Origin of the sequence: Escherichia sp. E4930, assembly GCF_005845405.1 — a bacterium.
Classification (GTDB): Bacteria; Pseudomonadota; Gammaproteobacteria; order Enterobacterales; family Enterobacteriaceae; genus Escherichia.
On the sequence record NZ_VCDZ01000002.1, the window covers coordinates 287,648 to 400,672 of the forward strand.

The 113,025-nt window shown below is 51.0% G+C and carries 104 protein-coding genes and 2 pseudogenes; 71 read left to right on the forward strand and 35 right to left on the reverse strand.

Translation table 11 applies throughout. From position 1 onward, the window contains the following. Positions 1 to 181: 181 nt before the first annotated feature. The 20 genes from glgB to FFT88_RS02610 all read left to right on the forward strand — a co-directional run bounded on the left by glgB (position 182) and on the right by FFT88_RS02610 (position 23,363). Positions 182 to 2,368, forward strand: coding sequence for a 1,4-alpha-glucan branching enzyme (glgB, locus tag FFT88_RS02515; protein ID WP_135405484.1), 2,187 nt, complete (start codon positions 182 to 184; stop codon positions 2,366 to 2,368). Beyond that, complete coding sequence (glgX, locus tag FFT88_RS02520) at positions 2,365 to 4,338, forward strand: glycogen debranching protein GlgX (protein WP_135405485.1); 1,974 nt, start codon at positions 2,365 to 2,367, stop codon at positions 4,336 to 4,338. The genes glgB and glgX overlap by 4 nt, the downstream gene beginning before the upstream one ends. Before the next feature lie 17 nt (positions 4,339 to 4,355). Further along, positions 4,356 to 5,651, forward strand: a complete 1,296-nt coding sequence (glgC, locus tag FFT88_RS02525; protein WP_130217714.1) for a glucose-1-phosphate adenylyltransferase — start codon at positions 4,356 to 4,358, stop codon at positions 5,649 to 5,651. After that, positions 5,651 to 7,084: a glycogen synthase GlgA gene (gene glgA / locus FFT88_RS02530; protein ID WP_135405486.1), complete on the forward strand. Its 1,434-nt coding sequence runs from the start codon at positions 5,651 to 5,653 to the stop codon at positions 7,082 to 7,084. The genes glgC and glgA overlap by 1 nt, the downstream gene beginning before the upstream one ends. A gap of 18 nt (positions 7,085 to 7,102) precedes the next feature. After that, positions 7,103 to 9,550 carry a glycogen phosphorylase gene (gene glgP, locus FFT88_RS02535; protein ID WP_130221371.1) on the forward strand — a complete coding sequence of 816 codons (2,448 nt, stop codon included), beginning with the start codon at positions 7,103 to 7,105 and terminating at the stop codon, positions 9,548 to 9,550. A gap of 482 nt (positions 9,551 to 10,032) precedes the next feature. Continuing rightward, positions 10,033 to 10,737 carry a fimbrial protein gene (locus tag FFT88_RS02540; protein WP_135405487.1) on the forward strand — a complete coding sequence of 235 codons (705 nt, stop codon included), beginning with the start codon at positions 10,033 to 10,035 and terminating at the stop codon, positions 10,735 to 10,737. A gap of 120 nt (positions 10,738 to 10,857) precedes the next feature. Then, positions 10,858 to 11,610, forward strand: a complete 753-nt coding sequence (locus tag FFT88_RS02545; protein WP_135405488.1) for a fimbria/pilus periplasmic chaperone — start codon at positions 10,858 to 10,860, stop codon at positions 11,608 to 11,610. A gap of 41 nt (positions 11,611 to 11,651) precedes the next feature. After that, positions 11,652 to 14,243, forward strand: coding sequence for a fimbrial biogenesis usher protein (locus tag FFT88_RS02550; protein WP_167851622.1), 2,592 nt, complete (start codon positions 11,652 to 11,654; stop codon positions 14,241 to 14,243). Next, positions 14,243 to 14,806, forward strand: a complete 564-nt coding sequence (locus FFT88_RS02555; protein ID WP_122991110.1) for a fimbrial protein — start codon at positions 14,243 to 14,245, stop codon at positions 14,804 to 14,806. Before FFT88_RS02550 ends, FFT88_RS02555 begins: the two co-directional genes overlap by 1 nt. 7 nt (positions 14,807 to 14,813) lie before the next feature. After that, positions 14,814 to 15,338 (forward strand): fimbrial protein, encoded by a 525-nt coding sequence (locus FFT88_RS02560; RefSeq protein WP_130221374.1) that lies wholly within the window; start codon positions 14,814 to 14,816, stop codon positions 15,336 to 15,338. Further along, on the forward strand, positions 15,304 to 16,080 hold the full coding sequence (locus FFT88_RS02565; protein WP_135405489.1) for a molecular chaperone: 777 nt from the start codon (positions 15,304 to 15,306) through the stop codon (positions 16,078 to 16,080). Before FFT88_RS02560 ends, FFT88_RS02565 begins: the two co-directional genes overlap by 35 nt. Before the next feature lie 13 nt (positions 16,081 to 16,093). Beyond that, positions 16,094 to 17,224, forward strand: a complete 1,131-nt coding sequence (locus tag FFT88_RS02570) for a fimbrial protein (RefSeq protein WP_135405544.1) — start codon at positions 16,094 to 16,096, stop codon at positions 17,222 to 17,224. A gap of 83 nt (positions 17,225 to 17,307) precedes the next feature. Further along, a complete protein-coding gene (locus FFT88_RS02575) occupies positions 17,308 to 18,813 on the forward strand; it encodes a PstS family phosphate ABC transporter substrate-binding protein (protein ID WP_135405490.1) in 1,506 nt (501 codons plus the stop codon). Between the two features lie 25 nt (positions 18,814 to 18,838). Continuing rightward, positions 18,839 to 19,825: a PstS family phosphate ABC transporter substrate-binding protein gene (locus FFT88_RS02580; protein ID WP_135405491.1), complete on the forward strand. Its 987-nt coding sequence runs from the start codon at positions 18,839 to 18,841 to the stop codon at positions 19,823 to 19,825. A gap of 21 nt (positions 19,826 to 19,846) precedes the next feature. After that, entirely contained in the window at positions 19,847 to 20,251 is a 405-nt protein-coding gene (locus FFT88_RS02585; protein ID WP_135405492.1) for a hypothetical protein, read from the forward strand. 14 nt (positions 20,252 to 20,265) lie between these two features. After that, complete coding sequence (locus FFT88_RS02590) at positions 20,266 to 20,628, forward strand: hypothetical protein (RefSeq protein WP_135405493.1); 363 nt, start codon at positions 20,266 to 20,268, stop codon at positions 20,626 to 20,628. Positions 20,629 to 20,648: 20 nt separating this feature from the next. Continuing rightward, positions 20,649 to 21,113 (forward strand): hypothetical protein, encoded by a 465-nt coding sequence (locus tag FFT88_RS02595; RefSeq protein WP_135405494.1) that lies wholly within the window; start codon positions 20,649 to 20,651, stop codon positions 21,111 to 21,113. Positions 21,114 to 21,271: 158 nt separating this feature from the next. Beyond that, positions 21,272 to 21,982 (forward strand): hypothetical protein, encoded by a 711-nt coding sequence (locus FFT88_RS02600; protein WP_135405495.1) that lies wholly within the window; start codon positions 21,272 to 21,274, stop codon positions 21,980 to 21,982. A gap of 2 nt (positions 21,983 to 21,984) precedes the next feature. Beyond that, the gene (locus FFT88_RS02605; protein ID WP_135405496.1) at positions 21,985 to 22,761 is read left to right on the forward strand and encodes a hypothetical protein; all 777 of its coding nucleotides are present in this window, start codon (positions 21,985 to 21,987) and stop codon (positions 22,759 to 22,761) included. Between the two features lie 2 nt (positions 22,762 to 22,763). Further along, the gene (locus tag FFT88_RS02610) at positions 22,764 to 23,363 is read left to right on the forward strand and encodes a hypothetical protein (RefSeq protein WP_135405497.1); all 600 of its coding nucleotides are present in this window, start codon (positions 22,764 to 22,766) and stop codon (positions 23,361 to 23,363) included. Positions 23,364 to 23,595: 232 nt separating this feature from the next. Here the strand turns inward: FFT88_RS02610 and glpD are convergent. Beyond that, a pseudogene (glpD, locus tag FFT88_RS02615) lies at positions 23,596 to 25,100 on the reverse strand (glycerol-3-phosphate dehydrogenase). A 189-nt stretch (positions 25,101 to 25,289) separates the two neighbouring features. Here glpD and glpE point away from each other — a divergent pair. Genes glpE through FFT88_RS02630 form a run of 3 tightly spaced genes read left to right on the forward strand, consistent with a single transcriptional unit; the run spans position 25,290 to position 27,266 of the window. Continuing rightward, entirely contained in the window at positions 25,290 to 25,616 is a 327-nt protein-coding gene (gene glpE, locus FFT88_RS02620) for a thiosulfate sulfurtransferase GlpE (protein ID WP_135405498.1), read from the forward strand. 44 nt (positions 25,617 to 25,660) lie between these two features. Next, positions 25,661 to 26,491 carry a rhomboid family intramembrane serine protease GlpG gene (glpG, locus tag FFT88_RS02625; RefSeq protein ID WP_135405499.1) on the forward strand — a complete coding sequence of 277 codons (831 nt, stop codon included), beginning with the start codon at positions 25,661 to 25,663 and terminating at the stop codon, positions 26,489 to 26,491. Positions 26,492 to 26,507: 16 nt separating this feature from the next. Beyond that, the gene (locus FFT88_RS02630) at positions 26,508 to 27,266 is read left to right on the forward strand and encodes a DeoR/GlpR family transcriptional regulator (RefSeq protein ID WP_021550071.1); all 759 of its coding nucleotides are present in this window, start codon (positions 26,508 to 26,510) and stop codon (positions 27,264 to 27,266) included. Here FFT88_RS02630 and rtcR read toward each other — a convergent pair. Next, on the reverse strand, positions 27,248 to 28,846 hold the full coding sequence (gene rtcR, locus FFT88_RS02635) for a DNA-binding transcriptional regulator RtcR (RefSeq protein ID WP_135405500.1): 1,599 nt from the start codon (positions 28,844 to 28,846) through the stop codon (positions 27,248 to 27,250). The genes FFT88_RS02630 and rtcR overlap by 19 nt on opposite strands. A gap of 186 nt (positions 28,847 to 29,032) precedes the next feature. On the opposite strand from rtcR, the gene rtcB reads away from it, so the two are divergent. Continuing rightward, positions 29,033 to 30,259 carry an RNA-splicing ligase RtcB gene (gene rtcB, locus FFT88_RS02640; protein WP_135405501.1) on the forward strand — a complete coding sequence of 409 codons (1,227 nt, stop codon included), beginning with the start codon at positions 29,033 to 29,035 and terminating at the stop codon, positions 30,257 to 30,259. 3 nt (positions 30,260 to 30,262) lie between these two features. Then, positions 30,263 to 31,279: an RNA 3'-terminal phosphate cyclase gene (gene rtcA / locus FFT88_RS02645; RefSeq protein WP_135405545.1), complete on the forward strand. Its 1,017-nt coding sequence runs from the start codon at positions 30,263 to 30,265 to the stop codon at positions 31,277 to 31,279. 42 nt (positions 31,280 to 31,321) lie between these two features. On the opposite strand, the gene malT is transcribed toward rtcA, so the two are convergent. Then, a complete protein-coding gene (malT, locus tag FFT88_RS02650; protein WP_130217682.1) occupies positions 31,322 to 34,027 on the reverse strand; it encodes an HTH-type transcriptional regulator MalT in 2,706 nt (901 codons plus the stop codon). 623 nt (positions 34,028 to 34,650) lie between these two features. On the opposite strand from malT, the gene malP reads away from it, so the two are divergent. Both malP and malQ read left to right on the forward strand, forming a co-directional pair. Beyond that, a complete protein-coding gene (gene malP, locus FFT88_RS02655) occupies positions 34,651 to 37,044 on the forward strand; it encodes a maltodextrin phosphorylase (protein WP_135405502.1) in 2,394 nt (797 codons plus the stop codon). A 9-nt stretch (positions 37,045 to 37,053) separates the two neighbouring features. Next, a complete protein-coding gene (gene malQ / locus FFT88_RS02660) occupies positions 37,054 to 39,138 on the forward strand; it encodes a 4-alpha-glucanotransferase (protein ID WP_135405503.1) in 2,085 nt (694 codons plus the stop codon). A gap of 110 nt (positions 39,139 to 39,248) precedes the next feature. On the opposite strand, the gene gntT is transcribed toward malQ, so the two are convergent. The 3 genes from gntT to gntX all read right to left on the reverse strand — a co-directional run bounded on the left by gntT (position 39,249) and on the right by gntX (position 42,232). Next, the gene (gene gntT, locus FFT88_RS02665; protein ID WP_001131744.1) at positions 39,249 to 40,565 is read right to left on the reverse strand and encodes a gluconate transporter; all 1,317 of its coding nucleotides are present in this window, start codon (positions 40,563 to 40,565) and stop codon (positions 39,249 to 39,251) included. 349 nt (positions 40,566 to 40,914) lie between these two features. After that, entirely contained in the window at positions 40,915 to 41,490 is a 576-nt protein-coding gene (gene nfuA / locus FFT88_RS02670) for a Fe-S biogenesis protein NfuA (protein ID WP_000619389.1), read from the reverse strand. A 58-nt stretch (positions 41,491 to 41,548) separates the two neighbouring features. Next, complete coding sequence (gene gntX, locus FFT88_RS02675; protein WP_135405504.1) at positions 41,549 to 42,232, reverse strand: DNA utilization protein GntX; 684 nt, start codon at positions 42,230 to 42,232, stop codon at positions 41,549 to 41,551. A gap of 37 nt (positions 42,233 to 42,269) precedes the next feature. Between gntX and bioH the strand changes: the two genes are divergently transcribed. Further along, positions 42,270 to 43,040 (forward strand): pimeloyl-ACP methyl ester esterase BioH, encoded by a 771-nt coding sequence (gene bioH, locus FFT88_RS02680; RefSeq protein WP_130217674.1) that lies wholly within the window; start codon positions 42,270 to 42,272, stop codon positions 43,038 to 43,040. Positions 43,041 to 43,054: 14 nt separating this feature from the next. Here bioH and FFT88_RS02685 read toward each other — a convergent pair whose 3' ends face one another. From FFT88_RS02685 to greB, 8 genes are all read right to left on the reverse strand, one after another. Continuing rightward, positions 43,055 to 43,423, reverse strand: a complete 369-nt coding sequence (locus FFT88_RS02685) for a type II toxin-antitoxin system PemK/MazF family toxin (protein ID WP_130221387.1) — start codon at positions 43,421 to 43,423, stop codon at positions 43,055 to 43,057. Further along, positions 43,417 to 43,686: an AbrB/MazE/SpoVT family DNA-binding domain-containing protein gene (locus FFT88_RS02690; protein ID WP_135405505.1), complete on the reverse strand. Its 270-nt coding sequence runs from the start codon at positions 43,684 to 43,686 to the stop codon at positions 43,417 to 43,419. The genes FFT88_RS02685 and FFT88_RS02690 overlap by 7 nt, the downstream gene beginning before the upstream one ends. A 71-nt stretch (positions 43,687 to 43,757) precedes the next feature. Beyond that, on the reverse strand, positions 43,758 to 44,636 hold the full coding sequence (gene rpnA, locus FFT88_RS02695; RefSeq protein WP_135405506.1) for a recombination-promoting nuclease RpnA: 879 nt from the start codon (positions 44,634 to 44,636) through the stop codon (positions 43,758 to 43,760). Between the two features lie 203 nt (positions 44,637 to 44,839). Continuing rightward, the gene (gene feoC, locus FFT88_RS02700; protein WP_001306319.1) at positions 44,840 to 45,076 is read right to left on the reverse strand and encodes a [Fe-S]-dependent transcriptional repressor FeoC; all 237 of its coding nucleotides are present in this window, start codon (positions 45,074 to 45,076) and stop codon (positions 44,840 to 44,842) included. 10 nt (positions 45,077 to 45,086) lie between these two features. Then, positions 45,087 to 47,408 carry a Fe(2+) transporter permease subunit FeoB gene (gene feoB, locus FFT88_RS02705; RefSeq protein ID WP_135405507.1) on the reverse strand — a complete coding sequence of 774 codons (2,322 nt, stop codon included), beginning with the start codon at positions 47,406 to 47,408 and terminating at the stop codon, positions 45,087 to 45,089. A 16-nt stretch (positions 47,409 to 47,424) separates the two neighbouring features. Further along, complete coding sequence (feoA, locus tag FFT88_RS02710; protein ID WP_001200455.1) at positions 47,425 to 47,652, reverse strand: ferrous iron transporter A; 228 nt, start codon at positions 47,650 to 47,652, stop codon at positions 47,425 to 47,427. Positions 47,653 to 48,108: 456 nt separating this feature from the next. After that, the gene (locus FFT88_RS02715) at positions 48,109 to 50,430 is read right to left on the reverse strand and encodes a Tex family protein (RefSeq protein WP_135405508.1); all 2,322 of its coding nucleotides are present in this window, start codon (positions 50,428 to 50,430) and stop codon (positions 48,109 to 48,111) included. Between the two features lie 96 nt (positions 50,431 to 50,526). After that, on the reverse strand, positions 50,527 to 51,003 hold the full coding sequence (gene greB / locus FFT88_RS02720) for a transcription elongation factor GreB (protein WP_000856744.1): 477 nt from the start codon (positions 51,001 to 51,003) through the stop codon (positions 50,527 to 50,529). Between the two features lie 227 nt (positions 51,004 to 51,230). Between greB and ompR the strand changes: the two genes are divergently transcribed. Both ompR and envZ read left to right on the forward strand, forming a co-directional pair. Beyond that, positions 51,231 to 51,950: a two-component system response regulator OmpR gene (gene ompR / locus FFT88_RS02725; protein WP_001157751.1), complete on the forward strand. Its 720-nt coding sequence runs from the start codon at positions 51,231 to 51,233 to the stop codon at positions 51,948 to 51,950. Continuing rightward, complete coding sequence (gene envZ, locus FFT88_RS02730) at positions 51,947 to 53,299, forward strand: two-component system sensor histidine kinase EnvZ (RefSeq protein ID WP_130217662.1); 1,353 nt, start codon at positions 51,947 to 51,949, stop codon at positions 53,297 to 53,299. The genes ompR and envZ overlap by 4 nt, the downstream gene beginning before the upstream one ends. Positions 53,300 to 53,329: 30 nt before the next feature. Here envZ and nadS read toward each other — a convergent pair whose 3' ends face one another. From nadS to pckA, 3 genes and pseudogenes are all read right to left on the reverse strand, one after another. Continuing rightward, the gene (gene nadS / locus FFT88_RS02735; protein ID WP_130208987.1) at positions 53,330 to 53,626 is read right to left on the reverse strand and encodes a NadS family protein; all 297 of its coding nucleotides are present in this window, start codon (positions 53,624 to 53,626) and stop codon (positions 53,330 to 53,332) included. Between the two features lie 58 nt (positions 53,627 to 53,684). Next, entirely contained in the window at positions 53,685 to 54,002 is a 318-nt protein-coding gene (locus FFT88_RS02740; RefSeq protein WP_130208985.1) for a type II toxin-antitoxin system RelE/ParE family toxin, read from the reverse strand. Between the two features lie 116 nt (positions 54,003 to 54,118). Then, positions 54,119 to 55,740 (reverse strand): annotated as a pseudogene (gene pckA, locus FFT88_RS02745) (phosphoenolpyruvate carboxykinase (ATP)). A 378-nt stretch (positions 55,741 to 56,118) separates the two neighbouring features. On the opposite strand from pckA, the gene FFT88_RS02750 reads away from it, so the two are divergent. Next, entirely contained in the window at positions 56,119 to 57,843 is a 1,725-nt protein-coding gene (locus FFT88_RS02750) for a DUF4153 domain-containing protein (protein ID WP_135405509.1), read from the forward strand. A 130-nt stretch (positions 57,844 to 57,973) separates the two neighbouring features. Here the strand turns inward: FFT88_RS02750 and hslO are convergent, their stop codons facing one another. The 4 genes from hslO to igaA form a co-directional block, all read right to left on the reverse strand. Then, positions 57,974 to 58,852 (reverse strand): Hsp33 family molecular chaperone HslO, encoded by an 879-nt coding sequence (hslO, locus tag FFT88_RS02755; protein ID WP_135405510.1) that lies wholly within the window; start codon positions 58,850 to 58,852, stop codon positions 57,974 to 57,976. Between the two features lie 24 nt (positions 58,853 to 58,876). Further along, positions 58,877 to 59,278: a ribosome-associated heat shock protein Hsp15 gene (gene hslR / locus FFT88_RS02760; RefSeq protein ID WP_000660483.1), complete on the reverse strand. Its 402-nt coding sequence runs from the start codon at positions 59,276 to 59,278 to the stop codon at positions 58,877 to 58,879. A gap of 10 nt (positions 59,279 to 59,288) precedes the next feature. Further along, entirely contained in the window at positions 59,289 to 59,957 is a 669-nt protein-coding gene (gene yrfG, locus FFT88_RS02765; protein WP_135405511.1) for a GMP/IMP nucleotidase, read from the reverse strand. Positions 59,958 to 60,021: 64 nt separating this feature from the next. Then, a complete protein-coding gene (igaA, locus tag FFT88_RS02770) occupies positions 60,022 to 62,157 on the reverse strand; it encodes an intracellular growth attenuator protein IgaA (protein ID WP_135405512.1) in 2,136 nt (711 codons plus the stop codon). 321 nt (positions 62,158 to 62,478) lie between these two features. On the opposite strand from igaA, the gene nudE reads away from it, so the two are divergent. After that, complete coding sequence (nudE, locus tag FFT88_RS02775; RefSeq protein ID WP_126511443.1) at positions 62,479 to 63,039, forward strand: ADP compounds hydrolase NudE; 561 nt, start codon at positions 62,479 to 62,481, stop codon at positions 63,037 to 63,039. Between the two features lie 166 nt (positions 63,040 to 63,205). Here nudE and mrcA read toward each other — a convergent pair whose 3' ends face one another. After that, entirely contained in the window at positions 63,206 to 65,758 is a 2,553-nt protein-coding gene (gene mrcA, locus FFT88_RS02780) for a peptidoglycan glycosyltransferase/peptidoglycan DD-transpeptidase MrcA (RefSeq protein WP_135405513.1), read from the reverse strand. 119 nt (positions 65,759 to 65,877) lie between these two features. Between mrcA and hofM the strand changes: the two genes are divergently transcribed. The 20 genes from hofM (at position 65,878) to FFT88_RS02880 (ending at position 83,579) form a co-directional block, all read left to right on the forward strand. After that, complete coding sequence (gene hofM / locus FFT88_RS02785; RefSeq protein ID WP_135405514.1) at positions 65,878 to 66,657, forward strand: DNA utilization protein HofM; 780 nt, start codon at positions 65,878 to 65,880, stop codon at positions 66,655 to 66,657. Beyond that, complete coding sequence (locus tag FFT88_RS02790) at positions 66,657 to 67,196, forward strand: PilN domain-containing protein (protein ID WP_135405515.1); 540 nt, start codon at positions 66,657 to 66,659, stop codon at positions 67,194 to 67,196. The genes hofM and FFT88_RS02790 overlap by 1 nt, the downstream gene beginning before the upstream one ends. After that, the gene (locus FFT88_RS02795) at positions 67,180 to 67,620 is read left to right on the forward strand and encodes a DNA utilization protein HofO (protein ID WP_135405516.1); all 441 of its coding nucleotides are present in this window, start codon (positions 67,180 to 67,182) and stop codon (positions 67,618 to 67,620) included. The genes FFT88_RS02790 and FFT88_RS02795 overlap by 17 nt, the downstream gene beginning before the upstream one ends. After that, positions 67,610 to 68,014, forward strand: coding sequence for a DUF2531 family protein (locus FFT88_RS02800; protein ID WP_130221396.1), 405 nt, complete (start codon positions 67,610 to 67,612; stop codon positions 68,012 to 68,014). Before FFT88_RS02795 ends, FFT88_RS02800 begins: the two co-directional genes overlap by 11 nt. Beyond that, the gene (hofQ, locus tag FFT88_RS02805; protein WP_135405517.1) at positions 67,926 to 69,164 is read left to right on the forward strand and encodes a DNA uptake porin HofQ; all 1,239 of its coding nucleotides are present in this window, start codon (positions 67,926 to 67,928) and stop codon (positions 69,162 to 69,164) included. Before FFT88_RS02800 ends, hofQ begins: the two co-directional genes overlap by 89 nt. Before the next feature lie 400 nt (positions 69,165 to 69,564). Then, positions 69,565 to 70,086 (forward strand): shikimate kinase AroK, encoded by a 522-nt coding sequence (gene aroK, locus FFT88_RS02810; protein ID WP_001507994.1) that lies wholly within the window; start codon positions 69,565 to 69,567, stop codon positions 70,084 to 70,086. 56 nt (positions 70,087 to 70,142) lie between these two features. Next, positions 70,143 to 71,231 carry a 3-dehydroquinate synthase gene (aroB, locus tag FFT88_RS02815; RefSeq protein WP_130208963.1) on the forward strand — a complete coding sequence of 363 codons (1,089 nt, stop codon included), beginning with the start codon at positions 70,143 to 70,145 and terminating at the stop codon, positions 71,229 to 71,231. Between the two features lie 91 nt (positions 71,232 to 71,322). After that, positions 71,323 to 72,621 carry a cell division protein DamX gene (gene damX / locus FFT88_RS02820; RefSeq protein WP_135405518.1) on the forward strand — a complete coding sequence of 433 codons (1,299 nt, stop codon included), beginning with the start codon at positions 71,323 to 71,325 and terminating at the stop codon, positions 72,619 to 72,621. Positions 72,622 to 72,727: 106 nt separating this feature from the next. Continuing rightward, complete coding sequence (dam, locus tag FFT88_RS02825) at positions 72,728 to 73,564, forward strand: adenine-specific DNA-methyltransferase (RefSeq protein ID WP_130217642.1); 837 nt, start codon at positions 72,728 to 72,730, stop codon at positions 73,562 to 73,564. Between the two features lie 17 nt (positions 73,565 to 73,581). Continuing rightward, positions 73,582 to 74,259, forward strand: a complete 678-nt coding sequence (rpe, locus tag FFT88_RS02830) for a ribulose-phosphate 3-epimerase (protein WP_135405519.1) — start codon at positions 73,582 to 73,584, stop codon at positions 74,257 to 74,259. Then, positions 74,252 to 75,010: a phosphoglycolate phosphatase gene (gene gph, locus FFT88_RS02835; RefSeq protein WP_135405520.1), complete on the forward strand. Its 759-nt coding sequence runs from the start codon at positions 74,252 to 74,254 to the stop codon at positions 75,008 to 75,010. Before rpe ends, gph begins: the two co-directional genes overlap by 8 nt. Next, positions 75,003 to 76,007 (forward strand): tryptophan--tRNA ligase, encoded by a 1,005-nt coding sequence (gene trpS / locus FFT88_RS02840; RefSeq protein ID WP_130208955.1) that lies wholly within the window; start codon positions 75,003 to 75,005, stop codon positions 76,005 to 76,007. The genes gph and trpS overlap by 8 nt, the downstream gene beginning before the upstream one ends. Before the next feature lie 162 nt (positions 76,008 to 76,169). Further along, entirely contained in the window at positions 76,170 to 77,075 is a 906-nt protein-coding gene (gene yhfZ / locus FFT88_RS02845; RefSeq protein ID WP_130221399.1) for a GntR family transcriptional regulator YhfZ, read from the forward strand. Between the two features lie 16 nt (positions 77,076 to 77,091). Then, entirely contained in the window at positions 77,092 to 77,454 is a 363-nt protein-coding gene (locus FFT88_RS02850; RefSeq protein ID WP_130208951.1) for a PRD domain-containing protein, read from the forward strand. An 83-nt stretch (positions 77,455 to 77,537) separates the two neighbouring features. Further along, positions 77,538 to 78,701 (forward strand): YhfX family PLP-dependent enzyme, encoded by a 1,164-nt coding sequence (locus tag FFT88_RS02855; protein ID WP_135405521.1) that lies wholly within the window; start codon positions 77,538 to 77,540, stop codon positions 78,699 to 78,701. Continuing rightward, on the forward strand, positions 78,701 to 79,927 hold the full coding sequence (locus tag FFT88_RS02860) for a phosphopentomutase (protein ID WP_135405522.1): 1,227 nt from the start codon (positions 78,701 to 78,703) through the stop codon (positions 79,925 to 79,927). The genes FFT88_RS02855 and FFT88_RS02860 overlap by 1 nt, the downstream gene beginning before the upstream one ends. Beyond that, positions 79,924 to 80,802 carry a phosphotriesterase-related protein gene (locus FFT88_RS02865; protein WP_130258686.1) on the forward strand — a complete coding sequence of 293 codons (879 nt, stop codon included), beginning with the start codon at positions 79,924 to 79,926 and terminating at the stop codon, positions 80,800 to 80,802. The genes FFT88_RS02860 and FFT88_RS02865 overlap by 4 nt, the downstream gene beginning before the upstream one ends. A gap of 10 nt (positions 80,803 to 80,812) precedes the next feature. After that, positions 80,813 to 81,166 (forward strand): DUF2620 domain-containing protein, encoded by a 354-nt coding sequence (locus FFT88_RS02870; protein WP_000719728.1) that lies wholly within the window; start codon positions 80,813 to 80,815, stop codon positions 81,164 to 81,166. A gap of 11 nt (positions 81,167 to 81,177) precedes the next feature. Then, the gene (locus FFT88_RS02875; RefSeq protein ID WP_135405523.1) at positions 81,178 to 82,482 is read left to right on the forward strand and encodes a YhfT family protein; all 1,305 of its coding nucleotides are present in this window, start codon (positions 81,178 to 81,180) and stop codon (positions 82,480 to 82,482) included. Positions 82,483 to 82,493: 11 nt separating this feature from the next. Beyond that, on the forward strand, positions 82,494 to 83,579 hold the full coding sequence (locus FFT88_RS02880; protein ID WP_135405524.1) for an aminotransferase class I/II-fold pyridoxal phosphate-dependent enzyme: 1,086 nt from the start codon (positions 82,494 to 82,496) through the stop codon (positions 83,577 to 83,579). 107 nt (positions 83,580 to 83,686) lie between these two features. Here the strand turns inward: FFT88_RS02880 and FFT88_RS02885 are convergent, their stop codons facing one another. The 6 genes from FFT88_RS02885 to tsgA form a co-directional block, all read right to left on the reverse strand. Beyond that, entirely contained in the window at positions 83,687 to 83,854 is a 168-nt protein-coding gene (locus FFT88_RS02885; RefSeq protein WP_064527562.1) for a YhfL family protein, read from the reverse strand. Positions 83,855 to 84,130: 276 nt separating this feature from the next. Next, positions 84,131 to 85,504, reverse strand: a complete 1,374-nt coding sequence (gene cysG / locus FFT88_RS02890; RefSeq protein WP_135405525.1) for a siroheme synthase CysG — start codon at positions 85,502 to 85,504, stop codon at positions 84,131 to 84,133. A gap of 18 nt (positions 85,505 to 85,522) precedes the next feature. Beyond that, positions 85,523 to 86,329 (reverse strand): nitrite transporter NirC, encoded by an 807-nt coding sequence (nirC, locus tag FFT88_RS02895; RefSeq protein ID WP_135405526.1) that lies wholly within the window; start codon positions 86,327 to 86,329, stop codon positions 85,523 to 85,525. 125 nt (positions 86,330 to 86,454) lie between these two features. After that, positions 86,455 to 86,781, reverse strand: coding sequence for a nitrite reductase small subunit NirD (nirD, locus tag FFT88_RS02900; RefSeq protein ID WP_000084764.1), 327 nt, complete (start codon positions 86,779 to 86,781; stop codon positions 86,455 to 86,457). Continuing rightward, a complete protein-coding gene (nirB, locus tag FFT88_RS02905; RefSeq protein ID WP_000049201.1) occupies positions 86,778 to 89,321 on the reverse strand; it encodes an NADPH-nitrite reductase large subunit in 2,544 nt (847 codons plus the stop codon). The genes nirD and nirB overlap by 4 nt, the downstream gene beginning before the upstream one ends. Before the next feature lie 261 nt (positions 89,322 to 89,582). After that, a complete protein-coding gene (tsgA, locus tag FFT88_RS02910; RefSeq protein ID WP_130208935.1) occupies positions 89,583 to 90,764 on the reverse strand; it encodes an MFS transporter TsgA in 1,182 nt (393 codons plus the stop codon). 264 nt (positions 90,765 to 91,028) lie between these two features. On the opposite strand from tsgA, the gene ppiA reads away from it, so the two are divergent. From ppiA to argD, 5 genes are all read left to right on the forward strand, one after another. Further along, on the forward strand, positions 91,029 to 91,601 hold the full coding sequence (ppiA, locus tag FFT88_RS02915; RefSeq protein WP_064527557.1) for a peptidylprolyl isomerase A: 573 nt from the start codon (positions 91,029 to 91,031) through the stop codon (positions 91,599 to 91,601). A gap of 104 nt (positions 91,602 to 91,705) precedes the next feature. Then, positions 91,706 to 91,873, forward strand: a complete 168-nt coding sequence (locus FFT88_RS02920; RefSeq protein WP_000736860.1) for a YhfG family protein — start codon at positions 91,706 to 91,708, stop codon at positions 91,871 to 91,873. Continuing rightward, positions 91,863 to 92,465 (forward strand): putative adenosine monophosphate-protein transferase Fic, encoded by a 603-nt coding sequence (locus FFT88_RS02925; protein ID WP_130217624.1) that lies wholly within the window; start codon positions 91,863 to 91,865, stop codon positions 92,463 to 92,465. The genes FFT88_RS02920 and FFT88_RS02925 overlap by 11 nt, the downstream gene beginning before the upstream one ends. Before the next feature lie 31 nt (positions 92,466 to 92,496). Beyond that, positions 92,497 to 93,060: an aminodeoxychorismate synthase component 2 gene (pabA, locus tag FFT88_RS02930; RefSeq protein WP_135405527.1), complete on the forward strand. Its 564-nt coding sequence runs from the start codon at positions 92,497 to 92,499 to the stop codon at positions 93,058 to 93,060. Between the two features lie 85 nt (positions 93,061 to 93,145). Continuing rightward, positions 93,146 to 94,366: a bifunctional acetylornithine/succinyldiaminopimelate transaminase gene (gene argD / locus FFT88_RS02935; protein ID WP_135405528.1), complete on the forward strand. Its 1,221-nt coding sequence runs from the start codon at positions 93,146 to 93,148 to the stop codon at positions 94,364 to 94,366. Between the two features lie 149 nt (positions 94,367 to 94,515). On the opposite strand, the gene FFT88_RS02940 is transcribed toward argD, so the two are convergent. Beyond that, positions 94,516 to 96,606, reverse strand: coding sequence for a YccS/YhfK family putative transporter (locus FFT88_RS02940; RefSeq protein ID WP_135405546.1), 2,091 nt, complete (start codon positions 96,604 to 96,606; stop codon positions 94,516 to 94,518). A gap of 50 nt (positions 96,607 to 96,656) precedes the next feature. Beyond that, a complete protein-coding gene (crp, locus tag FFT88_RS02945) occupies positions 96,657 to 97,289 on the reverse strand; it encodes a cAMP-activated global transcriptional regulator CRP (protein WP_000242755.1) in 633 nt (210 codons plus the stop codon). A 301-nt stretch (positions 97,290 to 97,590) separates the two neighbouring features. Here crp and FFT88_RS02950 point away from each other — a divergent pair, with 301 nt between their 5' ends. Further along, entirely contained in the window at positions 97,591 to 97,995 is a 405-nt protein-coding gene (locus FFT88_RS02950; RefSeq protein ID WP_001148908.1) for an OsmC family protein, read from the forward strand. Between the two features lie 54 nt (positions 97,996 to 98,049). Here FFT88_RS02950 and FFT88_RS02955 read toward each other — a convergent pair whose 3' ends face one another. Genes FFT88_RS02955 through FFT88_RS02970 form a run of 4 tightly spaced genes read right to left on the reverse strand, consistent with a single transcriptional unit; the run spans position 98,050 to position 102,120 of the window. Further along, complete coding sequence (locus FFT88_RS02955; RefSeq protein WP_135405529.1) at positions 98,050 to 98,919, reverse strand: phosphoribulokinase; 870 nt, start codon at positions 98,917 to 98,919, stop codon at positions 98,050 to 98,052. A gap of 53 nt (positions 98,920 to 98,972) precedes the next feature. Then, on the reverse strand, positions 98,973 to 99,191 hold the full coding sequence (locus FFT88_RS02960; protein WP_064527543.1) for a YheU family protein: 219 nt from the start codon (positions 99,189 to 99,191) through the stop codon (positions 98,973 to 98,975). Then, positions 99,185 to 100,207 (reverse strand): hydrolase, encoded by a 1,023-nt coding sequence (locus FFT88_RS02965; RefSeq protein ID WP_135405530.1) that lies wholly within the window; start codon positions 100,205 to 100,207, stop codon positions 99,185 to 99,187. The genes FFT88_RS02960 and FFT88_RS02965 overlap by 7 nt, the downstream gene beginning before the upstream one ends. After that, positions 100,207 to 102,120, reverse strand: coding sequence for an ABC transporter ATP-binding protein (locus tag FFT88_RS02970; RefSeq protein WP_135405531.1), 1,914 nt, complete (start codon positions 102,118 to 102,120; stop codon positions 100,207 to 100,209). Before FFT88_RS02970 ends, FFT88_RS02965 begins: the two co-directional genes overlap by 1 nt. A 130-nt stretch (positions 102,121 to 102,250) precedes the next feature. Here FFT88_RS02970 and kefG point away from each other — a divergent pair, with 130 nt between their 5' ends. The 4 genes from kefG to slyD all read left to right on the forward strand — a co-directional run bounded on the left by kefG (position 102,251) and on the right by slyD (position 105,502). Then, positions 102,251 to 102,802: a glutathione-regulated potassium-efflux system ancillary protein KefG gene (gene kefG, locus FFT88_RS02975; RefSeq protein ID WP_001297514.1), complete on the forward strand. Its 552-nt coding sequence runs from the start codon at positions 102,251 to 102,253 to the stop codon at positions 102,800 to 102,802. Further along, positions 102,802 to 104,607, forward strand: a complete 1,806-nt coding sequence (kefB, locus tag FFT88_RS02980) for a glutathione-regulated potassium-efflux system protein KefB (protein ID WP_000399122.1) — start codon at positions 102,802 to 102,804, stop codon at positions 104,605 to 104,607. Before kefG ends, kefB begins: the two co-directional genes overlap by 1 nt. 9 nt (positions 104,608 to 104,616) lie before the next feature. Then, a complete protein-coding gene (locus tag FFT88_RS02985) occupies positions 104,617 to 104,817 on the forward strand; it encodes a YheV family putative zinc ribbon protein (RefSeq protein WP_001007734.1) in 201 nt (66 codons plus the stop codon). Between the two features lie 94 nt (positions 104,818 to 104,911). Beyond that, positions 104,912 to 105,502, forward strand: coding sequence for a peptidylprolyl isomerase (slyD, locus tag FFT88_RS02990; RefSeq protein ID WP_000861334.1), 591 nt, complete (start codon positions 104,912 to 104,914; stop codon positions 105,500 to 105,502). Positions 105,503 to 105,550: 48 nt separating this feature from the next. Here the strand turns inward: slyD and FFT88_RS02995 are convergent, their stop codons facing one another. Further along, positions 105,551 to 105,769: a protein SlyX gene (locus tag FFT88_RS02995; RefSeq protein ID WP_064527535.1), complete on the reverse strand. Its 219-nt coding sequence runs from the start codon at positions 105,767 to 105,769 to the stop codon at positions 105,551 to 105,553. Between the two features lie 220 nt (positions 105,770 to 105,989). Here FFT88_RS02995 and fkpA point away from each other — a divergent pair, with 220 nt between their 5' ends. The 9 genes from fkpA to tuf all read left to right on the forward strand — a co-directional run. Continuing rightward, positions 105,990 to 106,802: an FKBP-type peptidyl-prolyl cis-trans isomerase gene (fkpA, locus tag FFT88_RS03000; RefSeq protein ID WP_130208921.1), complete on the forward strand. Its 813-nt coding sequence runs from the start codon at positions 105,990 to 105,992 to the stop codon at positions 106,800 to 106,802. A gap of 166 nt (positions 106,803 to 106,968) precedes the next feature. Next, positions 106,969 to 107,691, forward strand: coding sequence for a transcriptional regulator (locus FFT88_RS03005; RefSeq protein ID WP_000091466.1), 723 nt, complete (start codon positions 106,969 to 106,971; stop codon positions 107,689 to 107,691). After that, on the forward strand, positions 107,691 to 108,077 hold the full coding sequence (gene tusD / locus FFT88_RS03010) for a sulfurtransferase complex subunit TusD (RefSeq protein WP_135405532.1): 387 nt from the start codon (positions 107,691 to 107,693) through the stop codon (positions 108,075 to 108,077). Before FFT88_RS03005 ends, tusD begins: the two co-directional genes overlap by 1 nt. Next, positions 108,077 to 108,436 carry a sulfurtransferase complex subunit TusC gene (gene tusC, locus FFT88_RS03015; protein WP_135405533.1) on the forward strand — a complete coding sequence of 120 codons (360 nt, stop codon included), beginning with the start codon at positions 108,077 to 108,079 and terminating at the stop codon, positions 108,434 to 108,436. Before tusD ends, tusC begins: the two co-directional genes overlap by 1 nt. Positions 108,437 to 108,443: 7 nt before the next feature. Beyond that, the gene (gene tusB, locus FFT88_RS03020) at positions 108,444 to 108,731 is read left to right on the forward strand and encodes a sulfurtransferase complex subunit TusB (protein WP_135405534.1); all 288 of its coding nucleotides are present in this window, start codon (positions 108,444 to 108,446) and stop codon (positions 108,729 to 108,731) included. A gap of 125 nt (positions 108,732 to 108,856) precedes the next feature. Then, entirely contained in the window at positions 108,857 to 109,231 is a 375-nt protein-coding gene (rpsL, locus tag FFT88_RS03025; protein WP_000246815.1) for a 30S ribosomal protein S12, read from the forward strand. Between the two features lie 96 nt (positions 109,232 to 109,327). Beyond that, the gene (rpsG, locus tag FFT88_RS03030) at positions 109,328 to 109,798 is read left to right on the forward strand and encodes a 30S ribosomal protein S7 (protein WP_001138043.1); all 471 of its coding nucleotides are present in this window, start codon (positions 109,328 to 109,330) and stop codon (positions 109,796 to 109,798) included. Positions 109,799 to 109,894: 96 nt separating this feature from the next. Then, entirely contained in the window at positions 109,895 to 112,009 is a 2,115-nt protein-coding gene (gene fusA, locus FFT88_RS03035) for an elongation factor G (RefSeq protein WP_000124701.1), read from the forward strand. 70 nt (positions 112,010 to 112,079) lie between these two features. After that, positions 112,080 to 113,025: elongation factor Tu (gene tuf, locus FFT88_RS03040; protein ID WP_135405535.1), on the forward strand; the 946-nt coding region annotated here is incomplete at its 3' end.

A 113,025-nucleotide genomic window follows, 5' to 3' on the forward strand; every position in this document is an offset into this window, starting at 1 on the left:
AAATAGAGCATTGGCTATTCTTTAAGGGTGGCGGGATACATACGTATTCAATGCCTTACCTGAAGTGAGGACGGCGTAGAGAGGATGCACAGAGTGCTGCGCCGTTCAGGTCAAAAAAATGTCACAACCAGATGTCAAAAATTAGTTGGATGGGGTGACACAATAAAACAGGAAGACAAGCATGTCCGATCGTATCGATAGAGACGTGATTAACGCGCTAATTTCAGGTCATTTTGCGGATCCTTTTTCCGTACTTGGAATGCATAAAACCACAGCGGGACTGGAAGTCCGTGCCCTTTTACCTGACGCCACCGATGTGTGGGTAATTGAACCAAAAACTGGACGCAAAGTCGCTAAACTGGAGTGTCTCGACTCTCGTGGATTCTTCAGCGGCGTCGTTCCTCGGCGTAAAAATTTTTTCCGCTATCAGTTGGCGGTTGTCTGGCATGGCCAGCAGAATCTGATTGATGATCCTTACCGTTTTGGCCCTTTAATCCAGGAAATGGACGCCTGGCTGTTATCTGAAGGTACCCACCTGCGCCCGTATGAAACCTTAGGTGCGCACGCAGATACTATGGATGGCGTTACCGGCACGCGTTTTTCTGTCTGGGCGCCAAATGCCCGCCGTGTCTCGGTTGTTGGGCAATTCAACTACTGGGATGGTCGTCGTCACCCGATGCGCCTGCGTAAAGAGAGCGGCATCTGGGAACTGTTTATCCCTGGCGCGCATAACGGTCAGCTCTATAAATACGAAATGATTGATGCCAATGGCAATCTGCGTTTGAAGTCTGATCCTTATGCCTTCGAAGCACAGATGCGCCCGGAAACCGCTTCCCTTATTTGCGGACTGCCTGAAAAGGTCGTGCAGACCGAAGAGCGCAAAAAAGCGAATCAGTTTGATGCGCCAATTTCTATCTATGAAGTTCACCTGGGGTCATGGCGTCGTCACGCCGACAACAACTTCTGGTTAAGCTACCGCGAACTTGCCGATCAGTTGGTGCCTTACGCTAAATGGATGGGCTTTACCCACCTCGAACTGCTGCCAATTAACGAGCATCCATTCGATGGCAGTTGGGGCTATCAGCCGACAGGTTTGTATGCGCCAACTCGCCGTTTTGGCACTCGCGATGATTTCCGCTATTTCATTGATGCCGCCCACGCAGCAGGTTTGAACGTGATTCTCGACTGGGTGCCGGGTCACTTCCCAACAGATGACTTTGCACTTGCCGAATTTGACGGTACAAATCTGTATGAACACAGCGATCCGCGTGAAGGCTACCATCAGGACTGGAATACCCTGATCTACAACTATGGTCGTCGCGAAGTCAGCAATTTCCTTGTTGGTAACGCGCTGTACTGGATCGAGCGTTTTGGTATCGATGCGCTGCGTGTCGATGCGGTTGCTTCGATGATTTATCGTGATTACAGCCGTAAAGAAGGTGAGTGGATCCCGAACGAGTATGGTGGACGCGAGAATCTGGAAGCGATTGAATTCCTTCGCAATACCAACCGTATTATCGGTGAACAAGTTCCTGGTGCAGTAACGATGGCGGAGGAGTCTACCGACTTCCCGAACGTTTCCCGCCCGCAGGATATTGGTGGTCTGGGCTTCTGGTACAAGTGGAACCTTGGCTGGATGCACGACACTCTGGATTACATGAAGCTCGACCCGGTTTATCGTCAATACCACCACAATAAACTCACCTTCGGGATGCTCTACAACTACACTGAAAACTTCGTTCTGCCGCTGTCGCACGACGAAGTGGTGCACGGCAAAAAATCGATTCTCGACAGGATGCCAGGCGATGCATGGCAGAAGTTTGCCAATCTGCGAGCCTACTATGCCTGGATGTGGGCGTTCCCGGGCAAGAAACTGTTGTTCATGGGTAACGAATTTGCCCAAGGGCGTGAGTGGAACCACGATGCCAGCCTCGACTGGCATCTGCTGGAAGGTGGCGACAACTGGCATCATGGTGTCCAGCGACTGGTACGCGATCTGAACCATACTTATCGTCACCACAAAGCTCTGCACGAGCTGGATTTCGACGCCTACGGCTTTGAATGGCTGGTGGTGGATGACCATGAACGCTCGGTGCTGATCTTTGTGCGTCGCGATAAAGAGGGTAACGAAATTATCGTTGCCAGCAACTTTACGCCGGTGCCGCGCCATGATTATCGCTTTGGCATTAATCAGCCAGGTAAGTGGCGTGAGATTCTCAACACCGATTCCATGCACTACCACGGCAGCAATGCTGGCAATGGCGGCGCGGTACATAGCGATGAGATCGCCAGCCACGGTCGTCAGCATTCATTGAGCCTTACTCTACCACCGCTGGCTACTATCTGGCTGGTGCGGGAGGGAGAATGACACAACTCGCCATTGGCAAACCTGCTCCCCTTGGCGCGCACTATGATGGCCAGGGCGTCAACTTCACGCTCTTTTCTGCTCATGCTGAGCGGGTAGAGCTATGTGTGTTTGACGCTCAGGGCATAGAACACCGGTATGACTTGCCAGGACGCAGCGGCGATGTCTGGCACGGTTACTTGCCGGATGCGCGCCCGGGTTTGCACTATGGGTATCGCGTACATGGCCCCTGGCAACCTGCCGTGGGGCATCGCTTTAACCCGGCGAAGTTGTTGATTGATCCTTGCGCGCGGCAAATTGAGGGTGAGTTTAAAGATAACCCGCTGCTGCATGCAGGCCATAATGAACCTGATTATCGTGACAACGCCGCCATTGCGCCGAAATGCGTGGTGGTGGTCGATCACTATGACTGGGAGGATGATGCCCCGCCGCGCACGCCGTGGGGCAGCACCATCATTTATGAAGCCCATGTCAAAGGATTAACCTATCTGCATCCGGAGATCCCGGTTGAGATCCGCGGCACCTATAAAGCGCTCGGCCATCCGGTGATGATCAACTATTTAAAACTGTTGGGCATTACCGCGCTGGAACTGTTGCCAGTGGCGCAGTTTGCCAGTGAACCGCGCCTGCAACGCATGGGGTTAAGTAACTACTGGGGCTACAATCCGGTGGCGCTGTTTGCGCTGCATCCGGCATATGCCAGCTCGCCCGAAACGGCGTTGGACGAGTTCCGCGACGCAGTGAAAGCCCTGCACAAGGCGGGTATTGAAGTCATTCTCGACATCGTACTCAACCACAGTGCGGAACTGGACCTGGACGGCCCGGTATTCTCACTGCGCGGGATCGACAACCGTAGCTATTATTGGATAAGAGACGACGGCGATTATCACAACTGGACTGGTTGTGGTAATACGCTCAATTTGAGCCATCCGGCGGTAGTGGAGTACGCCAGCGCCTGTCTACGCTACTGGGTAGAAACCTGCCACGTTGATGGCTTCCGCTTCGATCTCGCAGCAGTCATGGGACGAACACCGGAGTTTCGTCAGGATGCGCCGCTGTTTACGGCTATCCAGAATTGCCCAGTGCTTTCGCAAGTGAAGTTAATTGCCGAACCGTGGGATATCGCGCCCGGCGGCTATCAGGTGGGCAATTTCCCACCGCTGTTTGCCGAGTGGAATGATCATTTCCGCGACGCCGCACGCCGTTTCTGGCTGCACTATAACCTGTCGCTGGGTGAGTTTGCCGGCCGTTTTGCCGCCTCCAGCGATGTTTTTAAACGTAATGGCCGTCTGCCGAGTGCTGCGATTAATCTCGTCACTGCGCATGACGGTTTTACGCTTCGCGACTGCGTTTGTTTCAACCATAAACACAATGAAGCAAATGGAGAAGAAAATCGCGACGGGACCAACAACAATTACAGTAACAATCATGGTAAAGAAGGGTTAGGCGGTACTCTTGATTTGATTGAACGGCGGCGCGACAGCATTCACGCCCTGTTAACGACGTTGTTGCTCTCCCAGGGTACGCCGATGTTACTGGCAGGTGATGAACATGGTCACAGCCAGCATGGCAATAACAATGCCTACTGTCAGGATAACCAATTAACGTGGTTGGACTGGTCGCAGGCAAGCAGTGGGTTAACGGCGTTTACCGCCGCGTTAATCCATCTGCGCAAGCGCATTCCTGCTTTGGTAGAGGATCGCTGGTGGGAAGAAGGCGATGGCAATGTCCGTTGGCTGAATCGATATGCTCAACCTTTAAGCTCGGATGAGTGGCAAAACGGGCCAAAGCAGCTGCAAATTTTGCTTTCGGATCGTTTTTTGATCGCAATAAACGCCACGCTTGAGGTAACAGAGATTGTTTTACCTGCTGGGGAGTGGCACGCCATTCCCCCATTCGCTGGAGAGGATAACCCAGTGATTACGGCTGTCTGGCCGGGACCTGCACACGGATTGTGTGTGTTCCAGAGATGATAAAAAAGGAGTTAGTCATGGTTAGTTTAGAGAAGAACGATCACTTAATGTTGGCGCGCCAGCTGCCATTGAAATCTGTTGCCCTGATACTGGCGGGAGGACGTGGTACTCGCCTGAAGGATTTAACCAATAAGAGAGCAAAGCCTGCCGTACACTTCGGCGGTAAGTTCCGCATTATCGACTTTGCGCTGTCCAACTGCATCAACTCTGGGATCCGTCGTATGGGCGTGATCACCCAGTACCAGTCTCACACCCTGGTGCAGCATATTCAGCGCGGCTGGTCGTTCTTCAATGAAGAAATGAACGAGTTTGTCGACCTGCTGCCCGCGCAGCAGAGAATGAAAGGGGAAAACTGGTATCGCGGTACCGCAGACGCGGTCACTCAAAACCTCGATATCATCCGCCGCTATAAAGCGGAGTATGTGGTGATCCTGGCTGGTGACCACATCTACAAGCAAGACTACTCGCGAATGCTTATCGACCACGTCGAAAAAGGTGCGCGTTGTACTGTTGCTTGTATGCCAGTACCGATTGAAGAAGCCTCTGCATTTGGCGTTATGGCAGTCGATGAAAACGATAAAATTATCGAATTTGTTGAAAAACCGGCTAACCCGCCATCAATGCCAAACGATCCGAGCAAATCTCTGGCGAGTATGGGTATCTACGTCTTTGACGCCGACTATCTATATGAATTGCTGGAAGAAGACGATCGTGATGAAAATTCCAGCCACGACTTTGGTAAAGATTTGATTCCAAAAATTACCGAAGCAGGCTTGGCTTATGCGCATCCATTCCCTCTCTCTTGCGTACAGTCTGACCCGGACGCCGAGCCGTACTGGCGCGATGTGGGTACGCTGGAAGCTTACTGGAAAGCGAACCTTGATCTGGCCTCTGTGGTGCCGGAACTGGATATGTACGATCGCAACTGGCCAATTCGCACCTACAATGAATCATTGCCACCAGCGAAATTCGTTCAGGATCGCTCCGGTAGTCATGGGATGACCCTTAACTCACTGGTTTCCGGCGGTTGTGTAATCTCTGGTTCAGTGGTGGTGCAGTCCGTTCTGTTCTCACGCGTTCGTGTTAATTCATTCTGCAACATTGATTCCGCCGTATTGTTACCGGAAGTATGGGTAGGTCGCTCGTGCCGTCTGCGCCGCTGTGTCATTGACCGCGCTTGTGTCATTCCGGAAGGCATGGTGATTGGTGAGGATGCAGAGGAAGATGCACGTCGTTTCTATCGTTCAGAAGAAGGCATCGTGCTGGTTACGCGCGAAATGCTACGGAAGTTAGGGTATAAACAGGAGCGATAATGCAGGTTTTACATGTATGTTCAGAGATGTTCCCGCTGCTTAAAACCGGCGGTCTGGCTGATGTTATTGGGGCATTACCCGCAGCACAAATCGCAGACGGCGTTGACGCTCGCGTACTGTTGCCTGCATTTCCCGATATTCGCCGTGGCGTGACCGATGCGCAGGTGGTATCTCGTCGTGATACCTTTGCCGGGCATATCACGCTGCTGTTCGGACATTATAACGGGGTTGGTATTTACCTGATTGACGCGCCGCATCTCTACGATCGTCCCGGAAGCCCGTATCACGATACCAACTTATTTGCCTACACCGACAACGTGTTGCGTTTTGCGCTGTTGGGGTGGGTCGGGGCAGAAATGGCCAGTGGGCTGGACCCATTCTGGCGCCCTGATGTAGTGCACGCGCACGACTGGCATGCAGGCCTTGCGCCTGCGTATCTGGCGGCACGCGGGCGTCCGGCGAAGTCTGTGTTTACTGTGCACAATCTGGCCTATCAAGGCATGTTTTATGCACATCACATGAATGACATCCAACTGCCGTGGTCATTCTTTAATGTTCACGGGCTGGAGTTCAACGGGCAAATCTCTTTCCTGAAAGCCGGACTGTATTACGCTGACCATATTACAGCGGTTAGTCCGACCTACGCTCGCGAGATTACTGAACCACAGTTTGCCTACGGTATGGAAGGTTTACTTCAGCAGCGTCATCGTGAAGGACGACTTTCCGGCGTACTAAACGGCGTGGACGAGAAAATCTGGAGTCCAGAGACGGACTTACTTTTAGCCTCGCGTTACACCCGCGATTCATTGGAGGATAAAGCGGAGAATAAGCGCCAGTTGCAAATCGCAATGGGGCTTAAGGTTGACGATAAAGTGCCGCTTTTTGCAGTGGTGAGCCGTCTGACCAGCCAGAAAGGCCTGGATCTGGTGTTAGAAGCCTTACCGGGCCTTCTGGAACAGGGCGGACAACTGGCGCTGCTCGGCGCGGGCGATCCGGTATTGCAGGAAGGTTTCCTTGCTGCAGCAGCGGAACACCCCGGTCAGGTTGGTGTACAGATTGGTTATCACGAAGCATTTTCGCATCGCATTATGGGCGGCGCGGACGTCATTCTGGTGCCCAGTCGTTTTGAACCGTGCGGCTTAACGCAACTTTATGGATTGAAGTACGGCACGCTGCCGTTAGTGCGGCGTACCGGTGGGCTTGCTGATACGGTTTCTGACTGTTCTCTTGAGAACCTTGCAGATGGCGTCGCCAGTGGGTTTGTCTTTGAAGATAGTAATGCCTGGTCGTTGTTACGGGCTATTCGACGCGCTTTTGTTCTGTGGTCCCGCCCTTCATTGTGGCGGTTTGTGCAACGTCAGGCTATGGCAATGGATTTTAGCTGGCAGGTCGCGGCGAAGTCGTACCGTGAGCTTTACTATCGCTTGAAATAGTTTTCAGGAAACGCCTATATGAATGCTCCGTTTACATATTCATCGCCCACCCTTAGCGTAGAAGCTCTTAAGCACTCTATCGCTTATAAGCTGATGTTTACGATTGGCAAGGATCCTGTCGTTGCCAATAAACATGAATGGCTGAACGCAACGTTATTTGCTGTGCGCGATCGTCTCGTGGAGCGCTGGTTGCGCTCGAACCGTGCCCAGCTGTCGCAAGAAACTCGTCAGGTTTACTATCTGTCGATGGAGTTTTTGATTGGCCGTACTCTCTCCAACGCCATGTTGTCGTTAGGTATTTATGACGATGTTCAGGGGGCGCTGGAGTCGATGGGGTTAAATCTCGAAGAGTTGATTGATGAAGAAAATGACCCGGGCCTCGGGAACGGTGGTCTGGGACGCCTGGCAGCTTGCTTCCTGGATTCACTGGCGACTTTAGGGTTGCCAGGTCGCGGCTACGGTATTCGTTACGACTACGGCATGTTCAAGCAGAACATCGTTAACGGCAGTCAGAAAGAGTCACCGGACTACTGGCTGGAGTACGGCAACCCGTGGGAATTTAAACGACACAATACGCGCTACAAAGTGCGTTTTGGTGGACGTATTCAGCAAGAAGGCAAGAAAACTCGCTGGATTGAAACTGAAGAAATTCTGGCCGTTGCTTATGACCAGATAATCCCCGGCTATGACACTGACGCAACTAATACCCTGCGTTTGTGGAGCGCACAAGCCAGTAGCGAAATTAACCTGGGTAAATTCAACCAGGGGGACTACTTCGCGGCGGTGGAAGACAAAAACCACTCCGAGAACGTATCCCGCGTACTGTACCCGGACGACTCCACTTATTCCGGGCGTGAACTGCGTCTGCGTCAGGAATACTTCCTGGTTTCCTCGACCATTCAGGACATTTTAAGCCGCCATTATCAGCTGCATAAAACCTACGATAATCTGGCAGATAAAATCGCGATTCATCTCAATGACACCCATCCGGTGCTGTCGATTCCTGAGCTGATGCGTCTGCTGATTGATGAGCATAAATTCAGCTGGGATGACGCTTTTGAAGTGTGCTGCGAGGTCTTCTCTTACACCAACCACACGCTGATGAGCGAGGCGCTGGAAACCTGGCCGGTCGATATGCTGGGTAAAATTCTGCCGCGTCACTTGCAGATAATCTTTGAAATCAATGACTATTTCCTGAAAACCTTGCAAGAGCAGTATCCGAACGACACTGACCTGCTGGGACGGGCGTCAATCATTGATGAATCCAACGGGCGTCGTGTGCGGATGGCCTGGCTGGCGGTTGTCGTGAGTCATAAAGTTAACGGTGTTTCAGAGTTGCACTCTAACTTGATGGTGCAGTCGCTGTTTGCTGATTTTGCGAAAATCTTCCCGGGTCGTTTCACCAACGTTACCAACGGTGTGACGCCGCGTCGCTGGCTGGCGGTAGCGAACCCATCGCTTTCAGCTGTGCTGGACGAACACCTGGGCCGTAACTGGCGCACCGACCTTAGCCTGCTGAGCGAGCTGCAACAGCATTGTGATTTCCCGATGGTCAACCATGCGGTGCATCAGGCGAAGCTGGATAACAAAAAACGTCTGGCCGAGTACATCGCCCAGCAGTTGAATGTGGTGGTGAATCCGAAGGCGCTGTTTGATGTGCAGATCAAACGTATTCACGAATACAAACGTCAATTGATGAATGTGTTGCACGTTATCACTCGTTATAACCGTATCAAGGCCGATCCGGATGCTAATTGGGTGCCGCGCGTGAATATTTTTGGTGGCAAGGCCGCTTCGGCTTATTACATGGCGAAGCACATTATCCATTTGATCAACGATGTAGCTAAAGTGATCAACAACGATCCGCAGATTGGCGACAAGCTGAAAGTGGTGTTTATCCCGAACTACAGCGTTAGTCTGGCACAGTTGATCATTCCGGCGGCCGATCTGTCTGAACAGATTTCGCTGGCGGGGACGGAAGCCTCCGGCACCAGTAACATGAAGTTTGCCCTTAACGGTGCGCTGACTATCGGTACGCTGGACGGTGCGAACGTCGAAATGCTGGATCATGTCGGTGATGACAATATCTTTATCTTTGGTAACACAGCGGAAGAAGTGGAAGAACTGCGTCGTCAGGGTTACAAACCGCGTGAATACTACGAGAAAGATGAAGAGCTGCATCAGGTGCTGACGCAAATCGGCAGCGGTGTATTCAGTCCGGAAGATCCGGGACGCTATCGCGATCTGGTTGATTCGCTGATCAACTTTGGCGACCACTATCAGGTGCTGGCGGATTATCGCAGCTATGTCGATTGTCAGGATAAAGTCGACGAACTCTACGAGCGTCAGGAAGAGTGGACTGCCAAAGCGATGCTGAACATCGCCAATATGGGCTACTTCTCTTCAGACCGTACGATAAAAGAGTACGCCGATCATATCTGGCATATTGATCCAGTGAGATTGTAAGTTCGTAAAGTGATAACTGCCGTGTGTTCCCATAAAGCTATCGTTAATGGGCACACGGCATTTTTATATCAGATAAACAAAATGTCATGAAAATTTACATATGCTATCAATATATAATTAATATTTATTATTTATTAATAAGGTATCTCATCAGGGAATATTACATATAACGAACATTATAAATAAATAATAAATCATTTGTCGTGTTTATATATTTACTCACTCCTCAGTTCTTCTTTATAAAATAAACTCCTTTGTTTTCAAATGACTGTATTTTTATATAAAGTCAATTATTGCGAGCATTGATTCTTTTAGTTACATTACCAAGCAGCTCATATAATATTTTCCAGCCATTCTATCTCTTAATTTTTCTGGGATTAACCACACCAGCTTTATTCATTTAAATAATGTGATTTGTTAAAGCTGAATGTAAAAATAATCGCCAATATTGCTTGGATTTTTTAACAAAAGGAAAGGTATAAATGAAATTCAATCTATCTAATTTATCCGTAGTTTTACTTGCATCAGGTATGCTGATGTCAACTGCGGTAACTGCTGCGCCAGGCGATGCATCACAATTTGGTGGTGCGGATACAGACTGGAGCACCGTTGATTATCCAAAACTCACCAATATGGATGACAACACTGATGCGATGGGCGGAAACATTCGATTTACTGGTCGAGTGGTTAAAGCGACGTGTAAGGTTGCTACAGAATCAAAACAGATTGAAGTGGTACTGCCAGTCGTACCTTCTAACGCTTTCACGGGCATTGATACCGAAGCAACGGGCGCCAGTAACCAGACTGACTTCAACATTAAACTGACCGACTGTAGCAATACGGACAGTCAAAACATTGAATTTCGTTTTACAGGCGTAGCAGACAGTGCCAACCAGACGCTTGCCAATGAAGTTGAAGGGGCCGCTGATGCTGATAGTACTGGCGAAGCAGGTGCAACAGGTGTTGGGATTCGTATTTATTCTAAAAACACGACAGCTGATGGTCTGATTAAACTGAATACACAAACTCCTCAGGGAAGTAGTTCTTCGGCAGCTTACGTGATTCCTGGCGATGCAGCCAAACATGATTATACTGCGGCATTTACTGCGGGCTATGCGCAGAACGGTAGTACCGTTGCACCAGGTCTGGTGAAAGCTACGGCAAGTTTCGTTGTGCTGTACGAATAATTACAGCAAGATAATTTCAGGTTACAGCTATTTGTAGCCTGAAATTAATATTACGTGTTTATTTATAATAAATAGATACGTATCAGTAATTACAATTAATTTCATCTACAAGGATGCAGTATGAGATGGATTTCAAAAAATAAATGTTTTACGAATAGAAACATTAATTCTTTGCAGAAGGCTCATTATGTCATAAGGGCCGGTGCTCTATTTTTGCTATCCGCCATATCTATCAATGCTATTGCTGCGGGTGGCTTCGGTCTTGGTTCTACGCGTCTGGTTTATCCATCTGACAGTCAGCAAATTACGTTAAGTGTACAGAATGGTGGGGCTAACACCAGCTATTTAATCCAGTCATGGATTGATGACAATCAAAGCAGTAAAAAAAGTCAGGATTTTGTGGTTACGCCTCCTTTATTTATGTTGCCAACGCGAAAAGAAGCCTCATTGAGGATAATGTTTATTGGTAAATCACAGTTACCGACTGATCGCGAAACATTATTCTGGATGAATGTGAAAGCGATTCCGCCAACGGATGAGAAGAATACCCAGAAAAACACGTTACAACTGGCGTTACAAAACAGAATTAAATTATTTTACCGTCCGACTAATTTACCCGTTCAAGCTGGTAAAGCACGGGATATGCTGCGATTTAAATACGAAGGTAAACAGCTGAGAGTCATTAACCCTTCTCCCTATTATCTGACGGTGACTGGAATCAGGGTGCAAGGGGCAAAATTACCTAATGCGTTTGTTCCACCGAAAAGTGACGTAACAGTGTCTTCACCAGTGACGTTAGCCGGTGAAATTACTTATCAAACTATCAATGATTACGGTGCCACAACGGCCAGGCAAAAGGGAACGATGCAATAAACCTGGAAGATTAAAACGTTAAAGCAACTCAGGTCAGGGATATGAACCTAAAGCTCAGAAAACTCGAACACAGGATGGCAAGGCACAAGCAGATGAGGCGGTGTATGCTGCTTCTACTGACACTTTTGCCTACGTGTTCAGTGGCGGGTATGCGCTTTAACCCTGCATTCCTGTCGGGTGATACTGAAGCTGTTGCTGATTTATCTCGTTTTGAGAAAGGGATGACGTATCTTCCTGGTAGCTATGAGGTTGAAATATGGGTCAATGATTCGCCTTTGACATCACGTAAGGTTACTTTCAAAGCTGATGATCAGAATCAGTTGATCCCCTGTTTTTCGCTCGATGAGTTAGTTACTTTAGGAATTAACAAAAGTGCATTGCCGGAGCAGGCGCAAGCAGAGGGGAATAATTGTCTCGATTTGCGTATATGGTTTGCAGAAGTTCAATATACTCCTGAACTGGATGCGCAACGACTCAAACTGACCTTTCCGCAGGCAATATTAAAGCATGAAGCACGTGGTTATATTCCACCTGAGGAATGGGATAATGGTATCCCAGCCATTCTTATTAATTATGATTTTTCTGGCAACAGCGATCGTGGAGACTATGCGTCTGATAGTTATTATTTAAATCTTCGTTCAGGTTTAAACTTAGGAGCGTGGCGTTTTCGTGATTATTCTACATGGAGTCGTTCAGGTAATTCACCGGGTAAAATTGCACATGTGAGTAGTACGTTACAACGGGTCATTATTCCGTTCAAAAGTGAATTAACACTGGGTGATACCTGGTCTTCATCAGATGTTTTCGACAGCGTGAGTATTCGGGGTGTCAAACTTGAGTCCGATGAAAACATGCTGCCGGATAGCCAAAGTGGCTTTGCCCCGACTGTGCGCGGCATTGCTAAAAGTAATGCCCAGGTCACGATTAAACAAAATGGCTATGTTATTTATCAGACATATACTCCCCCTGGGCCTTTTGAAATCAACGATCTGAACCCTACGTCTTCCGCAGGGGATTTAGAAGTTACTATCAAAGAGTCTGATAATTCCGAAACTATCTATACCATTCCTTACGCCGCTGTACCCATCCTTCAACGCGAAGGACATATTAAATATTCCGCAACTGCCGGTAAATATCGTAGTAATAGCTATAATCAAAACAATCCGAATATCTTTCAAGGAGATTTGATTTGGGGGTTACCCTGGGATATTACCGCATATGGAGGAATACAATACTCTAATAATTATCGGGCAATAGCACTCGGGCTTGGGTTCAACCTTGGTATGTTTGGAGCGACCTCATTTGATTTGACGCAAGCCAATAGCACGCTTGCTGATGGCAGTAAACATCAAGGGCAATCGTACCGTTTTCTATACTCAAAATCGTTAGTGCAAACAGGTACGGCTTTTCAGATTATTGGTTATCGTTACTCGACGGAGGGATTTTATTCGTTGAGTGATACGACATACAAACAAATGTCGGGTACGGTTATCGATCCAGATACCCTTAATGAAAAAGACTATGTTTATAACTGGAATGATTTTTATAATTTACGTTATAACAAAAGAGGAAAGTTTCAGGCAAATATATCGCAACCATTGGGCGAATATGGCTCTATGTATTTGGCAGCGAGTCAACAAACTTACTGGAATACGAATAATAAAGATACCTTATACCAGGTTGGCTATAATACGAGTGTGCATGGGATTTATTTAAACATTGCTTATAACTACAGCAAATCACCAGGTTCAGATGCGGACAGAATCTTATCCGTCAATATATCATTGCCGATCAGCAATTGGTTATCACCAGCAGTCGATGGGCGCACTGCGACAAATTCTATGACAGCGACCTATGGTTACAGTCAAGATAATAGCGGTCATGTGAATCAGTATGCTGGAGTATCTGGTTCACTGCTGGAACAACATAATCTCAACTATAATATTCAACAAAATTTTGCCAACCAGAATAATGGCGAAAATGGATCGGTAGGTTTAAATTACCGCGGTACTTATGGTTCACTAAATTCCGGATACAGCTACGATAATAATGGTAACCAGCAATTTAACTATGGTTTAAGTGGTGCCTTGGTTGTTCATGAAAATGGTCTCACGTTAAGCCAGCCGTTAGGTGAAACAAATATACTGATAAAAGCACCAGGAGCAAATAATGTAAATGTGGAACGCGGAACGGGGGTTAAAACAGATTGGCGTGGCTATGCTGTCGTGCCTTATGCCACGGAATACCGGCGTAATAATATCTCTTTAGACCCTATGTCTATGAGTATGCATACAGAATTAGATGCCACTACTATGGAAGTGATACCCAGTAAAGGTGCTTTAGTTCGCGCTGAGTTTAATGCACATGTCGGTATTCGTGGTTTATTTAATCTTCGCTATCGTAATAAACCAATTCCATTTGGTGCGACGGCCAGTGTACCCACTGAGGGGACCACTCAGATTACAGGAATAGTGGGTGACAGTGGGCAGGTTTATCTCTCCGGTTTGCCTTTACAAGGCATAATAAATATACAGTGGGGAGAAAGTTCTTATCAGCAATGTCAGGCAAGCTATCAATTACCGGAAAGCGAGCTGGATAATGCCATTAGCTATGCAAATCTGGAGTGCCGCTAATGAATATATTACAGAAATTTATTCTATTAATTTTTACATCATTATTCATGATGGTGATTTCATGTAACGCACTGGCTAACGATACCGTAATAGTCACATTTACAGGACAATTATTAGCAAAAACGTGTGATATTACAGCTGGAAGCAAAGATCAGCCAGTAAATATGGGAACTTATGACGTCAATGATTTTTTGAATGTAGGGGATGTTTCTGGCAGCCATACATTTACGATCAATCTGGAAGGATGTCCTACAACAACCAGTACTGTGTATAGTTCAGGAGTAAGTGCTAATGTGAGGTTTACTGGAGATACTGATGCTATTAATACCACTTTATTACGCCTTACTTCCAGTGCAGATAGTGCAACTGGAGTGGGCGTCGAAATTTTAGATAGCAATGATAAAATTATAGCGATTAATAGTGAGTCAGGGTTCAAAGAATTAATTTTAGATAATAATGGCGATGCCAGTTTAGCCTTTAAACTCCGCTATAAGTCAACTCAGCAAAACGTACATGCGGGGCAGGCGAATGCGCTGTTGTACTTTGATATAGATTATCAGTGAGGATAATATGACGCGCTCCTGGAATTTAATTGCTCTGTTATTCTCTGTGATATCAATGCCATCCATTGCTGATGATACAACACATACAGGTGTTGTACGGATAGAAGGAATAATAACGGCAAAGACTTGTATTGTTGCCGATGAGTCTAAAAATTTCACAGTTAACATGCCTGATGTTCCCAGTTATAGGGTGAGAAATTCAGGGAGTGTTACTGAAAAAGTTGGCTTCTCTGTAAAGTTAACCCGTTGTGGCAGTGATGTCGGTCATGCCAATGTCACGTTTGATGGAACATCAGTTAGTGAAGACACGGCCCTATATAAACTGGAAGAGGGCTCAGTCGAGGGGTTAGCACTGGCTATTTTTGACAACAACAAACAAAGTATTAGTAATGGTATAAAGAGTACAAGTTATGCCCTTACACCATTGGTAGATAATACATTGCATTTCTTTGCTGCTTATAAAGCTATAAAAAATGATGTACAACCAGGAGAGGCGAATGCATCAGTTTCCTTTATCGTCACTTATGATTAATGTGCTGATATGCTTTTTTATATGTTGCACAAATGCGCAGGCAGGAGTTGTTGTTGGCGGTACCCGTTTTGTTTACCCAGAAAAGCAGTCATCAATTTCGGTCGAGCTTAAAAATACTGCCAGTAAAGATATGCTGGTTAAAATTTCCGTGACACCTGATGATGGCCGCCAGTTAAAAGGGACTATGGAATCCCAACCTTTACTACCAAATAAGGCGTTTATTGCCACACCACCATTATTGGTACTTAAACAAGATAAAAATACCAAAATAAGAATTAATCGCGTGGGTGGTCAGTTACCTGTGGATCGTGAGAGTTTATTTATACTGAATGTTGCAGCGTTACCTGCTCAGGAACAAAACTCACAACTTAAGAACGAAAATCAACTCCAGGTAGCTGTACGCAATAGGATGAAAATATTTTATCGCCCGGAGACGTTATCAGGTAATCCACTTGATGCTTATCAACAGTTACGGTGGTCGCGACACAATGAAGCTGTCACCATTTTTAACCCTACGCCCTGGTATGTGACACTCTATAATTTATCTATTGATGGTAAAAGCGTAAATGGTGGCATGGTCGCACCATTTAGTCATCGTCAACTGAATTGGTGTCAGCGGCAAGGAAATTGTGAGATTAACTGGCAAACGTTGGATCTTTACAATAATGCTTTACCTGTTTGGAGCGTAAAATTAAATGTTTTACAAAATAATGCTATGGGTGCAGTAGCGATACATGGATAACCGGAGAAGCATGATGCTTACTTATTTTCGGGGAAATATAAAAGCAATTTGTATATTGTTTGTTCTTTTAGTCAGTAGCTGCTATAACATCGTATATGCTGAAGATATGGGACGGGATCGTGCTTTTTGTTATCCTGGTTCACCAGGTAATAATACTACCCCTGCGACATTTTCTTATAATTTTGGTACGGTGACTGTCTCAGATGTTAATAATAATTCGCCTGGGACAGTATTGCCAGCACAGAACTGGAAAATAGGGCGTTACAAGGCTTATTGTAATTCATTGGATGATTATGAAATTTATTTTACAGCTACATCTGGCATAGATCCGTCAGGCGCATCTGGTGATCATCAGGGGAGCGATATATTTATCCCTTTGACTCATGAAATATCTGTCTCGACACATATAAAACTCTATAATAAAAATGGCACAATGACAGATAAGACAGTACCTTTTGACAATTATAGCACCAATTATCCAGCAGACAGAAGTAAACCAGATAATTGGTCCTCCGGAACAGAAGGTTATATAAAAATCAGACTTGATAAAAAAATAATATCTGATATTTCAATAAATAACATACAACTGGTTTCTTTGTATGTCAGCCAGTTCCCAACAGAGCACGGGCCAATTCCCGTATTTAATGCTTATATTGGCAACTTAAATATTGAGGTTCCACAAGGCTGCACAATTAATGAGGGCACTAGCTTTACCGTTAATATGCCGGATGTTTGGGCCAGTGAGTTAAGTCGTGCTGGCGCCGGAGCAAAGCCAACAGGTGTTTCTCCAGTTGCAACCACTATTCCGATAAATTGTACGAATAAGGATATTGATGCCGTAATGACGCTGGTTTTTGATGGCAATATCTCATCAACGAGAGATGTTAATGGTCGGCAAAGCATTATTCAGGCGGAGGATAACCCAGACGTTGGCATTATGATTATGGATAGCCAACAGGAATCCGTAGACTTGAACGCCCTTGCTGCGCATGTTGGTGTGCCATTTAAGTTAATTGAAAACCGAGCTGAGTCAGCTCAGACGGCAGACGTGACTTTTCTGTCTCTCCCCGTCAGTACCACAGGGCGACTGCCTGCTGCGGGTCGTTATAATGCCCTGGCTGTTTTGCGGGTGGAATACCAGTGATGTATGAGTCAGTGCAGAAACGGATTAGCCCGCTTTTAGCCATCGGTGCAAAATAAAGCACAGTAACAGCAAGGATGAATAATATGCAAAACGGAAAATGGATTTTGACCTCGCTGGTAATGACTTTTTTCGGCATCCCCATACTGACGCAATTTTTGGCAGCGGTTGTTGCCATGCTGGGGGCCGGGCTTGCCGCCATTCTTGAAGTTTGCAATTTACTCTTCACGCCAACAATTTACCTTCTGCTTAACATTTTTATGTTGGCGCTGGGTGCGATAATGCTATTTTTCTCGGGGCGAGTATGGGCGGGCGATAGTGCACCAGAAAAAAGAGAAATAGCCGCCTGGCGGCAATGTCTTTTTTTAGTTCCCGCTTTATTAACCTTGGTTTGCTGGATAATCACGCTGCATCTGGCAGATTATCAATTTCGCCAGATGGGATCAGGTTGGTTGGCAGACCTTATGCTCCCCTGGCTGGGCGTTTTGTTAGTCTCATTAGTCGGTGGTGAGTACTGGTGGGTAGTCATTATTCCCGTTGGGGCGCATATCAGTTTTTCGCTGGGATACAGCTGGCCAACCAGACATTCTTTAACCGGCACATCCGGGCTACGTTGCCGTAATTCTCTCCTGTTTATCCTTTTCATGCTTGGTTTTATCGCTGGTTATCAGGCTCATTTATATAAAGAACTTAATCCAGGCGTTGGTGTGCGCGAAAATATTGATACCAGAGCCTGGCAACCCGATAAACTCAATAATCAACTGACGCCACTGCGTGGTAAACCGCAAATTCAGTTCACGCAAAACTGGCCGCGACTCGATGGCGCCACGGCAGCGTACCCAATTTATGCTTCTGCCTTTTATGCGTTAAGCGTAATACCAGAGGATTTTCACGTCTGGGAATATCTGGATAACTCTCGTACCCCCGAAGCATATAATAAGATTGTTAAAGGTGATGCCGATATTATCTTTGTGGCTCAACCTTCCGGTGGGCAGAAAAAACGCGCAGGGGAATCGGGCGTCACTTTGAACTACACACCTTTCGCCCGTGAAGCGTTTGTTTTCATCGTCAATGCGGATAACCCGGTTAATTCCCTGACTGAACAACAAGTGCGTGACATCTTCAGTGGCGCAATTACCAACTGGCGCACGGTTGGCGGTAATGATCAGGAGATCCAGTCCTGGCAACGCCCGGAAGACTCTGGCAGTCAGACGGTGATGCAATCACAGGTTATGAAAAATGTCCGCATGATCTCACCACAGGAAACTGAGGTGGCTAGCATGATGGGAGGAATGATTAAAGTTGTTGCCGAATACCGTAATACAAACAACGCAATAGGCTACACCTTCCGCTATTACGCGACGCAAATGAATGCTGACAAAAATATCAAATTATTATCGATTAACGGTATTACACCGACTGCGGAAAACATCCGTAACGGCAAATATCCGTATATCGTCGATGCCTTTATGGTAACGCGGGAAAATACGACGTCAGAGACACAAAAATTGGTGGAATGGTTTTTAACTCCGCAAGGGCAGAGCCTGGTGGAAGATGTGGGATATGTGCCGATGTATCCAACAATGAAATAACCCTCGAGGGAAAGGAATCAGCGCGATGAATAAATTCACAGGCGTTTTACTGTTAGGTGCAGTATTACTGGCGGGATGCGCCGACCGGGAAGGGTACTATAACAGCGTCAGGGAAGAAGAGAGCCATGGCCTGACGTCTCTGCGGGGACAGCCTGAATTCCGTTACAGCGAAGATTGGACAAGATGGCCGAGAGTGTACGGTGCAACAGCTTTATACCCGCTGTATGCTTCTGCATATTATGAATTAGTACCGGAGCCGAAAGATGCGGATCAAACCTCGCTGGCCTGGCAGGCGTATGGTTTACAGCAAACCCGAACAGCTGAATCCTACGATAGTCTGATTAAAGGTACTGCGACAGTTATTTTTGTCGCGCAACCTTCTGAAGGGCAGAAAAAACGTGCAGAAGAAGCGGGCGTTAAGCTGAAATATACCGCGTTTGCCCGCGAAGCCTTTGTCTTTATCGTTGATATCAAAAACCCGGTTAATTCACTTAGCGAACAGCAGGTCAAAGACATTTTTAGCGGTAAAGTGAGTCGCTGGAATAAAGTGGGTGGCAGTGACGACCGCATAAAAGTCTGGCAGCGGCCAGAAGATTCTGGAAGCCAAACTGTTATGAAGGGACTGGTTATGCAAGATACTCCAATGCTGCCAGCCAAAAAATCCACTGTTATCGATCTTATGGGTGGTTTAATTACCGAAGTCGCCGACTACCAAAATACGCCGTCTTCCATTGGATACACCTTCCACTATTACATCACACGTATGAATGACAATATGCTCAAAATGCGCAAACAGATCAAACTGCTGGCTATAAATGGCGTTGCGCCTACAGAGGAAAATATCCGTAACGGCACTTATCCGTATATAATTGATGCTTATATGGTGACGCGCGAAAACCCCACGCCGGAAACGCAGAAATTCGTCGATTGGTTTTTAAGCCCACAGGGACAGCAATTGGTAGATGATGTGGGCTATGTGCCGCTGTATAAAACGTTATCCGATATTAAATAATAAAGTAAACAGGGGGCAGATATGGATATGAAGATTTTATTACCTATCAGCAGTTGCTTACTCTTTCTTCCTGAGAGTAATGCTGCACACCAGAGTATTTCACCACTCTTCCAGCATTACACATTAGCTTGTGAAAGAGAGCAAATTAACCCCGGGATTAACTTATCTGATTATTATTCAGAAAATGAATTTGACTTGTACCAATATTATGCTTTTCGTTGTCCGGATATAGAGAATCAAGTCAGAGGACCATCAGTTTCTGTTTTATTGAGAGTGAGAGCGAAAAGTCCGTTTGAGGACAGGTTAAATATTTCAACATCATATGCAGTTTACCCTGATTATAATATCGATAAATCAATTGACTGGAGTGACGATGGCAACAGGGAGAAATCAACGCTAAACGACTCTGTTAATGTTACTCAATAAAGATACTAAAAATTATGCTAAAGCGATTATTTGCTATTATCCTGATTTTATCTGTGCCGGGGTGTTCTGTTGTTGACACATCCCTGGAGAAAAATGATTTGTATAATTTATCAGTGTATGAAGATAATATTGGTGGCGCTTCAGTATTAGTAACAGTTTTCGCAAATCATGGTAATAGTGCATTGGTTGTCAGGAAAATAGTACAAAGTAGAACAGCATCCTCCACAATAAATATTCATGTTTATTTATCATTACCTATGTTTGCGGATAAAGGAAGCCCCAGCCAAATTTCTTATAGTGTAATAGTGCCAGCGGACATCAATAAAGTTACTATAGGTGATGATGAGCAAATCATCTGGGTAAGATCGAATGAGTAAAAGTGACCAGGTTTATATACATGAAACAAATAATAGAAAAAGCTTTAACAGTTTTGCTTATGATTTACGCCGGATCCGCAGCTGCCGAAGGCAAAGTGAACGATTTATGCCACATAGGTAATCGCGTAGATAAACTAGAGATTACAAATTATCCGCAGGGATACACTTCGCCAGTTTCAATTGATGAGGGACGGCTGAATGAAATTTATAAATACAAGATTGAAATCACTCATCTTGACGATAAAGAAAGTAAAAAGATTGTTGAGCTATTACAGATGGATTATGCTGAACAAGAGGGAAATGTTACTGATCTGAGGTGGCGCGTGAATATCACCTCATATCAAAATAAAAAATGTGATATCTATTTTGATGGTTTTGGTTTATGTGGGAAAATTAATGGTGAGAATGTCTGCTTCAGGCATAACGAAATGATTCGATGGATAGAGTCCCATATTTCTGTGTTTCTACATAGCGTTAATGAATGAACGTTATGAACCAATGGATTTATCAATAAGCCCTTGACATTATCAATAGCCTTGCACAGTTTTTTATCATTGATTGCACGGAGTTTGAATGAATATCATCTGTGGAATTGATTTATCCTGACAGCCTAAACTGTCAGTTAATAATAAAGGACAACCAAATGGAATTAGTTGATACATTATTTGCAAGCCTCTCCGGTACCGATCCTTTCACTGGTGCGGATATTACAATTGCCAATTGCAAATCGGCATACTGGGATGAAGGCATTATTCAGCAACTCATTAACCAGGTCCTGGACGAAGGGGAAAAGTTCGCCGGTGCTGCCGGTCTTGAGGGATTATCTCGATATGATGTCACATTAAATATTGGTTTAACGTCCAGAAATGTCTGGCCGGGATTTTACCTCGATACCGCCACTATCAGCCGTCTTAGTGCCTGTGGTGCTGACTTTGGATTTGACCCCTATATCAGTGATGTACCCGATGTTCAATGTGACCTGAACACAACAAATGACTTCACCGTTCATTTTACGGCGATGCTAAACCCGGATGAGCGGGTGATCATAGCAAAGCGCCCGCTTAAAAAATGTGATTCCTTGATTGAGGATGTCTATATCTTTCAGGTGTTTAAAGAAGCCTGGAGATTTCATAGCGATAACAACTTACGCGGATTTCGCGATAAGCAGGCCGAACTGAAACTCTACGCTCGGCATTACACAGTGGAAAATTGCACTGAAGATAGTTGTCGGGACTGCAATTATTGTATTCGTCCCAGCTTTTTCCTCTCTCGTAGTGCCATTATTCGCCTGAACGCGGCGAATGCTCGTTTTGTTTATCAACCGTTTACACGCGACCAGCGGGCGAGGGGGTAATTATGCAACCCAGCCCCGCCATGCAGGCATTAATTGAGCAGATATATTACACCTTTCGCCGTTATCCGGTGCCGAAGCAATTTGTGGTTTGTTGTGAATATTGCCTGAGTCAGCAGGAACAAAAGGCATTACGGAATACATCGTTACGAGCGATCCCTTATTCTTTAATCAATGCCTGGAATAGTAGTCCTGGTCCTGATCCGCAAAACAGCGATGAAGTCCGTTATTTTCTGCCGCGTCTACTGGAATTTGTTGCGCAGGGGTATTTTGACAATATTCACGAAGTCTTTTCTCTGCGCCGTATCAACCTGGCTAATAAAGCAAACTGGCGTGCGGATGAACTGGCGATATTGCAGCAATTTGCCTGCCAGTATATGGCTGATTGGGTATCTGGCGATGAAGCTGTCGAATTACAGTACATGCTGGAAATGTTTTTCCGTGCCGATATCGCCCTTGCGCCATTGCTTGATGCCGTTATCTCTGTACCCGGTTACCAGCCCACAGTGTCAGTGGCATGTTTACTGTGGCATAACAGGGAAGAGAATATCCAGAATAGTAGCTTTGAGCAGGATGATGACGATAAAGCTATTACCGCCCAAATCAATACCTGGGCTGACAACAATCAATCCATCCTGAAAGAACGCTCGCGGCAAGCGATTGAGAACCCGCTTAGGCAGCCTGAACAGGGCACACGATATCAGGTCTGGGAAGATGACTGGATGATTGATGAGTGTTTATGCGCGATGTATGACGCATCATCCGAATCACCAGGGCAATGAAGATGAATAAAATCAGACTTTATATTCCACCGCTAATTCTCGGCTTTGTTATTGTGCCGTTGTTGGTGTGGCCGACGGTGGTTGCGCTGGCTGCTTTTGGTATCACGCTGAGTTTTCTGATGGAAATACTGTTCTCAATCCCGCTCATGCACAGGCGTATTTCCCTTCTGCAATTACAACTATGGTTATCGGCTGAATATGCGCTTTTCTTCTGTGCAATGGTGGGCGTTGGTTGGCAATTTGCGCGCAGAACACCACCTGAATTGAAAAGCAGACTGCATTGTTGGCTGGTATTTGCACCAGTTTATTTCTGGTTGCTCCTGTGGAATATCATTTTTTATGTCGCGCCAGCGCAAATTGCTTTGCTGGAAAATATGCGCAGTTTCTTTCTGACAGTCGTCTGGCTCCCACTGAATTTTTCGCCATTTTGGTCCCAACCGTGGACTGGCTTTGTCGGCCCGATAAGTGCACAGCTTGGTTTTGCGTTGGGATATTATTGCCAGTGGCGTAGCAAAAATAGAAGCCAGAGGAAGAAGTGGGGCGAGTGGGTAATGTGTCTGAGTTTTGTTACGTTGGGTATGATTGCGTGGGCTTTGCGGTAATTCCTTGAATCAATAAGTAGGTTAGATTGAAATTTGACCTCAGATAGTTGACGAAGTGCGCTTTGTTCATGCCGGATGCGGCGTGAACCCCTTATTCGGCCTACAAAATCATGCAAATTCAATATATTGCATAAATCACGTAGTCCTGATAAGCGTAGCGCATCAGGCAGTTTTTTTGTTTATCATCAGTCTCAGGTCAGATTGAAATCTGACCTGACCACCTTACGTTAATTTACGACGCCAGCGACAACTTCTGCTGCGTATACTCCACCAGCCACTGACTCACACGAGACTGTTGTTCCGCATTCAGCCACATGCCTTGTTTTGTGCGACGCCACAGGGCATCGTCGGCGCGACGGACCCATTCGTGGTCGACCAGATATTTCAGTTCCGCTTCGTAGAACTCATGACCGAAATCCTCCCCGAGGTCGCTTATCGCCCCCGCATTGCCGAGCAGCAGTTCGCTGTTGCTGCCGTAAGTGCGCGCATAATGACGTGCCAGCGATTCGGTCAGGAATGGGTAACGGCGGCGCAAACGCGCGGCATAATCGTCGCGGTCGCCTTCAATGGCACCACCCGGCAGCACGCTCTCTTTCGTCCACGCCGGGCCAATACCCTGATAATACGGCGTTAGTTTTTCCAGCGCATGTTCCGCCAGTTTGCGGTAGGTGGTCAGCTTACCGCCGAATACCGACAGCAGCGGTGCTTTGCCGTTTTCATCATGGATATCAAGGGTGTAATCACGGGTAATAGCCTGCGGCGAGTCGGACTCATCATCACACAGCGGACGCACACCGGAGTAGGTCCAGACGATATCGTCACGGCTTAGCTGCTTTTTAAAGTGCGTGTTATACACTTTCAGCAGGTAATTGATTTCACTCTCTTCAATCTTCACTGCTTTTGGATCGCCTTTGTATTCCACATCGGTGGTGCCGATGATGGAAAACTCGTCCATCCATGGGATCACGAACACAATACGTTTATCTTCGTTTTGCAGAATGTAGGCTTGCTTCTGGGTATGCACGCGTGGCACCACAATATGGCTGCCTTTGATCAGGCGAATGCCATAAGGCGAAGGCAGATGCATCCCATCGTCGAAGAACTGCTTCACCCACGGGCCGGTGGCGTTCACCAGGCCGCGTGCCTGCCAGCTGTATTTTTTACCGGTATCGATATCTTCCGCTTCCACAATCCACAGGCCGTTTTCGCGGCGAGCAGAAGTGGCACGAGTACGAGTAAGCACTTCGCCGCCTTTACGCACCACCATCTGGGCGTTGGCGAGTACCAGACGGGCGCGTCAACCCAACAGTCGGAATATTCGAATCCGCGCTTAATTTCCGGTTTTAACACTGAGTTTGCGCCAAAACGCAAACCGGTTGATCCCGGCAGGCTGGTGCGTTTACCCAGATGATCGTACATAAACAGACCAATCCGAATCATCCACGCCGGGCGCAGATGCGGACGATGCGGCAGGCGAAAACGCATCGGGAAGGCGATATGCGGCGCCATTTTCAGCAGCACTTCACGTTCGGCCAGCGCCTCGCTGACCAGTCGGAATTCATAGTGCTCAAGGTAGCGCAGGCCACCGTGAATGAGTTTTGAACTGGCGGAGGAGGTCGCGCAAGCGAGATCCTGGGCTTCCAGCATCAGCACGGATAAACCGCGTCCAGCGGCGTCTGCCGCGATACCAGCACCATTGATGCCGCCACCTATCACAATCAGATCTTTGGTTTCCATGCTGCCCTCATTCACTTTCGTTAAAGCTCATAAATGTTCGTTATCGAACATATTAGCAAAGAATCGCGCTTTGGGTAACATTGAAAAAACATTTTAGAGTGATATGTATAACATTATGGCGTTTATCTGCCGCTTCGACGTAAACTGTGCGGTAAATTTGCCCACTTGTTTGTAAAGAAAGAGAGACGCATGGATCAGTTCGAATGTATTAACGTTGCCGACGCGCACCAGAAGTTGCAGGAAAAAGAGGCGGTGCTGGTCGATATTCGCGATCCACAAAGTTTCGCAATGGGGCATGCGGCGGAGGCTTTCCATTTGACTAACGACACGCTGGGCGCGTTTATGCGTGATAACGACTTCGATACACCGGTGATGGTGATGTGTTACCACGGTAATAGCAGCAAAGGCGCGGCGCAGTATCTGCTGCAACAGGGCTACGATGTGGTCTACAGCATCGATGGCGGCTTTGAAGCCTGGCAGCGTCAGTTTCCTGCAGAGGTGGCGTACGGCGCGTAACGCTTTATACTGTCCCCTTTTGTGTGGAATAAGCGACAGCAACGATGTTGATGATTACCTCTTTTGCTAACCCCCGCGTGGCGCAGGCGTTTGTTGATTATATGGCGACGCAGGGTGTTATCCTCACGATTCAACAACATAACCAAAGCGATGTCTGGCTGGCGGATGAGTCCCAGGCCGAGCGCGTGCGGGCGGAGCTGGCGCGTTTTCTCGAAAACCCGGCAGATCCGCGTTATCTGGCGGCGAGCTGGCAGGCGGGCCATACCGGCAGTGGCCTGCATTATCGCCGTTATCCTTTCTTTACTGCCTTGCGTGAACGCGCAGGTCCGGTGACCTGGGTGATGATGATTGCCTGCGTGGTGGTGTTTATTGCCATGCAAATCCTTGGCGATCAGGACGTGATGCTATGGTTGGCCTGGCCATTCGATCCGACGCTGAAATTTGAGTTCTGGCGCTACTTCACCCATGCGTTAATGCATTTCTCACTAATGCATATCCTCTTTAACTTGCTCTGGTGGTGGTATCTCGGCGGTGCGGTGGAAAAACGCCTCGGCAGCGGTAAGCTAATTGTCATTACTCTCATTAGCGCCCTGTTAAGTGGCTATGTGCAGCAAAAATTCAGCGGGCCGTGGTTTGGCGGGCTTTCTGGCGTGGTGTATGCGCTGATGGGCTACGTCTGGCTACGTGGCGAACGCGATCCGCAAAGTGGCATTTACCTGCAACGTGGGTTAATTATCTTTGCGCTGATCTGGATTGTCGCCGGATGGTTTGATTTGTTTGGGATGTCGATGGCGAATGGAGCACACATCGCCGGGTTAGCCGTGGGTTTAGCGATGGCTTTTGTTGATTCGCTCAATGCGCGAAAACGAAAATAATTCCAGGGATTTATAAATGAAACAAACACAACGTCACAACGGTATTATCGAACTGGTTAAACAGCAGGGTTATGTCAGTACCGAGGAACTGGTGGAGCACTTCTCCGTCAGCCCGCAGACTATTCGCCGTGACCTCAACGAGCTGGCGGAGCAAAACCTGATCCTGCGCCATCATGGCGGCGCGGCGCTGCCTTCCAGTTCGGTTAACACGCCGTGGCACGATCGCAAGGCCACTCAGACCGAAGAAAAAGAGCGCATCGCCCGTAAAGTGGCGGAGCAAATCCCCAACGGCTCGACGCTGTTTATCGATATTGGCACCACGCCGGAAGCGGTGGCGCACGCGCTGCTTAATCACAGCAATTTGCGCATTGTCACCAACAATCTCAACGTTGCTAACACGTTGATGGTGAAAGACGATTTTCGCATCATTCTCGCCGGTGGCGAATTACGCAGCCGCGATGGTGGGATCATTGGCGAAGCGACGCTCGATTTTATCTCCCAGTTCCGTCTGGACTTTGGCATTCTGGGGATCAGCGGCATCGATAGCGACGGCTCGCTGCTGGAGTTCGATTACCACGAAGTTCGCACCAAACGCGCCATTATTGAGAACTCGCGTCACGTTATGCTGGTTGTCGATCACTCGAAATTTGGCCGTAATGCGATGGTCAATATGGGTAGCATCAGCATGGTTGATGCCGTCTACACCGACGCCCCGCCGCCAGCGGGCGTGATGCAGGTGCTGACGGACCATCATATTCAACTGGAGCTCTGCTGATCCTGCATCGCTTCCCACGTCAGACCAAAACGCGCCAGGTATTTGCGTAGCCGATCCGCGTCATTGACGCTGGCTTTGCCCTGGCGCGAAACATCAAAAAGCTGTCGTCCGGCAGCAGAAAGCGACTTTGCCTGGCGGCAGATAGCTATTACGTGTTCCAGTTGCAGCCGATCAAAGAGGTCGATGTTTTCCGCTTCAGCGCCCAGCAGCTGTGCAAGCACGGAGGGGCTGCTCTCCTGCCAGTTATAGCGCAGACGGTTTATCTCATCTTCAACCACTTCCAGAGTAATGCGTCCGCTAGTGGCAAAGGTTGCCATTCGCGTGACGCTGGCAGAAAGCTCGCGAAAGTTACCGCGCCATGTTGCCTGGGGAGATGTCGCAAAGGCTAGCCAGGCGCGCCGCGCTTCGGTGTTAAAACGCACGCTGTCGCCGGTGAGTGAGGCGTGGCGCTCCACTTCATAATCCAGGTTAGGTTCAATATCTTCCTGGCGCTGGCGCAGCCCCGGTAGGGTGAAGGTCCAGAGATTGATCCGCGCGTATAGATCTTCGCGAAATTTGCCTTCGGCAACCAGCTGGCGTAAATCGCGCACCGTTCCGGCGATGAGCTGAAAATCACTGCTCACCTGGCGATCGCTGCCAAACGGGTAAAAGGTTTTCTCTTCAATGGCTTTCAGCAGCATTGCCTGTTCGTCTGCGCCCAGTTCGCCAATCTCATCAAGAAACAACATTCCGCCGTTGGCGCTGCGTAATAAACCTTCACGCGATTCCCGCGCCCCGGTAAACGCGCCTTTCACATGACCAAACAGCGTCGACATGGCGGTATCGCCGCGCAGGGTGGCGCAGTTCACTTCCACAAACGCGCCGCTAAACTGATGCCGCGCCTGTTTTAACTCGAAGATGCGTCGCGCCAGAAACGACTTACCTGCACCGGTCGGGCCGTTAAGCAGGATCGGTGCGCGGGATTTGATCGCCACTTTTTCGATCTGCTCAATCATGCGGTTGAAGTGGGGGTTACGCGTGGCAATGCCGGATTTGAGGAAATCAAGCGTTTGCTGGCGTTCCTCGGCAAAGCGGCTGGCGATGGCGTTATAACGGCTTAAATCGAGATCGATAATCGTCACCGCGCCTGGACTATCGGGCTGCTCTTTTTTGCGCGGAGGCGAGGTCTGCGCCAGCCGGGCGGGCAGGTAACGCGCTTCCGCCAGCAGAAACCAGCAAATCTGCGCGACGTGGGTGCCGGTGGTGATGTGAATTAAATAGTCTTCTTCTTCTGGCTGAAACTCGTAACCACGAGCGAAATCATGCAGGCAGGCGTAAACCTCTTCGAAATCCCACGGGTTATGCAGCTCAATCTCAACGCCCACTACTTCTGTTTCTGGCGAAACGCTGGCGATATCGCGTTTAAGTGTTTCAAACAGCGAGCGCGAGCGGGCGTCGTGCAACAATTCCAGTCGATCGATGACCAACGATTCTTGCTGGCATAAACAGAGCGTCGGACGCCATTTTGACCAGCGCTGACTGCCGCGCCCGGCATAATCCAGCACCGTTCCGACAAAGCCAAAGGCCACTGTTTTACGCATCTTAGATATCCTTATAAAAGACGATATTTCATTATCGGTAAATTGGCTTTGCGGAAAATCTCCGTTTACGGACGTAAAGATTTAACCTATTTAAAAACAATGAATTAAAAAATTAACCTGCATATTTAATTTTCTGGCACGACGGTTGCAATTATCAGGACATACCAACGAAAAGAGAAAAATAAAATGAATTACGAATTACTGACCACTGAAAATGCCCCGATAAAAATGTGGACCAAAGGCGTGCCGGTAGAAGCCGATGCGCGTCAGCAACTTATTAATACGGCGAAGATGCCGTTTATTTTCAAACATATTGCGGTAATGCCTGATGTACACCTGGGTAAAGGTTCCACCATTGGTAGCGTGATCCCGACCAAAGGGGCGATTATTCCGGCGGCGGTGGGCGTGGATATCGGTTGTGGAATGAACGCACTGCGTACCGCGTTAACGGCGGCAGACCTGCCTGAAAACCTGGCGGAGCTGCGTCAGGCAATTGAAACGGCCGTGCCGCATGGGCGTACCACTGGCCGTTGTAAACGTGATAAAGGCGCATGGGAAAATCCGCCTGTTAACGTCGATGCGAAATGGGCTGAGCTTGAAGCCGGTTATCAGTGGTTAACGCAAAAATATCCGCGTTTCCTTAACACTAACAACTATAAACACCTGGGAACGTTGGGAACGGGTAACCACTTTATTGAAATCTGCCTTGATGAGTCGGACCAGGTGTGGATTATGCTGCACTCCGGTTCACGCGGAATTGGTAATGCCATCGGGACTTACTTTATCGATCTGGCGCAAAAAGAGATGCAGGAAACGCTTGAAACATTGCCGTCGCGTGATCTGGCGTACTTTATGGAAGGTACGGAATACTTTGATGATTACCTGAAAGCCGTGGCCTGGGCGCAGCTTTTTGCCAGCCTTAACCGCGATGCGATGATGGAAAACGTGGTAACGGCGTTGCAGAGCATTACGCAGAAAACGGTAAGACAGCCACAAACGCTGGCGATGGAAGAGATCAACTGTCACCACAACTATGTGCAAAAAGAACAGCACTTTGGTGAAGAGATCTACGTGACGCGTAAAGGCGCGGTGTCTGCGCGTGCTGGTCAATATGGAATTATTCCAGGGTCGATGGGAGCAAAAAGCTTTATCGTCCGTGGGCTGGGAAATGAAGAGTCGTTCTGTTCGTGCAGCCACGGTGCCGGGCGGGTTATGAGCCGTACCAAAGCGAAAAAACTGTTCAGCGTGGAAGATCAAATTCGTGCCACCGCGCATGTGGAATGCCGTAAAGATGCCGAAGTGATCGACGAAATCCCGATGGCGTATAAAGATATTGATGCGGTGATGGCGGCACAAAGCGATCTGGTGGAAGTTATCTACACCCTGCGTCAGGTGGTGTGCGTAAAAGGATAAATGATGAAAAGGATGATTGCGCTGGATGGCGCACAGGGCGAAGGCGGCGGGCAGATCCTGCGCTCGGCGCTGAGCCTGTCTATGATAACCTGCCAGCCATTTACCATCACCGGCATTCGTGCCGGGCGGGCGAAACCGGGGCTGTTGCGCCAGCATCTGACCGCGGTAAAAGCGGCTGCGGAAATTTGCGGAGCAACGGTGGAAGGCGCGGAGCTGGGGTCGCAGCACCTGCTCTTCCGGCCTGGCACCGTGCGCGGCGGCGATTACCGCTTTGCTATCGGTAGTGCCGGAAGCTGTACGCTGGTGCTGCAAACGGTGCTGCCCGCGCTGTGGTTTGCCGATGGACCTTCGCGTGTTGAAGTGAGCGGCGGTACCGATAACCCGTCGGCCCCGCCTGCGGATTTTATCCGCCGGGTGCTGGAGCCGCTGTTGACGAAAATGGGAATTCATCAGCAAACCACGCTGTTGCGTCACGGTTTTTATCCTGCCGGAGGCGGCGTGGTGGTGACGGAAGTCTCGCCGGTGGCATCGTTTAACACATTGCAACTTGGCGAGCGCGGGAACATTGTGCGGATGCGTGGTGAGGTGCTACTGGCTGGTGTGCCGCGCCATGTTGCTGAGCGTGAAATTGCTACACTGGCGGGGAGTTTTTCCCTGCATGAGCAGAATATTCATAGCCTGCCGCGCGACCAGGGGCCGGGTAATACCGTCTCGCTTGAAGTCGAAAGTGAAAATATCACCGAACGCTTTTTTGTCGTCGGTGAAAAGCGCGTCAGTGCCGAGGTGGTCGCGGCACAGTTAGTGAAAGAGGTGAAACGCTACCTGGCAAGCCCGGCGGCGGTGGGGGAATATCTCGCTGACCAGCTGGTTCTGCCGATGGCGCTGGCGGGCGCGGGACAATTTACGGTCGCCCATCCCTCATGCCATCTGCTGACCAATATTGCCGTGGTGGAGCGTTTCTTGCCCGTGCAGTTCAGTCTGACAGAAACAGACGGCGTAACGCGAGTGAGCGTTGAATGATGCAGAGATGTAAGCCGGATCTGGCGCGTTATCCGGCTAAATTCACACTCCATACCCCATCATCTTCAGCAGTTTCTGCGCGTGTTGTACCGCAGCCTGGCGGTGGGCGACGCCGAGTTTCTGATACAGGTTGCGGATATGCGTCTTGATAGTGGTCGCTGCGACTTCCAGCTCGCCCGCAATTTGTTCGTTGCTGTAACCGGAGTAAATCAGCCCCAGTACTTGCCATTCACGTTGTGTCAGCGGGCTGGTGCGGATAAGTTCTGGCACTTCCGGATGATTTAGCAGACGTTCAACGAAACTCTCATCGAAATGGGCGAATTTATGTCGATGATGTTGATTGATTTCCCGCAGAATACGCTGCGCGCGGTGCTGTTCCAGTTCCGGCAGCGTATTAAGCTGAATCAGCTGGCGCAGTTGTTGCGCCATCGCTTCGCCTTCAATGACAAAATGACTGATAAATCCAGTGCGGTTTGCCAGTTTTAATGCATCCAGCAGCACACGCTGGGCGTCGCTTTTACGCCCGGCTTGCCAGTACAACTGATTGAGTAAAAGCAGGTTACGGTTGAGGTCGCTCATTAACCGCAGACTGCGGGCGTTTTCGTTCAGTTCTTCGAGGACTATTTCCGCCGGTTCAAACTCGCCCAGCAAGATTTGTGCGCGGGCAATGTTGCGCCATTGACCTTGCAGGAAGTGGTTATTGGCAAATTCCGGCTTCGCAGTATGGCTCAGCCAGTTGGCGGCAGCCGCTTTATCTCCGGTCATCTGCCAGTAAATCACGCGAACTTTGTTGGCGTTAGAGATCCAGTCGCTGTGATATTTGCCATTCCCCAGCAGGTTTTCCAGACGGTTAAGCTGGCTACGGGCATTATCTAAATCGCCACGGGCCAGCGAGCATTGAATCAACATTGCCAGGCATTGAAGCTGTTGCTGCGGCTGATAAGACGACAAGACTTCAATCCCGCTACGCGCCGACGCTTCGGCTTCATCCAGTCGCGCCCAGGCCCATAGCAGCTGTGCACGGATGCGCACCAGAAACTCATGCATCGGCAACTGTTCCAGATGCTGCTCGTTTATCAACTGGAACGCTTTTTCCTGTGTTTCCCACGCGGTTTGCAGGAACCCTTGGGCAAACAGAATTTCACTTTGCTGGATTAAACTCCACAAGGCGTAGTGCCAGACATCGTGCTGGCGCGCCATTTGTTCGGTTTGCTGCATTAACGCCAGTGAGCGGGTCAATTCGCCTTTGCAGTGCAACACTTCGCCAAGCACGGAGGTTGCCACAATGCGGCTGTAGAACCAGCCCGGGGGCAGTTCTTCCAGCGCCAGTTTTGCCAGCCGCTCGGCTTCATCCGGATTGCCGTCGTTAATAGCCACCTGGGCGCGCAGAGCGTTAAATTCTGCGTGCATGGTACCTTCTCTGATGTCCTTGATCTCATGCTCGGCACGCGCCAGCAGGGTGTTCACTTCGCCATAGCGATGTTGGCTTTGCATCAGCCACGCCTGCAACAACACCAGCTGTGGGTTTTCCAGCAGGCTGTCCCACGGCAGGGCGTTGAGCGACTCTTCCAGCAGTGACAGTTCGCTATGGTTGAACAAACTCCAGGCGTGATTAAGCAGAATATCGCGCAGCATCAGCGCGTCGCCTGCGGCCAGCGCATGATGAATAGCTTCGCTGGGAAAACCTTGCGCCATCCAGCTTTCTGCGGCAGCACGGTGAATTTCCGGCAGTTCCGCCGCCAGTTCCCACTGGCAGCGCTGGCGCAGGAAGTTGCCAAACAACGGGTGATAGCAGAACCACTCGCCGGTATCATCCATCCGTTGCAAAAACAGTCCCTGACGTTCAATTTCTTCGAGGCGCATTTGCCCGTTGTCTTCACCGGTCACGCGGGTGATTAGCGCATCGTTCATCGAGCGTAAAATGGCACTTTTCAGTAGAAAATGGCGCGTCGCCAGATCAACGTTATCCAACACTTCATCGACCAGATAATCAGAAAGATGGCTGGCATTAATGCCCGCCAGGCGACGTGCGGATTTGTGCGCAGAGTGGGTATTCTGTCGGACGGAGAGGGCGATTAATTGTAAAGCCGTTGCCCAACCAGAAACGTCATCGCAAATCCGGCTACTTTCAGCGGCTTCAATGGGCGAAGACAGACGGCAATCAAAAAACTGCTTGGCTTCCTGGTGGGTAAACGCCAGTTGCTGGCTGCCAATTTCCAGCAGTTGGTCACGTACACGCAAATTGGCAATACCCAGTTGCGGAAGATTGCGCGACAAAACCACCAGGGTCAGATTTTCTGGTTGATGACGAATAAAGAAGCGCATTGACTCGTGAATCACTGGGTTGGTGATCAGATGATAATCGTCAATAACCAGGTAGAGCGGCTGGTGCCACTCTGCCAGTTCGATAAACAGTTGGGCAAAAAGTGAGGATAGACTGGCATATTGCCGCTTTTGCGCCATCACTTCACTGGCGGGGCAATGCCCGTTGGTGGCCTGTTGAATTGCGGCAATCAGGTAGCTGGCGAAACGTTCTTGCTGGTTATCGCCGTCATCCAGCGAGTACCAGCCCAAATCGTTTTTGCCTGCCGCCCATTGGGATATGAGCGTTGTCTTTCCGTAGCCCGCAGGACTTGTGATCAGCACCAGCCTGAAGTTGTTCGCGCCGGAAAGTTTAGCCAGCAGGCGCTCACGAACCACGGTATGGTCGAGTCGAACCGGACGACTTAATTTTGACGGAATCAGCATAGTTAATCACTTCACTGTGGAAATTGAGGAAATATTATTTTTTTTGCGCTTCGTAATTAATGGTTATAAGGTCGGCCAGAAATCTGTGCAATGCAAGCGATGACGGTTTTTTATGTGTCTGAATTTGCACTCTGTCACAATTCAAAACCTTTATTAATGTTTCATCTTAAAACTACGCTGATCCAGCGTAGATACTGGATCTTATGGTGTTTTCTCGTGGTTCAATAGTGTTATTAAAGCAATGATGCTCCCTTAATTCATGATGAAAGGTCTATCTAAAAAGATGATCTTAATAAATCTATTAAGAATGAGATGAATCTCGATTGGTATTTCATTGCTGAAACTATTTCGCTGCTTTACTTAATTTATAGAGTGGCTTTCCGCTTTTTGATAATACGCAACGGCCCTTTCTTACTGTTAATCGTCAGTTTTCTGCGCGCTTTGGCACTGGGCCAGTGCTTTTGCAGTTGATTGCACTACCTTTAAGTGTTCGCGATCACATTTTCTTGCTCATCCCCGTCACTCCTCCCCGCCTAATCCCCAGTAGGATGAGGAAGGTCAACATGGAGCCTGGCAAACTAACGATAACGTTGTGTTTAATGTCTAAGAAAACTGGAACTCCTATGTCACAACCCATTTTTAATGAAAAGCAATTTCAGGAAGCCCTGTCACGTCAATGGCAGCGTTATGGTTTAACTTCGGCAGCTGAGATGACCCCTCGCCAGTGGTGGCAGGCAGTGAGTGAAGCGCTGGCGGAAATGCTGCGCGCCCAGCCTTTTGCCAAATCGACGACGAATCAGCGCCATGTCAACTACATCTCAATGGAGTTTTTGATTGGTCGTCTGACGGGGAACAACCTGTTAAATCTCGGTTGGTATCAGGCTGTTCAGGATTCGCTGAAGTCTTATGACATCAATCTGACAGATTTGCTGGAAGAAGAGACTGACCCGGCGCTGGGCAACGGCGGTCTGGGCCGTCTGGCGGCATGTTTCCTCGACTCAATGGCGACCGTCGGACAGTCCGCAACAGGCTATGGTCTGAACTATCAATATGGTCTGTTCCGTCAGTCGTTTGTTGACGGTCAACAAATGGAAGCGCCAGATGACTGGCATCGCGGTAACTATCCGTGGTTCAGCCATAATGAAGCGCTTGACGTGCAGGTTGGGATTGGTGGCAAGGTCACGAAAGACGGACGTTGGGAGCCCGCATTTACCATTACCGGCCAGGCGTGGGATTTACCTGTGTTGGGCTACCGAAATGGTGTGGCGCAGCCGCTGCGTTTATGGCAAGCGACACATGCGCATCCGTTTAACCTCACCAAATTCAACGACGGCGATTTCCTGCGTGCTGAACAACAGGGCATCGACGCTGAAAAACTGACTAAAGTGCTCTATCCGAACGACAACCATACTGCCGGTAAAAAACTGCGTCTGATGCAGCAATATTTCCAGTGTGCTTGTTCGGTTGCCGACATTCTGCGCCGTCATCATCTGGCGGGGCGTAAACTGCACGAGCTGGCAGATTACGAAGTCATTCAACTGAACGATACCCACCCGACTATCGCTATTCCGGAGCTGCTTCGTGTGCTGATCGATGAGCACCAGATGAGCTGGGATGACGCATGGGCAATCACCAGCAATACCTTTGCTTATACCAACCATACCCTAATGCCAGAAGCACTTGAGTGCTGGGATGAGAAACTGGTAAAAGCCCTGCTGCCACGCCATATGCAGTTAATCAACGAAATTAACAACCGCTTTAAGAAGCTGGTGGAAAAAACCTGGCCGGGCGATAAAGCGGTATGGGCGAAGCTGGCGGTGGTGCATGACAAACAAGTTCGCATGGCCAATATGTGCGTGGTAAGCGGCTTTGCGGTGAACGGTGTGGCGGCGCTGCACTCGGATCTGGTGGTGAAAGATCTGTTCCCGGAATATCACCAGCTATGGCCGAACAAATTCCATAACGTCACCAACGGTATTACTCCACGTCGCTGGATCAAACAGTGCAACCCGGCACTGGCAGCATTGTTGGATAAGTCACTGAAAAAAGAGTGGGCTAACGATCTCGATCAACTGATTAATCTGGAAAAATTCGCTGATGACGAGAAATTCCGTCAGCAATATCGCGAGATCAAACAGGCCAATAAAGTTCGTCTGGCGGAGTTTGTGAAAGTCCGTACCGGTATTGAAATCAATCCTCAGGCGATTTTCGATATTCAGATCAAACGCCTGCACGAGTACAAACGCCAGCACCTGAATCTGCTGCATATTCTGGCGTTGTACAAAGAAATTCGTGAAAACCCGCAGGCTGACCGCGTACCGCGCGTCTTCCTCTTCGGCGCGAAAGCGGCACCGGGCTACTACCTGGCGAAGAATATTATCTTTGCGATCAACAAAGTGGCTGACGTGATCAACAACGATCCGCAGGTGGGCGACAAGCTGAAGGTTGTATTCCTGCCAGATTATTGTGTATCTGCTGCGGAAATGCTGATCCCGGCGGCGGATATCTCCGAACAGATCTCCACCGCAGGTAAAGAAGCTTCTGGTACTGGCAATATGAAACTGGCGCTTAACGGTGCGCTCACTGTCGGCACGCTGGATGGCGCAAACGTGGAGATAGCCGAGAAAGTCGGTGAAGAGAACATCTTTATCTTTGGTCATACCGTCGAGCAGGTTAAGGCGCTGAAAGCGAAGGGCTATGACCCGGTGAAATGGCGGAAGAAAGATAAGGTGCTTGATGCGGTATTAAAAGAGCTGGAAAGCGGCAAATATAGCGATGGCGATAAACACGCGTTTGACCAGATGCTGCATAGCCTCGGTAAGCAGGGCGGCGATCCGTATCTGGTGATGGCGGACTTTGCGGCTTATGTCGAAGCGCAAAAACGCGTGGATGTGCTGTACCGCGACCAGGAGGCCTGGACTCGTGCGGCGATCCTCAATACCGCCCGCTGCGGTATGTTCAGCTCGGATCGCTCAATCCGTGATTATCAGGCTCGTATCTGGCAGGCAAAACGCTAAGGAAGCGCGATGGAAAGCAAACGTCTGGATAAAGCCGCGTTGGCGGCGGGGATCAGCCCCAATTACATCAATGCCCACGGAAAACCGCAGTCGATTAGCGCCGAAACCAAACGGCGTTTGCTTGATGCGATGCATCAAAGTACCGCCACGAAAGTGGCGGTAACACCAGTGCCAAATGTCATGGTATATACCGCCGGGAAAAAAATGCCAATGGCGGTAGAGGGCAGCGGCGAATTTAGCTGGTTGCTGACCACCGAAGAAGGTACGCAGTACAAAGGCCACGTGAGCGGTGGTAACGCGTTCAATCTACCGACGAAGCTGCCGGAAGGTTATCACACGCTGACGCTTACTCAGGATGAACAGCGTGCTCATTGTCGGGTGATTGTCGCCCCGAAACGCTGCTACGAACCGCAGGCATTGCTCAACAAGCAAAAGCTGTGGGGGGCCTGCGTTCAGCTTTATACGCTGCGATCGGAAAAAAACTGGGGTATTGGGGATTTTGGCGATCTTAAAGCGATGCTGGTGGATGTGGCAAAACGTGGCGGGTCGTTCATCGGCCTGAATCCGATTCATGCGCTCTATCCGGCAAACCCGGAAAGCGCCAGCCCATATAGCCCGTCTTCTCGCCGCTGGCTGAACGTGATTTATATCGACGTCAACGCCGTTGAAGATTTTCAGCTTAGCGAAGAGGCGCAAACCTGGTGGCAGATGCCGACGACGCAGCAGACGCTGCAACAGGCGCGGGATGCCGACTGGGTCGATTACTCCACGGTTACCGCCCTGAAAATGACAGCATTGCGTATGGCGTGGAAAGGTTTCGCGCAACGTGATGATGAGCAGATGACCGCGTTTCGCCAGTTTGTTGCAGAGCAAGGCGACAGCCTGTTTTGGCAGGCAGCCTTTGATGCGCTACATGCCCAGCAAGTGAAAGAAGACGAAATGCGCTGGGGCTGGCCAGCATGGCCTGAGATGTATCAGAACGTGGATTCGCCAGAAGTGCGTCAGTTCTGCGAAGAACATCGCGATGACGTCGATTTTTATCTCTGGTTGCAGTGGCTGGCTTACAGCCAGTTTGCCGCCTGCTGGGAGATAAGCCAGGGCTATGAAATGCCGATTGGCTTGTATCGTGACCTGGCGGTTGGTGTAGCAGAAGGTGGGGCAGAAACCTGGTGCGACCGTGAACTGTATTGCCTGAAAGCGTCGGTTGGCGCGCCGCCGGATATCCTCGGCCCGTTGGGGCAGAATTGGGGCTTGCCGCCGATGGACCCGCATATCATCACCGCGCGCGCCTATGAACCGTTTATCGAGCTGCTGCGTGCCAATATGCAAAACTGCGGCGCATTACGAATTGACCATGTGATGTCGATGCTGCGTTTGTGGTGGATACCGTATGGCGAGACGGCGGATCAGGGGGCATATGTTCACTATCCGGTGGATGATCTGCTCTCGATTCTGGCACTTGAAAGTCAGCGTCATCGCTGCATGGTGATTGGCGAAGATCTCGGCACTGTACCAGTAGAGATTGTCGGTAAACTGCGCAGTAGCGGTGTTTACTCCTATAAAGTGCTCTATTTCGAAAGCGACCACGAGAAGACATTCCGCGCGCCGAAAGCGTACCCGGAGCAGTCGATGGCAGTTGCGGCGACACACGACCTGCCAACGCTGCGTGGCTACTGGGAAAGCGGTGATTTAACGCTGGGCAAAACGCTGGGGCTGTATCCGGATGAAGAGGTGCTACGCGGTTTGTATCAGGATCGCGAACTGGCGAAGCAGGGGCTGCTGGATGCACTGCATAAATACGGTTGTCTGCCTAAACACGCCGGGCATAAGGCGTCGCTGATGGCGATGACGCCGACGCTTAATCGTGGTTTGCAACGCTACATTGCCGACAGTAACAGCGCCCTGTTAGGGCTACAGCCGGAAGACTGGCTGGATATGGCGGAACCGGTAAATATTCCTGGAACCAGCTACCAGTACAAAAACTGGCGACGCAAGCTTTCCGCAACGCTTGAGACGATGTTTGCCGATGATGGGGTGAACAAGTTGATTAAGGATCTGGACAAGCGGCGCAGGGCGGCAGCGAAGAAGAAGTAGAGTACGTTTGATGCCGGATGCGACGCTTGACGCGTCTTATCCGGCCTACTAATTAATGCCGAATCGTAGGCCGGATAAGGCGTTCACGCCGCATCCGGCCATCAGTATTATCAAATCACCATATTCAGCAGCAGACAGCCAACCAGACCGCACACTGAGATAATGGTTTCCAGCATCGACCAGGATTTGATGGTCTCGCCGATAGTCAGGTTAAAGTACTCTTTGAACAGCCAGAAGCCCGGATCGTTCACGTGCGAGAAAATCACACTACCGGAACCAACCGCAATAACCATCAGCTCTGGGCTAACGCCTGTCGTTGCAATCAGCGGTGCCGCGATACCCCCCGCAGTGATTGCCGCAACGGTTGCGGAACCCAGCGCGATACGCAGTACGGCAGCAATCGACCATGCCATCAGCAGCGGAGAAATGTTGGTTTCGTGCATCATGGAAGCAATGTATTTGTCCACGCCGCTGTCTACCAGCACCTGCTTGAACGCACCGCCACCACCGATAATCAACAGCATCATCGCGATGATTTTGATGGAAGAAACCAGCGTGTCGTTAATCTGATCCATTGAACGGCCACGGTTCAGACCAAAGGTGAACATCGCAATCAGCACAGCAATCAGCGTTGCCATTACCGGGTCACCGAGGAACTCCGCCACCGGCAGGAAAGCGTGACCTTTCGGCAGGATCATTTCGGCAATCGCACGCATCGCCATCAGCACAACTGGCACCAGAGAAGTCCAGACGCTGACGCCAAAGCTAGGCATCTCTTCTTCACTGAAGGTTTTCGCGCTGTACAGACCTTCCGGGATTGGCTTATCGATACCTTTCAGCACGCGAGCGTAAACCGGACCAGCAAGAATAACGGTCGGGATTGCCAGAATGGTGCCGTACAGCAGGGTTTTACCCATGTCGGCCTGGAAGATGGTGGCAATCGCAGTCGGACCCGGATGCGGCGGCAGGAAACCGTGAGTAACAGACAGCGCAGCAGCCATCGGTACACCAACGTACAACAGTGGAATATTCGCCGCTGCAGCGATAGTGAACACCAGAGGCAGCATCAGTACGAAACCCACTTCATAGAACAGGGCAAAACCAACGGTGAAACCGGTCAGTACCACTGCCCACTGGATGTGCTTTTTACCAAATTTGGCAATCAGCGTGGTGGCGATACGTTGTGCACCACCGCAGTCTGCCAGCATTTTGCCCAGCATCGCGCCAAAACCCATGATCAGGGCAAGGCTGCCGAGCGTACCGCCGACACCGGCTTTGATTGAGCCAATAACTTTATCCAGTGGCATACCTTGCATTAATCCAACAGCAAGCGCCACCAGGACGAGAGCGATGAAACCGTTCATTTTGAAGCGGATCATCAGGAGTAATAACAAGATTACACCGATAGCAACAATGACTAATGGCATGATTTACCTGGCCTTTCATTTGTTATGGGTAACGTCAGGCTTCTGACGATAAATTCTGATCGTCCCAACTGGGAACAGAGATATAACAGCACCATGGCTGACGACTTCTAAAACTAATTAGTGTAGTCAGATGTTATGAGTGTGTTTGGTGCCCATGTAAATGATACGGGTAACATTGCGTGCTTGAGAATCACCAGAGCGGGGTAAATTTAAATTATGAGAGGTTGGTCATATTATCGCGGGGAAACGAAGGGATGGATTTGCCGAGTCAATGTAGAGCCAATGCCTGGCAGACGGCCCGATAAGACGCTTTAGCGTCGCATCGGGCTATCTACAAAAGAGGGGTGACTTAGTAGTAAGAGTGCTCGCCGCGCTGGTGTTCGGTGAGATCGCGTACACCTTTCAGCTCCGGGAATTCGTTCAGCAGCTGCTTCTCGATCCCTTCTTTCAGCGTCACATCGACCATAGAACAACCGTTACAGCCGCCGCCGAATTGCAGAATGGCGTAACCGTCTTCGGTGATTTCCATCAGCGAAACGCGACCACCGTGACCGGCAAGTTGCGGGTTGATCTGCGATTGCAGCATATACTCCACACGCTCCATCAGTGGCGCATCGTCAGCCACTTTACGCATTTTGGCGTTCGGGGCTTTCAGTGTTAACTGGGAACCCAACTGGTCGGTAACAAAGTCGATCTCTGCATCTTCCAGGTATGGCGCGCTTAACTCATCAACATACGCAGTCAGCAGGTCAAATTTCAGGGCGGTGTCGGTGGCTTCCACAGCGTCCGGCGGACAATAAGAAACGCCACATTCAGCGTTAGGCGTGCCAGGGTTAATCACAAATACGCGGATTTGTGTCCCTTCTTCCTGGTTTGCCAGCAGTTTGGCAAAGTGCGCTTGTGCAGCATCGGAAATACGGATCATAGTAATGGCCTAATAGTTGACTATTTTAGTTGGTTATAATACGCCCATCATCGAGGCTCTACAAGGTTCGACAAAGGCACCAGACCTGGACTGTCGCCGCACCATTGCGTAAAAGCAGCTGCGCAATCTCTGCGACGGTACTTCCGGTGGTAACGACATCATCCACAATCACCATATGGCGACCTTGCACAGGCAATTCAAGGCGAAAAGCATTTTTCAGGTTGCGCTTGCGCAGCCGGGCACTGAGAAAATGCTGGATAGCGGTGGCCCGTGTTCGTACGACGGCTTCGCTATCCCACTGGCAGTGCAACCAGCGTGATAACGGCTGACACAGCAAATCGCTCTGATTAAATCCCCGACGCCAGTGACGCCGCTGCCATAACGGAACGCTGATGATGCGATCCGGCAGTTGTAATCCGGTAGTCCGACGGGCGTGTAAGACTTCCAATAGTAACAGACGTGCCAGGGCGCTGGCGATTTCACTACGTCGCGAAAACTTAAGTTGGTGGATGAGCGGACTTAATGGCGGCGCATAGTTGGCGACCGTGACCAGTCTTTGCCAGGACGGCGGTTTTTGCAGGCAGCGACCGCAAGGAAGATGGGAGTGTGTGGCGGGTAATCCACATTGTGGGCATAACGTTTTATCTGTACGGGCGGCGCGTGAACAGACCGAACAAATCCCCCAATGACCTAACGCCAGCGGCATTCGGCATAGCCAGCATAATCCCGGTACTGTTAGCATATGTTCATCCTTGTAAGTCAAAAGAGAACAATAGCGGATGAATAACATCTGGTGGCAGACCAAAGGTCAGGGGAATGTTCATCTTGTGCTGCTGCACGGATGGGGACTGAATGCCGAAGTGTGGCGTTGCATTGACGAGGAACTTAGCTCGCATTTTACACTGCACCTTGTTGACCTGCCCGGCTTCGGGCGCAGCCAGGGATTTGGTGCGATGTCGCTTGCTGAGATGGCAGAAGTCGTGCTGCGACAGGCACCAGATAAGGCCATCTGGCTGGGCTGGAGTCTGGGTGGACTGGTGGCAAGCCAGATTGCGTTAACCCATCCCGAGCGTGTTCAGGCGTTGGTTACCGTGGCATCGTCACCGTGTTTCAGTGCTTGTGACGGCTGGCCTGGGATAAAACCGGACGTGCTAGCAGGTTTCCAGCAGCAACTGAGTGAAGATTTTCAGCGGACAGTAGAACGGTTCCTTGCGTTACAAACCATGGGTACAGAAACGGCACGCCAGGATGCGCGAGCGCTGAAGAAAACCGTTCTGGCGTTACCGATGCCGGAGGTTGACGTGCTTAATGGTGGGCTGGAAATTCTGAAAACGGTCGATCTCCGTCAGCCGCTGCAAAACGTACCTATGCCGTTTTTGCGATTGTATGGCTATCTCGACGGTCTGGTGCCGCGCAAAGTGGTGCCGATGCTGGATAAACTCTGGCCGCACAGCGAGTCATACATCTTCGCCAAAGCGGCCCATGCGCCGTTTATTTCGCATCCGGACGAGTTTTGTCACCTGCTGGTGGCATTGAAGCAGAGGGTGTAGGCAGGAAGTGAGGGTTACTGTTGTGGGTCGATTATATTCACCAGTTTACCGATCACCTCACTAATCAATGCTTCATCGGCAACAGTATGAAATTTAGCGCCACGGGCAATAAGATCGACGGCTTTCAGCTGGTGACAAAGCACAACGCCATGCAGGTTACCGGTTTGCGTATCATGGGGGAGGACGTTCACCGTCACCCCTGTGGAACGTGCTGCATTTGCCCCTGTTGAAATCGGACAGCACATAGCAACTTTTAAAACATTGTTGAGTTCTTTGTCTGTTACCACAATGCAATAATGTGGCCCCCGAAGTTCATGCCCGGCAACCGGATCAGGGTTAAAATACCAGATCTCACCACGATGTGGCGTCCGTGCCTTTACCATGCTTCATTACCTTTTTTCCCTTCAGCCCATCCTTCTGTGGACTGATTTAGCTCCGTAATTTCGCTTTCATCGATCTGACTCAACAACTGCGCGACGGTAAGACGCCCACGTGGTTTGTGCTCTGTTGCGCGCAAATTAACGCTATCGCCTTTTTTCTCCACGGTAAGCTCTGTGCCCGGTGACCAGCCAAGGTCGATGGCAACATCTCGTGGGATAGTAACGATCATGGCTCCTCCTTGTTGCCGTAATTTCACTGTCTGCATATCAGTTCCTAAGTGCTACTTTGTGTTACACGTAAGATAGCACAAAGTAGCACTTAAGCAGGGGATAGTGTCTACTGGCTCGCCGCAGCCAATTCTTCCTCTGACAGCCCGGTAAATCGCAGAACGTCCTCAAGAGGGACTCCGGCATCCAGCATGGTTTTGGCAATAGCACGTATACCTTTCTGAAACCCCTCCTGCCGCAATCTTTCCGCAATAGTCATTAAACTCTCCTTGTGTTTTGGTGAACGTTCGGTAACGCCGTCGATAAAATCGTTAAAACGTACCGCGTCGCCGGTTTGCAGTATGTAATTAAACAGCCCTTTGATTTGTCTGTCATTAGCGTATCCACTACTTAATAAGCAGGCCATTTGCTCTACCAGCCCCATCAGGTCGCGTTGGCGTATATGTTTTTGAATTAACTCCAGCAGCGCCATGCGTCGGTGCTGCATGATTTCATCATCAGGCATGACGGTGACATCAATCAGCGGAAATGCAGAGGCATAAAGCTGCCTGGCCAGGTTGGGATCGGCGAAACAATCCAGCCAACACAGCGAATAGGGATAGGGGCTTTCAATACCGTGGTAAAACAACAACGGCACCACCATCGGCAACGTTTTGTATCCGGCATCAAGGTGGTTTTGCATTGCGGCAATGGCGTAGCGCATCATGCGAAATGCGATCAGTTTGTTTGAGGTGCTTTGATGTTCAATCAGGCAATAGATGTATCCTGGTCCTTGTTCCGTTTTCACCGACCACAGCACGTCGGAGTAGCTTTCACGCAGATCGTCATCAATAAAACTGCTCGACTCCAGCTTGAGGGTTTTCATATCACAGAGCGCGTGAATGGGGGCCGGTAAATGGAACGCAAGAAAATCGCGTGCCGTGTCCGGTTGGCGTAAAAAGAGTTTGAACAGTGCATCGTGTGGGGTGGAACTCTGCTTTTTGCTCATGGCGTTCCTTCACCTGTTGTTTGAATGCCGCGACTCTACGCGCCACTCCACACCTGTGCATTAGCCAGTTTTCATCCCTGCGAGACACTTTCAGAGGAACTTCCGTCGTGCTGCAAGAATTGCATTTTTATGGAAAGCCGCACGCAAAAAAAGCCCGGTTGCAAACGCATACCGGGCTTTTCAAAACAGGCGGTGGAGTATGGTTAACGCAGCGCCCACCACTCGCGCAGGCAGGCTTTGCCTTCCGGGCAGCTTTTACAACTGCCAGAGAGGCAGCCGTCAGGTTCTTCCTGAATCCGCACGGCTTTGCCCATACTTTCCAGCTGTTGCAGCATGGCGTTAATCATTGGCTGCGGAGTGTTCAATGCCTGGCTTATCTGGGCCGCTTCCATACGACCCCGTAACGCCAGCAAATCACGCACCTGAATGAGCGAAGCCATTGCTGTATCCTTAGTGGCAATCGCCAGTGGTGCTGGCTGCACAGCAACTGCTTACCGACTTGCGCGTTGCCAGCAGTTCGATATCCACCCGGCTACGCGCGCGGCGCAGCAAACCGATAACCACGATGTTAAACAGGATAACCGCCAGAATGCATACCAGACTGTAGGTTGGATGCTGGCTGTAGCTGGCGACTTGATAGAACAATGTTGCCAGCGAGTAAGCGATATTCAGCCCCCACAGGATGGAGAAGCCCATCCAGCCACGGCTTGATTCACGCGCGATAGCACCCATCACCGAGATGCACGGTACATACAGCAGGACGAAAATCAGGTAGCTGTATGCGGCAGCTGCGCTACCGAATTTCTGATCCATCACGCCCATCGCCCCGGTACCCATTTCGCCGTCGCCTTTGCTCGCTTCAATCGGGTTCATCAGTACGCTAAGGCTGAAGGTATCTTTCAGGCTCTGCCAGGTTTCATCTACCGCACTGAACAGCTCTTCACCGAGGTTAAATTCCGCCGGATTGAACTCTTCGTCCTGAATATTTTCTGCGGTGTAGAGGGTGTTGAGCGTACCCACCACCACTTCTTTCGCCATGGCACCTGTAAACAGGCCAACCGTTGCCTGCCAGTTATCTTCATGTACGCCAATCGGCTTGAAGACCGGGGTGATCACCCGGCTGACGGAAGCCAGCGCCGAGTCGTTGATGTTATCGACGATTTTTCCGCTCAGCGAGAAGCTGTTGAAAGCGCTCAGGAAAATGCTGACGATGATAATCACTTTACCAGCACGCAGAACGAAGCCTTTCAGACGCTGCCAGGTCTGGATAATCAGACTCTTAACGTGTGGTACATGGTAGACCGGCAGCTCCATGACAAACGGCGTCGCTTCACCGCGCATGATGGTGTACTTGAGCATCAGGCCAGTCAGCACCGCCATCACGATACCCAGCATATACAGCGAGAAGACCGCCAGCGCGCCGTTCTGCCCGAAGAAGGCAGCCGCAAATACTGCGAAGATAGCCAGACGTGCGCCGCAGGACATAAACGGTGCCATCATAATGGTCATCAGGCGTTCACGCGGCGCATCAAGAGTTCGCGCGCCCATTACCGACGGTACGTTACAACCGAAACCAACGATCAGCGGTACAAAGGATTTCCCCGGCAAGCCCAGCGCCTGCATCAGACGGTCCATCACAAACGCCGCACGCGCCATATAACCGGAGTCCTCGAGGAAGGAGAGGAACAGGTACATCATGCCGATCTGCGGCACCAGCGGCAGCACGGTGTTAATACCGCCGCCCAGGCCCTGGGCGAGGAAGATAGTCAGCCAGTCCGGGAAGTGGAGCGTGTAGCCAATCCACTGAATACCATGCACAAATAGCGCCACGGAGCCGACGTCAAACAGCGGCTGTAACGCCCCGCCGATGTTGATAGCGAGCAGGAACATCAGGTACATCACAAAGAGGAAAATCGGCAGACCGAGGAAACGGTTGAGCACGATTTTATCCACTGCCGTGGTGAAGCGACTGGGTTCTGCCGTCAGCGTGTTGCTTACCACATCGCAGATAGCAGCAATACACTGGTAACGCGCATCGGCAATATGCAGCGCCGGATCGTCCATCTCATTACGCAGACGGGCGAGGGCGGCATCCAGATGCTGCGACGCTTCACCGGCGTAGGCGCGGCTGTAGATATCGCCTTCCAGCATTTGCAGACCCAGCCAGCGACGCTGTTTGAGCGGAATGTCGGACGGCATCACTTTTGCCAGTGAATCTGCTTCGTTGAGCAGCGGCTGTGCGTAATGCACCAGTTCTACATTGTCGTTGGCTCTGTAGCGGTCAATCGCCAGTTTCAGAGCTTCGATACCGCGACCACGCGTGGAAACCAGTGGAACTACCGGGCAGCCAAGACGCGCCGACAGCGCATCAATTTCAATGCGAATATTTTGCTTCTCGGCAATGTCGAGCATGTTCAGCGCCACGATGCAGGGAATACCGAGTTCCAGCAGTTGTAGCGTCAGATACAGGTTACGCTCAAGGTTAGACGCATCCACCACGTTAATCAGCAGATCGGCGTCGCCACTCAAAATGTAGTGGCAGGCGATTTGCTCGTCCAACGACGTCTGCGATGAAATAGTAGTCAGAGAATAAGTACCGGGCAGATCCACCAGCGTGACCTGATGATCGGTGGTGGAAAATTGACCCTCTTTACGTTCGACGGTAACGCCGGCCCAGTTTCCTACACGCTGACGTGCGCCGGTGAGCTGGTTAAATAAGGTTGTCTTGCCAGAATTTGGATTACCAATTAAGCCAATGGTTAATTTTTTCATTGTTGTTATCACCGTATTAACAGGAAACCGCTTCCACTTCTAATAAGGCCAGATCTTTTTTCCGTAATACCAGGCTTACACGACGGGTTTCGATATGAATGGGGTCGCCGAGTGGAGCGACGCGCACCACATTAAAAGAGGAGCCAGGTAACATGCCAAGAGAAAGCAGTTTTTGGCGATATGCCGGGCTGATTTCACGGGAAAAGCCAGTGATTTTCCACGCAGTATCTGGAGTGTATTGCATAGGTGCCTACTTGTTTCTCATTAACTGGATAACTACCTCATGGGGCGTTTGACAGCGACATGAGACCAGATGATTTGCCAACGAAGGAGAGATTAAATAATCAACAGTACAATGATAATGAGAATGGTTTCTATCAGCAATACTTAAAATGTGTGCGAATGTTGGTTTAGATAATAATCTGACTCAATGTTGATGTGGCTCAAGGTTATATCGCAGCCAAAATATAATTCGAATGACGAATTATTAGGGCGGGTTAATGTTTAATTAAGGTTTCAGTTGTTAATGAGGTGATAAATATTAACGAAATATAGTGTGAGTTTGGCTGTGGAATAAATATGCCGGAGAATATCTCCGGCATATTTATGTCAGGCAGGGCGTTCGTTGGCAGATGCGGCGTGAACGCCTTATCTGGCCTACGATTTCGTGCAAATTTGAACCGTAGGCCAATCAGGGTGTTTAACGCTTTTTACCCATTGCTGCCGCCAGCGCATCCATCATCGCGCTATTACCGGCAGGCTGCGCTTCACGCCCACGCGGTTTGGCTGCCGGGCGGTTGTTTTGCGGGCGATCGTTACCGCCGCCGCGACGAGCGTTGGTTTCGCCAGGCTGCTCGTCCAGACGCATGGTCAGGGCGATACGTTTACGCTGAAGATCCACTTCCAGCACTTTCACCTTCACAATGTCGCCCGCTTTCACCACGGTATGCGGATCTTCCACAAACTTGTTCGACAAAGAAGAGATGTGAACCAGGCCGTCCTGATGTACGCCGATATCAACAAAAGCGCCAAAGTTGGTGACGTTGGTCACCGCGCCTTCGAGGATCATACCCGGTTGCAGGTCGTTCATTGTCTCGACGCCATCGGCAAACTGAGCGGTTTTAAATTCCGGACGCGGATCGCGACCCGGTTTTTCCAGCTCTTTGATGATGTCGGTTACCGTCGGCACACCGAATTTCTCATCGGTAAAATCAGACGCTTTCAGATTACGCAGTTCACTGCTGTTACCCATCAGATCTTTCAGCGCCTGCTGTGTTGCTGCCAGAATGCGTTCCACCACCGGATAGGCTTCCGGGTGAACGGTAGACGCGTCCAGCGGGTTATCGCCGTGGTTAATGCGCAAGAAGCCCGCGCACTGTTCGAAGGCTTTCGGCCCCAGACGGCTCACTTTTAACAGTTGCTGACGGTTCTGGAACTGACCATTTTCATCGCGCCAGGCCACGATGTTTTGCGCCATCATGCGCGTCAGGCCCGCCACGCGAGTTAACAGTGGAACAGAAGCGGTATTCAGATCAACGCCAACGGCGTTTACGCAGTCTTCTACTACTGCGTCCAGTTTGCGGGCCAGTTGCGTCTGGCTGACGTCATGCTGATACTGACCCACGCCGATAGATTTCGGATCGATTTTCACCAGCTCCGCCAGCGGATCCTGCAAACGGCGGGCGATAGATACCGCGCCACGCAGCGAAACGTCGAGATCCGGGAACTCCTGCGCTGCCAGTTCGGAAGCCGAGTAAACCGACGCGCCTGCTTCGCTGACGATCACTTTCTGCGCGGTAACCTTCGGGAACTGCTTCTGGACATCAAGATAGAAACGCTCGGTTTCGCGGGAAGCCGTACCGTTACCGATCGCTACCAGTTCAACATTATGTTTTTCACACAGGGCGGCAACGGTCATCGCCGCCTTTGCGGCCTGCCCGGTATGCGGATAAATGGTATCGGTCGCCACCAGTTTACCTGTCGCATCGACTACCGCCACTTTTACCCCGGTACGCAGACCCGGATCGAGGCCCATCGTCGCACGCAGTCCGGCAGGGGCCGCCATCAGCAGATCGTGCAGGTTACGGGCAAAGACATTAATCGCTTCATCTTCCGCACGTTCGCGCACGGTGCCCATCAGTTCGGTTTCCAGATGCATCAGCACCTTGATGCGCCACGTCCAGCTCACCACGCCTTTGCGCCAGCTATCCGCCGGGGCATTGTTCAGGCGCAGGCCGAGATGATCCATGATGATTTGCTCGCAATAGCTCTCTTTTGGCGGCTCGTCGAACTGCGGATCGGCATTCAGCGAAAGCTGGAGTATGCCTTCGTTACGCCCACGGAACATCGCCAGCGCACGGTGCGAAGGCACCGTTGACAGCGGTTCGTGATGATCGAAATAGTCGCGGAATTTCGCCCCTTCCTCTTCTTTACCGCTCACCACCGTAGAAACCAAATGCGCGTTTTTCCACAGATAATCACGCACTTTTGCCAGCAGCGCGGCATCTTCGGCAAAGCGTTCCATCAGGATATAACGCGCGCCGTCCAGCGCGGCTTTGGTATCTGCCACGCCTTTATCGGCATCAACATATTGTGCAGCGGCGACTTCTGGCATGTGTGATGGATCGCTCCACAGCAGGTCAGCCAACGGCTCAAGCCCTGCTTCAATGGCGATTTGCCCGCGGGTACGACGTTTCGGTTTGTAAGGCAGGTAGAGGTCTTCGAGTTCGGTTTTGCTTAGGGTGGCGTTGATGGCATTCGCCAGATCATCGGTGAGTTTGCCTTGCTCGGAAATGGACTTGAGGATCGCCTGACGTCTCTCTTCCAGCTCGCGCAGATAGCTCAGACGCGTTTCCAGATTACGCAGCTGCGTGTCATCCAGACCGCCGGTGATTTCCTTACGATAACGTGCGATAAACGGCACGGTATTCCCTTCGTCAAGCAGGCGAACGGCAGCGTCAACCTGTTCCGGGCGCGCCTGAATTTCACCCGCAATAATGCGGCAGAACGAATCATTCATCATGGTTTGAGTTCATCTTTTCGGATCAAAAATCAGGGGATAGTTATACGGACTGGCTGGCAAAAATGCCAGCCATCGGCAGGAGGTTAAGATTCTTCCTTACGGTTTCACGTACTCAATAGCATTAACATACCAGCTCGCTTCCCCGGCAGGGGTATTCACCACCGCCAGATCGCCGACTTCTTTTTTCAGCAATGCGCGGGCCATCGGGGAATCGATAGAGATGTAATCTTTACGGCCAAAGATTTCATCGTAGCCGACGATCCGGAAACGGTGAGTCACGCCATCGTCGTTTTCAATCTCTACCCACGCGCCAAAGAAAACTTTGCCTTCCTGCTGGGGCGAGTAATCGACGATTTTGAGATTTTCCATGCATTTAGTGAGATAGCGCACACGACGGTCGATTTCACGCAGGCGCTTTTTATTATACTGATAGTCAGCATTTTCGCTGCGGTCGCCCAGACTTGCGGCCCAGGTCACCTTCTTTGTGACTTCCGGGCGCTCTTCACGCCAGAGATAATTTAGCTCTTGTTTGAGTTTTTCATACCCTTCCCGGGTAACCAGGGGCGTTTTCATCTCGTTGATTCCCTTTGTCTGTTTGATAATGCGCACATTGGGTATAACGTGATCATATCAACAGAATCAATAATGTTTCGCTGAATAAATTGTATACTTAAGCCGCTGTTTAATATGCTTTGTAACAATTTAGGCTGAAATTCATACCAGATTTAGCTGGTGACGAACGTGAGCTTTTTTAAGAATACACGCTTACAAATTGTTGCGAACCTTTGGGAGTACAAACAATGCAAGAGAACTACAAGATTCTGGTGGTCGATGACGACATGCGCTTGCGTGCGCTGCTGGAGCGTTATCTCACCGAACAAGGCTTCCAGGTTCGAAGCGTCGCTAATGCAGAACAGATGGATCGCCTGCTGACTCGTGAATCTTTCCATCTTATGGTACTGGATTTGATGTTACCTGGTGAAGATGGTTTGTCGATTTGCCGACGTCTTCGTAGCCAGAGTAACCCGATGCCGATCATTATGGTAACGGCGAAAGGGGAAGAAGTTGACCGTATCGTTGGCCTGGAAATTGGTGCTGACGATTACATTCCAAAACCGTTTAACCCGCGTGAATTGCTGGCCCGCATCCGTGCGGTGCTGCGTCGTCAGGCGAATGAACTGCCGGGCGCGCCGTCACAGGAAGAAGCTGTGATTGCTTTCGGTAAGTTCAAACTTAACCTGGGTACGCGTGAAATGTTCCGCGAAGATGAACCGATGCCGCTGACCAGCGGTGAATTTGCGGTCCTGAAGGCGCTGGTCAGCCATCCGCGTGAGCCGCTCTCCCGCGATAAGCTGATGAACCTTGCCCGTGGCCGTGAATATTCCGCAATGGAACGTTCCATCGACGTGCAGATCTCTCGTCTGCGCCGCATGGTGGAAGAAGATCCGGCGCATCCGCGTTACATTCAGACCGTCTGGGGTCTGGGCTACGTCTTTGTACCGGACGGTTCTAAAGCATGAGGCGATTGCGCTTCTCGCCACGAAGTTCATTTGCCCGCACGTTATTGCTCATCGTCACCTTGCTGTTCGTCAGCCTGGTGACGACTTATCTGGTGGTGCTGAACTTCGCGATTTTGCCGAGCCTCCAGCAGTTTAATAAAGTCCTCGCGTACGAAGTGCGTATGTTGATGACCGACAAACTGCAACTGGAGGACGGCACGCAGTTGGTTGTGCCTCCCGCTTTCCGTCGGGAGATCTACCGTGAGCTGGGGATCTCCCTCTATTCCAACGAAGCTGCCGAAGAGGCCGGGCTGCGTTGGGCGCAACACTATGAATTCTTAAGCCATCAGATGGCGCAGCAGCTGGGCGGTCCGACGGAAGTTCGCGTCGAGGTGAACAAAAGCTCGCCTGTTGTCTGGCTGAAAACCTGGCTGTCGCCCAATATCTGGGTACGCGTGCCGCTGACCGAAATTCATCAGGGCGATTTCTCCCCGCTGTTCCGCTATACGCTGGCGATTATGCTGATGGCGATTGGCGGGGCGTGGCTGTTTATTCGTATTCAGAACCGACCGTTGGTCGATCTCGAACATGCTGCTTTGCAGGTCGGTAAAGGGATTATTCCGCCGCCGCTGCGTGAATATGGCGCTTCGGAGGTGCGTTCGGTTACCCGCGCCTTCAACCATATGGCGGCTGGTGTTAAGCAACTGGCGGATGACCGCACGCTGCTGATGGCGGGGGTAAGTCATGACCTGCGCACGCCACTGACGCGTATTCGCCTGGCGACCGAGATGATGAGCGAGCAGGATGGCTACCTGGCAGAATCGATCAACAAAGATATCGAAGAGTGCAACGCCATCATTGAGCAGTTTATCGACTACCTGCGTACTGGTCAGGAGATGCCAATGGAACTGGCGGATCTTAATGCGGTGCTTGGTGAGGTGATTGCCGCGGAAAGTGGCTATGAGCGTGAAATTGATACCGCGCTTTATCCTGGCTGCATAGAAGTGAAAATGCATCCGCTGTCAATCAAACGTGCGGTGGCGAATATGGTGGTGAACGCTGCCCGCTATGGCAATGGTTGGATCAAAGTCAGCAGCGGAACGGAGCCAAATCGCGCCTGGTTCCAGGTGGAAGACGACGGTCCGGGTATCGAGCCTGAACAGCGTAAGCATCTGTTCCAGCCTTTTGTCCGCGGCGACAGTGCGCGCACCATTAGCGGAACGGGACTAGGCCTGGCGATTGTGCAGCGTATCGTGGATAACCATAACGGGATGCTGGAGCTTGGCACCAGCGAGCGGGGCGGGCTTTCCATTCGCGCCTGGCTGCCATTACCGGTAACGCGGGCGCAGGGCACGACAAAAGAAGGGTAAATAAACGGGAGGCGAAGGTGCCTCCCGTTTTTAGATTGTTTTCAATTGATTGATAATGAAAGGATTCGCTTGCAAAAGCAGGAGCAATTTTCGAGGTGCTCCGGTAGGTTGACGGCGTTTGGTTTCCCAGCTTTTTACCAGGTCATAACTTACCCCTACGGCGACAGCAAAATCTTGCTGGCGTAAGCCAGTTGCTTCACGGATCGCTTTTACATCGATTTCGCTAAAAGTATGGACGTGCTCTGGTTCAGGCGTTTTTTCACCCTTTTCGATGCGTACCATTTCTTCTGCGCTGGCAAGAAGATCAGCAAATAATTCATCTTTCATCTGTTTTCAATGTCTCCGTTGGCATTTCGGCCATGGTGGAATGTGTGGAGCTTCAACATTAAAGCAGCTTCTCGGACAATAGTTTCAATGCCTTTCTTTGTTCTTCTGTTAAATCATCCTGTTCATTTTTAGGATAAATCAATGCCAGATAAATTCGGCCATTGCGTGTCACGTTGTAATAAATTATCCGAATGCCGCCCCGTTTCCCCATTCCAGAACGGTTCCAGCGAATTTTTCTGAAACTGCCTGTGCCCGCGATAATGTCACCGGCAGATGGATCTTGAATGAGTAGTTCCTGAAAAGCCCGGAACTCATCATCAGGCAACAATAGCTGGCGGCGTTTGCTAAATCCTTGTAGTTCAATAAACGTGAACATAGTGCATCCTGCGGTCTATTGATAATTATAAGTGTACCGTGTACATATTGGTAGCCAATTAGATATAAAAAAACCCCTTATCCATTTGGATAAGGGGTCAGTGAAATATTAACCGATTACAGCTTAGGACCAGCTGCTACCAGCGCGGCACCCGCAGGGGTGTCGGTGTATTTATCGAAGTTGTCGATAAACAGTTTCGCCAGCGTTTCAGCTTTTTCCTGCCACTGTTCCGGGGAAGCGTAGGTGTTACGCGGATCGAGGATCTTCGTGTCTACGCCCGGCAGTTCGGTCGGGATCGCCAGGTTAAACATCGGCAGAGTGAAGGTTTCTGCGTTATCCAGCGAACCGTTGAGGATGGCGTCGATAATGGCGCGGGTATCTTTAATGGAGATACGTTTGCCAGTGCCGTTCCAGCCAGTGTTAACCAGATATGCCTGCGCGCCCGCTGCCTGCATACGTTTTACCAGCACTTCTGCGTATTGAGTTGGGTGCAGCGACAGGAATGCCGCGCCGAAGCAGGCAGAGAAGGTTGGCGTCGGTTCGGTGATGCCACGCTCTGTACCAGCCAGTTTGGCGGTGAAGCCTGAAAGGAAGTGGTACTGAGTTTGATCGGCAGTCAGGCGAGAAACCGGTGGCAGTACGCCAAAAGCATCTGCGGTCAGGAAGATAACTTTAGTCGCGTGGCCCGCTTTGGAAACTGGCTTAACGATGTTATCGATGTGATAGATCGGATAAGAAACGCGGGTGTTCTCGGTTTTGAACCATCATCAAAGTCGATGGTGCCATCTTCACGTACAGTGACGTTTTCCAGCAGTGCATCGCGACGGATAGCGCCATAGATTTCTGGCTCTGCTTCTTTCGACAGTTTAATGGTTTTCGCGTAGCAGCCGCCTTCGAAGTTAAACACACCGTCATCGTCCCAACCGTGCTCGTCATCGCCAATCAGACGACGTTTCGGGTCGGTGGAAAGGGTGGTTTTACCTGTGCCGGAAAGGCCGAAGAACACCGCAACATCGCCTTTCTCGCCAACGTTGGCGGAGCAGTGCATAGAAGCGATACCTTTCAGCGGCAGCAGGTAGTTCATCATCGAGAACATCCCTTTCTTCATTTCGCCGCCGTACCAGGTGCCGCCAATCAGCTGCATGCGCTCGGTGAGGTTAAACGCCACGAAGTTTTCAGAGTTCAGACCCTGTTCTTTCCACTGTGGGTTGGTGCACTTCGCGCCGTTCATGACGATAAAGTCAGGTTTGAAACCTTCCAGCTCTTCATCACTCGGGCGAATAAACATGTTCTTGACGAAATGCGCCTGCCAGGCCACTTCGGTGATGAAACGGACGGAAAGACGAGTATCCGGGTTAGCGCCACAGAAAGCATCAACCACGAACAGGCGTTTGCCGGAAAGCTGTTTGGTCACCAGGCCTTTCAGATGCTGCCAGGTTTCCGGAGAGAGAGGTTTGTTGTCGTTCTTACCTTTGCCTTTGTCTGCCCACCAGAAAGTATCGCGAGTGGTATCGTCACGGACGATATACTTATCTTTTGGTGAACGCCCGGTGAAGATCCCGGTATCCACGGCAACGGCACCCAGATTAGTTAACACCCCGCGCTCATAACCTGTCAGGCTCGGATCGAGCTCTTCCTGATACAGCAGGTCGTAGCTTGGGTTGTAAACGATATCATGAACGTCACTGATACCATAAGCCTCGAGTTCTTGCGGGGTCAAACCATTGTTAACGCGCATTTCACTGCTCCTTAGCCAATATGTATTGCCTGAATAGTAAAGTCTTTTTGGGGGTGTTAACCGCGACAAGGCTCATAGATTTACGCATCTGGAGAAATTCATATTTGACAAAAAACTCCGTGATTCCTGTCACGAAACGGTTGCTATTATCGCAGAAATGGCATTCCAGGTGTGGAAAATGTTCCTAAAAGGTTAAAAGTTAGTTTAATTGGCCATTATAATGTGAGTTAAATCTCATTCCTGATTGAAATTTATGCAAAATCAATCAGTAAAGTATCGATTCACCACCGCAAAATTTTTTGTAAATTTTTCTTAAAATAAATATTAGTACTGCCTGAATGCAATAATTAACCTTCCTTTTGATTCCGGATCACGAACATGGATAACGTTGAACTGTCACCTGCAACACGGTGGGGAATGGTCGCCACTGGATTAATCCAGGGGCTGGTTTGCTATTTTCTGATAACCTGGCTGGCTGTGGACAATAACAACTGGATTGTTTACGGCATTCCTGCGACCGTGGCGCTTTCATCCGTTTTGTTATTCACCGTGGAATCCTTCAAACAGAAGCGTTTGTGGGGGTGGCTGGCGCTGGTATTTATTGCCACCTTGGCGATGAGCGGCTGGCTGAAATGGCAAATTGATGGCATGAGTCCCTGGCGAGCGGACCAGGAACTCTGGGAATTTGGTTGTTATCTGCTGTTAATGGCGATGTTGTTATTGCCCTGGATACAACTGAATTTGCACGACAGAAAAGAGCGAACGAACTATAGCTTTTTTTACCAGTCAGCGTGGCATAACGCTCTAATATTGATGGTGATTTTGATCACTAATGGTCTGACATGGCTGGTACTTTTACTGTGGAGTGAGTTATTTAAACTTGTTGGCATCACGTTTTTCAGTACCCTCTTTTTTTCAACCGACTGGTTTATTTATCTTACGCTGGGCCTGGTTACCGCGCTGGCAGTCATTCTTGCGCGGACTCAATCGCGGTTAATCGCCTCTATTCAAAAGCTCTTCACGTTAATCGCCACAGGTTTGCTACCACTGGTTTCACTGCTGACGCTGCTGTTTATTATCACTTTGCCCTTTGCTGGTTTGAATGCGATTTCCCGCCACATCTCCGCCGCTGGGCTGCTTTTAACTCTGGCCTTTTTGCAGTTGCTCTTAATGGCCATTGTCCGCGATCCGCGAAAAGCATCGCTTCCCTGGACTGGCCCATTGCGTTGCCTGATAAAAATGTCTCTGCTGGTGGCGCCGCTCTATGTGCTGATCGCCGCCTGGGCTATATGGATGCGGGTCGCTCAATACGGCTGGACTACCGAACGCTTGCACGGCGCACTGGCGGTGGTGGTGTTATTGGTCTGGTCGCTGGGGTATTTCGTCAGTATTGCCTGGCGTAAAGGGCAAAATCCCCTTGTTCTTCAGGGCAAAGTGAACCTTACGGTTTCGTTATTGGTGCTGGTGATACTGGTGCTTCTTAATTCGCCGGTGCTGGACAGTATGCGCATTAGCGTGAACAGCCATATGGCGCGTTATCAGAGTGGCAAGAACACGCCAGACCAGGTAAGTATCTACATGCTCGAACATAGCGGTCGCTATGGACGTGCAGCGCTTGAGTCGCTGAAAAGCGATGTCGAGTATATGAAAGACCCGAAACGCAGGTGGGGTCTGCTGATGGCGTTTGATGGAGTGCAACGTCTTCAGCAGCAGATATCGGAAAAAGCATTAGCTGATAATGTATTTATTGCCCCAGGTTCTGGAAAGCCGGATATGACATTCTGGTCGGCAGTGATGAAAAATCGCTATAACGCAATGATATGTATTGAAAAAGATGCCTGCGTGCTGGTAGAGCAAGATCTGAATAGTGATGGTAGGGCAGAGCGGATCCTGTTTGCCTTTAATGATGAAAGATACATTGTCTATGGTATTGATCCTGCCGGGAAAGAATGGAAAGAGATTACGATGAGTTCACTCCCGCGTGTAATAACGAAAGAGAAATTACTCACAGCGGCGAAGAATGGAAAACTGGGGACGAAGCCTAAGGTGTGGCGCGATCTTACGGTGGATGGTGAAACGCTGGATTTGAATCTGAATGAGTGACAGCGCGTTTGGATGCTGCGCCTTATCTTACCTGCGATAAATTGCATTTAATCCGTAGGCCAGATAAGCGCAGCGCATCAGGCAATTTAGTTATGATATCCGGCAGAGTCATCTCTGCCGGACATGGCGATTAATGTACCTGCGGATCTGCCGGAGACGCATTGTTGCGGATCTCGGCAATATCCATTGCATTGAACAGATAGTGGTTACCACAGTAATCACAATGCATGTCAATTTCGCCTTCTTCCGCGAGGATGCTATCAACTTCTTCATCCGGCAGCGTTTTCAGCGCGCCTGCGCAACGTTCACGCGAGCAGGTGCATTTGAATTCAACATACTGCGGATCATAAACCGTCACCTCTTCTTCGTGATACAAACGCCACAACACTTCGTTTGCCGGTAACGTCAGCAGCTCTTCAGTTTTGATGGTTTCGGTCAGCGTCGCCAGGTGGTCGAAGTCGTCTTGCTGGGCATTTTGCGCAGGCATTACCTGCAACAACATACCGCCCGCAGCCGGTTTGCCGTCTACGTCACCGGTGCGAATAAACAGGCGCGTCGGCAGCTGTTCAGAACGCATAAAGTAATCTTCCAGGCAAGCCGCCAGGGTATCACCTTCCAGACCAACTACGCCCTGATAGCGTTCGCCTTCGCTCGGGGTAATGGTGATCACCACGTAACCATTGCCGACCAGCGTTTTCAGGTCGGCATTTTCTGGAATTTCGCCCTGCACGCGCGCCACACCACGCATCTGCTGTTTGTTGTTACCGTTAATAACCGCCAGATTCATCGGACCGTCGCCTTGCAGCTGTACGGTGATATCACCATCAAACTTCAGGGTAGCGGTCAACAGGCTGGTCGCGACCAGCAGTTCTGCCAGCACGTTTTTCACCGGCTGCGGATAATCGTGATTCTCAAGGATCTGTTGCAGGGTTTCCGAAACGGTTACCAGTTCGCCGCGGACGGCAAAGTTTTCAAACAGATAGCGATGTAATTGGTCATGTTGCGGCATAATCATCTCTCTTGCAGGTGACAGTTATTCACTGTCGCCGTGTTTAAATCGTAACAGGTCGCGGCGCTCTTTTTTGTCCGGGCGTCGGTCCGGATGCGGCATGGTTAAGGCATTAAGTTTACGTGCCAGCGCCATTTTTTCGCGTTTCTCTACACTTTCCGCAGTCTCTTCATACAGCAAGGCTGCCTCGCTGGCGGGGCGACGCTGTTCAGTAATCGCCTTTACAATCACCGTGCGTTCGTCATTTCCCTGGCGCAGCGTGAGCGTGGCATTCAGCTCGACGATTTTGCTCGGCTTGCTGCGCTGCCCGTTGTAATGCACCTTACCGCCTTCAATCATTTCACGGGCCAGCGCGCGGGTTTTATAAAAACGGGCGGCCCATAGCCATTTATCCAGTCGAACCTCAACAGCCGGTTTTTCTTTCATGGCGTCTCCTTCACATTAGCGAGGGGATCAGGCGGCGGTAGTCATTCAGTGACGGATGGCGCTCATACTGTTTTTCGGCTATTCCAGAGTCAGGGTTGGTGACGCCGAGACAGTAACGAATACCAAATTGCGCGGCAGCATCGAGAATGGCTTCGCTGTCATCAATAAACAGCGTTCTTTCAGCTTTCAGACCCGTAGCTTCGGCCACCGCATGCCATAACCGCTGATCCTCTTTCGGATAACCAAATGTGTGGGTGGAAAGTAATAAATCAAGGTGTGCGTCCAGACCCGTATGCTCAAGTTTAACGGCCAGGTTATGTGGATGGGCGTTAGTGAGCAAAATTCGCTGCTTGCCGCTGGCTTTCAGCGCTTCGAGAAACGGAACAGTATCTTCACGCAACACAGCACGTGGCCCCATCTCGGTGGTCATCGCACAGATATCCAGACCCAGTTGCTCGCTCCAGTAATCAAGACAGTACCAGTTTAGCGTATGCTGCACGTCGTGATATTGCTGGCGCATATATTCCATTGCTTCCTGTGGCGTAACACCGTTTTGCGCGCCCCATGTTTCAGGCACCAGCTTTTGCCAAAAATAGTTATCGAAGGCGAGGTCGAGCAACGTGCCGTCCATATCCAGCAGAACGGTGTCTACGTCCTGCCAGGCAATGTTGATATGCATGGGGGAAATCTCCAGAGTGAAGCAATTTGCGCGACAGGGTAGCATAACCTGCCGCGCAAACGTGTTATTCGATGAGGCTTTCTGAAGACGTGAGCAGCGTCGGATTCAGGCAGCTTTCGTAATATTCCTTAATCTCCATCATGCGGGTGCGATGATGCTGGTAACGACGCCAGGCCTGCACGCCATTATAGATGGCACAGCCGAACATCGTCAGTAGCAGTAATGTGGTGCCGAGATAGCGCCACAGGCCAGAACGGTCCGGAATAGGGTGCAAGCTGATATGCTGCGTGCCGTTGGCATCGGTGAAAATATTGGTGACGATCCCCTCGGCGTTAAACGGTGTATGCATCAACATTTGGGCCAGCTTCTGGAAAGCGTTCCATTGTTCTTGCGCCGGGTAGTCATAAAGTGAGGCTGCTGGCCACGGTTGATCGACAAAATCGCTGCCTTCGTCGCTGACAATCAGGAAGCCGCCAGGCGCTGGGCTATTCAGTGATTGTGCCGCTCGCGCCGTTTCATGAGTGATAAACGGTGCGGTGGAAGTCGCCACCAGATTATCCAGCGATTCTGCGCTCACCGGGCGGAGTAATACATTCACACCATCAAGTTTTCCTGCGTTGGCGCGTTTCACCAGCGCGTCCCAGTCCTTACTGTTGCCAAGATTCACCAGGGCGTTTTTTAAGCGCACACAATCATCTTTGGCTGCACAGAGATCTGCGGTCTTCAGTACGATGTCGCCAAAGTCATCAAGCAAAACCATGCCGGATTTCTGAATCGCAGAACGTAATGAGGCACTGACGCGCGATTCATCTTCCGGTTTAGGGTGCAGTTGACGGTTTACTGCTTCGGTCAACGCCGTAGCTTTGTTAACCAGTTCCGATTCTGGTAATGGCAATGAACGGGCGTCATTCCAGATGATTTGCGAGCAGTCAAACGGCAAAAACGGTGAATTGGTTTTCGCGCTCCAGGTGCCGGAAGTGCGGATATTACACATGCCTGTACCACTTAGACGTAAGGTATCGCCTACGCGTACGCCAGCGTCCGCAAGTTGTTTAACACTGGTGGCCTCAATAGTCTGCGCGCCTTTCATCCACGAGAGAGTGAATTTCAGCGGCATATCCAGTGGGATCCAGAACAGCAGCATAAACAAGACAATCAGCGAACCGGCTGCGATAACCGTGCTGCGTAGCCAGTGCTGCAACGGGAAGTTTTTTACTTCGTCATGCAGCGAAAGATAGCGCCCCTGGCGCACGACGTGACGGTCGAGGTAGATATCGATATCGGTTTGTTGTCCGAGATCCTGGGCAATGTAAGGTTGCCAGTGCGCGGGGTAGACCAGATCGATAATACCAAGCGAAATATTGTTAATCTGTTCCTGAGAGTTTTCACCAAACAGCCCCCAGCGACGCGGTGTCCCGCGCAGGCAGTGGATTTCCCTTAGGGAAGATTTGGCAGGTGGCGCATATAATCCCCACAGGCCCGCGCCCAGCAGCAGTAGCGCGCCGCCAACCAACCACGGGACAAATACATCTGGGGTCACCAGGCAGAAATAGAACATCAGGAATGAGGCGACAATCAGCAGCGCTTCCCGCAATCCTCGTGGGCGGCTAAGTGCATACTCTTCGTGCGTTTCCTGGCGAATGTTGAGCAACTCAATTTGTTCGCTCTCTTCACCGCGAATCGATGCCTGTGTTGATGGAATAGGTTGTAACGTGTAACCGCGAGTCTCCTGCATATACTCTTGCAGCGTATGGCCGTTGAGTGAAATGACTAATGGGAGTGAGTCGGTATAAATCAGTTCAACGGTGTTTTCGTCGTTGATGTACTGCTCCCAGAAAGGCGGCAGGTGGACTTCTACCGAGTCAAGGTAGTAGCGCCATTTATTGGGATCGTCGGTAGAGATGCCATAACGTGTGATAGCGTGCGTCAGCATCATCACATTATTGCTTTCGGCGTTCAGCGTCAGAGAGACAGGCGCCGTGCTGGCACCCGTCGGGCCGGGAACCTGCAAAATCTGCGTCAGGCTCTCGAGATAATTTTCAACAGCGCTACGTTCTTCCGGAGTGAGTTTGCGCGTTTGCGCATCAGCGAAGGCGTTAGCCCAGGGCAATTGTCGCCGCCTGGTGCGGGTTTTTATCAGCCATCCCGCAAGTAGTGAGCAGGCCAGCAAAGCAGCTAAAAAAATCACAATGGTGCTCATGCTTTCCCCATCTTACTTAATTTGTCAGGCGTGATTATTCGCACCCTGGACACAATATAGGATTCTGCGGTTGGCTATCGGCAAGCGTGGAGTTGAACTTGAGCATCATTAAGCGCATCCCAGTAACCGCTGATCATAGCAAACCCTCTGAGGGCGGAATATCAGCAAATTCCTGGAGTTATTTCAACCTATTGACTTTTAATTTGATTTGAGAACGATTATTTATCAGGTTGCATAAATGTAAATAACATGCAATTCACATTGCCGAAACGGTGTCCGATATCGCACAATAAATACTGATTTCACTGCAAAGATTCCACAATGAGAAAATCATTACAAAAACCCACCATTCTGAATGTTGAAACTGTAGCCCGTTCCCGACTGTTTACCGTCGAAAGCGTGGATCTGGAGTTCAGCAATGGCGTGCGGCGTGTTTATGAACGAATGCGTCCAACCAACAGGGAAGCGGTGATGATTGTGCCTATTGTGGACGACCATCTGATCCTGATTCGTGAGTACGCGGTGGGAACTGAATCCTACGAGTTAGGGTTTTCGAAAGGGCTGATTGATCCCGGTGAAAGCGTCTACGAAGCAGCTAACCGCGAGCTAAAAGAAGAAGTGGGATTTGGTGCGAACGATCTGACTTTTTTGAAGAAACTCAGCATGGCGCCGTCTTACTTTTCCAGCAAAATGAATATCGTGGTAGCGCAGGATCTCTACCCGGAATCGCTGGAAGGCGATGAGCCAGAGCCGCTACCGCAGGTTCGCTGGCCGCTGGCGCATATGATGGATTTGCTTGAAGATCCTGACTTCAATGAAGCGCGCAATGTCAGTGCGCTGTTTCTGGTACGTGAGTGGTTGAAGGGGCAGGGGCGGTTGTAAATATGTAGAGCTTGCCTGATGCGCCATGCTTATCAGGCCTACGGGATTCCTGCAATGTATTGAATTTTCAATGTGTTGCATGCCGGCTAAGGCGTTCATGCCGCATCCGGCATGAACAACGCGCACTTTGCCAGCAAACTGAAAAGGCGCCGAAGCGCCTTATTAATCAGAACAATTCCTGTGCCTCACCATTATCGATAATGGTCGTTCCCACCTCGCGCACCGCCTGCTGTGTAGGCTGTGTACCTTCAATGAAGTACTCTTCGCGGCTGTTGCCGCCGCTGGCCAGTTGCCCAGTGCTGCGATCGATATTCACCGTCACAATACCCGGCGGCGGCGTCAGCGGTTGTTCCGGTACGCCTTCCAGAACGGCTTTCATATAAGCGTCCCATGCAGGCTGCGCGCTTTTAGCACCACCTTCATAACCAGAGATCTGATCTTTAATTGCCCCGGAAGCCGTGGTATGACCGAGATTACGACGGTGATCGTCAAAGCCAATCCATACTGAGGTTACTACGCCTGGTCCGTAACCCGAGAACCATGCATCCTTCGAGCTGTTGGTGGTCCCGGTTTTCCCGCCGATATCATGACGTTGCAAATCACGACCTGCGCGCCAGCCAGTACCTTGCCAGCCTGGTTCACCAAAGATATTGGTGTTCAGTGCGCTCTTAATCAGGAATGCCAGCGGAGTGCTGATAACGTGCGGTGCATACTCCTGCGCGCCGGTCTTCGCGACTAATGTCTGATTAGCTTGCTCCAGTTGCGGCATCGGCACCGAAACATTTTGCTGCTCGCGGGAGATAGCCACGTCTTCAACGTCGTTATTTTCCAGCACGTTCGATTTTTGCGTATCGCCGTAAATCACCGGGATATTGCATTCCGGGCAAGCTACTTTCGGTTTCGCTTCGAAAATCACGCCGCCCTGGTCGTTTTCAATTTTGCTGATAAACCACGGATCCACCAGGAAGCCACCATTCGCCATTACTGTGTAGCCGCGCGCCACCTGCAGCGGCGTGAAGGACGCGGAACCCAGCGCCAGCGATTCGGTATGAACAATGTTTTGCGCCGGGAAGCCGAAGCGTTGCAGATACTCTGCAGCGTAGTCAACGCCCATAGCCCGCATTGCTCGCACCATCACTACGTTCTTCGACTGACCCAGTCCCTGACGTAAACGGATTGGACCGGCATATTGCGGCGGTGAGTTTTTCGGCTCCCAGTCAGAACCAGCACCAGCGTCCCAGCGGGAAATCGGCACATCGTTCAGCATACTTGCCAGCGTCAGACCTTTATCCATTGCTGCGGTGTAGAGGAACGGTTTGATATTCGAACCCACCTGACGCAGCGCCTGAGTTGCGCGGTTAAACTTGCTCTGGTTGAAGTCAAAGCCACCCACCAGCGCCATGACGGCACCGTTTTGCGGATTGATCGACACAAGCGCCGAGTTCACCTCTGGCACCTGCGCCAGCCACCAGGCATCGCCAACCTGGCGAACCCAGATTTGCTGACCCGTTTGCACTACATCAGTCACTTTACGCGGCGTCGGTCCCTGTTGAGTGTCTGAACGGTAAGGACGCGCCCAGCGAACGCCTTCCATACGCAACGTTACGGACGTTCCGTCAGCCAGCATCGCTGTCGCTTCCTGCGGATTGGTGCTGGTAATTGCGGCAGGCAGCAGCGGACCGTAAGTCGGCAACGCTTTCAGAGTATTGGTTATCTTTTTGGTGTCCCACGCCGTCTCACCCACTTTCCACAGCACATTAGCCGGGCCGCGATAACCGTGACGCATGTCGTAGTCCAGCACGTTGTTACGCACCGCTTGCTGCGCGGCCTGCTGAACTTTGCGGGTAATGGTGGTGTAAATGCGATAACCGTCTTCATAAGCGCTTTCGCCGTAACGGCTATACATCTCCTGACGCACCATTTCGGTGAGATACGGCGCCGAGAACGCAATTTCCGGCGCGTGATAATTGGCATTAATCGGCTCACTACGCGTCTGATCGTATTGCTGCTGGGTGATATACCCTTCGCTCAACATACGTGACAGCACAACGTTACGCCGCGCGACGGCGCGATCCATTGAGTAGAGTGGGTTGAAAGTGGATGGGGCTTTTGGCAGCCCGGCAATCACCGCCATTTCGTTCAGCGTCAGTTGGTCGACCGTTTTACCGAAATAGACTTGTGCCGCAGCACCGACACCATAGGCGCGGTAACCGAGGTAAATCTTGTTCAGATAAAGCTCGAGGATCTCGTCTTTAGTCAGCAACTGTTCAATACGAATCGCGAGGAAGACTTCCTTAATCTTACGCATCAGTGTGCGTTCCGGACTGAGGAAGAAGTTTCTCGCCAGTTGCTGGGTAATGGTACTCGCCCCTTGTGACGCGTGACCAGAGAACAACGCCACACTTGCCGCACGGAAGATCCCCACCGGGTCAACGCCGTGATGCTCATAAAAGCGGCTGTCCTCCGTCGCGATAAAGGCTTTCACCATTTCCGGCGGGATTTGATCCAACGTAACCGGAATACGACGCTTTTCACCATATTGCGCAATTAGCTCGCCATCGGCGCTGTAAATCTGCATCGGAATTTGTAGGCGAACATCTTTTAATGTCGCCACATCCGGCAGTTGTGGCTCGATGTAGCGGTAGAGGCCATAAATCGAGCCTGCTCCCAGCAGAATGCAACAGACTGCAAGGATCAATAAATACTTTACGAACTTCACTGGAAATTTCCGATTTGGTTTCATTTGGGCAGTTTATAAACAAACGCGCGGTAGTATAAAGGCAAGCCAGACGCATTGATATACCCGTCAGAGTGACGGGTGATAAGGAGATCATCACAATGGCATTTAAGAACTGGCAAATTGGGTTGCATTTACAACAGCAAGAAGCGGTGGCGGTTGCTATCGTGCGTGGTGCAAAAGAATGTTTTTTGCAACGTTGGTGGCGTTTGCCGCTGGCGACAGACATTATCAAAGATGGACGCATTCTCGATACAGAGCGGCTGGCAAAAACGTTGTTACCGTGGAGTCGTGAACTGCCGCATCGACATCACATTATGCTGGCATTTCCTGCGGGTCGAACGTTACAGAGGGCATTTCCACGCCCGGCGATGTCTCTCGGTGAGCGAGAGCAAACGGCATGGCTGGCAGGCACAATGGCACGCGAGCTGGATATGGAACCGGACTCTCTGCGCTTCGATTATAGCGAAGATTCACTAAGCCCGGCCTATAACGTGACCGCCGCGCAAAGCAAAGAGTTGGCAACGTTACTTACCCTGGCAGAAAGATTGCGTGTTCACGTGAGCGCGATTACCCCAGATGCCTGCGCTTTACAACGATTTCTGCCTTTTTTACCCCCTCACAAGCAATGTCTGGCCTGGTGTGACCACGAACAATGGTTGTGGGCGACGCGTTATAGCTGGGGGCGCAAGCTGGTGGTGGGGATGACAAGCGCGAATGACCTTGCAGCGATGTTATCCGTGGACCCCGGCAGTATCGCAATCTGCGGCGAAGGCGGATTTGACCCCTGGGAGGCGGTTTCTGTTCGTCAGCCGCCGCTACCGCCACCAGGTGGAGACTTCGCCATTGCGCTGGGGCTGGCGCTTGGGGAGAGTCGCTAATGAACCCACCAATCAATTTTTTGCCCTGGCGACAGCAACGCCGTGCGGCCTTTTTTCGCTTCTGGTTGCAGATGTTTGTTGCCCCTCTGCTGCTGACCGTAGGGATAACGCTAATGCAGCGTCTGGCATATAACGCCGAAGCACGTGTAGACGCCATTTTGCTCGAGGGAGAACAACAACTCGCCCGTAGCTTACAGGTCACTAAGCCACGTTTGCTGGAACGCCAACAGTTACGCGAACAGCATTTTCGACGTCAGCGTCAGCGACAATTTACCCGCGACTGGCAACCAGCGCTGGAAGCGCTGGCGACGCTTTTACCAGAAAAAGCCTGGCTGACTACGCTGAGCTGGCAGCAGGGAACGCTGGAAGTCAAAGGACTTACGTCGAACATCACCGCACTAAATGTGTTGGAGAAGTCACTCCGTGAGGATGCCTCTTTTCAGCTTAACCAACGAGGGGCCACGCAGCAGGATGCACAAGGGCGCTGGCAATTTGCGTATCAGTTAACAAGGAAGGTTAGCGATGAACTCACTCTTTGACTGGTGGTTTGCCACATCGCCTCGTACCCGTCAGTTTGGCTGGGCAGTCTGGTTGCTGGTGTTGTTCACAATCATCGTTCTTTCATTGGCTCATCAGGAAGAGAGCGACGCATTAATTCGACTGCGGGCAAGTCATCACCAGCAGTGGGCTGCACTGCATCGCCTGGTAGACACCACACCCATCCGCGAAGAAAAGACGTTGCCCTTTTCGCCGCTGGATTTTCAGTTGCCTGGCACGCAACTGGTTTACTGGCATCCGTCAGCCCAGGGAGGCGAGTTGGCGTTGAAAACGCTCTGGGACGCGGTGCCGTCGGCATTTACACGACTGGCAGAGCGCAACGTCAGCGTAAGTCGTTTTTCGTTAAGCGTGGAAGGTGATGAACTCTTGTTCACGCTCCAACTGGAGGGGGCGAATGATGGCTAAACGTTGGCTGCTGGCTGGTGTTGCATTATGGCTATTAACCGGCATGCGCGACCCGTTTAAACCACCGGAAGATCTATGCCGGATTAGCGAACTTACCCAGTGGCGCTATCAGGGGATGGTAGGAAGAGGCGAGCGCGTTATCGGCGTAATAAAAGATGGGCAAAAGAAATGGCGACGGGTGCAGCAAAACGATGTGCTGGAAAACGGCTGGACGATCTTACAGCTGACGCCAGACACACTAACGCTGGGAACCGGGACAAACTGCGAACCGCCACAGTGGTTGTGGCAACGGCAAGGAGATACAAATGAAGCAATGGATAGCCGCACTACTGTTGATGATGATGCCCATCGTGCAGGCGGCAAAGCCGCAAAAAGTCACGCTGATGGTGGATGACGTTCCGGTGGCTCAGGTTTTGCAGGCGCTGGCCGAACAGGAGAAGCTAAACCTGGTGGTGTCGCCAGACGTCAGCGGTACGGTATCGCTACATTTAACGGATGTTCCCTGGAAGCAGGCGCTACAAACCGTAGTGAAAAGCGCCGGGCTGATAACGCGTCAGGAAGGCAACATTCTTTCAGTGCATTCCGTTGCCTGGCAAAATGAAAATATCGCCCGCCAGGAGGCAGAGAAGGCACGGGCGCAGGCAAACCTGCCGCTGGAAAATCGCAGCATTACTCTGCAATACGCCGATGCTGGAGAGTTGGCGAAAGCGGGGGAGAAGCTACTTAGCGCCAAAGGCAGCATGACCGTTGATAAACGCACCAATCGCCTTTTGCTGCGCGATAACCAGGCGGCGTTAACTGCACTGGAACAGTGGGTCATGCAAATGGATTTGCCGGTAGGCCAGGTTGAACTGTCGGCACACATTGTCACCATTAATGAAAAAAGTCTGCGCGAGTTAGGCGTGAAATGGACGCTGGCCGATGCGCAACACGCTGGCGGCGTTGGGCAAGTGACTACGCTCGGTAGCGATCTCGCGGTGGCGACGGCGACGACGCATATCGGTTTTAACATTGGGCGGATCAACGGACGTTTGCTGGATCTGGAGCTTTCCGCGCTCGAACAAAAACAGCAACTGGATATCATCGCTAGCCCACGTTTACTGGCTTCGCATCTCCAGCCTGCCAGCATTAAGCAGGGAAGCGAAATTCCGTATCAGGTTTCCAGTGGTGAAAGTGGTGCGACGTCGGTGGAGTTTAAAGAGGCGGTACTGGGAATGGAGGTCACGCCCACGGTGTTACAAAAAGGTCGCATCCGGCTGAAATTACACATCAGCCAGAACGTTCCGGGGCAGGTCCTTCAACAAGCCGATGGCGAAGTACTGGCAATTGACAAGCAGGAGATCGAAACGCAAGTCGAGGTCAAAAGCGGAGAAACGTTGGCGCTGGGCGGCATTTTTACCCGTAAAAATAAATCGGGTCAGGATAGCGTACCGCTGTTGGGTGACATTCCCTGGTTCGGGCAATTATTTCGTCATGACGGAAAAGAAGATGAACGACGTGAGTTAGTGGTGTTTATCACGCCACGACTGGTTTCCAGTGAGTAAACCGCCGCAAAAGCGGTGATGTTTTTACGTTGAACGTGTTTCATCTATTTGACGCGCGCAGGTATTTAGCATACAAGGAGTACCGATTTGAGAGTTGGTGCTCTTAGCTGCCTGCGTTTTATGATGATGATTTATCATTCAGGCGGCATTTTGCTGTCTTTTTTACGCTAATCTTACCCGGTGATTTATCGCCAAAGCGGTGATAGCAAGGCAGCATGCCTGCAGCGACCAGATATGCAGAGGGATGGGCGATTTATTCAGTTGCCAAACCTGCTGGAGTATTGAGATAATTTTCAGTCTGACTCTCGCAATATCTTATGAGGTTTCAGTTCATGTCCTGCTGCGCTCTCTGAGCGAAGCGGGTTTATCATTAACGAATAGTCTTAGTAGTACCGAAAAAATGGCAGAGAAACGCAATATCTTTCTGGTTGGGCCTATGGGTGCCGGAAAAAGCACTATTGGGCGCCAGTTAGCTCAACAACTCAATATGGAATTTTACGATTCCGATCAAGAGATTGAGAAACGAACCGGAGCTGATGTGGGCTGGGTTTTCGATTTAGAAGGCGAAGAAGGCTTCCGCGATCGCGAAGAAAAGGTCATCAATGAATTGACCGAGAAGCAGGGTATTGTGCTGGCTACTGGCGGCGGCTCTGTGAAATCCCGCGAAACGCGTAACCGTCTTTCCGCTCGTGGCGTTGTCGTTTATCTTGAAACGACCATCGAAAAGCAACTTGCACGCACGCAGCGTGATAAAAAACGCCCGTTGCTGCACGTTGAAACACCGCCACGTGAAGTTCTGGAAGCGTTGGCCAATGAACGCAATCCGCTGTATGAAGAGATTGCCGACGTGACCATTCGTACTGATGACCAAAGCGCTAAAGTGGTCGCAAACCAGATTATTAACATGCTGGAAAGCAACTAATTCTGGCTTTAAATACACTCGTCTGCGGGTACAGTAATTAAGGTGGATGTCGCGTTATGGAGAGGATAGTCGTCACTCTCGGGGAACGTAGTTACCCAATTACCATCGCATCTGGTTTGTTTAACGAACCAGCTTCATTCTTACCGCTGAAATCGGGCGAGCAGGTGATGTTGGTCACCAACGAAACCCTGGCTCCTCTGTATCTCGATAAGGTCCGCGGCGTACTTGAACAGGCGGGTGTTAACGTCGATAGCGTTATCCTCCCTGACGGCGAGCAGTATAAAAGCCTGGCAGTACTCGACACCGTCTTTACAGCGTTGTTGCAAAAGCCGCATGGCCGCGATACTACACTGGTTGCACTGGGCGGCGGCGTGGTGGGCGATCTTACCGGTTTCGCGGCGGCGAGCTATCAGCGCGGCGTTCGCTTCATTCAAGTCCCAACGACGCTATTGTCGCAGGTTGACTCCTCCGTTGGCGGCAAAACCGCGGTAAACCATCCCCTCGGTAAAAACATGATTGGCGCGTTTTACCAACCTGCATCGGTGGTGGTAGATCTCGATTGTCTGAAAACGCTTCCTCAGCGTGAGTTGGCTTCGGGGCTAGCGGAAGTCATCAAATACGGCATTATTCTTGACGGCGAGTTTTTCCACTGGCTGGAAGAGAATCTCGACGCGCTGCTTCGTCTGGATGGCCCTGCAATGGCGTACTGTATTCGCCGCTGCTGTGAGCTGAAAGCAGAAGTTGTCGCCGCCGACGAGCGTGAAGCAGGCTTACGTGCTTTACTCAATCTTGGACATACCTTTGGTCATGCCATTGAAGCTGAAATGGGCTATGGTAATTGGCTACACGGTGAAGCGGTTGCTGCGGGTATGGTAATGGCGGCGCGCACATCGGAACGTCTCGGGCAGTTCAGTTCTGCCGAAACGCAGCGTATTATTACCCTGCTCACGCGGGCTGGGTTACCGGTCAATGGGCCGCGCGAAATGTCCGCGCAGGCATATTTACCGCATATGCTGCGTGACAAGAAAGTTCTTGCGGGAGAAATGCGCTTAATTCTTCCGCTGGCAATTGGTAAGAGCGAAGTTCGCGGCGGTGTTTCGCACGATATCGTTCTTAACGCCATTGCTGATTGTCAGTTAGCGTAACAACAAGAAAGGTCAGGCCGCTTATCCGGCGGTTTATTAGCTTCAGGTTAATTGCAACGTGGTAAGCATTAACCTTTTAGTGGGGTGTTAAATGGATGAATTCAAACCAGAAGACGAGCTGAAACCCGATCCCAGCGATCGTCGTACTGGTCGTTCTCGTCAATCTTCTGAGCGTTCTGAACGTACTGAACGTGGCGAACCGCAGATCAATTTTGATGATATTGAACTTGATGATACGGATGATCGCCGTCCGACCCGCGCGCAAAAAGAGCGCGATGAGGAACCGGAAATCGAACAAGAATATGACGAATCCGAAGATGAAACGGTGGATGAAGAGCGTGTAGAGCGGCGTCCGCGTAAGCGCAAAAAAGCAGCCAGCAAACCTGCTTCTCGTCAGTATATGATGATGGGCGTCGGTATTCTGGTTCTGTTGCTGTTGATCATCGGTATCGGTTCTGCGTTAAAAGCCCCCTCGACCTCTTCCAGCGATCAAACTGCGTCTGGCGAGAAGAGTATTGATCTTGCTGGCAATGCGACCGATCAGGCGAATGGCGTGCAGCCAGCACCGGGAACCACGTCTGCGGAAAATACTCAGCAGGATGTTTCTCTGCCGCCGATTTCATCTACGCCGACCCAGGGGCAAACCCCGGTGGCAACGGATGGTCAACAGCGTGTTGAAGTACAGGGTGATCTGAACAATGCCCTGACCCAGCCGCAAAATCAGCAACAGCTGAACAATGTGGCGGTAAATTCGACATTGCCGACCGAACCCGCAACGGTTGCGCCAGTACGCAATGGCAATGCATCGCGCGACACGGCAAAAACGCAAACCGCTGAACGTCCGACCACCACGCGTCCGCCGCGTCAGCAGGCAGTGATTGAACCGAAAAAACCGCAAGCAACTGTGAAAACCGAACCGAAGCCGGTAGCACAGCAACCGAAGCGTACCGAACCAGCAGCGCCAGTGGCGAGCTCGAAGGCACCGGCTGCGACTTCTACGCCAGCGGCAACGCCAGCGCCGAATGCGACTGCCAGCACGGAGCCGACACAAACGGCATCTCCGGCGCAAACCACGACAACACCAGCTGCTGGGGCGAAGAGCACGGGTAATGTTGGTTCGTTGAAATCGGCACCGTCAAGCCATTACACTCTGCAGTTGAGCAGTTCCTCTAATTACGACAACCTGAACGGTTGGGCGAAGAAAGAGAACCTGAAAAACTACGTTGTCTATGAAACGACGCGTAATGGTCAGCCGTGGTATGTCCTGGTTTCTGGCGTGTACGCTTCGAAAGAAGAAGCGAAAAAAGCGGTATCTACATTGCCAGCCGATGTCCAGGCCAAAAATCCTTGGGCGAAACCGCTGCGTCAGGTACAGGCCGATCTGAAGTAATCAAGGCTATTTCCCGCAATGGATAACCGTTGCGGGAACTGCCTGAAGCGCTGGATGCTGTCGGAGCTTTCTCCACAGCCGGAGAAGGTGTAATTAGTTAGTCAGCATGAAGAAAAATCGCGCTTTTTTGAAGTGGGCAGGGGGCAAATATCCCTTGCTTGATGATATTAAACGGCATTTGCCTAAGGGCGAATGTCTGGTTGAGCCTTTTGTTGGTGCCGGGTCGGTGTTTCTTAACACCGACTTTTCTCGTTATATCCTTGCTGATATCAACAGCGATCTGATTAGTCTCTACAACATTGTAAAGACGCGTACCGAAGAGTATGTGCAGGCTGCCCGCGAGCTGTTTGTTCCCGAAACAAATTGCGCCGAGGTCTACTATCAGTTCCGCGAAGAGTTCAACAAAAGCCAGGATCCCTTGCGTCGGGCAGTACTGTTTTTATATTTGAACCGCTACGGTTACAACGGTTTGTGCCGTTACAATCTGCGCGGTGAATTTAACGTGCCGTTTGGCCGTTATAAAAAGCCCTATTTCCCGGAAGCTGAGTTGTATCATTTTGCCGAAAAAGCGCAGAATGCCTTTTTCTATTGTGAGTCTTACGCCGACAGCATGGCGCGCGCAGATGATGCATCCGTCGTCTATTGCGATCCGCCTTATGCGCCGCTTTCTGCGACCGCTAACTTCACGGCGTATCACACAAACAGTTTTACGCTTGAACAACAAGCCCATCTGGCGGAGATCGCAGAAGGTCTGGTTGATCGCCATATTCCTGTGCTGATCTCCAATCACGATACGATGTTAACGCGTGAGTGGTATCAGCGCGCAAAATTGCATGTCGTCAAAGTTCGACGCAGTATAAGCAGCAACGGCGGCACACGTAAAAAGGTGGACGAACTGCTGGCTTTGTACAAACCAGGAGTCGTTTCACCCGCGAAAAAATAATTCTCAAGGAGAAGCGGATGAAACAGTATTTGATTGCCCCCTCAATTCTGTCGGCTGATTTTGCCCGCCTGGGTGAAGATACCGCAAAGGCCCTGGCAGCTGGCGCTGATGTCGTGCATTTTGACGTCATGGATAACCACTATGTTCCCAACCTGACAATTGGGCCAATGGTGCTGAAATCCTTGCGTAAATACGGCATTACCGCCCCTATCGACGTGCATCTGATGGTGAAACCGGTCGATCGTATTGTGCCGGATTTCGCTGCTGCTGGCGCCAGCATCATTACCTTTCATCCAGAAGCCTCCGAGCATGTTGACCGCACGCTGCAACTGATTAAAGAAAATGGCTGTAAGGCGGGGCTGGTATTTAACCCGGCGACACCATTGAGCTATCTGGATTACGTGATGGATAAGCTGGATGTGATCCTGCTGATGTCCGTCAACCCTGGTTTCGGCGGTCAGTCTTTCATTCCGCAAACATTAGATAAACTGCGCGAAGTGCGCCGCCGCATCGATGAGTCGGGCTTTGATATCCGTCTGGAAGTGGACGGTGGCGTGAAGGTGAACAACATTGGCGAAATCGCTGCGGCGGGCGCGGATATGTTTGTTGCCGGTTCGGCAATCTTCGACCAGCCAGACTACAAAAAAGTCATTGATGAAATGCGCAGTGAACTGGCAAAGGTAAGTCATGAATAAGTTTGAAGATATTCGCGGCGTCGCTTTTGATCTCGACGGTACGCTGGTGGACAGTGCTCCTGGTCTTGCTGCTGCGGTAGATATGGCGCTGTATGCGCTGGAGTTGCCTGTTGCAGGTGAAGAACGCGTTATTACCTGGATTGGTAACGGTGCAGATGTTCTGATGGAGCGCGCATTGACCTGGGCGCGTCAGGAACGTGCGACTCTGCGTAAAACAATGGGGAAACCGCCCGTTGATGACGACATTCCGGCAGAAGAACAGGTACGTATTCTGCGTAAACTGTTCGATCGCTACTATGGCGAAGTTGCCGAAGAGGGGACGTTTTTGTTCCCGCACGTTGCTGATACTCTGGGCGCGTTGCTGGCTAAAGGCCTGCCGTTAGGCCTGGTCACCAACAAACCGACGCCATTTGTTGCGCCACTGCTCGAAGCGTTAGATATCGCCAAATACTTTAGCGTGGTTATCGGCGGCGATGATGTGCAAAACAAAAAACCGCACCCGGACCCACTGTTACTGGTGGCTGAGCGGATGGGAATCGCCCCACAACAGATGCTGTTTGTTGGCGACTCACGCAATGATATTCAGGCGGCAAAAGCGGCAGGTTGCCCATCAGTTGGCTTAACCTACGGATATAACTACGGCGAGGCTATCGATCTCAGCCAGCCTGATGTAATTTATCACTCTATAAATGACCTTCTGCCCGCATTAGGGCTTCCGCATAGCGAAAATCAGGAATCGAAAAATGACTAAGCCCATCGTTTTTAGTGGCGCACAGCCCTCAGGTGAATTGACCATTGGTAACTACATGGGTGCGCTGCGTCAGTGGGTAAACATGCAGGATGACTACCATTGCATTTACTGTATCGTTGACCAACACGCGATCACCGTGCGCCAGGACGCACAGAAACTGCGTAAAGCGACGCTGGATACGCTGGCGTTGTATCTGGCTTGTGGTATCGATCCTGAGAAAAGCACCATTTTTGTTCAGTCCCACGTACCGGAACATGCGCAGTTAGGCTGGGCACTGAACTGCTATACCTACTTCGGCGAATTGAGCCGCATGACCCAGTTTAAAGATAAATCTGCGCGTTATGCCGAGAACATCAACGCTGGTCTGTTTGACTATCCGGTGCTGATGGCAGCGGATATCCTGCTGTATCAAACCAATCTGGTGCCGGTGGGTGAAGACCAGAAACAGCATCTGGAACTGAGCCGCGATATCGCCCAGCGTTTCAACGCGCTGTACGGCGATATCTTTAAAGTACCGGAGCCGTTTATTCCGAAATCTGGTGCGCGTGTAATGTCGCTGCTGGAGCCGACCAAGAAGATGTCCAAGTCTGACGATAACCGCAATAACGTTATCGGCCTGCTGGAAGATCCGAAATCGGTAGTGAAGAAAATCAAACGTGCGGTTACTGACTCCGACGAGCCACCGGTAGTTCGCTACGATGTGCAGAACAAAGCGGGCGTTTCCAACCTGCTGGATATCCTTTCTGCAGTTACTGGCAAGAGCATCCCGGAACTGGAAAAACAGTTCGAAGGCAAGATGTATGGTCATCTGAAAGGCGAAGTGGCTGATGCCGTTTCCGGTATGCTGACTGAATTGCAGGAACGCTATCACCGTTTCCGCAATGACGAAGCCTTCCTGCAACAGGTGATGAAAGACGGTGCAGAAAAAGCCAGCGCGCACGCTTCCCGTACGCTGAAAGCGGTGTATGAAGCGATTGGTTTTGTGGCGAAGCCGTAATTTAACATTAATGCCAAAAAAACCGGGGAAACCCGGTTTTTTTATCCTCTTTTCGCAACAACCCGAAAAAATGTGAAGTGCCTCGCCGTTTCCACATCTCTTGGTTGCCACTTATCTTCATTTTAATGAAGATATAAATATTCACTTTATTGAAAATATACTATGCGTCGAACGTTTATCAAAAAAGAAGGCGTCGTCATCACGACTCTGGCTCGTTATCTGTTAGGTGAAAAGTGCGGTAATCGATTGAAAACCATAGATGAACTGGCAACTGAGTGCCATTCATCGGTTGGTCTGACACAGGCCGCGCTGAAAACGCTGGAATCAAGCGGCGCGATACGAATTGAACGCCGTGGGCGCAATGGCAGTTATCTGGTCGAGATGGATAACAAAGCATTGCTGACTCATGTGGATATCAACAACGTGGTATGTGCGATGCCCTTGCCCTATACCCGTTTGTACGAAGGACTGGCGAGCGGATTGAAAGCCCAGTTTGATGGCATTCCTTTTTACTATGCGCATATGCGTGGCGCGGATATTCGCGTGGAGTGTTTGCTTAACGGCGTGTATGACATGGCGGTAGTGTCCCGCCTGGCGGCAGAAAGTTATCTCACGCAAAAAGGGTTATGCCTCGCGCTGGAGTTGGGGCCGCATACCTACGTTGGCGAGCACCAGCTGATTTGCCGTAAAGGGGCGTCCGGCAACGTGAAACGCGTGGGGCTGGATAACCGCTCGGCGGATCAGAAAATCATGACCGATGTCTTTTTTGGCAATAGTGATGTGGAGCGCGTTGACCTCTCATATCACGAGAGTTTACAACGCATTGTTAAAGGCGATGTCGATGCGGTTATCTGGAACGCGGTGGCGGAAAGCGAACTGGCCATGCTGGGATTAGAAGCGACGCCGCTGACGAACGATCCGCTATTTTTACAGGCCACTGAAGCCGTGGTGCTAACGCGAGCCGATGATTACCCGATGCAACAATTGCTACGTGCGGTTGTTGATAAACATGCCCTGCTTGCTCATCAACAGCGAGTCGTCAGTGGGGAACTTGAACCCAGTTATTAAGCGAAAGGCGTCTTAAATGGAAAACAGACTCAACCTGCTTTGCGAGGCAGGAGTCATTGATAAGGACATCTGCAAAGGCATGATGCAGGTCGTCAAAGTACTGGAAACAGAATGCCATCTTCCCATACGCAGCGAGCAGGGAACGATGGCGATGACGCATATGGCGAGTGCGCTGATGCGCAGTCGTCGGGGCGAACACATACTGCCGCTGGATGACGAATTACTGGCGGAACTGGCGCAATCCACATACTGGCCAGCGATTGTGCAATTGCATCAGGTGCTATTGAAGGAATTCGCGCTGGAAATTAACCCGTGTGAAGAAGGGTATTTGCTGGCCAATCTCTATGGATTATGGATGGCCGCCAACGAAGGTGTCTGAGTCATACGGCAAATCCGCGTCACATAACTTAAATATTCAAAAAAATGAATGTTTAATTCAAGGAATAGAAACGAGGCAACAAGATGTTTGTAGAAGCATTGAAACGCCAGAACCCAGCGCTGATTTCCGCCGCACTAAGCTTGTGGCAACAGGGCAAGATCGCCCCGGACAGTTGGGTTGTCGACGTGGATCAGATACTGGAAAACGGTAAGAGGCTGATTGAGACGGCGCGGCTTTACGGCATTGAGCTGTATCTGATGACCAAGCAGTTTGGCCGTAATCCGTGGCTGGCGGAAAAACTTCTGGCACTGGGCTACAGCGGCATTGTGGCGGTGGATTACAAAGAGGCGCGGGTCATGCGCCGCGCCGGTCTGCCGGTGGCGCATCAGGGACATCTGGTGCAAATCCCTTGTCACCAGGTTTCTGACGCTGTTGCACAGGGAACTGACGTCATCACCGTGTTTACTCTCGATAAAGCGCGGGAAGTCTCTGCAGCAGCGGTGAAGGCCGGACGTGTGCAGTCTGTGCTGCTCAAAGTTTATAGCGATGATGATTTTCTTTATCCGGGCCAGGAGAGCGGTTTTCCCCAAAACACGTTGCATGACATTGTCGCTGAAATCCAAAAACTACCAGGACTAGATTTAGCGGGGCTTACCCATTTCCCTTGCCTGCTTTGGGATGAGGCTGCCGGGAAAGTTTTGCCAACACCGAATCTTCACACGCTGGTACAAGCACGGGATCAACTGGCGAAATCTGGTATTGCGATTGAGCAACTGAACGCGCCTTCAGCGACCAGCTGCACTTCGCTGCCATTGCTGGCGCAATACGGTGTTACCCATGCCGAACCCGGGCATGCGCTGACCGGTACTATTCCGGCAAACCAGCAGGGCGACCAGCCTGAACGTATCGCCATGCTCTGGTTAAGTGAAATCTCCCATCATTTCCGTGGCGACAGCTACTGCTACGGCGGCGGTTACTACCGTCGTGGTCATGCTCACCGCGCTCTGGTTTTTACTAAAGAAAATCAAAAGATTACTGAAACCAACCTCAAAACTGTAGATGACAGCAGTATCGACTACACCCTGCCGTTAGCAGGCGAGTTTCCGGTGAGTAGTGCCGTAGTGCTCTGTTTTCGTACACAAGTTTTTGTTACCCGCAGTGATGTGGTGCTGGTATCGGGTATTCAGCGTGGCGAACCGGAAATCGTCGGTCGTTATGACAGTCTTGGAAACTCTCTGGGGGCGTAATGGCGCGATTCGTGGTGTTAGTGATTGATAGCTTTGGCGTAGGCGCAATGAAAGATGTCACGCTGGTGCGCCCGCAAGATGCCGGGGCGAATACCTGTGGTCACATCCTGAGCCAGTTGCCGCATTTGCAGCTACCAACGCTGGAGAAGCTGGGGCTAATCAACGCATTAGGTTATGCGCCTGGAGATATGCAGCCGTCAGATTCTGCAACCTGGGGTGTGGCAGAGCTGCAACATGAAGGTGGCGATACCTTTATGGGGCATCAGGAAATTTTAGGCACGCGCCCGTTACCGCCGCTACGGATGCCCTTTCGCGATGTGATTGACCGTGTTGAGCAGGCATTAGTTTCCGCTGGCTGGCAGGTGGAGCGCCGTGGCGATGATCTGCAATTTCTGTGGGTCAATCAGGCGGTTGCGATTGGCGATAATCTCGAGGCGGATTTAGGCCAAGTCTATAACATTACCGCCAATCTCTCTGTGATCTCTTTTGACGACGCAATGAAAATTGGTCGTATCGTGCGTGACCAGGTACAGGTCGGTCGGGTCATTACATTTGGCGGCCTGTTAACCGACAGTCAGCGCATTCTCGATGCCGCAGAAAGCAAAGAAGGGCGCTTTATTGGTATTAATGCGCCGCGTTCTGGCGCTTATGACAATGGTTTCCAGGTCGTGCATATGGGCTATGGCGTCGATGAAAAAGTGCAGGTGCCGCAAAAACTGTATGAAGCAGGCGTGCCAACCGTGCTGGTGGGTAAGGTGGCAGATATCGTCAACAATCCTTATGGCGTGAGCTGGCAAAACCTGGTGGATAGCCAGCGGATTATGGATATCACCCTCGACGAATTTATCACCCATCAGACAGCGTTTATTTGCACCAACATTCAGGAAACCGACCTCGCTGGTCACGCAGAAGACGTCGCACGTTATGCCGAACGTTTGCAAGTCGTTGACCGTAATCTTGCTTTCCTGGTTGAGGCGATGCAGCCAGATGACTGTCTGATCGTCATGGCTGATCATGGTAACGACCCGACAATCGGTCACAGCCACCATACCCGCGAAGTCGTGCCTGTGCTGGTTTTTCAGCAAGGCCTGGCTGCCACGCAGCTTGGTGTTCGCACCACGCTTTCTGATGTGGGGGCTACCGTGTGTGAATTTTTCCGTGCGCCACCGCCACAAAATGGTCGCTCTTTTCTTTCCTCCCTCCGGTTTGCAGGAGACACCCTATGAGTTTTGATCCGACGGGTTACACCCTGGCCCATGAGCATCTGCATATTGATCTCTCCGGCTTTAAAAACAACGTGGACTGCCGCCTTGATCAGTATGCGTTCATTTGCCAGGAGATGAACGACCTGATGGCCCAGGGCGTGCGTAATGTGATTGAGATGACCAACCGTTACATGGGGCGCAATGCGCAATTTATGCTCGATGTAATGCGCGAAACCGGGATCAACGTGGTGGCCTGTACCGGTTATTACCAGGACGCGTTTTTCCCGGAACATGTGGCGACCCGCAGCGTGCAGGAACTGGCGCAGGAGATGGTCGATGAAATTGAACAGGGTATCGATGGCACGGAACTGAAAGCCGGGATTATCGCGGAGATCGGCTCCAGCGAAGGGAAGATTACGCCGCTGGAAGAGAAGGTGTTTATTGCCGCCGCGCTGGCACATAACCAGACCGGACGCCCGATCTCCACACATACCTCTTTTAGCACGATGGGGCTGGAACAACTGGCTCTGTTGCAAGCCCACGGAGTTGATCTTTCGCGCGTCACCGTTGGTCACTGCGATCTGAAAGACAACCTCGACAACATTTTGAAGATGATCGATCTCGGCGCGTACGTGCAGTTCGACACCATTGGTAAGAACAGTTACTACCCGGACGAAAAGCGTATTGCGATGCTTCATGCGCTACGTGACCGTGGGTTGCTGAACCGCGTCATGCTGTCGATGGATATTACGCGCCGCTCCCATTTAAAAGCCAACGGTGGTTATGGCTATGACTTTTTATTGACCACCTTTATTCCGCAATTGCGCCAGTCAGGATTCAGTCAGGCCGATGTGGATGTGATGTTACGTGAAAATCCCTCTCAATTTTTCCAATAAGGACAGACTCATGAAAAAGATTGGCGTTGCAGGCTTACAGCGTGAGCAGATTAAAAAAACCATCGAAGCGACGGCTCCTGGCTGTTTTGAAGTTTTCATTCACAACGACATGGAAGCGGCAATGAAAGTGAAATCCGGGCAACTGGATTACTACATCGGCGCGTGTAATACCGGTGCGGGCGCGGCATTGTCGATTGCCATCGCGGTGATTGGCTATAACAAAAGTTGCACCATTGCCAAGCCGGGCATTAAAGCGAAAGACGAGCATATCGCCAAAATGATCGCCGAAGGGAAAGTGGCGTTTGGGCTTTCCGTTGAGCACGTCGAACACGCGATTCCGATGTTGATTAACCATCTGAAATAAAAGGCACGACTATGGATCTGTATATTCAGATTATCGTGGTGGCGTGCCTGACGGGTATGACATCGCTTCTGGCGCATCGTTCGGCGGCTGTTTTTCATGACGGCATCCGCCCGATCCTGCCGCAACTGATTGAAGGCTATATGAACCGTCGCGAGGCGGGGAGTATCGCTTTTGGTCTGAGCATTGGTTTTGTGGCCTCGGTGGGGATCTCTTTTACCCTGAAAACCGGGCTGCTCAACGCATGGCTACTCTTTCTTCCTACCGATATCCTCGGCGTACTGGCGATAAACAGCCTGATGGCGTTTGGTCTTGGCGCTATCTGGGGGATATTGATCCTCACCTGCCTGTTGCCAGTAAACCAGCTGCTGACCGCGCTACCGGTGGATGTATTAGGTAGTCTGGGGGAATTAAGCTCGCCGGTGGTTTCAGCTTTTGCACTGTTCCCACTGGTGGCGATTTTCTACCAGTTTGGCTGGAAGCAAAGTCTGATCGCCGCCGTGGTTGTGCTGATGACCCGTGTGGTAGTCGTGCGCTATTTCCCGCATCTCAATCCGGAATCCATCGAAATCTTTATTGGCATGGTAATGCTGCTGGGGATCGCGATAACTCACGACCTGCGTCATCGTGATGAAAATGACATCGATGCCAGTGGGCTTTCGGTGTTTGAAGAGCGCACGTCGCGGATTATCAAAAACTTACCCTATATCGCTATCGTGGGGGCATTGATTGCTGCCGTTGCCAGCATGAAGATTTTTGCTGGTAGCGAAGTTTCGATCTTCACACTGGAGAAAGCATATTCCGCAGGCGTAACGCCGGAACAATCGCAAACGCTGATTAATCAGGCGGCTCTGGCAGAATTTATGCGCGGACTGGGGTTTGTGCCGTTGATTGCCACCACCGCGTTAGCCACCGGCGTATATGCAGTTGCGGGCTTTACCTTTGTTTATGCGGTGGGCTATCTCTCGCCGAATCCGATGGTTGCAGCGGTATTAGGCGCCGTGGTTATTTCGGCAGAAGTCTTGCTGCTTCGTTCGATCGGCAAGTGGCTGGGGCGCTACCCGTCGGTGCGTAATGCGTCGGATAACATCTGTAACGCCATGAATATGCTGATGGAAGTGGCTCTTCTGGTCGGTTCGATTTTCGCAGCAATTAAGATGGCGGGTTATACCGGATTCTCTATCGCGGTTGCCATTTACTTCCTCAACGAATCTCTGGGCCGTCCGGTACAGAAAATGGCGGCACCGGTCGTGGCAGTAATGATCACCGGCATCCTGCTGAATGTTCTTTACTGGCTTGGCCTGTTCGTTCCGGCTTAAGGAAGGCATCGATGAAGACGTTTCCTCTGCAAAGCCTGACGATTATTGAGGCACAGCAAAAGCAGTTTGCGCTGGTGGATAGCATTTGTCGCCATTTCCCCGGCAGCGAGTTTCTTACTGGCGGTGATTTAGGGTTAACTCCAGGTCTGAATCAACCGCGTATTACCCAACGGGTGGAGCAGGTGCTGGTTGATGCATTTCACGCACAGGCTGCGGCGCTGGTGCAGGGCGCGGGGACTGGAGCGATTCGCGCCGGGCTGGCGGCTTTGCTCAAACCGGGGCAGCGTCTTCTGGTGCATGACGCGCCTGTTTATCCGACGACTCAGGTCATTGTTGAGCAGATGGGGCTGACGCTTATCACTGCTGATTTCAATGACCTGGCGGCACTGAAGCAGGCCATTGAAGCGCAACAACCGGATGCTGCGCTGGTGCAGCATACGCGCCAGCAACCGCAGGACAGCTACGTGCTGGCAGATGTGCTGGCAACGTTGCGCTCGTCTGGCGTTCCAGCGTTAACCGATGACAACTATGCGGTGATGAAGGTAGCGCGAATCGGCTGCGAATGCGGGGCGAATGTCTCGACATTCTCCTGCTTCAAGCTGTTTGGGCCAGAGGGTGTTGGCGCGGTGGTAGGTGATGCCGATGTTATTCGTCGGATTCGCGCTACGCTTTACTCCGGCGGTAGCCAGATTCAGGGCGCTCAGGCGCTGGAAGTGTTGCGTGGGCTGGTGTTCGCGCCAGTGATGCACGCGGTGCAGGCGGGGGTATCTGAACGGTTGCTGGCCTTGCTCAACGGTGGCGCGGTGGCGGAAGTGAAAAGCGCCGTCATTGCCAATGCGCAGTCGAAGGTGTTGATTGTGGAGTTTCATCAGCCGATTGCCGCCAGGGTGCTGGAAGAGGCGCAAAAGCGCGGCGCGTTGCCTTACCCGGTGGGTGCGGAGTCGAAATATGAGATCCCACCGCTCTTTTACCGTCTTTCCGGAACGTTTCGTCAGGCGAATCCGCAATTAGAACATTGCGCGATTCGCATTAATCCAAATCGTAGCGGTGAGGAGACGGTACTGCGGATTTTGCGTGAGAGTATTGGCAGTATTTAATCGTTGTGAATGACGTTTACGGAGTTAATACAAAAACAAATACGCCCTCAGGTAATCCCGAGGGCGTCAGGTAATTAAATCAGCGTTAGCTAATTTCAGTCAGAGACTTACTGTGCAGTAGGACCGCAGCCGCCAATGATTTTAGAAATAGAAATTGCCGGGTGCAGCAGGTAGTCATAAGAGCAGTTCTTTTCACGGTTTTCAATATGACCAGTACATGCAGTTAATGTTGCCAGAACTGCACCAACCAGTGCCACTTTAATAAACTTGTTCATTTTCATTCCCTATGTAAAATATATCGAGTAATATTCATTGATTATGTGAATATAAGCAAACAGCTCGCTAAAGACGATACAGGAATATCTATTATGCGTCAGTGAACGGACTATGAATATTATGCTTATATTTGTAAGCCGCTGTAACTGAAGGGCGTTATTAAAATAAATTAGTTAAAAGTTTGTTTTATGTATGCTGAAAATAAACATTAATATAAGTATGTTTGTAAATAAAAAAAGGCCAGAAATATCCGGCCTTAGTTAATTTTTTTTAAATTAATGGTTAGAGAACCAATTTAATTTATTGCGCAGGCCAACGACCCGACCAATAATAATTAATGATGGGCTGTTCATTTGTTGAGCCAGTTCACCTAGCTGCGCGAGCGTACCGTCAATCACGCGTTGCGTGACCGCCGTGCCGTTTTCAACAATCGCCACTGGCATTTCACCAGGCATTCCGTGTTCAATCAGTTTTTGCTGAATGGTCGCGGCCTGATTCAGCCCCATATAGAACACCAGCGTCTGTTTTTCTGCCGCCAGATTTTCCCAGTCCAGCTCGCCACCGGTTTTTAAGTGTCCAGTAATTAAGCGTACGCTCTGAGCATAATCGCGATGCGTAAGTGGAATACCCGAATAGGCAGAGCAACCAGAAGCTGCGGTAATACCCGGAACCACCGAGAACGGAATGCCCGCGTTGCACAGTGTTTCCAGCTCTTCGCCACCACGGCCGAAAATAAACGGATCGCCGCCTTTCAGACGCACCACGCGTTTGCCTTTTTGCGCTTCCCGCAGCAGGATCTGGTTAATCTCTTCCTGCGGTACGCAGTGATATCCCGCGCGTTTACCGACGAAGACACGATCCGCATCACGGCGTACCAGATTCATAATATCGTCAGAAACCAGACGGTCGTAGACCACCACATCAGCCTGCTGAATTTGTTGCAGACCTTTCAGCGTCAGCAGCCCGGCATCGCCCGGACCTGCGCCAACCAGCACCACTTCACCACGATGATCGAGCGGTTCGTTGATTAACTGTTCGGTGGTTTCAGTAATGGCTTTCTGATCGTTGTTCGCCAGCGACTGCGCCAGACTGTCGTTAACGAACAGTTTTTCCCAGAAGCGGCGACGTTCACCCATCGTGGCGAACTGTTGTTTCACTCGACCGCGTAACTGCCCGGCATATTTCGCCACCTGGCCCAGATGCAACGGCAGCAGTGATTCAAGTTTTTCGCGCAACAGTCGCGCCAGAACCGGAGAAGTACCGCCAGAGGAGACCGCCACCATCAGCGGTGAGCGGTCAATAATCGACGGCATAATAAAGCTGGCGGCTTTCGGCGCATCGACCACGTTACAGAAGATGCGACGAGCTTCAGCGGCTTCGCTGACGCGCTGGTTAAGCGCGTCATCATCCGTCGCTGCAATCGCCAGCCAGCAGGTGTCGAGAAGGCTTTCATCAAATGGCCCTTCGACGAGGGTTAACATGCCTGCATCTGCCCATGCGGTGAACTGTGGAATAAACGCTAATGCATTCACCGTTAAGCGAGCACCTGCGTCTAACAGCAACCTTGCTTTGCGTTCCGCGACATCACCACCGCCGACAATCAGACAGTCGCGATCGCGTAATTGGCAAAATATAGGCAAATGATCCACGTAAAAACCCCTTAGTAATTAACCGGCAGCCGTTTCAGTTTGATTAAATTTGTCCGCAATCGGACGATTCGCTTTCGGCGTAGCATACCAATAACCCAATCCCATGAATACGGCGCCCGATAAAGTATTACCCAGCGTCACCCACAGCAGGTTATGACCAATACCCGCCAGCGTGTAGGCTTCGCTGTGGTTGCCGAACCAGGAGAGCGCGAACAGCGTCATGTTAGCGATGGAGTGCTCGTAGCCGGACGCGATAAATGCCAGCAGACACCACCAGATAGCGATAAATTTCGCCGCCCCTTCAGTGCGCAGCGCCATCCAGATTGCCAGACAAACCAGCCAGTTACACAATGCACCTTTGAAGAACAGTACCATTGCCGGTGCGGTGGTTTTAGCCAGCGCGACGGAGTGAACGATGCTGGTATCTACCGGCAGCAGGCTACCGCCGCCCCAGCTATAAAGCATGGCAACGAAGACGGAACCGACCAGGTTACCCAGCCAGGTTTGCGGCAGGATTGCCCACATTTGCCCGTGGCTGATGGTGCCCGCCTTCACTCCAAAGGTGAGGAACATGGTGTGTCCGGTGAACAGCTCAGAACCGGCGATAATCACCAGCGTTAAGGCGATACCAAAAGTTGCGCCCATCACCAGTGGACGAACGGACGGATCGAGCAAATTGCCGAGCGTGAAAATCAGAATGATCCCAAGACCCACATATGCGCCCGCCATGGCGGAGCTGACCCAAAAGCCGAGCGGGTTATTTGCCGACAGGCGTGCAATGCGCGCAGCATTAGCCGCACACTTATTAATAGTGTCTGTAAACATTTGATTATCCTTTAAAAAATAAAAACAAAAAATAAAACAAAAAGTTTAAAAAATGTCCTGCAATATACCGAAGGTCATTACAGGACAATGCAAAAAGGGGAGGCATTGCGCCTCCCGTTAAAACATTAACCGCGCAGCTGTACCACGCCGTCTTTCACTCGCGCTTCGTAATGCTTGACGGAAAACTGCTCGTCTTCCATGCACAAGCCGTCGCTTAAGCGAAAACGCTGTTTTTTCAGCGGGCTGGCGACCCACAGCTCGCCCTGGTGTTCCGCAATCAGCCCGCGTGACAGCACGCTGGATTCGAAGAACGGATCGATGTTGCTGATCGCAAACACCTGATCGCTGTGATACGGGCGGAAAATTGCTACCTGCTCGTCACCTAACAGCGCGCAGACGCCGGTTTCAGGCAGGATGTCATCGATTTTGCAGATGTCTTTCCACTGGCTCATGCGTTGTCCTCCACCAGAGTTACCGGGATACGTTCATACGGCGTTGCCGGACGGTGCTGTTCGCGCTCTGGCACCATCTGCACGTTCGGGTCACGCTTGTCGCTGTTGATGAAGTGTTTGAAGCGAGTCTGCGCAGACGGCGTATTGACCGTTTCGGTCCACTCACACACTACCGCTTCACGCAGGCGCGCCATCTCTTCTTCCAGATGTGCGTTCAGCCCCAGTTTGTCGTCAATGATCACCGCTTTCAGGTAATCGATGCCGCCTTCGAGGTTTTCTAACCACGGTGCGGTACGCGTCAGTTTGTCGGCGGTACGGATGTAGAACATCATGAAGCGGTCGAGGTATTTGATCAGCGTTTCGCGATCGATATCCGCCGCCAGCAGATCCGCATGACGCGGTTTCATGCCGCCGTTACCGCAAACATACAGGTTCCAGCCTTTTTCAGTGGCGATAATACCCACGTCTTTACCCTGAGCTTCTGAACATTCACGGGTACAGCCGGAGACACCAAACTTCATTTTGTGCGGCGTACGGATGCCTTTGTAGCGGTTTTCCAGTTCCACGCCGAGGCCGACGCTGTCGCCAACACCGTAGCGGCACCAGGTGCTACCCACGCAGGTTTTCGCCATACGCAGTGCTTTCGCATAGGCATGACCGGTTTCGAAGCCTGCTTCAATCAGCTGACGCCAGATCTCCGGCAGATCGTCTTTTTGTGCGCCAAACATCGCCAGGCGCTGGGAGCCGGTGATTTTGGTGTAGAGATTAAATTCACGCGCGATACGACCCACTGCCATCAGCCCTTCCGGGGTGATTTCACCGCCCGGAGAACGCGGGATCACCGAGTAGGTGCCGTCTTTCTGGATGTTAGCGAGGAAGTTGTCGTTAGAATCCTGCAGCGGAGTATGTTCCGGCTTCAGAATGTATTCGTTCCAGCAGGAGGCCAGCAGCGAACCGACGGTTGGTTTACAAACTTCACAACCGTAGCCTTTGCCGTGTTTCGCCAGCAGTTCTTCGAAGGTTTTAATGCCTTCAACGCGGATCAAATGGAACAGTTCCTGACGCGAATAAGCAAAGTGTTCGCACAGGTTGTTGTTAACTTCGATGCCCTGTTTCGCCAGTTCCGCGTTCAGTACCTGAGTGACCAGCGGGATACAGCCACCGCAGCCAGTACCCGCTTTGGTTTCGGCTTTCAGCGCCGCAACGGTGTGGCAGCCTTTGTTGATGGCCGCAATCAGGTCGCCTTTGGTGACGTCGAAGCAGGAGCAGATTTGCGCGCTGTCCGGCAGTTTATCAACACCGATAGACGGCTTACCGCTACCAGAGTGCGCTGGCAGGATCAGGGAATCCGGGTTTTCCGGCAGCTCGATAGCGTTCAGCACCAGTTGCAGCAGGTTACCGTAGTCGCTGGTATCGCCCACCAGTACCGCGCCGAGCAGGGTTTTGTTGTCTTCGCTGACAATCAGGCGTTTGTAGATCTCTTTGCTTTCGTCGAGGTAAACGTAGCTACGTGCGCCAGGCGTGCGACCGTGCGCATCACCAATACCGCCTACGTCTACGCCCAGCAGTTTCAGCTTGGCGCTAAGGTCAGCACCTTCAAAGGCGTTTTCGTTGCCGAGAATGTGGTCAACGGCGACCTGCGCCATTTTGTAGCCAGGTGCTACCAGACCAAATACACGGTTGTTCCAGCTTGCGCATTCACCGATGGCGTAGATATCCGGATCGGAAGTCTGGCAGGAATCATTAATGACAATACCCCCACGCGGAGCAACGTCCAGACCACACTGGGTTGCCAGCTTATCGCGCGGACGGATACCGGTAGAGAAGACGATAAAGTCAACTTCCAGCTCGCTGCCGTCGGCAAAACGCATGGTTTTACGCGCTTCGACACCTTCCTGCACAATCTCAAGGGTGTTTTTGCTGGTGTGAACGCGTACACCCATGCTCTCGATTTTGCGACGCAGCTGCTCGCCACCCATCTGATCAAGCTGTTCCGCCATCAGCATAGGGGCAAATTCGATAACGTGGGTTTCAATACCTAAGTTTTTCAGCGCGCCAGCGGCTTCCAGCCCTAACAGGCCGCCACCAACAACGGCACCGCGCTTGCTGCGACGTGCGCAGGATTCAATGGCGTTGAGGTCTTCAATGGTGCGATAGACAAAGCAGTCCTGAGTATCAGAACCTTTGATTGGCGGGATCCACGGATAGGAACCGGTCGCCATGATCAGCTTGTCATAAAAAACGGTGCGCCCGGCGCTGGAGTGGATCACCTTCTCCTGGCGGTTGATGGTGATAGCGCGTTCGCCGACCAGAACTTTGATGCCGTGTTTCTCGTAAAAGCCTTCGCGCACCAGCGACAGCTCTTCGGCGGTGTGGTGAGAGAAGTAAGACGAGAGGTGTACGCGGTCATAAGCGATGCGCGGTTCTTCACAGAAAACGGTAATATCAAAGTTGGCCGCATCAGATTTATCAAGAAGATCTTCGATAAAGCGATGGCCGACCATACCGTTACCGATAATTGCGAGTCTGACTTTGCTCATTTTTGCCTCGATTTCTTTTTTATTACCGCCTACCTTAACGATTCAGCAACCCCGCTTATTGATGTAAATCAAATTCACCTTTATATACTCCTTAAGTGGTATATTGCTGATTTGTATAAATTTTCTTAAGTCACGGAATTGTCTGATATTTCATGTTTGTGTAAAAAACACACAAAATGAAAGGTTTTATAGAGATGAAGGCACGTTGCGGGGGAAGAGAAGAAAAGGCCGGACGACGATAGCGCCGCCCGGCATGAGCAATTAATGAGAGGTCAGGGTGTTGTGCTGACGGTGACGGCTGACAAAACCTAACAGGAAGCACATCACGAATACCACAGCGTACAGACCGTTTGCAGTGAGCAGTGCTGCCTGTGGACCGCTATGTTCAACAATCGGTCCGGTAACCACAAAGGTCAACATGGTGCCGATGGTTCCGCAGGTCAGGACAAAGTTAACCAGTTTTGGCGATGGTACTTTGGTCTGCTGTGAACCCAGGGTGATGATGGTGGTATAGATCGCGCTGGAGAAGAAGCCCAGGGCGAGAATTGACCACGCCATATGTGCCGGTGTTCCGGTGTTAAAGACATACATCAGAATCGCAGCCAGACCAGCCAGTACGGTCAGAATGCGTTGCAGATCAAAGAAGCGAAGAATAAAGCTGAATGCCCACATGCCAACCATGTACGACATCCAGAAGTTACTCACCAGCGTGCCAGCGTCATTCAGGCTCATGCCCAAACCTTTGGCATACTCCGGCACCCAGGAGATAAAACCTAACTGACCGAGGATGTAGCACAGTGCCGCAATGGAGAGAAACAGCACGCCGATCCCCCATTTTTCTTTCGCTACCGGAGCGTCCGTTTTTGGCGCATGTTTGCCCAGCGCCGGGAACTCACAGCCGAAGGTCAGAATAAAGATAGCGACGTACACCAGCCCGATGCAGGCATAAACCCAGTACCACTCAATGCTGCGTGCCAGCAGATACGCGGCAATCATCGGGAAAATCATCCCGGCCATGCTGAAGAAGGAGTCGGTAAATAACAGGCGGGAACCGCGCTGACGCCCTTCATACATTTGCGTTATCAGGAACGTACCAATCGACATGGTGATGCCGCTAACCACCCCGAGAATGAACATCGCCGCCGAGAACAGCGCCAGGCTGTGGCTGAACATCAAACCGGCAACCGCCAGCACCATCAGGAGAAAGCCAAAACGTAACTGCGTTTTCAACGGGACGATTTCCATCAGCCAGGCGTTAAGGAAGATAGAGATTAAAATGCCGGCATTGAGGAAGGTGAAGGTATTACTCATACTGGAAACAGGCAGATTGAAATAATCGGCGATGTTTCCCATCACCATCCCGGTGACAATAACCAACGCACCGGTCAGTGCGTAGGAGAGAAAGCTAATCCATGTGAGCTTGATGCGATTGCTGTTAGTCATGATTGGCCTGCGTTAAAAGATAAAATGGCATAGTGGATATGCTGCGAGCGGGCGATTTTAGGTGATTTTGTGATCTGATTAAATATTTAATTGCAAACGGTTGCTAATTTGCAATATTTAAGGTGATTCTCATCACGAAATATACGTGATCATCAGGTTACATATATTTCAAGTGCGTAAAATTAGGTAAAGGAATGGCCTTGTCATTGAAGGCTATTTAGAATCTCTCCACTTGCTTTTTTTCTGCTCTGTTAAGGAAATCTCATGTTCAAATCGACCCTGGCAGCTGTTGTAGCTGTTTTCGCTCTTTCTGCTCTCTCACCTGAAGCAATGGCAGCGAAAGGGGATCCGCACGTATTGTTAACAACCTCTGCTGGTAATATCGAACTGGAGCTGGATAGCCAGAAAGCGCCAGTATCAGTGCAAAATTTCGTCGATTATGTGAACAGCGGCTTTTATAACAACACCACTTTTCACCGGGTGATCCCGGGCTTTATGATTCAGGGTGGTGGATTTACCGAGCAGATGCAGCAGAAAAAACCGAATCCGCCGATCAAAAATGAGGCTGATAACGGTCTGCGTAACACCCGTGGCACCATCGCGATGGCGCGTACTGCCGACAAAGACAGCGCCACCAGCCAGTTCTTTATCAACGTTGCCGATAACGCCTTCCTCGACCACGGTCAGCGTGATTTCGGTTACGCGGTATTTGGTAAAGTGGTGAAAGGCATGGATGTTGCTGACAAGATTTCCCAGGTCCCAACCCATGATGTTGGCCCGTACCAGAATGTGCCGTCAAAACCGGTAGTTATCCTTTCCGCTAAAGTCCTGCCGTAAGGATTTCTCGCGCGGGTAATCTTGCCCGCGCCTCTGCTCTCCCGGCGTAACCTGGATTTGCTGCTTATACTTGTGGCAAACGGACACGTTCAGGGAGGCATCAAGTGAAGAAACTCACCGATAAGCAAAAGTCCCGTCTCTGGGAGCTTCAGCGTAATCGTAATTTCCAGGCCAGCCGCCGCCTTGAAGGCGTCGAGATGCCATTAGTCACTCTTACTGCCGCAGAGGCTTTAGCACGCCTTGAAGAGCTGAGGAGGCATTATGAGCGATAAATTTGGCGAAGGGCGCGACCCGTATCTTTATCCTGGCCTTGATATCATGCGTAATCGACTGAACATTCACCAGCAGCAGCGGCTGGAACAGGCCGCTTACGAAATGACGGCACTGCGTGCCGCGACCATTGAGCTTGGTCCACTGGTGCGCGGTTTACCGCATTTGCGTGCTATTCACCGCCAGCTGTATCAGGATATTTTCGACTGGGCAGGGCAACTGCGCGAAGTTGATATTTATCAGGGCGATACGCCGTTCTGCCACTTTGCCTATATCGAAAAAGAGGGCAATGCCCTGATGCAGGATCTGGAGGAAGAAGGTTATCTGGTTGGTCTTGAGAAAGCGAAGTTCGTCGAGCGGCTGGCGCACTACTATTGTGAAATCAACGTCCTGCACCCATTCCGTGCGGGAAGTGGCCTGGCACAGCGGATCTTCTTCGAGCAACTGGCGATTCATGCCGGCTATCAACTGAACTGGCAAGGTATTGGTGAAGAGGCCTGGAATCAGGCGAATCAGAATGGGGCAATGGGAGACCTTACGGCTCTGCAGACGATATTTAGCAAAGTGGTAAGCGAAGCCGGGGAATCTGAGTAAAATAGCGCGGTTCTTTCGTACCGGAGCCGCCATGATCCTGCTTATTGATAACTACGATTCTTTCACCTGGAACCTCTACCAGTACTTTTGTGAACTGGGGGCCGATGTGCTGGTTAAGCGCAACGATGCGTTGACACTGGTGGATATCGACGCCCTTAAACCACAAAAAATTGTCATCTCACCCGGCCCCTGTACGCCAGATGAAGCCGGGATCTCCCTTGAAGTTATTCGCCACTATGCCGGGCGCTTGCCGATTCTTGGCGTCTGCCTCGGTCATCAGGCGATGGCGCAGGCTTTTGGTGGCAAAGTTGTGCGCGCCGCAAAGGTCATGCACGGTAAAACCTCACCGATTACGCATAACGGCCAGGGCGTATTCCAGGGGCTGGCGAATCCACTCACCGTGACGCGCTACCATTCGCTGGTGGTGGAACCTGACTCATTACCAGCGTGCTTTGACGTGACGGCCTGGAGCGAAACCGGGGAGATTATGGGGATTCGTCATCGCCAGTGGGATCTTGAAGGTGTGCAGTTCCATCCGGAAAGCATTCTCAGCGAGCAGGGGCATCAACTGCTGGCGAATTTCCTGCATCGCTGATTTCTGGTTGCTATCTAGTGATTTTTTATGCATATTTTGTGATTATAATTTCACATTGGTTTATGCGTAACAGGGTGATCATGAGATGGCAACTGAACAAGCAGCAATTACACGCGCGACTTTCGATGAAGTGATCCTGCCGATTTATGCACCGGCAGAGTTTATTCCGGTAAAAGGTCAGGGCAGCCGAGTCTGGGATCAGCAAGGCAAAGAGTATGTCGATTTCGCGGGTGGCATTGCGGTAACGGCGTTAGGCCATTGCCATCCGGCGCTGGTGGAAGCGTTAAAAACCCAGGGGGAAACCCTGTGGCATATCAGCAACGTTTTCACCAATGAACCGGCGCTGCGTCTTGGGCGTAAACTGATTGAGGCGACGTTTGCCGAACGCGTGGTGTTTATGAACTCCGGTACGGAAGCCAACGAAACCGCCTTTAAACTGGCGCGTCACTACGCCTGCGTGCGTCATAGTCCGTTCAAAACCAAAATCATCGCCTTCCATAACGCCTTTCATGGTCGCTCGTTGTTTACCGTTTCTGTGGGCGGGCAGCCGAAATATTCCGACGGCTTTGGGCCAAAACCGGCAGATATTATCCACGTGCCTTTTAATGATCTTCACGCAGTGAAAGCGGTGATGGATGACCATACCTGCGCGGTGGTGGTTGAGCCTATTCAGGGCGAGGGCGGCGTGACGGCGGCGACGCCAGCGTTTTTGCAGGGCTTGCGTGAGTTGTGCGATCAGCATCAGGCATTGCTGGTGTTTGATGAAGTGCAGTGCGGAATGGGGCGGACTGGCGATTTGTTTGCCTATATGCACTACGGCGTGACGCCAGATATTTTGACCTCTGCGAAAGCCCTGGGCGGCGGCTTCCCGATTAGCGCCATGCTGACCACGGCGGAGATTGCTTCAGCGTTTCATCCTGGTTCTCACGGTTCCACCTACGGCGGTAATCCGCTGGCCTGTGCGGTGGCGGGCGCGGCCTTTGATATCATCAATACCCCTGAAGTGCTGGAAGGCATTCACGCGAAACGTCAGCGTTTTGTTGATCATTTGCAGAAGATAGATCAGCAGTTTGATGTGTTTAGCGATATTCGCGGTATGGGGTTGTTGATTGGCGCGGAGCTGAAACCACAATACAAAGGTCAGGCGCGTGATTTCCTTTATGCGGGCGCAGAGGCTGGCGTAATGGTGCTGAACGCCGGGCCGGATGTGATGCGTTTTGCGCCGTCGCTGGTGGTGGAAGATGCGGATATCGATGAAGGGATGCAACGTTTCGCCCACGCGGTGGCGAAGGTGGTCGAGGCGTAAATAAGACGCGTCATCGTCGCATCAGGCAAAAGATGTCGGATGCGGCGTGAACGCCTTATCCGACCTACGGTTCGAGTGTATGCTTGTCGGCTGATAAGACGCGTCAGCGTCGTATCAGGCAAAGGGTGTCGCTTCTGGCAATGAATTGATTACGCCTTCGAATCCCGCAACTTGCGACTCAACCAAATCCCGTGATGCGGTCGCTGACGCCACGCCATCGACGATATGGTGTGCATGGTATTCAGATGGCCAATAACCCGTTGTAAATGCTGTTCCAGGGTACCAGCCGCGCCTTCGTGCGGCAGCATCTCTGGCGCGTCTATGATATTGGCGTCACCAGACCCGCCCGGCTCGTCATATTCCAGCCGCTGTTGACAGCGTTGAATAGCGATTTCACAAGACTGCAAATACTCTTGCGCCAGCTCCTGTGGTAATGTCCGGTGTTCTCGCGCCAGCGTGGTCATGGCATTAATATGTTCAACAATAAACTGACTATGTGTTACCCACAGTTTCATGTCAGCCAGATAATGGCTGTTAAATGCGGGTTCCTGCATCGCCTGATTTAATGAGTTATACAGAGTGTTATGTGCCTGATTAACCCGCATTCGCTGCCAGGCCAGTGGTGTTGGTTGCGGATCTTTACTCAGGATCAGACGAATCGCTTCCTGGTAGGTTTCTAAAGCATCATGGGCGTTCTTACGCAATAACCCGCTCTGCCACTGCGGCCACAGCCATACCGTGCCACCGAAGGCAATCAAACAACCAATAATGGTATCGATAAGACGCGGAATGATGTATTGCTCGCCGTTCAGCCACAACAGTTGCAGGGTATACACCGCAGTAATGGTAAAGCCGACCGTTGCCCAGCCGTAGTTTTTGCGCAATATCAGGTAGCTGGCGAGGGTGGTAATCAGCATCAGCGTCAGGGTGTAACCTTCGGGAATTTTAAAGTGCAGCGCCACGCCCGCAATGATTAACCCGACCACGGTTCCCACGGAGCGATTCACAATCCTCAGACGGGTCGCGCCGTAACCATTTTGTGTCACCAGCAACACCGTCATCAGGATCCAATACGACTTCGGCAGATGCAGCGCGGTGCCCATCAGGCTGGCAACGCTTAACATCACACTGAGTCGCCCGGCATTGCGCAGTGCCGGAGATTTCAATGAAAGATAACTTTTTAACGCCGGAAGTAATGGCATCCGCCGCTGTTTATCCGCCAGCAGATCGCGGGCATAGAGCGGTTTCTGGGTACGCAGCACACGAGCGATGCGGCTGAAGTGCCAGTAGCAGAATTGCCCAACAGGATTATCCGGGTGCTGACGGGCGATTTTCTCCAGTGCGCCAATTTGCTTCTCCATCGTAAAACGCGTCGGCAGGCGATGGTAAAGAATGTCATCAGCCAGCACGCGCAGGCGAGCGGCGACGGTTTGCGCATTCCAGCGGATAACTTCCTCCGCATGGCTACGCTCGACCAACTTTTGCACCTCTTCAGGTTGATGCAAACTGACCGAAATATGTTCCTGTAAATCCAGAGCTTCCTGGAAAATGCGCAACATCCGCTTGTAGTCAGTATTATTTTGCGCGGAAAGCATGTGCATTTGCTGATAGCACTGGGTAATTAAATCGACCGCTTTTTGCTGGCGTACCAGTAGTGGCGGGAGCGCTTTTTCGGGATCGGTGTGCTGAGTGAGCAGACTGTATTTGATTTCACAGTAATCAGCCAGTTCACGGTAGAGCAGACTAAGTGATTCGCGTAGGGGTTGTTCGCGCCAGATCCAGAACCAAAACCAGTTAAACAGCCCGTACCAGAGTGTGCCTAACGCATAAATGAGCAATGGCTCCCAGACCGGCATATATCCCGCCAGACTGAGGGTAAAAATGGCAGCCAGCAGCGATGCAGGAAGCAATTTTGCGTGTAATGGCCCAAGCTCAGCAGTGACGCCAAGTACCAGCGTTAACCCGGTCAGCAGAAAGGGCAGGGGGATATCTTTTTCCAACAGCAGCTGTGTCAGTAAGCTACAGGTAGCAAACAGCGACGCGCCAATAATCAAGCGTTTGAAAAAACGTTTATGGGGGGTATCAAGCCCCGCAATGTTGCAACAGGCAGGGACGAGTGAAAACAGCAGGCCGAGTCTTAATTCGCCAAACAACAGACCAACGGCCACGGGCAAACATAGCACCAGTGTTTGTCGTAGTGCATAGTTGATATCAGGATGATAAATCAGTCTGCGCCACATCGGTTTAAACAAAATGGCGCGCTACCAGGTAACGCGCCACTCCGATGGGGTTAACGGGTGCCGTAAACGACGATGGTTTTACCGTGTGCGGAGATCAGGTTCTGATCTTCCAGCATCTTCAGAATGCGCCCCACGGTTTCACGAGAACAGCCGACAATTTGACCAATTTCCTGACGGGTAATTTTAATTTGCATACCGTCCGGGTGAGTCATGGCATCGGGTTGTTTCGCCAGATTCAGCAGCGTCTGCGCGATGCGACCTGTAACGTCGAGGAAAGCGAGGTTGCCCACTTTCTCTGAAGTGACTTGCAGACGACGCGCCATCTGCGCGGAGAGACGCATCAGAATATCCGGGTTAACCTGAATTAATTGACGAAATTTTTTGTAGGAAATTTCAGCTACTTCACAGGCGGTTTTTGCACGTACCCATGCGCTACGTTCCTGGCCTTCTTCAAACAGGCCCAATTCGCCAATAAAATCACCCTGATTCAGATAGGAGAGGATCATTTCTTTACCCTCCTCGTCTTTGATCAGCACTGCCACAGAGCCTTTAACGATGTAGTACAGCGTTTCCGCTTTTTCACCCTGGTGAATAAGCGTGCTCTTGGATGGATACTTATGAATGTGGCAATGAGACAAGAACCATTCGAGAGTCGGGTCTGTTTGCGGTTTGCCAAGCACCATGCGCGGTTATCCTCTGTTATAAGCTTTCTCCAGAGCCAGAAAACGGCGCTGTCTCTGGGTTGCCGAAATGTGCTTCCCGCTACCTGGGAAGGGGCTATCAACTGAACTGCACGGTAATGTGACGTCCTTTACATACATGCAGTACATCAATGTATTACTGTAGCATCCTGACTGTTTTAGCATAGCTTTCGCTCTGTGTCTCCTGGTGTCTCGCTTCAGCATGACCCAGGTCGCCTTCCGTTGCGCGATTTGGTCAGTACGCGTACTCTGTCAGGAAAATTGACGCAATGGAGTTCCGATTATGCAAGCGCGTGTGAAGTGGGTTGAAGGGTTAACTTTTTTGGGCGAATCCGCCTCTGGTCACCAGATTTTAATGGATGGCAACTCCGGCGATAAAGCGCCCAGCCCGATGGAAATGGTGCTGATGGCGGCGGGTGGCTGTAGCGCCATTGATGTGGTTTCTATTCTGCAGAAGGGGCGTCAGGATGTGGTCGATTGTGAAGTAAAACTGACCTCTGAACGCCGCGAAGAGGCCCCGCGCCTGTTTACCCATATCAATTTGCATTTTATCGTCACCGGTCGCGACCTGAAGGACGCAGCGGTTGCGCGTGCGGTGGATCTCTCTGCTGAGAAATATTGTTCAGTGGCGCTGATGCTGGAAAAAGCCGTGAATATTACCCACTCTTATGAAGTGGTTGCTGCGTGATTTAACTACCCCGTTGTGATGCCGGATAGTATTTTATCCGGCTTATTGGTGAAGTTACTCGATTTTCTTCCCTTCCATCAGTCGTTGCACCAGCGGCAGCATAATTAACTCCATTGCCAGACCCATTTTGCCGCCCGCCACCACTAATGTATTGATGTGGGAAATGAATGAGCCCTGCAACATCGCCAGTAGCCAGGGGAAATCGATCCCTTCCAGATTACGAAAATGGATCACCACAAAGCTTTCATCCAGCGATGGAATGCCTTTTGCCGCGAACGGGTTTGAAGTGTCGACGGTGGGAACGCGCTGGAAGTTAAGATGGGTGCGGGAAAACTGCGGCGTGATGTAGTTGATATAGTCTTCCATTGAACGCACTACAGAGTCCATCACTGCTTCTCGTGAGTGCCCGCGCTCGCTGGTGTCGCGGATCAGTTTTTGAATCCACTCAAGGTTAACGATAGGCACCACGCCAACCAGTAAGTCTACATGCTGCGCAACGTTATGCTGTGGCGTGACTACGCCGCCGTGTAAACCTTCATAAAACAGTACATCAGTCGGTTCCGGTAAAGGTTGCCAGGGGGTGAATGTCCCCGGTACCTGATTCCACGGTACGGCTTCGTCGTAGGTATGCAGATATTTGCGAGATTTCCCTTTGCCGCTCTGGCCGTATTCAATAAAGGTCTGTTCCAGCAGGCCGAAGTCGTTGGCTTCGGGACCGAAGTAGCTGATATGCCGCCCGGCGTCGCGCGCTTTGCGGATCGCCATGTCCATTTCCGGGCGGGTGTAGCGGTGAAAACTGTCGCCTTCCACCTCGGCGGCTTGCAGATTTAACTGGGCGAATATTTTACGAAACGCGAGGCTGGTGGTAGTAGTCCCCGCGCCGCTGGATCCTGTTACCGCAATGACCGGATGTTTGGCAGACATAGTAACTCCATGACTTGGCTATCATTATTATTTCGTCCGCCGACGGTTGCAGGTTATTCGCGAAACTGACTGCGCGGCATGATATTGACCGTCTCGTGCAGTTCCGACCAGACCAGTACCGCTTCTCCGCACTGTAGCTGGCGTTTGACGTCGGCGACTTTCTGTTCAAGCGTACGCTCTTGTTCACCATAATCGGTGCCTTCACGTAACACAAAGCTTTCAATTAAATTTTCCAGCGTTTCAGGGGAGATGTCTTGCCAGGGAATCAACATGATTTCGCCTCCAGATACGTTGTTAACCAGTCAGGAATGCGTGACTCCAGCCACATTTGCGGGTGAAGTAATGTACCGCCAATAAAACCAACATGACCCCCATGTTCGGTCAGTTGATACTCTACTTGCGGAGGAAGATTTTCCGGTTTCGGGATCACCTGATGATCCATAAACGGATCGTCTTTGGCGTGAATAATCAGCGTCGGTTTAGCGATCCGATTGAGCATCGGCATGGCGCTACACTGACGATAATAGTCGATAGCGTCGGCGTAGCCGTGAATTCTGGCGGTGATCAGATCGTCAAATTCACGGATGCGACGTACCGATTTTAACTGCGCGAGATTAATCGGCAGCGTACCGGGGTAGGCCGCCAGCTTGCGCGCAGCATTGGCTTTTAGCAGGTTCAGCAAATAACGCTGATAAACGCGGGGAAAGCCCTTTTCCATATGGTAACTACAGGCTTCCAGCACAAACGGCGCAGAGACAATCACCGCCGCATCAATCGGGAGATCATTGCCTTCTTTTGCCAGCAAACAGGCCAGCATATTACCGCCGAGCGAATAGCCGACGGCAGCCGTTGGCGCATGACCAAATTCGCGTTGCAGCCAGCGTAAAAACCAACTGGCATCTTCGGTTTCGCCCGAATGGTAAATGCGGTGCATGCGGTTAGGTTCACCGCTGCATCCGCGAAAATGCATCACCACACCCAGCCAGCCGCGCTTTTTCGCCGCATCAACCAGGCCGTGGGCGTAAGGGCTATTGAGGCTGCCTTCCAGCCCGTGAAATACCACTAAACGCGGTTTATGTTGCGCCTGTGCAGGATCTTCACTCCACGCGAGATCGACAAAATCACCGTCGGGCAACTCCAGCCGCTGCCAGTGCGGAGTAAATTTCACATGACGACGAAACAGACGTGGCAGCATGGTTTGTAGATGGCAATTGCTGAAACCACGCATAGGGATGAATTCAGCACTGCTACTGAATTCATTGGCATCGGTCGTCGTTATCTGCGCCATCAGTTACTTTGGCCTTCAAGCAGCATCTGCTCAAGCTGCTCCTGGGCTTCCAGCCACGCCATTTCGCACTCTTCCAGGCCGGATTTGGCGCTGGCTTGTTGTTGCAGGCAGGCGGTCAATTCCGCTTTACGGCTCTGATCGTACAGTTCGCTGTCGCCGAGTTTCTCTTCCGCCTGCGCCAGTTGCGCATTCAGCTTCTCCATCTCTTTTTCCAGACGGGCGATCTCTTTACGCAGTGGCTGGGTTTGCGCACGCAGCTCCGCTTCCCGACGCTTCTGATCTTTACGCGCCTGGGCGCTGTTCGCGTTCTCTTTTGGCGCGTCGTCGGCCTGGTTTTCCTGCTTTTGTACGTCGCTCAACCACTGTTGATAATCTTCCAGATCGCCGTCGAACGGTTCGACTTTACGATCGTGAACCAGATAGAGATCGTCAGTGGTGGAACGCAGCAAATGACGGTCGTGCGAAACGACAACCAGCGCGCCTTCAAACTCGATCAACGCTTCAGTCAGTGCCTGACGCATGTCGAGGTCAAGGTGGTTGGTCGGTTCGTCGAGCAGCAGCAGATTCGGACGCTGCCAGACGATTAATGCCAGCACCAGGCGGGCTTTTTCACCACCGGAAAAGCGGCGCGTTTCTTCCGTCACTTTATCGCCCTGGAAACCAAAGCCGCCGAGATAGTCACGCAGTTTTTGCTCCAGCTCCTGCGGCGCTAAACGTGCCAGATGTTGAATAGGCGATTCGTCGGCGCGCAGGTATTCAAGTTGATGCTGGGCGAAGTAGCCGAGCTTGATCCCTTTCGCCAGACCAATTTCACCGCTGACTGGCGCAAGTTCACCGGCTAACAGTTTGATTAATGTCGATTTACCCGCGCCGTTGCGGCCTAACAGACCAATGCGCGAGCCAGGGACCAGATTCAGTTTAATCGAGTCGAGAATAATGCGATCGCCATAGCCTGCGCTGACTTTTTCCATCTTCAGTAACGGATTTGGCAGACTTTCCGGCGCGCGGAAGCTAAAACGGAACGGGTTGTCGACGTGCGCCGGGGCAATCAGCTCCATACGCTCGAGCATCTTAATGCGGCTCTGGGCCTGCTTCGCTTTGGTGGCTTTGGCACGGAAACGGTCGATATAACTTTGCAGATGCGCTACGCGTTCCTGCTGGCTTTCATACATCGCTTGTTGCTGCGCCAGACGGGTGGCGCGCTGTACTTCAAACGAACTGTAGTTACCGGTGTACTCGAACATGCTTTGTTGTTCGATATGAATAGTTTTATCCACTATCGGATCGAGGAAGTCGCGGTCGTGAGAGATCAGGATCAGCGTGCCCTGATAGCTCTTCAGCCATTTTTCCAGCCAGATAACGGCATCGAGATCGAGGTGGTTAGTCGGTTCGTCGAGCAGCAGCAAGTCTGAACGGCAAATCAGCGCCTGGGCAAGGTTAAGACGCATACGCCAGCCACCGGAGAAATCACTCACCGGGCGCTCCAGTTGTTCATTGCTGAAACCGAGGCCGTGCAGCAGGCTGGCGGCACGGGAACGAATACTCCATGCGTCAATAGCATCCAGCTTGCCATGAATGGTCGCAATGGCGTGCCCATCGTTACGTTCGTTGGCGTCGTGTAGCTGCGCTTCCAGTTGACGATATTCACGGTCGCCGTCAATGACATATTCCAGCGCCGCTTGCGGTAACGCCGGCGTTTCCTGATTCACCCACGCCAGTTGCCAGCTTCCCGGAAAGGTGTAGCTGCCGCCGTCGGCGCTGATTTCATTTTTCAGCAATGCCAGCAGGGTAGATTTACCACAGCCGTTTTTACCCACCAGGCCGACTTTCTGCCCGGGGTTGATGGTGGCGGTGGCATTATCCAGCAGGACGCGCACGCCGCGACGAATTTGTAACGAGGAGAAAACAATCATAAGGCGCCGTATGTTCAGACTATGTTAACTTATCATTATGATAATGTAATGTATGGGCGAGCTGCCGCACCGGGCGCAATGGTAGCCCAAAACAGCGACTATACACAAAAACCATACCGGGAGGGGGATGATGTCTCAGCCAGCGAAAGTTTTGCTGCTGTATGCCCATCCGGAATCTCAGGACTCGGTGGCAAACCGGGTACTGCTTAAACCGGCCACGCAGCTCAGCAATGTTACCGTGCACGACCTTTACGCGCACTATCCCGATTTTTTTATTGATATCCCCCGTGAGCAGGCATTACTGCGCGAGCACGAGGTGATTGTCTTTCAGCATCCTCTTTATACCTATAGCTGCCCGGCGCTACTGAAAGAGTGGCTGGACCGGGTATTAAGTCGTGGTTTTGCCAGCGGGCCGGGGGGAAACCAACTGGCGGGAAAGTACTGGCGTAGCGTGATTACCACCGGCGAGCCGGAAAGTGCTTACCGTTATGACGCATTGAATCGCTACCCGATGAGCGATGTTCTGCGCCCCTTTGAACTGGCGGCGGGCATGTGCCGGATGCATTGGTTAAGCCCCATCATTATTTACTGGGCGAGACGGCAAAGCGCACAGGAGCTGGCGAGCCACGCCAGAGCCTACGGTGACTGGCTGGCAAATCCGCTGTCTCCAGGAGGCCGCTGATGGAAGGTTCCGATTTTTTACTCGCAGGAGTGCTGTTTCTCTTCGCGGCGGTGGCTGCGGTGCCGCTGGCATCGCGGCTGGGTATTGGCGCTGTGTTGGGATATTTGCTGGCAGGGATTGCAATTGGCCCGTGGGGGCTGGGGTTTATTAGCGACGTCGATGAGATCCTCCACTTTTCGGAACTCGGCGTGGTGTTCCTGATGTTTATCATCGGCCTGGAGTTGAATCCCTCCAAGCTTTGGCAACTGCGGCGTTCGATTTTTGGCGTAGGCGCGGCACAGGTGCTGTTAAGCGCGGCGTTGCTGGCGGGATTGTTGATGCTGACGGATTTCGCCTGGCAGGCGGCGGTGGTCGGCGGCATTGGCCTTGCGATGTCCTCAACCGCTATGGCGTTGCAACTGATGCGTGAGAAAGGGATGAATCGCAGCGAATCCGGCCAGTTAGGTTTCTCGGTACTGCTGTTTCAGGATCTGGCGGTGATCCCGGCACTGGCGTTAGTGCCGTTGTTGGCGGGTTCGGCAGACGAACATTTCGACTGGATGAAGATCGGCATGAAGGTGCTGGCGTTTGTCGGCATGCTGATTGGCGGGCGCTATTTACTGCGTCCGGTATTCCGCTTTATTGCAGCTTCTGGCGTGCGGGAAGTGTTCACCGCCGCGACGCTGCTGCTGGTGTTGGGTTCCGCATTGTTTATGGATGCGCTGGGGCTGTCGATGGCGCTCGGTACGTTTATTGCGGGCGTGCTGCTGGCGGAAAGTGAATATCGCCATGAACTGGAAACGGCTATCGATCCCTTCAAAGGCTTGCTGCTCGGTTTGTTCTTTATCTCTGTCGGCATGTCGCTCAACCTCGGGGTGCTTTATACCCATCTGTTGTGGGTAGTGATAAGCGTGGTTGTGCTGGTGGCGGTGAAAATTCTCGTGCTGTATCTGCTGGCGCGACTGTATGGCGTGCGTAGCTCAGAGCGGATGCAGTTTGCTGGCGTATTGAGTCAGGGCGGTGAGTTTGCCTTTGTGCTCTTTTCTACCGCTTCTTCACAACGCTTATTCCAGGGCGACCAGATGGCGCTGTTGCTGGTGACGGTGACGCTTTCCATGATGACCACGCCGCTGCTGATGAAGCTGGTGGATAAATGGCTATCCCGCCAGTTTAACGGACCGGAAGAAGAGGATGAAAAACCGTGGGTCAACGATGATAAACCGCAGGTTATAGTCGTGGGCTTTGGGCGTTTTGGTCAGGTGATTGGTCGTTTGCTGATGGCAAATAAAATGCGTATTACCGTGCTGGAGCGGGATATCAGTGCCGTTAACCTGATGCGTAAATATGGCTACAAAGTTTATTACGGCGACGCCACGCAGGTAGATCTTTTACGTTCTGCGGGTGCAGAGGCCGCAGAGTCTATTGTCATTACCTGTAACGAGCCGGAAGACACCATGAAGCTGGTGGAAATATGCCAGCAACACTTTCCGCATTTGCATATTCTTGCGCGAGCGCGCGGACGTGTGGAAGCGCATGAGTTATTACAGGCCGGGGTGACGCAGTTTTCCCGTGAGACATTCTCCAGTGCGTTAGAGCTGGGGCGCAAAACGCTGGTCACGCTTGGCATGCATCCGCATCAGGCGCAGCGCGCGCAACTGCATTTTCGCCGCCTGGATATGCGAATGCTGCGGGAGTTAATCCCGATGCATGCTGATACCGTACAAATTTCTCGCGCCAGGGAAGCCCGACGCGAACTGGAAGAGATTTTCCAGCGTGAGATGCAACAAGAACGACGCCAGCTGGACGGCTGGGATGAATTTGAGTAGAGGGTAAAGATGGCAATCCGAAAACGTTTTATCGCGGGCGCAAAATGCCCGGCCTGTCAGGCGCAAGATTCCATGGCGATGTGGCGCGAAAATAATATTGATATTGTTGAATGTGTTAAGTGCGGACACCAGATGCGTGAAGTCGATAAAGAAGCCCGCGATCACGTTCGCAAAGATGAGCAAGTGATCGGGATTTTTCATCCGGACTAGCGATATGCGCCGAGTTTTTTTAAGCTAGTGAGTACACGGCTGCAGAATTCCGCTACAATCTGCGCCACTATTCTTCCCATGCTCAGGAGATATCATGAAAGTAGCAAAAGACCTGGTGGTCAGCCTGGCCTATCAGGTACGTACAGAAGACGGTGTGTTGGTTGATGAGTCTCCGGTGAGTGCGCCGCTGGACTATCTGCATGGTCACGGTTCCCTGATCTCTGGCCTGGAAACAGCGCTGGAAGGTCATGAAGTTGGCGATAAATTTGATGTCGCTGTTGGCGCGAACGACGCTTACGGTCAGTACGACGAAAACCTGGTGCAGCGCGTTCCTAAAGACGTATTTATGGGCGTTGATGAACTGCAGGTAGGTATGCGTTTCCTGGCTGAAACCGACCAGGGTCCAGTACCGGTTGAAATCACTGCGGTTGAAGACGATCACGTTGTGGTTGACGGTAACCACATGCTGGCTGGTCAGAATCTGAAATTCAACGTTGAAGTTGTGGCGATTCGCGAAGCGACTGAAGAAGAACTGGCTCATGGTCACGTTCACGGTGCGCACGATCATCACCACGATCACGACCACGACGGTTGCTGCGGCGGTCATGGCCACGATCACGGTCATGAACACGGTGGCGAAGGCTGCTGTGGCGGTAAAGGTAACGGCGGTTGCGGTTGCCACTAATACCGAAAAAGTGACAAAAAAGCGGGGAATCCCCGCTTTTTTTACGCCTCAATAATGTGGCGGTGGCGTTTCTTCAGCCTGCGACGCGATGTTCGACGGCTGGCTGGCTTTTAACTTCTCGGTCAGCAGACGCAGATGATCGCGCAGTTTCGCCATCTCCATTTCATGAGCGGTCACCGTGACGTTCAGTTCTTCAATGGTGATTTCCTGAAAAGCCAGCCGGCTCTCCAGTTCTGCCAGGCGTGCTTCCAAAGTTAAATCCTGCATGATTCACCTCTTTTGTCGAATAGTCGCCGCGGATTCTACTTAACTTTGCTGCCCGAGACAGCACTCATTTCGAAGTCATCGAAACTAATTTAAACAAAAAGAGTCTGAAAATAGATGATAATAGGGCGTATCTGTATGTAGATTTGTTCGACAACGTTTTATAGTACCTTTCTGATAATAGTTAACCCAGGGGTGAGATGCCCCGATCCTGGAGATATGGATGAAATCACTGTTTAAAGTAACGCTGCTGGCGACCACAATGGCCGTTGCCCTGCATGCACCAATCACTTTTGCTGCCGAAGCGGCGAAACCAACTGCAACTGCTGACAGCAAAGCAGCGTTCAAAAATGACGATCAGAAATCAGCTTACGCGCTGGGTGCTTCGCTCGGTCGTTACATGGACAATTCTCTGAAAGAACAAGAAAAGCTGGGCATCAAACTGGATAAAGATCAGCTAATCGCGGGTGTTCAGGATGCATTTGCGGATAAAAGCAAACTCTCCGATCAAGAGATCGAACAGACTCTGCAAGCGTTTGAAGCACGCGTGAAGTCCTCCGCTCAGGCGAAGATGGAAAAAGATGCTGCTGATAACGAAGCGAAAGGTAAAGAGTACCGCGAGAAATTTGCCAAAGAGAAAGGTGTAAAAACCTCTTCAACTGGCCTGGTTTATCAGGTAGTGGAAGCTGGTAAAGGCGAAGCACCGAAAGACAGCGATACTGTAGTAGTGAACTACAAAGGTACGCTGATTGACGGTAAAGAGTTCGATAACTCATATACCCGTGGTGAACCGCTCTCGTTCCGTCTGGACGGCGTGATCCCTGGCTGGACTGAAGGTCTGAAGAACATCAAGAAAGGCGGTAAGATCAAACTGGTTATTCCACCAGAGCTGGCTTACGGCAAAGCGGGCGTTCCGGGGATCCCACCGAACTCTACTCTGGTATTTGACGTAGAACTGCTGGATGTGAAACCAGCACCGAAGGCTGATACGAAGCCAGAAGCAGATGCTAAAGCAGCAGATTCTGCTAAAAAATAAGCATTAAAAACCGCCGCCTGACCAGGCGGCGGTTTTTTTATTGCAGGCCGGATATAATTAGTGCTGGAAAGCGGAACCTCCGCTGTATTAATTTAATTACCCGCATCATTAATGAGCCTGCCCTGAAAAGTTAACGACAGGCTCCTGAAAAGGAGTGTTTTTTTTCATGTCCAGGTCGCTTTTAACCAACGAAACCAGTGAGTTGGATTTACTGGATCAACGTCCTTTCGACCAGACCGATTTTGATATTCTGAAATCCTACGAAGCGGTGGTGGACGGGTTAGCGATGCTCATTGGTTCCCACTGTGAAATCGTTTTGCACTCTTTGCAGGATTTAAAATGTTCAGCCATTCGTATTGCCAACGGCGAACATACAGGCCGGAAGATTGGCTCGCCAATTACCGATCTGGCACTGCGAATGCTGCACGACATGACGGGAGCGGATAGCAGCGTTTCTAAATGCTACTTTACTCGCGCCAAAAGCGGCGTATTAATGAAGTCCCTGACCATCGCGATTCGTAACCGCGAACAGCGTGTAATTGGTCTGCTGTGCATCAATATGAATCTTGATGTTCCCTTCTCGCAGATTATGAGCACTTTTGTGCCGCCAGAAACCCCGGACGTCGGTTCAAGTGTCAACTTTGCGTCTTCGGTTGAAGATCTGGTTACCCAAACACTGGAGTTCACCATTGAAGAAGTGAACGCCGATCGTAATGTTTCTAATAACGCCAAAAATCGTCAAATCGTGTTGAATCTTTACGAGAAAGGCATTTTCGATATCAAAGATGCGATCAACCAGGTTGCTGATCGTCTCAATATCTCCAAACATACTGTTTATCTCTATATCCGTCAGTTCAAGAGCGGTGATTTCCAGGGGCAAGATAAGTAATGCGTTTTGCCATCGTGGTGACCGGGCCAGCATACGGAACGCAACAGGCGAGTAGTGCTTTTCAGTTTGCACAGGCGCTGATAGCAGAAGGCCATGAGTTGAGTAGCGTCTTTTTCTACCGGGAAGGGGTCTATAACGCTAACCAGTTAACTTCTCCGGCAAGTGACGAATTTGACCTTGTGCGCGGCTGGCAACAGTTGAATGCGAAACATGGTGTGGCACTGAATATCTGCGTGGCGGCAGCGTTACGCCGCGGTATCGTCGATGAAACTGAAGCTGGAAGACTGGGACTGGCCTCGTCAAACCTTCAGCCGGGATTTACCTTAAGTGGACTTGGCGCTCTGGCAGAAGCCTCACTAACCTGTGACAGGGTGGTACAGTTCTGATGAAACGAATAGCGTTTGTCTTTTCTACTGCGCCTCATGGCACCACGGCTGGTCGCGAGGGATTAGATGCTTTACTCGCAACTTCCGCTTTAACTGACGATCTCGCCGTCTTCTTTATCGCCGATGGCGTTTTTCAGCTTCTGCCAGGACAAAAGCCCGATGCGGTGCTGGCGCGTGATTACATTGCCACTCTTAAATTGCTGGATCTGTATGACATTGAACAGTGCTGGGTTTGTGCGGCTTCTCTGCGCGAACGAGGGTTAGATCCGCAGACACCCTTTGTTGTCGAAGCCACGCCGCTCGAAGCAGATGCCTTACGCCGCGAACTCGCCAACTACGATGTTATTTTGAAATTTTGAGGCGTACATGTTGCACACATTACATCGCTCTCCCTGGCTGACAGATTTTCCTGCGCTGCTGCGTCTGCTCAGTGAGGGCGACGAACTGCTGTTATTACAGGATGGCGTAACTGCCGCAGTTGACGGCAACCGCTACCTTGAAAGTCTGCGTAATGCCCCCATTAAGGTTTATGCCCTGAACGAAGACCTCATTGCCCGCGGTTTGACTGCTCAAATTTCGAACGATATCGTCCCGATTGACTATACTGATTTCGTCAGACTTACGGTTAAGCACACCAGCCAGATGGCCTGGTGACGGCGGGATCGTTGTATATTTCTTGACACCTTTTCGACACCGCCCTAAAATTCGGCGTCCTCATATTGTGTGAGGACGTTTTATTACGTGTTTACGAAGCAAAAGCTAAAACCAGGAGCTATTTAATGGCAACAGTTAACCAGCTGGTACGCAAACCACGTGCTCGCAAAGTTGCGAAAAGCAACGTGCCTGCGCTGGAAGCATGCCCGCAAAAACGTGGCGTATGTACCCGTGTATATACTACCACCCCTAAAAAACCGAACTCCGCACTGCGTAAAGTATGCCGTGTTCGTCTGACTAACGGTTTCGAAGTGACTTCCTACATCGGTGGTGAAGGTCACAACCTGCAGGAGCACTCCGTGATCCTGATCCGTGGCGGTCGTGTTAAAGACCTCCCGGGTGTTCGTTACCACACCGTACGTGGTGCGCTTGACTGCTCCGGCGTTAAAGACCGTAAGCAGGCTCGTTCCAAGTATGGCGTGAAGCGTCCTAAGGCTTAATGGTTCTCCGTTAAGTAAGGCCAAACGTTTTAACTTAAATGTCAAACTAAACTCGTAGAGTTTTGGACAATCCTGAATTAACAACGGAGTATTTCCATGCCACGTCGTCGCGTCATTGGTCAGCGTAAAATTCTGCCGGATCCGAAGTTCGGATCAGAACTGCTGGCTAAATTTGTAAATATCCTGATGGTAGATGGTAAAAAATCTACTGCCGAATCTATCGTATACAGCGCGCTGGAGACCCTGGCTCAGCGCTCTGGTAAATCTGAACTGGAAGCATTCGAAGTAGCTCTCGAAAACGTGCGCCCGACTGTAGAAGTTAAGTCTCGCCGCGTTGGTGGTTCTACTTATCAGGTACCAGTTGAAGTCCGTCCGGTTCGTCGTAATGCTCTGGCAATGCGTTGGATCGTTGAAGCTGCTCGTAAACGCGGTGATAAATCCATGGCTCTGCGCCTGGCGAACGAACTTTCCGATGCTGCAGAAAACAAAGGTACTGCAGTTAAGAAACGTGAAGACGTTCACCGTATGGCCGAAGCCAACAAGGCGTTCGCACACTACCGTTGGTAATCCCTTCGGAGTTTTAGTCACCAGGCGGGCGCTTCCAGTAAGCAGCCCGCTTTGGGCTACTTAAATTGAACGCCTAAAAGATAAACGAGGAAACAAATGGCTCGTACAACACCCATCGCACGCTACCGTAACATCGGTATCAGTGCGCACATCGACGCCGGTAAAACCACTACTACCGAACGTATTCTGTTCTACACCGGTGTAAACCATAAAATCGGTGAAGTTCATGACGGCGCTGCAACCATGGACTGGATGGAGCAGGAGCAGGAACGTGGTATTACCATCACTTCCGCTGCAACTACTGCATTCTGGTCTGGTATGGCTAAGCAGTATGAGCCGCATCGCATCAACATCATCGACACCCCGGGGCACGTTGACTTCACAATCGAAGTAGAACGTTCCATGCGTGTTCTCGATGGTGCGGTAATGGTTTACTGCGCAGTTGGTGGTGTTCAGCCGCAGTCTGAAACCGTATGGCGTCAGGCAAACAAATATAAAGTTCCGCGCATTGCGTTCGTTAACAAAATGGACCGCATGGGTGCGAACTTCCTGAAAGTTGTTAACCAGATCAAAACCCGTCTGGGCGCGAACCCGGTTCCGCTGCAGCTGGCGATTGGTGCTGAAGAACATTTCACCGGTGTTGTTGACCTGGTGAAAATGAAAGCTATCAACTGGAACGACGCTGACCAGGGCGTAACCTTCGAATACGAAGATATCCCGGCAGACATGGTTGAACTGGCTAACGAATGGCACCAGAACCTGATCGAATCCGCAGCTGAAGCTTCTGAAGAGCTGATGGAAAAATACCTGGGTGGTGAAGAACTGACTGAAGCAGAAATCAAAGGTGCTCTGCGTCAGCGCGTTCTGAACAACGAAATCATCCTGGTAACCTGTGGTTCTGCGTTCAAGAACAAAGGTGTTCAGGCGATGCTGGATGCGGTAATTGATTACCTGCCATCCCCGGTTGATGTACCTGCGATCAACGGTATCCTGGACGACGGTAAAGACACTCCGGCTGAACGTCACGCAAGTGATGACGAGCCGTTCTCTGCACTGGCGTTCAAAATCGCTACCGACCCGTTTGTTGGTAACCTGACCTTCTTCCGTGTTTACTCCGGTGTGGTTAACTCTGGTGATACCGTACTGAACTCCGTGAAAGCTGCACGTGAGCGTTTCGGTCGTATCGTTCAGATGCACGCTAACAAACGTGAAGAGATCAAAGAAGTTCGCGCGGGCGACATCGCTGCTGCAATCGGTCTGAAAGACGTAACCACTGGTGACACCCTGTGTGACCCGGATGCGCCGATCATTCTGGAACGTATGGAATTCCCTGAGCCGGTAATCTCCATCGCAGTTGAACCGAAAACCAAAGCTGACCAGGAAAAAATGGGTCTGGCTCTGGGCCGTCTGGCTAAAGAAGACCCGTCTTTCCGTGTATGGACTGACGAAGAATCTAACCAGACCATCATCGCGGGTATGGGCGAACTGCACCTCGACATCATCGTTGACCGTATGAAGCGTGAATTCAACGTTGAAGCGAACGTAGGTAAACCGCAGGTTGCTTACCGTGAAACTATCCGCCAGAAAGTTACCGATGTTGAAGGTAAACACGCGAAACAGTCTGGTGGTCGTGGTCAGTATGGTCATGTTGTTATCGACATGTACCCGCTGGAGCCGGGTTCAAACCCGAAAGGCTACGAGTTCATCAACGACATTAAAGGTGGTGTAATCCCTGGCGAATACATCCCGGCCGTTGATAAAGGTATCCAGGAACAGCTGAAAGCAGGTCCGCTGGCAGGCTACCCGGTAGTAGACATGGGTGTTCGTCTGCACTTCGGTTCTTACCATGACGTTGACTCCTCTGAACTGGCGTTTAAACTGGCTGCTTCTATCGCCTTTAAAGAAGGCTTTAAGAAAGCGAAACCAGTTCTGCTTGAGCCGATCATGAAGGTTGAAGTAGAAACTCCAGAAGAGAACACCGGTGACGTTATCGGTGACTTGAGCCGTCGTCGTGGTATGCTCAAAGGTCAGGAATCTGAAGTTACTGGCGTTAAGATCCACGCTGAAGTACCGCTGTCTGAAATGTTCGGATACGCAACTCAGCTGCGTTCTCTGACCAAAGGTCGTGCATCATACACCATGGAATTCCTGAAGTATGATGAAGCGCCGAGTAACGTTGCTCAGGCCGTAATTGAAGCCCGTGGTAAATAAGCCTAAGGGTTAATACCAAAGTCCCGTGCTCTCTCCTGAAGGGGAGAGCACTATAGTAAGGAATATAGCCGTGTCTAAAGAAAAATTTGAACGTACAAAACCGCACGTTAACGTTGGTACTATCGGCCACGTTGACCACGGTAAAACTACTCTGACCGCTGCAATCACCACCGTACTGGCTAAAACCTACGGCGGTGCTGCTCGTGCATTCGACCAGATCGATAACGCGCCGGAAGAAAAAGCTCGTGGTATCACCATCAACACTTCTCACGTTGAATACGACACCCCGACCCGTCACTACGCACACGTAGACTGCCCGGGGCACGCCGACTATGTTAAAAACATGATCACTGGTGCTGCTCAGATGGACGGCGCGATCCTGGTAGTTGCTGCGACTGACGGCCCGATGCCGCAGACTCGTGAGCACATCCTGCTGGGTCGTCAGGTAGGCGTTCCGTACATCATCGTGTTCCTGAACAAATGTGACATGGTTGATGACGAAGAGCTGCTGGAACTGGTTGAAATGGAAGTTCGTGAACTTCTGTCTCAGTACGACTTCCCGGGCGACGACACTCCGATCGTTCGTGGTTCTGCTCTGAAAGCGCTGGAAGGCGACGCAGAGTGGGAAGCGAAAATCCTGGAACTGGCTGGCTTCCTGGATTCTTACATTCCGGAACCAGAGCGTGCGATTGACAAGCCGTTCCTGCTGCCGATCGAAGACGTATTCTCCATCTCCGGTCGTGGTACCGTTGTTACCGGTCGTGTAGAACGCGGTATCATCAAAGTTGGTGAAGAAGTTGAAATCGTTGGTATCAAAGAGACTCAGAAGTCTACCTGTACTGGCGTTGAAATGTTCCGCAAACTGCTGGACGAAGGCCGTGCTGGTGAGAACGTAGGTGTTCTGCTGCGTGGTATCAAACGTGAAGAAATCGAACGTGGTCAGGTACTGGCTAAGCCGGGCACCATCAAGCCGCACACCAAGTTCGAATCTGAAGTGTACATTCTGTCCAAAGATG

Excerpts from the sequence above, each read along its gene's own strand:
- FFT88_RS02630 (WP_021550071.1), top strand. The coding sequence starts at position 26,508 with ATGAAACAAACACAACGTCACAACGGTATTATCGAACTGGTTAAACAG.
- FFT88_RS02865 (WP_130258686.1), top strand. The coding sequence starts at position 79,924 with ATGAGTTTTGATCCGACGGGTTACACCCTGGCCCATGAGCATCTGCAT.
- FFT88_RS02740 (WP_130208985.1), bottom strand. The coding sequence starts at position 54,002 with ATGTTCACGTTTATTGAACTACAAGGATTTAGCAAACGCCGCCAGCTA.
- FFT88_RS02570 (WP_135405544.1), top strand. The coding sequence starts at position 16,094 with ATGCTTACTTATTTTCGGGGAAATATAAAAGCAATTTGTATATTGTTT.
- FFT88_RS02685 (WP_130221387.1), bottom strand. The coding sequence starts at position 43,423 with ATGGTAAAGGCACGGACGCCACATCGTGGTGAGATCTGGTATTTTAAC.
- FFT88_RS02855 (WP_135405521.1), top strand. The coding sequence starts at position 77,538 with ATGTTTGTAGAAGCATTGAAACGCCAGAACCCAGCGCTGATTTCCGCC.
- hslR (WP_000660483.1), bottom strand. The coding sequence starts at position 59,278 with ATGAAAGAAAAACCGGCTGTTGAGGTTCGACTGGATAAATGGCTATGG.
- glgB (WP_135405484.1), top strand. The coding sequence starts at position 182 with ATGTCCGATCGTATCGATAGAGACGTGATTAACGCGCTAATTTCAGGT.
- rtcB (WP_135405501.1), top strand. The coding sequence starts at position 29,033 with ATGAATTACGAATTACTGACCACTGAAAATGCCCCGATAAAAATGTGG.
- FFT88_RS02585 (WP_135405492.1), top strand. The coding sequence starts at position 19,847 with ATGGATATGAAGATTTTATTACCTATCAGCAGTTGCTTACTCTTTCTT.
- ompR (WP_001157751.1), top strand. The coding sequence starts at position 51,231 with ATGCAAGAGAACTACAAGATTCTGGTGGTCGATGACGACATGCGCTTG.
- tsgA (WP_130208935.1), bottom strand. The coding sequence starts at position 90,764 with ATGACTAACAGCAATCGCATCAAGCTCACATGGATTAGCTTTCTCTCC.
- glgX (WP_135405485.1), top strand. The coding sequence starts at position 2,365 with ATGACACAACTCGCCATTGGCAAACCTGCTCCCCTTGGCGCGCACTAT.
- FFT88_RS02875 (WP_135405523.1), top strand. The coding sequence starts at position 81,178 with ATGGATCTGTATATTCAGATTATCGTGGTGGCGTGCCTGACGGGTATG.
- FFT88_RS02595 (WP_135405494.1), top strand. The coding sequence starts at position 20,649 with ATGAAACAAATAATAGAAAAAGCTTTAACAGTTTTGCTTATGATTTAC.
- FFT88_RS02545 (WP_135405488.1), top strand. The coding sequence starts at position 10,858 with ATGAGATGGATTTCAAAAAATAAATGTTTTACGAATAGAAACATTAAT.
- hslO (WP_135405510.1), bottom strand. The coding sequence starts at position 58,852 with ATGCCGCAACATGACCAATTACATCGCTATCTGTTTGAAAACTTTGCC.
- rpsL (WP_000246815.1), top strand. The coding sequence starts at position 108,857 with ATGGCAACAGTTAACCAGCTGGTACGCAAACCACGTGCTCGCAAAGTT.
- glgA (WP_135405486.1), top strand. The coding sequence starts at position 5,651 with ATGCAGGTTTTACATGTATGTTCAGAGATGTTCCCGCTGCTTAAAACC.
- FFT88_RS02950 (WP_001148908.1), top strand. The coding sequence starts at position 97,591 with ATGCAAGCGCGTGTGAAGTGGGTTGAAGGGTTAACTTTTTTGGGCGAA.
- FFT88_RS02555 (WP_122991110.1), top strand. The coding sequence starts at position 14,243 with ATGAATATATTACAGAAATTTATTCTATTAATTTTTACATCATTATTC.
- greB (WP_000856744.1), bottom strand. The coding sequence starts at position 51,003 with ATGAAAACGCCCCTGGTTACCCGGGAAGGGTATGAAAAACTCAAACAA.
- glpG (WP_135405499.1), top strand. The coding sequence starts at position 25,661 with ATGTTGATGATTACCTCTTTTGCTAACCCCCGCGTGGCGCAGGCGTTT.
- nirC (WP_135405526.1), bottom strand. The coding sequence starts at position 86,329 with ATGTTTACAGACACTATTAATAAGTGTGCGGCTAATGCTGCGCGCATT.
- yrfG (WP_135405511.1), bottom strand. The coding sequence starts at position 59,957 with ATGCATATCAACATTGCCTGGCAGGACGTAGACACCGTTCTGCTGGAT.
- feoA (WP_001200455.1), bottom strand. The coding sequence starts at position 47,652 with ATGCAATACACTCCAGATACTGCGTGGAAAATCACTGGCTTTTCCCGT.
- rpe (WP_135405519.1), top strand. The coding sequence starts at position 73,582 with ATGAAACAGTATTTGATTGCCCCCTCAATTCTGTCGGCTGATTTTGCC.
- rpsG (WP_001138043.1), top strand. The coding sequence starts at position 109,328 with ATGCCACGTCGTCGCGTCATTGGTCAGCGTAAAATTCTGCCGGATCCG.
- malT (WP_130217682.1), bottom strand. The coding sequence starts at position 34,027 with ATGCTGATTCCGTCAAAATTAAGTCGTCCGGTTCGACTCGACCATACC.
- fusA (WP_000124701.1), top strand. The coding sequence starts at position 109,895 with ATGGCTCGTACAACACCCATCGCACGCTACCGTAACATCGGTATCAGT.
- FFT88_RS02995 (WP_064527535.1), bottom strand. The coding sequence starts at position 105,769 with ATGCAGGATTTAACTTTGGAAGCACGCCTGGCAGAACTGGAGAGCCGG.
- tusD (WP_135405532.1), top strand. The coding sequence starts at position 107,691 with ATGCGTTTTGCCATCGTGGTGACCGGGCCAGCATACGGAACGCAACAG.
- feoB (WP_135405507.1), bottom strand. The coding sequence starts at position 47,408 with ATGAAAAAATTAACCATTGGCTTAATTGGTAATCCAAATTCTGGCAAG.
- crp (WP_000242755.1), bottom strand. The coding sequence starts at position 97,289 with ATGGTGCTTGGCAAACCGCAAACAGACCCGACTCTCGAATGGTTCTTG.
- yhfZ (WP_130221399.1), top strand. The coding sequence starts at position 76,170 with ATGCGTCGAACGTTTATCAAAAAAGAAGGCGTCGTCATCACGACTCTG.
- fkpA (WP_130208921.1), top strand. The coding sequence starts at position 105,990 with ATGAAATCACTGTTTAAAGTAACGCTGCTGGCGACCACAATGGCCGTT.
- FFT88_RS02550 (WP_167851622.1), top strand. The coding sequence starts at position 11,652 with ATGAACCTAAAGCTCAGAAAACTCGAACACAGGATGGCAAGGCACAAG.
- FFT88_RS02925 (WP_130217624.1), top strand. The coding sequence starts at position 91,863 with ATGAGCGATAAATTTGGCGAAGGGCGCGACCCGTATCTTTATCCTGGC.
- hofQ (WP_135405517.1), top strand. The coding sequence starts at position 67,926 with ATGAAGCAATGGATAGCCGCACTACTGTTGATGATGATGCCCATCGTG.
- FFT88_RS02880 (WP_135405524.1), top strand. The coding sequence starts at position 82,494 with ATGAAGACGTTTCCTCTGCAAAGCCTGACGATTATTGAGGCACAGCAA.
- FFT88_RS02940 (WP_135405546.1), bottom strand. The coding sequence starts at position 96,606 with ATGTGGCGCAGACTGATTTATCATCCTGATATCAACTATGCACTACGA.
- FFT88_RS02850 (WP_130208951.1), top strand. The coding sequence starts at position 77,092 with ATGGAAAACAGACTCAACCTGCTTTGCGAGGCAGGAGTCATTGATAAG.
- feoC (WP_001306319.1), bottom strand. The coding sequence starts at position 45,076 with ATGGCTTCGCTCATTCAGGTGCGTGATTTGCTGGCGTTACGGGGTCGT.
- tusC (WP_135405533.1), top strand. The coding sequence starts at position 108,077 with ATGAAACGAATAGCGTTTGTCTTTTCTACTGCGCCTCATGGCACCACG.
- FFT88_RS02800 (WP_130221396.1), top strand. The coding sequence starts at position 67,610 with ATGATGGCTAAACGTTGGCTGCTGGCTGGTGTTGCATTATGGCTATTA.
- FFT88_RS02600 (WP_135405495.1), top strand. The coding sequence starts at position 21,272 with ATGGAATTAGTTGATACATTATTTGCAAGCCTCTCCGGTACCGATCCT.
- glpE (WP_135405498.1), top strand. The coding sequence starts at position 25,290 with ATGGATCAGTTCGAATGTATTAACGTTGCCGACGCGCACCAGAAGTTG.
- FFT88_RS02605 (WP_135405496.1), top strand. The coding sequence starts at position 21,985 with ATGCAACCCAGCCCCGCCATGCAGGCATTAATTGAGCAGATATATTAC.
- FFT88_RS02540 (WP_135405487.1), top strand. The coding sequence starts at position 10,033 with ATGAAATTCAATCTATCTAATTTATCCGTAGTTTTACTTGCATCAGGT.
- malQ (WP_135405503.1), top strand. The coding sequence starts at position 37,054 with ATGGAAAGCAAACGTCTGGATAAAGCCGCGTTGGCGGCGGGGATCAGC.
- FFT88_RS02860 (WP_135405522.1), top strand. The coding sequence starts at position 78,701 with ATGGCGCGATTCGTGGTGTTAGTGATTGATAGCTTTGGCGTAGGCGCA.
- igaA (WP_135405512.1), bottom strand. The coding sequence starts at position 62,157 with ATGAGCACCATTGTGATTTTTTTAGCTGCTTTGCTGGCCTGCTCACTA.
- FFT88_RS02715 (WP_135405508.1), bottom strand. The coding sequence starts at position 50,430 with ATGATGAATGATTCGTTCTGCCGCATTATTGCGGGTGAAATTCAGGCG.
- FFT88_RS02750 (WP_135405509.1), top strand. The coding sequence starts at position 56,119 with ATGGATAACGTTGAACTGTCACCTGCAACACGGTGGGGAATGGTCGCC.
- bioH (WP_130217674.1), top strand. The coding sequence starts at position 42,270 with ATGAATAACATCTGGTGGCAGACCAAAGGTCAGGGGAATGTTCATCTT.
- pabA (WP_135405527.1), top strand. The coding sequence starts at position 92,497 with ATGATCCTGCTTATTGATAACTACGATTCTTTCACCTGGAACCTCTAC.
- damX (WP_135405518.1), top strand. The coding sequence starts at position 71,323 with ATGGATGAATTCAAACCAGAAGACGAGCTGAAACCCGATCCCAGCGAT.
- FFT88_RS02970 (WP_135405531.1), bottom strand. The coding sequence starts at position 102,120 with ATGATTGTTTTCTCCTCGTTACAAATTCGTCGCGGCGTGCGCGTCCTG.
- FFT88_RS02870 (WP_000719728.1), top strand. The coding sequence starts at position 80,813 with ATGAAAAAGATTGGCGTTGCAGGCTTACAGCGTGAGCAGATTAAAAAA.
- trpS (WP_130208955.1), top strand. The coding sequence starts at position 75,003 with ATGACTAAGCCCATCGTTTTTAGTGGCGCACAGCCCTCAGGTGAATTG.
- kefG (WP_001297514.1), top strand. The coding sequence starts at position 102,251 with ATGTCTCAGCCAGCGAAAGTTTTGCTGCTGTATGCCCATCCGGAATCT.
- gph (WP_135405520.1), top strand. The coding sequence starts at position 74,252 with ATGAATAAGTTTGAAGATATTCGCGGCGTCGCTTTTGATCTCGACGGT.
- nadS (WP_130208987.1), bottom strand. The coding sequence starts at position 53,626 with ATGAAAGATGAATTATTTGCTGATCTTCTTGCCAGCGCAGAAGAAATG.
- malP (WP_135405502.1), top strand. The coding sequence starts at position 34,651 with ATGTCACAACCCATTTTTAATGAAAAGCAATTTCAGGAAGCCCTGTCA.
- envZ (WP_130217662.1), top strand. The coding sequence starts at position 51,947 with ATGAGGCGATTGCGCTTCTCGCCACGAAGTTCATTTGCCCGCACGTTA.
- nirB (WP_000049201.1), bottom strand. The coding sequence starts at position 89,321 with ATGAGCAAAGTCAGACTCGCAATTATCGGTAACGGTATGGTCGGCCAT.
- FFT88_RS02565 (WP_135405489.1), top strand. The coding sequence starts at position 15,304 with ATGCATCAGTTTCCTTTATCGTCACTTATGATTAATGTGCTGATATGC.
- FFT88_RS02580 (WP_135405491.1), top strand. The coding sequence starts at position 18,839 with ATGAATAAATTCACAGGCGTTTTACTGTTAGGTGCAGTATTACTGGCG.
- FFT88_RS02795 (WP_135405516.1), top strand. The coding sequence starts at position 67,180 with ATGAACTCACTCTTTGACTGGTGGTTTGCCACATCGCCTCGTACCCGT.
- glgC (WP_130217714.1), top strand. The coding sequence starts at position 4,356 with ATGGTTAGTTTAGAGAAGAACGATCACTTAATGTTGGCGCGCCAGCTG.
- nirD (WP_000084764.1), bottom strand. The coding sequence starts at position 86,781 with ATGAGCCAGTGGAAAGACATCTGCAAAATCGATGACATCCTGCCTGAA.
- tusB (WP_135405534.1), top strand. The coding sequence starts at position 108,444 with ATGTTGCACACATTACATCGCTCTCCCTGGCTGACAGATTTTCCTGCG.
- rtcA (WP_135405545.1), top strand. The coding sequence starts at position 30,263 with ATGAAAAGGATGATTGCGCTGGATGGCGCACAGGGCGAAGGCGGCGGG.
- slyD (WP_000861334.1), top strand. The coding sequence starts at position 104,912 with ATGAAAGTAGCAAAAGACCTGGTGGTCAGCCTGGCCTATCAGGTACGT.
- FFT88_RS02575 (WP_135405490.1), top strand. The coding sequence starts at position 17,308 with ATGCAAAACGGAAAATGGATTTTGACCTCGCTGGTAATGACTTTTTTC.
- FFT88_RS02610 (WP_135405497.1), top strand. The coding sequence starts at position 22,764 with ATGAATAAAATCAGACTTTATATTCCACCGCTAATTCTCGGCTTTGTT.
- gntX (WP_135405504.1), bottom strand. The coding sequence starts at position 42,232 with ATGCTAACAGTACCGGGATTATGCTGGCTATGCCGAATGCCGCTGGCG.
- ppiA (WP_064527557.1), top strand. The coding sequence starts at position 91,029 with ATGTTCAAATCGACCCTGGCAGCTGTTGTAGCTGTTTTCGCTCTTTCT.
- FFT88_RS03005 (WP_000091466.1), top strand. The coding sequence starts at position 106,969 with ATGTCCAGGTCGCTTTTAACCAACGAAACCAGTGAGTTGGATTTACTG.
- aroK (WP_001507994.1), top strand. The coding sequence starts at position 69,565 with ATGGCAGAGAAACGCAATATCTTTCTGGTTGGGCCTATGGGTGCCGGA.
- aroB (WP_130208963.1), top strand. The coding sequence starts at position 70,143 with ATGGAGAGGATAGTCGTCACTCTCGGGGAACGTAGTTACCCAATTACC.
- dam (WP_130217642.1), top strand. The coding sequence starts at position 72,728 with ATGAAGAAAAATCGCGCTTTTTTGAAGTGGGCAGGGGGCAAATATCCC.
- FFT88_RS02955 (WP_135405529.1), bottom strand. The coding sequence starts at position 98,919 with ATGTCTGCCAAACATCCGGTCATTGCGGTAACAGGATCCAGCGGCGCG.
- FFT88_RS02560 (WP_130221374.1), top strand. The coding sequence starts at position 14,814 with ATGACGCGCTCCTGGAATTTAATTGCTCTGTTATTCTCTGTGATATCA.
- rtcR (WP_135405500.1), bottom strand. The coding sequence starts at position 28,846 with ATGCGTAAAACAGTGGCCTTTGGCTTTGTCGGAACGGTGCTGGATTAT.
- FFT88_RS02590 (WP_135405493.1), top strand. The coding sequence starts at position 20,266 with ATGCTAAAGCGATTATTTGCTATTATCCTGATTTTATCTGTGCCGGGG.
- hofM (WP_135405514.1), top strand. The coding sequence starts at position 65,878 with ATGGCATTTAAGAACTGGCAAATTGGGTTGCATTTACAACAGCAAGAA.
- FFT88_RS02690 (WP_135405505.1), bottom strand. The coding sequence starts at position 43,686 with ATGCAGACAGTGAAATTACGGCAACAAGGAGGAGCCATGATCGTTACT.
- FFT88_RS02960 (WP_064527543.1), bottom strand. The coding sequence starts at position 99,191 with ATGTTGATTCCCTGGCAAGACATCTCCCCTGAAACGCTGGAAAATTTA.
- FFT88_RS02885 (WP_064527562.1), bottom strand. The coding sequence starts at position 83,854 with ATGAACAAGTTTATTAAAGTGGCACTGGTTGGTGCAGTTCTGGCAACA.
- FFT88_RS02965 (WP_135405530.1), bottom strand. The coding sequence starts at position 100,207 with ATGGCGCAGATAACGACGACCGATGCCAATGAATTCAGTAGCAGTGCT.
- kefB (WP_000399122.1), top strand. The coding sequence starts at position 102,802 with ATGGAAGGTTCCGATTTTTTACTCGCAGGAGTGCTGTTTCTCTTCGCG.
- rpnA (WP_135405506.1), bottom strand. The coding sequence starts at position 44,636 with ATGAGCAAAAAGCAGAGTTCCACCCCACACGATGCACTGTTCAAACTC.
- nudE (WP_126511443.1), top strand. The coding sequence starts at position 62,479 with ATGAGAAAATCATTACAAAAACCCACCATTCTGAATGTTGAAACTGTA.
- FFT88_RS02790 (WP_135405515.1), top strand. The coding sequence starts at position 66,657 with ATGAACCCACCAATCAATTTTTTGCCCTGGCGACAGCAACGCCGTGCG.
- FFT88_RS02985 (WP_001007734.1), top strand. The coding sequence starts at position 104,617 with ATGGCAATCCGAAAACGTTTTATCGCGGGCGCAAAATGCCCGGCCTGT.
- argD (WP_135405528.1), top strand. The coding sequence starts at position 93,146 with ATGGCAACTGAACAAGCAGCAATTACACGCGCGACTTTCGATGAAGTG.
- glgP (WP_130221371.1), top strand. The coding sequence starts at position 7,103 with ATGAATGCTCCGTTTACATATTCATCGCCCACCCTTAGCGTAGAAGCT.
- gntT (WP_001131744.1), bottom strand. The coding sequence starts at position 40,565 with ATGCCATTAGTCATTGTTGCTATCGGTGTAATCTTGTTATTACTCCTG.
- nfuA (WP_000619389.1), bottom strand. The coding sequence starts at position 41,490 with ATGATCCGTATTTCCGATGCTGCACAAGCGCACTTTGCCAAACTGCTG.